Source organism: Litorivita pollutaquae (assembly GCF_003205515.1).
GTDB lineage: Bacteria > Pseudomonadota > Alphaproteobacteria > Rhodobacterales > Rhodobacteraceae > Litorivita > Litorivita pollutaquae.
Map to the genome: position 1 here is coordinate 57672 of NZ_KZ826484.1, position 113743 is coordinate 171414.

Here is a 113743-nt window from a genome sequence, read left to right on the forward strand (position 1 = left end):
CTCGGAGGTGGTGATCGCGATCTTGCCATCTGGCGACACGGCCATCCCTTCGGGTTCGATCCCGACGTCGATCTGCGCCACAACGCGGCGGTCCACAACATCCACCACGGTGGTGATCGCATCATCCTCATTGGCGATATACAGATGGCGATCATCAGGATGCAAAACAAACTGTTCGGGGTCTTCACCGGACGGAAGATCATAGAGAATTTCGCCTGTATCCGGATCCATCACCTGCACCGTGTCGCTGTCCGAGGCACAAATATAGACCCGCGAAAAATCATGGCTAAAGGTGATCCCCCGCGGCCGCTCTCCGGTCGGAATCGTGCGGACCACCTCCATGGTGGTCGTGTCGATCACACTAACGGTGTCATCCTTTTCATTAGTGACCCAAATCTCTTCGGCCTGAGCAAGGGTCGGCACGGACAGGGCCGCAAATAATGCGGGCAGGATAAAGCGGGGCGTCATAGTTAGTTTCCTCCAAATGCGCGGCAGGTGCTTTCGGGCTCGTCAACCCCGAGGCTGTCGAGTTCGTTACTCTGGTGCAAGAACCCTTCGAGCGGCGCAGTGACAACCACAGCATCGTCGTGAAGCAAGGGGATGGGTTGGCGCAATTGGCCGTTCCAACCGCGATAGGACAACGGGCGACCTTTGAAGCCTGCCAATTCGAAATTATCCGATAGGATATAGGATTGAACTGTCTCTATTTCTGCGGAATTCATGCGGGTCATTGCTTCGCCCAAGCTGCGCAGCGCAGCCCATGCCGCGTAATCGCGCGGCTGCATATCGCGTCCCGCACGCTCCGAAAACCGCGATTGCAATTGCGCCGCACCCCATTGTTCCACCACGCGACCCCAGGCGGCGGGACGCAAACCGACCGAACCGGCCACCGGTCGCGGGAGCCATGTGTTATATACGATATAGCGGGCAAAATCATTGGCCTCATCTGCAACAAGCAGCACGTCATGTTCACCCAGCTTTTGCGTAAACAAAGGCACCTCTTGGGCGGCAGTACGGCGCATGTCCGCCTCAATCCCCCATTCCGCCCGCGCGCCGGGTTTAAGCCCGAACTTCGTCAAACTCGTCTCTAACGCCGCAGCAAAAGCCTGATCCTCTGGTGCCGGACCTGCAATCAATGCAGTCTTGCTCCAACGTTTGAACAACAAAAACTGCGTCACCGCATCGGCCCGCATCGCGTATGACGGGGCAGTATGCAGCAAGTTGGCGCGGCACTCGGCGCTGCGCAGCGCCGAATGGGCGGCCCCGACATTGAAGATCAAAGCGTCCTGCGCTTGCGGCAAATCCGCAATTCCGAGCAAAACCTCCGGCGCGGCATCTACGATCAGATAAGGCGAGACAGCCAACGCCTCCCGCGCTGCATCAAGCGCCTCTTCAGGTGAAACAGTGACGGTTTCAAGGTGGTAGTGATGCCCCAAAAATCGGCCGGTGGTGGCGTTATCCTCTAGACCAAGCGCAGCCCCCGCCGCGCCCAAATCATCAGGCACCGGATCGAGGTTCGATAAGGTGGGGGAAGCTGGCGGGCGCGCAGACAGATAGGTCATCGCCATATGCAGCCCATCCTCAGAGGCCGCATCAGACAGCGCCACGCTCGCACCGCCAAACAGGCCTGCCTGGACTGCCAACACCATTACCATACGAAAAACCCGGTTCATCGCCTTCTCCCTTGCGCCGAGCCTAGAGCAGCGGTTTTCCTATCGCTACTACGACCAACGTCGCGCCCGATAAGTGTGTAAACCAAAGTCCAATAGCGATAGCCTCACAAGACATCCTATGACACATGTCGAACAGGTATTTGGGAGGAAAACCACATGTCATCTTCGCGCAAACTGTCGGCGCGCGCCGCTCTGATTGCACTTTGCACACTGGCTGGAGCCGGCGGTGTTTATGCTCATGGCGATGTTGCACCGCAGCCGATGAACACCGATGCGCTGCCCGATGTGGGTGATGAATGGTTGATTGAAAACCCCTACCGCGATCAGGGCGAAGAGGTGTGGACCACTGCCATCGAAATCGGAGCATCGGGGTATAACCAGAACTGCGCGCGCTGCCACGGGCTTGAGGTAATATCGGGCGGTTTGGCCCCCGATCTACGCTATCTTGAGGCCGAGGAATATGGTGACGAATGGTTCGCCGAACGGTTTCGAACCGGCTACACCCAGAATGGCACCACGAAAATGCCTGCCTTCGAAGAGGTTCTCGGGCAAAAGGCCAGCTGGGCCATTCGCACCTATATCGAAACGCGGCCGGATCAGGACATGCTCGATGAATATGCCGATGAATTGCACAAGATGCGCGATGCGCTGGCCGATGGCAGCGCCGATGTGGCGACGGTCAAACCCCGCCTTGAGGACATCGCCGGCAAGATCGAAACACTTTCCGGCGCACCCGTGGCTGATTCCATCGCCTTTCGCGCCGCTAAACAGCTCGATGGGTCAGAGGACAGTATGAAACAGGCCGCTGAAACGCTGACCATCGGGCTATCGGTCGCGCATTAACATGTGGGACGCGATACGCAAAACGGCTCTCGGACTGATTGCCTTGGCCTGCCTTGCGGGGCAGGCTGCGGCGCGCTGCGAAGATTATGTGCCGCAACCCAAACCGCAGAACGCCAGCCGTGACATCATCGGGCAGGATCTTGACCAGATCGTCGCGCGGGGCTGGGTCGACATCGCATTGTTTGAAGAGTTTCCACCCTACTCCTACGCAGAGAACGGCAAGCCCACCGGCATCGACGTAGAGATCGGCGCATTGATCGCGCAGGCGCTTGGCGTAGAGCCGAAATTCCGGTTGGTCGGCGCAGGTGAAAACCTCGATGCGGATCTGCGCAACTGGATCTGGAAAGGTCCGGTGACCGGCGGGCGCGTGGCGAATATCATGATGCATATTCCCTACGACAGCACGTTTGCCTGCCGCGCCGAACAAGTCGTTTTCACCGGCCAATACGCCACAGAGAGCATCGCGATTGCCTATGCGCAATCTGCCTATCCCGATGGCGAGGCGCCGGTGCCTGCGTATTTCCGGTTTGATCCGGTCGGAGTGGAGAATGATTCCATTTCGGATTTCTACCTGACAGCATTTCCGGGCGGGCAATTGTCCAAAAAAATGGCCCGCTACCCCACAACCGCAGATGCGATGGCCGGCTTGGCCGCAGGTGAGGTGAAGGCGGTGATGGGGCCACGCACGCAGCTTGAGGCCGGTTTGACCGATGGGCTCAAAGTGCACCAACCTCCCCTGCCCGGATTTGCCGTGGGTCAATGGACGCTCGGGACCGCTGTGAATTTCCGCTACCGTGCGTTGGGATATGCCGTGGATGATGCGATATTCGCGGCCATCGAAGACGGGCGCATCGCCGATATTTATGCCAAATATGGCGCCACATGGCAGGCGCCAGAGCGCTAAAACCTAAGCCTGCCTTTGCGCAACTTCGCCGGCGTGGCTGACAAGAATGGCGCGCGCGACATCTGGGCGGCGCGCCAAGGTGGCGTCGATTTCATCCACTGTCATATGACACATCGCGGTTGAAAGCGCATCCGCCACGGCGGCGGTCGCGGCCTCGACCGTGACAGAAGACCAACGCGCAGGCGACAGACCAAACGGATCCAAAATGTGGCTCTGTTCTGGCCCAATGTTCATTACAGCGGGGCTAGACGTGGCCAAAGCCGCGCCGTTCAGGCTGCGCCAACCATGCAGACCCAAGACCGGATCGGACAGACCCAAACGGAACGGGCCGCCGAGGCTGCGAAACTCGCCTATGTTGATCAGAACCTGCGCCGCGCCCGCAGCCCGCAGATGTTCGGTGACCCGATCCGTGGCGTATCCCTGCGCAATACCGTTAAGGGTCAATGCTTGATCGTCGCCAATCGAAACGGAGGCCGCGCGACGGTGCACCCTGTGCATGCCTATCGCGGCGCGGGCGGCATGCGTATCGGTACCCGCCGCCAAAGCCAACCAAAGCGGTTGCACCGTGGGATCAAAATGTCCCGATGTGACGCCATGCATCTCGTGGCATAGGCTGATCAAATCGGTGAAGTCCTCTGGGGCATGATGCACGGTTTTGGCAGTATTGAGCCGAGCGAGTGTCGATGTATCATCGTGGAGACTGAACAACTTCTCGATGTCTGCCAAAAGGTTCGGAATGTCGCGCAACGCCCCGCCCTCCATGCCATAGAGCGTCACTTCGGCCTCGGCACCCAAGGCACGCCCACGCCAGGATGCGGGCGCGCCCCGCGTGTGGCCAACCGTGCCCAGCGCCGTCGCAGCCGCAGTGATCGACAAAAATCTGCGCCGGTTCAGCCTCATGCGGCGATCTCCCGTTTGTCTTTGCGTGCCTTAAGGATCAATGGCACGCATTGCGCCGGATCATCATGGATGGTCACGCAATCAAGGCATTGAAAACACTCCGAGTAATCAATCGCGCCGCTTTGTTTGATTGCGCCGTATTGGCATTTAACCTTACACAATTGGCAGGGTGATCCGCATTCGGCGCGGCGCTCGATCCATTTGCGTCCGCGCAAAAGCCCGCCGATGGCCATCACCGCCCCAAGCGGACAAACATACCGGCAGAACCCTTTGAACGTCACCATGCCGAGCAACAACCAGAACGCCGCATAGGCGACATAGTACCATTCGCGGACGAAATAGACGGTGATCGCGGTTTTAAACGGCTCGACCTCGGCGACTTTATCGACGCTGGCGGGATTGTAGAACACGGTTCCGATCATCGCGGCAAGTACGACATATTTGACGGATTTAAGCCGTGCATCCCATTTCACCGAGGGTTCGAATTTAGGCAGGCGCAGCACACGACCAAGCCGGTCGGCGAACTCCTGCAGCGCGCCAAACGGGCACAGCCAACCGCAGAAAAACCCACGGCCCCACAGCACAAAGCTGACGATCACCACGGCCCAGATCATCAAGGAAAACGGATCATAGAGCAGATAGGCAAAACTGCCGCCCTCCCATAATGTGCGCATCGTCGCCAGCACCGTAACGATGCTGAGCTGTCCCTGCCCGTGCCAGCCGACGAAACCAAGCATCACAGCCAGAACGCCCAAGCGGATGGCGCCATATCTGGGGTGGGCGGCGAGACGCTTCATGCCGAATGCCATCCCAATGCCCAGCACCATCAAACCCACCGCCAGCAGGATCAAATCAGTGCTGCGCCCGCGCAAGGCCTCTACCCATGGCGGCACAGCGCGCGGCACGATGTCCTTTTTGTAAAACCGCGCATCCGTTTGCAGTTCGAGCGGAAGATTCTGACTGCCGATCTGCGGTTGAAACATCCCATGCGCCCGCGCCGCCTGAAGGGTAAGCGTCCAGGGACGCGATGGATCAAACCCGAGCCGCCGATCCGATCGCAAGATGATCATCGCCGCGTCTTGTAAATCCTCGGGCATATCCGCGTGCAGGGTGATATATAGATCGGCATCCCGTAGTGCGATCGGCAACCCATCTTGCGTCGCGGATATCCGGTCGGGCGCGGTATTGCGCACGAAATCGTCCGACACCAACCCGTGACGCCCCGCATCAATCAACAAGAGCGGTGCGGCATTGGGGGTCACGGCTTGAAACCCTGCAAGTTCGGCCAAGGTCTCCTCGGAAAGAACGGCATTGGCAATGGAGTGCGGTCCCAGATCAACCACATATAGGTCGAGATATTGCCCGCCCGGATCGCTTAACGCCTCGGGATCATCCCCCTCCCAAAGCGTGCCTGCAAAGAGTGTTTCAACATCGGCGTTCGAAACTGTGAGACGACCAACAAGGCCTTGATCAAGCAAATCTGCCCATGTGAGATCCTCTTTTATGTCGGGATCGGGATATGCGGGCGGGCCGATGTTCACGCCTTGCATTTTTTCACGGGCGACGGCGAGGGTCGCGGCAAGAATGCTTTCATGGGCAATGCGCACGCTCGCCGTGGCTTTGGTCACACCGTCAAGATACACCAAAGCCCCGCCCGCATCCCCACCGCCATAGGGGGTGCCGACAACCAAAGGCGTGCTGATCGCATGGCCGCGATATTGTTCGACAAATTTATGAAACGGCGCTTGGCCCAATCCGGAGACGAAGATTGGCTCGTTATGATCCAAAAGCTGCACGTCGATAAATTTGCCTTCAGCGTCGAGAATTACCAACAGGTTGATCGGAGCGCCGGAAAACCCCGGAAGCGGTGCAAGCGGTTCGGTTTGAAAGACAAATCCCGCCTCGGCCCCGCCGGAGTTGAGCAATTGATAAACGCCGTTGTCATTGACCAATTCACCCAAGGAGTAGGGCGGCAGCACGTAGGGTTCAATCGCCGCGCGATCCAGAACCTCCGCCCGCAGCGGCGCAGACAGCAGCACCAGCCAGAAAATTAGAATTGATAGAACCACCCTCATAGACCGCAGATTGGCGCGCGGCGCGGGCGGTGGATATGCGACATAGGTCTGAGAAGACGCAACATATACCGCATCGGCTAGACATAGCCGCGCGCACAGCCAGACCGCAGGAGCTCATTGGCCCCTCAAGGGTATCGCGCGGGGCATCCGAGCGGAATTATGGGCCGGTTTGGCGGGGTTTGGCACGAAAATGCGGAGGAAGGTGGTCCTATCGAAAACCTGAGTGGCGGCGGCATGAGGCGGCACATCGTTGCAACAATGGGTATTGATGTCCCGAGCGCCGGGTTGGTCGCCGGTTGGAGCTTGGCGCAGCCTTCTTCATGCTGGGGTTCGCATTGATATTGGCGTTGAGCCGGATGGACAGCAGCAATGCCATTTCCGTCAGCGATGCCATTCTGAGTGAGAGGTAAGGAATGCCTGCGCGACAAAAAACGAAGGGCCTTAGCCAAATGCCAAGACCCTTCGTCACCCCACGTGCTCCCTACACACCACACGCGAATTCGAATTTTGGGTCCGGCCGTCCTGACTCGGATTACTTATGTGTAGCTTATCCTTGGCCAATCTCAAAATCGCAAATAGGCACAATGCGCCCCAATAAAGAAACGCCCGCTTAAGGAAACGGGCGTTCTCATTTAATATCAGGGATTTAGCCGTAGACGGATTCTTTGCCGAAATGTTTGGTCAACATATAATAGACCACGGCGCGGTATTTACTGCGCTCGGATCTTCCATAGGTTTCTATCACGCTGTCGATTGCATCCATAAGATCGGGGCTGTCTTTGAGGCTGAGTTTCTTGACGAGGAAGTTGTTTTTCACGGTTTCCAACTCGGATTTGTCACTGCCCGCGACAGTCGAGGCATCGTCGTTATAAATCGCCGGACCGCACCCGATCGTCACCTTGGTCAAAAGGTCCATGTCCGGCGTCATGCCACATTTGTTCTTCAAATCATCCGCGTATTTCGCAATCAGATCGTCACGTTTTCCCATTGGTTTTCTCCCACCATTCGGCCCGTCGGGCCATTACTCCACGACGCCCGGTAAGGGACGCTCAAGCAAAGCCTAGCGGCTAATTGGGCCGATACAAAAGAAAATTTTGGTCCGTTGGCCGAATACGGCCTAACGGCAACTGTTCCAGCCGGTGTTTTGCATATGAAAATGATCTGCGTGCAATGCGTTGTAGCCGGGGCCAAGCACGGTGTTGAACCACCGGCATGCGCCGTCTTGCGCCGCGTGCAAGAATGCCGCCTCTGCCGCCGCCCCGTTCCAATCCTGTTTTAAGGTCAATCGCTTACCACCTTCAAAGTCAAATCCCGCCACGTCGATCGCATCGGCGGTAGCGTGGGTGCTCATGCGCAGTGCATGTCCCGATGGCTTACGGATCCGGCGGCAATTGTAGCTGGCGTAATGCCGGATGCGAATTAGCGGACTGCCGATGTATGCCGTTGCGGCAGGTTGCAATGCGTGGCGCTCCCACATCGCCATGCGCAGGGCGATGGCGCATCGGGTTTCCACCGGAGCCATCACCGCCGCCCCGACGGAAGTCAGGCGCACGCGGCCGCGAATATGACAAATGTCACTTTGCACGAGATCCGGTAGGGGCGTTGCGATGGCGGCCCCCTTCAATGCAGTCAAGCAAAGCCCGGGATCGCCCAACGCACGGGCAAGTTTCCATTTGGTCAACGCCGTGACGGAGTCGGCAACCCGCAGGGGTTTGACCGGATTCCATTCGGCGCGCAAAGGCGTGCGCGGATGATGCAGCGCCTGATATCCACCCCAAACCACACCGCCAAACACCGCCAATGTCGCCGCGATGCGCCCCATGGCCAGCATGACGCGCGCCAGCCTGCGCAAAAACAAAACCGCCCGAGACGGGCTCGGGCGGTCAGTATCATGATTGTGGTCGCCCATAGGACGTATTTAGTACCGGTAGTGCTCGGGTTTAAAGGGCCCTTCGGGGGTCACGCCAATATAGGCCGCCTGTTCAGCATCCAATTTGCTGAGCTTCACGCCAATGCGGTCCAAGTGAAGACGTGCGACTTTTTCATCGAGGTGCTTGGGCAGAATATAGACTTGGTTGTCATATTCGTCACCACGCAGCCAGAGCTCCATCTGCGCCAGAACCTGATTGGTGAAGGAGGCAGACATCACAAAGGACGGGTGCCCCGTGGCATTCCCGAGATTAAGCAAACGTCCTTCGGACAGCAGAATGATGCGATTGCCGGAGGGCATTTCGATCATATCCACTTGTTCTTTGATGTTGGTCCATTTGTGGTTCTTCAGGCTGGCCACCTGAATTTCATTATCGAAGTGGCCGATGTTGCCGACGATTGCCATATCCTTCATCGCACGCATGTGTTCGATGCGAATAACGTCTTTGTTACCGGTGGTGGTGATGAAGATGTCGGCGCTATCGACCACATCTTCGAGCAAAACCACCTCAAACCCGTCCATTGCCGCTTGCAACGCACAAATCGGATCGACCTCGGTGACTTTGACTCGGGCACCTGCACCGCTCAGAGACGCGGCACAACCTTTGCCCACATCGCCATAACCGCACACGACAGAGACCTTACCGGCCATCATTGTATCGGTGGCACGGCGGATACCGTCCACGAGGCTCTCTTTACAGCCGTATTTATTGTCGAATTTCGACTTGGTGACAGAATCGTTCACGTTGATCGCAGGGAAAGGCAATTGGCCTTTTTTATGAAGATCATAAAGGCGGTGCACACCGGTGGTGGTTTCCTCCGAAACACCTTTGATGGCGTCACGGGTTTTGGTGAACCAACCGGGGCTTTCGGCCATGCGCTTTTTGATCTGGGCGAAAATCGCCTCTTCCTCTTCCGAGGTCGGCACTTCGATCAATCCGGTTTCGCCCGCTTCGACCCGCGCGCCAAGCAAAACATATAGCGTCGCATCGCCGCCATCGTCGAGGATCAGGTTGGCCCCCTCGGGGAATTGGAACGACCGGTCGAGGTAATCCCAATGCTCGGTCAATGTTTGGCCTTTGATGGCAAACACCGGCGTGCCACCATCAGCAATTGCAGCGGCGGCGTGGTCTTGGGTCGAAAAAATGTTACACGAAGCCCAACGGACATCCGCGCCCAGCGCAACCAGCGTTTCAATCAAAACGGCGGTTTGGATCGTCATGTGAAGCGAGCCAACGATGCGCGAGCCTTTGAGCGGCTGGCTTTCGCCATATTCGGCGCGCAGGGCCATCAGGCCGGGCATTTCGGTTTCAGCAATATCCAGCTCTTTGCGGCCAAAAGCGGCGAGGCTGATATCTTTTACAATATAATCATTGGTCACGAGCGGTTTCTCCAGATGTCTCATGCGCGGACCTACCAAACTCGGCAGGTTTTCACAAATCAAACCGCCCACGACGCGCCATTATCTGCATCTGCGTACGGGGTTGAAGATGAAGTCAACCTCATAGAACCCGCCAGCGCGTGGCGGACACTGCGGCAACAAGATATCGCCTGCAGATACCATTGGCACGGGCGAATCACCCCTACGCCCTATTTGTGCTGAATTGTAATTTTAACGGAATGTTAACCAAAATTTTGGAAACAATAGGAATTGTGGCAGAAGATTGGCGCCCAAGTGAAGTTAATGTCACATTTCCACCCTGTTTTGTTTGTGCTGACACAGCAAGTCATGTCAAACAGACGTGTGACCATCGTTTTTTGCGTTTCGCGCTGCCAAAGTTCTAAGGAGACATTAATTATGTCCGTTTTTTCTAACCTGAAGTCCTACGCTCTTGGCGTTGGCCTTGCCCTCGGCGCTCTAGGCGCCGTTTCGCCCGGCGCAGCTACAGCTGCGACTGTAGATGCTGATTTCACCATGTCCGGCGATTTCGTATATGATGCCGATGTTCCTGCCCTGACGCTGACCGGCTCGGGTGCGGCGGCCTATTACGTGACCGATCCGTCCGTAGTTAAAAACTACGCTTTGACCTTCGGCCTGACGCTCTACCCTGATGATGCGAGCGGGCCGCTTGCGATTTCGGACACCTTCACCGTTGGTGCGACTTCTGTTGCTGAAGTTATGGACGCCCTGTCATTCATTTCGGCAGGCGGCATCTATGGTTCGATCTCGGATGGCCTGCAAATTGTCCACACCGGTTTTTACACCTCCGCGCCTTCGGCTGGCGTGATTGACGTCATCACCGTGTTTTTCGGCGAAGTCTTGACCACCGAGCTTGCATTTGCGCTGACCGGCGAGGTCCCCACGGAAGACGGTTTCGGTGGTTTTGATCTTTCGGTCGAAATGTCGCCTGTGCCGCTGCCAGCAACCCTGCCCTTGCTGCTCGTTGGCTTTGGTGGTTTTGCCGCGCTGCGTCGCCGCAAGTCGTAAGGCTTGCGCCGGTCAAATCGTCCGGCACACCGCATAATAATTTTGAGGGGCTATCTTCGGATCGCCCCTTTTCTTATGCGCGGATTTGCGGTCTCTAGGGGGCATGAAACAAACACGCGCCTGGCAACGAATGCTATCGGGGCGTCGGCTCGACCTGCTAGACCCGACCCCGATGGATATCGAAATCGAAGACATTGCCCATGGGCTTGCCTTTGTGGCGCGATGGAACGGGCAAACCCACGGCGATTTCGCCTATTCCGTAGCAGAGCATTCGCTTTTGGTCGAAATCCTTTATCGGCGGATGACCCCCACGGCACCGGTGAAATGGCAATTGGCCGCGCTGTTGCACGATGCGCCGGAATATGTGATCGGCGACATGATTTCGCCGGTCAAAGCTGCCGTGGGCGACGGATATGGCGTGCTGGATGACCGGCTTACCGCCGCGATCCACATCCGCTTTGGCCTGCCTGCGAAAATCCCAGTTGCCGTGAAGCGACAAATCAAGAAAGCCGACCGGATTTCTGCGTGGATGGAGGCGGTCGAAATCGCCGGTTTTTCCAAAGCAGAAGCCGATAAGATCTTTGGCGCGCCGGATCCTGCCTTGACCCAGGGTCTTTCGATCCGCCTGCGCCCGCCCGTCGAAGCGCGGCAAGACTTCGTCTCCCGCCATGCGGAACTGCTCGGCGCAATGCCGTAGTTTTCATTCCGTTCACGCCACAATTCATCCCTCTGCCCTCTTGTCTCACCTGCCCTGCTGCAACATGCTGGGCACAACGATAGGGAGAAGTAGGATGACACCACTGCACGGATTTGACACCGCCCGCCTCGACCGCCTTGGCACATGGATGGAGCGCTATGTCGACGAACGGAAATATCCCGGATCATCGGTCTTGCTGCACCGTCACGGTGAGGAAGTTTATCACCACGCCTGCGGGATGCGCGACATTGAAAAGGCGCTGCCGTTCGAGCGCGACACAGCGGCGCGGATCTATTCGATGACCAAACCGATCACTTCCGTGGCTATCATGATGCTTGCGGAACGCGGATTGTTCCATCTTGATGCGCCGGTCTCCGATTTCCTGCCGGAATTTGCACAAATGCGTGCGCTCAAACCCGGTGCCACGTCGATTGACGATACCGAACCCTGTGCCACGCCAAACTTGCAACAGCTTTTGACCCATACCAGCGGGTTGAGCTATCCGTTCAACCCTGGCGTCTTGCCGCGCGAAATGGAGGCACAGGGGATCATCTTTCGTGCCGATGACGCGGTGCTTGAGGAAACCACCAAACGGCTCGCCGCCCTGCCCTTGGCGTTCAAACCCGGAACCAAGTGGGAGTATTCGGTGTCCATCGACGTGCTGGGCCGGATCGTCGAAGTGGTCTCGGGCAAAGACCTGCGGACATTTTTCCGCGAAGAGATTTTCGCCCCCCTCGGGATGGAGGAAACCGATTTCCATGTGCCGGCCACCTGCCGCGACCGTTTTGCCGCGCTTTACACGCCTTTGTCCGGCAATCCGATGGAATTGAACGCCGCCAAAGGGGATTCTGACACGTTGCGCTGCGTGGACCGGCCGGAAAAATCGATCTTCCTTGAACCCACGCTCTATTCCGGTGGCGGCGGATTGATCAGCACGCTTGACGATTACATGAAGTTTGTCGAGATGCTGCGCCGTGGCGGTATGGCGGATGGAGGGCGCTTGCTCTCGCCGAATACATTGAAATTCATGATGCGCAATCATCTGGATGGCGACATTGCCGCGATGGGGCCATCTAGCTTTGCAGAGCAGCCGATGCGCGGCACCGGCTTTGGGCTTGGCGGTTCGGTGGTGTTGGATCCGGGCCGGGTCGGCGTGCCGGGCAGTGTCGGAGATTTCAGCTGGGGCGGCATGGCGTCGACCTTCTTTTGGATTGATCCGGTGCTTGATCTCACGGCAGTGTTCTTCACACAGCTCACCCCTTCAAGCAGCTATCCCAGCCGCGCCGAAATGAAAGCCATCGTACATGGGGCATTGGTCGCATGAGCGGGCCGGCGCAAGACCGCCCGATCCTCTGGACGCCCAGCGCAGAGCGGGCGCAGGCTTCGACGATGGCGCAATTCACACGATTTTTGGCGGAAAAACGCGGGCTGTCCTTTGAAGATCACAAGGCGCTTTGGGAATGGAGCGTCGATGACATCGACACGTTCTGGCCCGCGATCATCGAATTTTTCGATCTGCAATTCGATGCACCATGGCAAGCGGTACTGCCAGAGCGCAAAATGGAGGGGGCCGATTGGTTTCCCGGTGCCCAGCTGAACTATGCCGCGCAGGTGTTGCGCCACGCCGAAACATATCCGGACAAGCCGGCGCTGATCAGCCATTCGGAGACCTTCGGGCGGACCGAATTGACATGGGCCGAGCTGCGCGATCAAGTGGCTTCCTTGGCCTCGCATCTGCGCGAGATGGGTGTGGAGATGGGTGACCGCGTGGTGGCCATCCTGCCCAATACCTCCCCCGCATTGGTCAGCTTTCTCGCCGCCGCCAGCGTTGGTGCGATTTGGTCTTTATGTTCGCCGGACATGGGCCATGTGGCGATTTTGGACCGGTTCCGGCAAATCGAGCCAAAGGTGCTCATCGCTCAAGACGGATATACCCACGCCGGAAAAAGCCACGACCGGCGCGACGTTGTCGAGCAAATCGCGGCGGCCCTGCCCAGCCTTGTGGCGCGGGTGTACATTCCCGTTGCTGACGATTTGCCTGAGGGCGCTTTGGATTATGCGACCCTGGTGCAGCGCAAAGCCCCTCTTGTGATTGATCCGGTGCCGTTTTCGCATCCGATCTGGGTGGTCTATTCCTCGGGCACCACGGGCAACCCGAAACCTATCGTGCATTCCCATGGCGGTGTATTGCTTATCGCCTGTGCGCAAAGCCTCCACATGGATTTGGGACCGGATGACCGGTTCTTGTGGCTGACCTCTTCGGGTTGGATCATGTGGAATTCCCAATGGACGGCGCTTGCTCTCGGGGGGACGGTCGTATGCCATGACGGCGCACCAAACCATCCCGATTTGATGGAACTGTGGCGAATTGCCGACACCGAAAAGCTGACCTTCTTTGGCGCCGGCGCGGCCTTCTATATGGGCTGCCAAAAGGCAGGAATCACCCCGCGCACTGCGGTGAACCTGTCGGCTCTGAGGTCTTTGGGCTCGACCGGATCGCCTTTGTCGGCAGAGGCCTATGAGTGGATTTACGCGGATGTAAAACCGGATGTCTGGCTTGCGCCGATCTCTGGCGGCACCGATCTTGCCAGCGCATTTGTGGCAGGGCACCCCGAATTGCCGGTGCGCGCGGGCGAAATGCAGGCGCGTGTTTTGGGCAATGCCGTGCGGGCCTTTGACGAGGCCGGGAATGAAGTGATCGGCGAGGTCGGGGAATTGGTTTGCACCGCACCCCTGCCCGCGATGCCGCTTTATTTTTGGGGCGACGAAGACGGAAGCCGTTTTCACGAAAGCTATTTTGATACCTACCCCGGTGTTTGGCGGCACGGCGATTGGATTGAAATCACGCCTGAGGGCGGCTCGATCATCTATGGCCGCTCGGATGCGACCATCAACCGGCGCGGATTGCGGCTTGGGTCCTCCGAGATTTATCGCGCGGTCGAAGCCTTGCCGGAAATCGCGGATTCTCTGGTTGTCGATCTGGAATTTCTGGGGCGCGAAAGCTTTATGCCGCTGTTCATTGTGCTCGCGAATGATGTGACGATGGGCCCCGACATCGAGGCCAAGATCAAAGCCGCCGTGCGCGAAAACGTGTCAGCCCGTTTTGTGCCGGACGAGGTTGTGGTGATGGCAGAGGTGCCGCGGACGATATCAGGTAAAAAGCTGGAAGTGCCGGTGAAGAAGCTGCTTTTGGGGGGCGATCCGGCGACGGTCGTGAACCGCGACTCCATGGCCAATCCCGCATGTTTTGATGCCTATATTGCCTATGCGGAAAAACACGCGGCATCGACGTAAAAATCGAAGATGCGGCGAAACAGAGACTGTTTTCCCGCATCCCAACGCCTAACGCGGTGAGCGTTTCGCCAAAATACGTTGCAAGGTCCGGCGGTGCATATTGAGCCGCCGCGCGGTTTCCGACACGTTGCGATCACAAAGCTCGTAGACCCGTTGGATATGCTCCCAACGCACGCGGTCGGCGCTCATCGGGTTTTCCGGCGGCGGCGGCAATTCATCGCCCGTGGCCAGCAACGCATTGGTAATATCGGTGGCATCGGCGGGTTTGGACAGGTAATCCGTAGCGCCGATTTTGACCGCCGCCACGGCGGTGGCAATCGCACCATATCCGGTCAAGACAACCACGCGGCAATCGGGGCGTTTTTCGCGCAGGACTTCAACCACATCAAGCCCATTACCATCGCCAAGCCGCAGGTCACAGACCGCATAGGCGGGCGGGCGGGCCGTTGCAATCGCCTTACCGGCGGCGACGGACAGAGCGGTTTCAACCTGAAAGCCGCGCTTTTCCATGGCCTTGGCCAAACGGCGCAAAAACGGCTCGTCGTCGTCGAGCAGCAAAAGCGTCTTATCTTCGCCGATCTGTGCCAATTCCTCTGCCATGCCTGCTCCCCTCGCGCGCAAATATTAGATCGGTTCTATATAGCATTGCGCGAGGCGTCAAACGTCGACGCGCCGAGGCAAATGGCTTATTTCGCTGCCTCGACAAAGCATTGGATGCGGTCGGCCATAACCTCCGGCGTATCGCCGCGTTTGAAAAATTCGACAAATCCATGCCCCGGCAGGACAAGATAGCTTTGGGTCGAATGATCCACGAGGTAGAATTCTTCGTCGCCGTCTTCGGGTTCATGCGCCTTGTAATAGGTGCGATAAGCGCGGCTGGCGGCGGCAACCTGTTCAGCCGTTCCGGTCAGGCCAAGCATCCGCGGATGCAGATTGTCTGTGAAGTCGCGCAGCACCTCCGGCGTGTCACGTTTCGGGTCGATCGAAATGAACACCGGTTGCACAATTGTGCCGCGTTCTTCGAGAATTTCGATGGCTTCGGCATTTCGGGCGTTGTCGAGCGGGCAGACATCGGGGCAAAACGTATAGCCAAAATACAGCAGGCTGGGTTGATTGATCACATCGGTGTCGGTCACGGTGTTTCCGGTTTCGTCGATCAGTTCAAACGGGCCGCCAATCTCCGCCCCGGTCGCAGAGGCGCTGCAGGCGGCAAAGATGTCATCATCATTCATTGTGGTTTTTCCGAACCCCAAGATCCAGAAGACGGCCAAGACGGTCACCATCACAGCCGCCGCAATCAAAGCATAAATACGAGTCATTTCAGCCACTTTCCTCAGCTTGGCGCTTGCAGCGCGTCGCCCGTTATCTAACATGCGAGGCCAATCTTGCAACGCGATACGAGCGCCACATACATGTCAGACACCCAACCCACACTCTATGTGACGAACCAACGCGGCAACTGGATCCGGCTACGGACCCTAATTGCGCTACGGTGGGGGGCGATTATCGGACAATTGGCCGCCCTGATCGCAGCCAAACACCTATATGGGCTGAATCTGGAATTCGGGCTTTGTTATCTGGTGGTCGGGGTTTCGGTAATCGCCAATGTGGTTGCAATGTTCATCTTCCCCGAAAGCAAACGGCTGACCGAGGTGCAAAACCTTGCGATGGTGATGTTCGATTTGCTGCAACTGGGATTGCTTTTGTATCTCACTGGCGGGCTGCACAATCCGTTCTCCATCCTGATCGTTGGGCCGGTGACGGTCGCGGCGGCGGCCTTGACCCTACGCTCTTCGATTCTGGTCGGGGTGACGGCCATTTTGATTGTCACGCTGCTGTCGCAATATCATCTACCTCTGCGCACCGATCAGGGGTTTGTATTGCACATCCCCGTTGTGTTTGTCTTCGGCACATGGGCTGCAATCAGCATCGCAACAGTGTTTATGGGGATCTATTCGCGGTGGATCGTGACGGAAATGCACGCCATGTCGGATGCTTTGTCCGCGACGCAAATGGCCTTGTCGCGCGAGCAGAAATTGACAGATCTGGGCGGTGTCGTGGCGGCGGCGGCGCATGAACTGGGAACACCTTTGGCGACGATCAAGTTAACCAGTGCCGAATTGATCGAGGATTTGGATGATTTCCCCGAAATGCAAGAGGATGCGCGTCTGATCCGCGCCCAGGCCGACCGCTGCCGCGATATTTTGCACTCCATGGGCCGCGCCGGCAAGGATGACCTGCACCTGCGTCAGGCCCCCTTGATGGCTGTTATCGAAGAGGCCGCCGAACCGCATCAAAACCGCGGCAAAACCGTGATGATCACCGAAGGTGGCACCGCACCCCAGCCCGCTATCCTGCGCCGTCCCGAGATTATTCACGGGCTGCGCAATCTGATCCAAAATGCTGTCGATTTCGCCCGCGCGAATGTCTGGATCGAGGCCACGTGGGACGAGGGCCGGGTTGGCATCCGGATCATGGACGATGGTCACGGATATCCTGCGCATGTGCTTGGAAGAATTGGCGATCCCTTCATACGGCGCAGCACAGGGCTACGGGATCAACGACCGGGATATGAGGGCATGGGACTGGGCCTTTTTATCGCCAAAACCCTGCTTGAACGCTCCGGCGGGGAACTCACCTTTGCCAATGGCTTGGATAACAGCCGTGACCCGAAAGTGCCGCCAAGACCCTCGGGCGCCGTAGTCGAGGTGACATGGCCACGCCATGTGATTGATGCGCGCGACGGGGCAAATGCGGTGCCGCTTGGGCCAAATGAACGTATCGAAGTTTAACTATTTCGTCACCAATTAATCTGGAATTAACCAATTCGTTCTGTTGTGATGGGGGGACCCAATAGGATATTCCAATGCTCGACCCGATCTATCTTGAATATGCTGGCCTGATCTTAATTGCCCTTTCGGTGGCGATTGCCGCATTGTGGATCGTTTCTGTCGCCGAACCGCGCCGACGTGATCGCGAGGTGCCGGCCCCCGATAGCCAGGACGGGCGTCAGGTGCATTTCGTATTTGACGGCGATGCCCTCTACGAGGCGTCTTTGCCCGCCGAATTGATGCTCAACAGCAAGCCCACCCCACCGACCGATTGGGCCGGTGTCCGTGAGCATCTGCTCGCACGCTTTCCGACCCTGCCCGAGGATTGGCGTTTGGTGCAAACCGGCATCACCATGAACGTGCATGCCGACGAACCTGCCGATTTGGGCGAAATCACCTTGGCCCGCAAAGGCAACCGATTGCGTATGACATTGGTCGAGGCGCTCGGCAGCGAGCCGGAACACCGGTTGGACCTGTTGGAGCAGGAATTGCAAACCCTGCGCCAAGCCGCCCAAGGTGCCCCCTATCCGATCTGGCAAACCAACGATCAAGGCACGCTCTTGTGGTACAATGATGCCTATCGCACGTTGTTTGCCCGCGTCACCTCCGGTGACAAAGACCCGATGAAGGCAGACCCGTTGTTCGATCTCGATTTAGACGAAAACCGGCGGCGGCTGCGGCTGCGCAATTCGCTCAGATCCGAGGTCTCCGACGAAATTTTCTGGTTTGATATCAGTTCGTCGCGCTTTGATGATATCTGGATGAACTATGCGATTGATGTGAACGCGGTGGTCAATGCCGAGATCGCGCAACGCAATTTTGTTCAGACCCTGACCAAAACCTTTGCGCAGCTTTCCATCGGCCTTGCGATTTTTGACCGCAACCGGCAATTGGCGCTGTTCAACCCCGCTTTGATCGACCTGACGTCTCTGCCCGCCGATTTCCTCAGCGCGCGGCCCAATCTATTGTCGTTTTTTGACCGGCTGCGCGACAAGCACATGATGCCGGAGCCAAAGAATTACTCGACCTGGCGCGAACAAATTGCAGATCTTGTCGCGGCGGCGACCGATGGGCGCTATCACGAAACATGGACCCTACCCGCAGGTCAGACCTACCGTGTAACCGGGCGACCCCATCCCGATGGGGCCGTGGCATTCTTGTTTGAAGACATTAGCGCCGAAGTTACCCTGACCCGCCGTTTCCGGTCGCAACTGGAGTTCGGGCAAACAGTTGTAGATAAAATCAGCGAAGCCGTCGCGGTGTTCTCGCCCACGGGCGTTCTCGTCCTGTGCAACAGCGCCTACCGCAAGCTGTGGGGTATTGATCCGGACAATAGTTTTGCCGAAATGACCATCAGCGATGCGGTTGGCCATTGGAATGAAAAATGTCCCTCCGCAACCGCATGGCCGCGCGCCCGGCGCTTCATGACGGCCTTTGGCGAACGCAGTGCATGGACCGTCACCGAAAAAACTGTCGATGGCACGGATTTGACGTGCCGGTTTGAACCGCTGGTTGGAGGGTCGACCTTTGTCTGCTTTGAGATGGACGGCAATGCGCGCCTTGCGGCTCCCACCGATATTGAAACCGCCGAAAGCTAATGCGCGGCGCCCTTCTTGGCTTGCAGCGGCGGCGCGGTAGGGTAATCTCGCGCCATGTTGCGCAGTCCCGTTTCCTTTTCCTGGTCAAGCCCGGAGGCCACCGAAGCCTTCGCACGCGCCCTCGCGCCGCGTCTCGATGCGGGAGATGTGATCGAGTTGGAAGGCGGAATCGGCGCGGGTAAAACCCATTTCGCCCGTGCGCTGATCTTGGCACGTCTGGCCGCGCCCGAAGACATCCCCTCCCCGACATTCACACTTGTGCAAACATATGATTGCGCGGACGGAATCGAGATATGGCATGCCGATCTCTATCGCCTGTCGCACCCGGACGAAGCCATTGAGCTTGGGTTTGACGAAGCTTTCGAAAATGCGATTTGCCTGATTGAATGGCCGGATCGATTGGCCGACCTTCGCCCGACATCAGCCTTGAGATTGAAGCTGGAGGCGTCAGACGCCGCAGGCGAACGGTTGGCCGTTGCAACATGGCGCGATCCGCGTTGGGCAAAAAAACTGGAAGGGCTGTTACCATGACGGACCGGCACGCATTGGCGTACGCATTTCTAAAGCGCACCGGGTGGGATCAGGCGGCCCGCGCCCCTCTGGCGGGGGATGCGTCGAACCGGAAATACGAACGCCTGTGTCACCAAGACGGGCGTGCTGCCGTATTGATGGATGCGCCTACCGAACGCGGCGAAGACGTGCGGCCATTTGTGTCGATCGCACGGTATTTGTCGGGATTGGGGTTGAGTGCGCCGGAGATTTACGCGGAAGATGCACGCAATGGGTTTTTGCTGCTCGAAGACCTCGGGGATGCCCTGTTCGCGCGGGTGATGGCGGATGATCCGGCACTCGAACGGCCGCTTTATGAGGCCGCGACCGACGCGTTATTGCACTTGCACCGCGCGCCGCCGCCCACCGGTTTGGCGGCCTATTCGCCGCAGTATATGACCCAAATGGCGGCTTTGGCCTATGAGTTCTATCTTGCCGGCGCGGCCGAGCATGCTGACGCCGAAACAGCGCAGCCATCACAAGCCTTTGCGCAGGTATTCGAACCCTTGCTGGCCGCGCGGGCTGCTGAAGCCAGCGTTTTGATCCAGCGCGATTATCATGCCGAGAACCTGCTGTGGCTGCCGGAACGATCCGGTCCGGCGCGCGTCGGATTGCTGGATTTTCAAGACGCTTTGGCCGGGCATCCGGCCTATGATCTGGTCTCTGTGTTACAAGATGCGCGGCGCGACGTGCCCGAAGCGATAGAGGCCGACATGATCACCCGTTACATTGCGGCCTCGAAACAGGATGCGGCAAGTTTCGAGGCCGCGTATCACCTTCTTGGCGCGCAGAGAAACCTGCGGATTTTGGGGGTGTTCGGACGGCTTTGCATGCGTGATGGCAAGGCGCATTACATCGATTTCATCCCTCGGGTCTGGGGCTATCTGATGCGCGATTTGGCCCATCCTGCCTTGGCGCCTGTCTGTGATATTTTGCGTCGCGATCTACCTGAACCCACTTCCGAAATCCTGCAAAGGCTGAAAGATAAATGCGCGACGCTCCCGAAGCCTTGATGTTGTTTGCGGCCGGTTTCGGCACGCGCATGGGTGCGCTGACCCGGTCACGTCCCAAGCCATTGGTCGAGGTGGCAGGCCGCCCGTTGATTGACCACGCGCTTGATCTGGTTACGCCTCTGCGCTTGCCGCGCGTGGTGGCGAACCTGCATTATTTGCCCGAGCAACTTGCAGCGCATCTGTCGTCCAAGGCTGTCGCGCTTTCGGTCGAAGCACCCGATATCCTCGAGACCGGCGGCGGACTACGTCATGCCTTGCCGTTGCTGGGCACCGGGCCGGTATTCACGCTCAACACGGATGCCGTTTGGCATGGCGAGAACCCATTGCAAAGGCTTTTGACACAGTGGGATCCCGACCGCATGGATGCGCTGCTCATCTGCATACCCAAAACTCAAGCGGTGGGACACAAGGGCGCCGGCGATTTCATTTTGGACGAAACCGGACGTGCCGCGCGCGGACCCGGATTGATCTATGGTGGGGCGCAAATCATCAAAACCGATCTGCTGAGCGAAGTGGAGGACTCTGTGTTCTCGCTGAATCTTCTTTGGGACCGGATGCTTGAGACGGGACGGCTCTATGGCGCGCAATACGGCGGCGCATGGTGCGATGTTGGACACCCGCAGGGCATCATCGACGCCGAAGAAATGATCGGATACCGACATGTTTGAAGAAGCCGCGCCACGTGTTTTTTACCTCGCGCCGGGCGTGGATTTTCCGCAAGGCGTGGTCGAGGGGTTGCTCGCACGGTTTGGCGATGGACCGCCCGAAGCCTTGGCGCGAGTGCAGTTGATCGTCAACACCAAACGCATGGCGCGGCGGATACGTGCCCTGTTTGACGCCGGTCCCGCGCGGTTGCTGCCCCGGATCGAATTGCTCGGCAGCTTAGGGCAAAGCCTTGAGGTGGCAGATATACCGCCTGCGGTTCCGCCCCTGCGGCGGCGGTTGGAATTAACGCGGCTGATCTCTGAATTACTGGATGCCGATCCCAGCCTTGCCCCGCGCGCGGCCCTGTTTGATCTGGCTGATAGCCTTGCCGGATTGATGGACGAAATGCAGGGTGAAGGCGTGCCCCCCGAAGTGATTGCCGCATTGGATGTCAGCGACCAATCCGGCCATTGGCAGCGCACGCAATCATTCTTGGCCATCGTCGAACGGTATTTCGGCGCCACGGACGAAGCCCCCGATGCGGAGGCACGGCAACGTATGGTGATCGAGCGGCTCGCCGCGAGTTGGGCAGAACATCCGCCCACGCATCCCGTCATTCTTGCCGGCTCTACCGGCTCGCGCGGAGCAACGCATTTGCTCATGCAAGCGGTTGCAAAACTGCCGCAGGGCGCCGTAATCCTGCCCGGATTTGATGATCACATGCCCGATGCGGTTTGGTCGGTTTTGGATGAGGGCGATGCAGATGACCCCGCCGCGCGCGCTCGGAAAATGCCCGCCGAAGACCATCCGCAATTCCGGTTTCGCAAGTTGATGACCGCGCTCGCGATCGACCGGAGCCATCTAAAACCGTGGCATGACACCGCCCCGGCGCATCCGGCACGCAATGCAGTGATTTCACTGGCGCTACGTCCCGCGCCGGTCACGGATCAATGGCTCGAAGATGGCCCCAAGTTAACCGATATCGACGCGGCGATGGCCGAGGTCACGCTGCTTGAGGCGCCCGATGCGCGCAGCGAAACCTCTGCCATTGCGATGCGGCTGCGCCTAGCTGCGCAAGAGGGACAGACCGCCGCGCTGATCACACCGGACCGGATGCTGACCCGGCGGGTGACAGCGGCCTTGGATCGGTGGGGGATCGTGCCTGACGACAGCGCCGGCATGCCATTGCAGCTCAGTCCACCGGGGCGGTTTTTACGCCATGTTGCGGCGCTTTATGAGGCCCGGCCCAGTGCCGAATCCCTCATGACATTGCTCAAACACCCACTGTGTCACAGTGGCAGCGCCCGCAATCTGCATAACCTTTTGACCCGCGATCTGGAACTTTACATCCGCCGCAAAGGATGGCCCCACCCCGATTCCGATGGTTTGATGGCGTGGGCGGCCACGCAAAAAGATACGGATGCGGCCCTGCGCTGGGCACAGTGGATTTGCGAATGGTTATTGCGCGATATACCGATTTCCGATGACCACCTCACGGCGCGGCTTGATCACCACATCACCCGCGCCGAAGCCCTCGCACAGGGACCGGAGGGCACCGGCAGTGGTGCGCTTTGGGACGAGGCGGCAGGACGCGAGGCCGCCAAGGCCGTCGCGGACCTACGTGCGCAGGCGCCCTATGGTGGATCCATTGGCGCGCGGGACTACCAAAACCTCTTTGGTGCGATTTTGGCGCGCGGCGAGGTGCGCGCACAAGACGACCCGCATCCTCATATCCTGATTTGGGGCACACTTGAGGCCCGAGTGCAGGGTGCGGACTTACTGATTCTTGCCGGATTGAACGAAGGTAGCTGGCCCGAAGCGCCAACACCCGACCCATGGCTCAACCGCAAAATGCGCCATGATGCCGGTTTGCTTTTACCTGACAGGCGGATCGGCCTGTCGGCGCATGATTTCGAACAGGCCGCTGCCGCGCCAGAGGTGTGGTTCACCCGCGCCAAACGCTCGGATGACGCCGAAACCATTGCCTCGCGATGGCTCAACCGGTTGACCAACATGCTGGGCGGCCTGCCGCAACAGGGCGGTGTCGCAGCGCTTGAGGCGATGCGCGCGCGCGGCGCGATCTGGCTGTCGAAAGTCGCGGCATTGGAAAACGTGACGCCTGTGCCACCTGCGCTGCGGCCCTCGCCCAAACCGCCCGCCGCTGCCCGGCCCCGCACCCTATCTGTCACGGAAATCCGTCATTTGGTGCGCGATCCCTATGCGATCTACGCCAAACATGTGTTGGGATTGCGCCCGCTCAACCCGTTAATGCGCGCGCCCGATGCGATGATGCGCGGCACGGTGATCCACGACGTATTCGAACAGTTCGTCAAAGAAAGCCGCGATGATGAAACGCTGCGCACACGCGCGCGGTTGCTGGACATCGCACGTGAGGTTCTGCTGCGTGATGTGCCATGGGGTGAGACACGCGTGGTCTGGCAATCGCGCATTGCCCGTGTGGCCGATTGGTTCTTGCAAACCGAAGCCGCGCGGCGTGCTCTTGCGCGGCCTGCCGGATTTGAAATCAGTGGCCAAGCAATGATTGCGCCGCTTGGATTCACCCTGCGCGGCAAGGCCGACCGGATTGATTTGGATCCACGGGGCGCGGCGCATATTTATGACTATAAGACCGGCAGCCCACCCAGCAAAGCCCAACAGAAACAATATGATAAACAACTTCTGTTAGAGGCCGCCATGGTCGAGCGCGGTGCATTCAAGGATCTTCAGCCCAAACATGTCGCGCGCGCGGTTTATATCGGATTGGGGGCAACGCCCTCAGAGGTCGAAGCGCCGCTGGACGAAACATCGGCCGCACAGATATGGGCCGAATTCGAAGAGTTGATTGCCAGCTACCTCGATGAGAACCAAGGTTTCACCGCCCGCAGCGCGATGCCAAAAACCGATGACGTCAGCGATTATGATCTGCTGTCGCGGTTTGGAGAATGGGATATCACTCAATCCCCTGACGGGCGAAAGGTGCCGTGATGCAACGCGATGATGCAACCTTGCGACAGATCGAGGCCGCGCGCCCCAACGCCTCGACATGGCTTTCGGCCAATGCCGGATCGGGCAAAACACGGGTGCTGACCGACCGCGTGGCGCGGTTGCTGCTCGAACATGTGGAGCCGCAACACATCCTGTGCCTGACTTATACCAAAGCGGCGGCGAGCGAGATGCAAAACCGATTGTTCAAACGCTTGGGCGATTGGGCGATGTTGGCGGATGATGATCTGCGTGCGGCTCTGGATGATTTGGGGGTCACCGGACCACGTGACGACGCCGCTTTGCGTGCGGCACGGCGATTGTTCGCCCGCGCCATCGAAGCCCCCGGCGGTTTGAAAATTCAAACGATCCATTCATTCTGTGCCGCTCTTTTGCGGCGGTTTCCTCTCGAAGCGCAGGTCAGCCCGCAATTCACCGAGATGGATGATCTGAGCATTACCATCTTGCAAAAGGATATTTTGGAAGAGATCGCTTCGGGCCCCGAGGCGGAGGTTTTCGAGGCGTTGGCGTTGCAATTCACCAGCGACGAGATGGACAAATTAACCGGAGATATCGTCCGGCACCGCGATGCATTTGCCGCACCGATGACGCACGCCGAAGCGCATGCGTTGCTTGGCTTGCCCGATGATGCAAACTTTGAGACACTGAGGGCGCAAGTGTTCTTGGGCGGGGAGGCGCAGATGCTGGCGCGGCTGGCCGAGGTTTGCGCCACGGGCAGCAAAACCGATATGGCGTTGGCGCAAAAACTCCGCGCGCTCACATCGCTCGACCTGAATGCGCTGCCCGCGCTTGAAGAGTGCTTTCTCACAAAAGCCGATGCCAAAGCCCCTTACACAGCGAAGCTGGGAAAAATCCCGACCAAGCCCACGCAAAAACACATTCCCGATCTGTTGGACGCGCTAGACGGTTTCATGTTGCGGATCGAGGCCGCGCGGCAAACACGGCTTGGCTTGATGGCCGCCGCGCAAACCCTCGTGCTCAACCGGTTCGCGCAGGTTTTTTTGCCACGTTATGAGCGCGCCAAGCAATTGCGCGGATGGCTCGATTTTGATGATCTGATCGTCAAGGCACGGGATTTGTTGATTGATCCGCGCGTAGCAGAATGGGTGCTCTACCGGCTTGATGGCGGTATCGACCATATTCTTGTGGACGAAGCGCAAGATACCAGCCCAATCCAATGGCAGGTGATCGAGCGGTTGGCACAGGAGTTTACCGCTGGCATCGGTTCGCGGGCGGACATTCCGCGCACGATTTTTGTCGTTGGCGACCGCAAACAATCGATCTACTCGTTTCAAGGTGCCGATCCGCGCGAATTTGACCGGATGCAGGCTGAATTTGCCGATCGTCTCGACGCGACCAACACGCCACTAAACACCCTTGAACTGGAATATTCTTTCCGGTCGTCTCGTGCAATTTTGGATGTTGTCGATGCCGCCTTTGAAGGGCACGGCGCGGCGGGTTTTACATCGGAGAATCCGCACCGTGCCTTTAAGGACGCAATGCCAGGGCGGGTGGATTTATGGCCGTTGGTGGAGCCCGCGCCGAAAGAAGAAGAAGGCGATTGGCATCGCCCCGTCGACCAGCTTGGCCAAAGCCACCATACGGTGATCCTTGCCCGCCGAATTGCCGCAGAGATCAGCCGCATGTTGGATCAGAAGACACCGATTCCCATGGAACAGGGTCGAAATGGTACCTATGCCATGCGCCCTGTGCGCGCTGGTGATTTCCTCATTCTAGTACAAAGTCGCGGTGCACTTTTCGAAGCGATCATCCGCGAATGCAAGGCGCTGTCCTTGCCGATGGCGGGGGCGGACCGGCTTAAGGTCGGGGGTGAAATGGCAGTGCGTGACCTTAAGGCGCTCCTGTCGTTTTTGGCATTGCCCGAGGATGATCTGTCGCTGGCAACCGTGTTGAAATCCCCGCTTGGTGGGTGGGATGAGGCCGCGCTGTTTGATCTGGCACAGGGGCGCGGCAAGGGGCCGCTATGGCCGATATTGCGCGGACAGGACAAGGCGCACCCCCAATTGCTCGCCATGTTACGTGACCTAAGCGCACGCACTGATTTTTTACGTCCCTACGATTTGTTGGAACGGATTTTGACCCGCTGGGACGGTCGCAAAAAGCTTTTGGCGCGTTTGGGTGACGAGGCCCAGGATGGCATCGACGCCTTGCTCAGCCAAGCGCTGGCTTACGAACGCAGCGCGGTGCCCAGCCTGACCGGATTTTTGACATGGATGGAGAGTGACAACCTTGAAATCAAACGCCAGATGGAAAGTGCCGGCGACCGTATTCGCGTAATGACCGTGCATGGATCGAAGGGACTGGAAGCCCCAATCGTCATCCTGCCCGAGACAATCAAAAAAGACCGCGCGATTGATGCCAAAGTGTTCGAAACCGGTGGCCGCGCCGTGTGGTCACCGGCAGTATCTGCGGCACCTGACGCGATTTTGGCACTGCGCACCGACTTGACGGAGGCGCAACAGGCCGAGAAGGAGCGCTTGCTGTATGTTGCGATGACGCGCGCGGAAAAATGGTTGATCGTCGCGGGTGCGGGCGCCATGCAGGCACAGAATGCCAAATGGTACGTGATGGCCGAAGGTGCGCTCAAAGCCTGCGACGCCGCCGAGCACGATTTTGGTTTTGGCGTTGGATTGCGTTTGGAATACGGCGATTGGGCGGGAACAGAGACTTTTTCAGAGGCGGCGTCCATCCCGAGCCCGTCCATCACACTGCCAGCATTTTTCGCCGAAGCGGCCGCGAGGCCATTGCCGCTTCCCACGACGTTGAGCCCCTCGGATTTGGGAGGGGCAAAAGCATTGCCAAGTGAAGACGGTTTGGATGAAGAAGCCGCCAAACGGCGCGGGCGGCAGGTTCATACATTGCTCGAACATCTTCCGTCCCTTCCTCGCAACGATTGGCCGGTAAAGGCGCACAGGCTGCTCAATGCCGGGGGGGAAAGCGTCACCGAGGCCGAGGCAACGCCTCTATTGGAAGAAGCGTGCCGCGTGTTGGATGCACCGCGTCTCGCGCCGGTTTTCGCCGCCACGACCCTTGCCGAAGTTCCGGTCACCGCCGTTCTACCCGCACTCGGCGGACAGAGGATCCACGGGGTAATCGACCGATTGATCGTGTCGCCCGACCGGGTGATGGCAGTGGATTTCAAGACCAACATCGCCGTCCCACAGGACCCCGCGCAATGCCCCGAAGGATTGCTGCGCCAAATGGGCGCCTATCAAGCTGCGTTGGCGCAGATTTACCCGGACCGCGAGATTGTGACCGCGCTTTTATGGACGCGGAGCGCCGAATTGATGATCCTACCACATGATATTGTGATCAATGCCCTGACACGCACCCAGATATCTTGACGTTGCCCTCTGTGGTTCTTAGGTTCACAGCCAAGTTCCCAGCTTTCAGGAGATGCTGCTATGGCCACCGTTGCCGTTACCGATGATACCTTTGACGCCGAAGTGCGCCAATCCGATCTGCCCGTTGTGGTGGACTTTTGGGCCGAGTGGTGCGGCCCGTGCAAACAAATCGGTCCTGCGCTCGAAGAGCTGTCGGCCGAGATGGAAGGCAAAGTGAAGATCGTCAAAGTCGACGTGGACAGCAACCCGAACGCGCCGTCGCAAATGGGCGTTCGCGGCATTCCGGCGCTGTTTATCTTTAAAAACGGCGAGGTTGTCTCCAACCGCGCAGGCGCGGCGCCCAAAGCCACGCTGCAAAGCTGGATCGAAGACGCTATCTAAGCCCGAACAACATCTAAAGTGACACGAAAGAGGCGCCAACGGGCGCCTCTTTTGCGTTTGGACGTCGCGAACGTCAGACCGGCCAACCGTGCCGGCGCAGCGTCGTTTGGATTTTATCCGATGCGGTATCAAGGCTGGCGTTGATCGACATCTTTTGCAAAAACCACCACACATAGGCCGCATGAGCGATCGAAACATCCGGCGCGCGGGATATGGCATCGGCAACGCCAAGAGCCGGCACATTCAAAGACCCGTGATGAAAATCGATCTGCGCGAAAAGAACGCTGTTTTTCTTGAAGAAATGCGCTGCAAAAGCGACCGAAGAATTTTCACACACCACATAGTCACAGCCCGCAAGCAAGACCTCCATATCACCCATACGCACCGACAGGCGCGGATGCGCATCCGCCAGCACTTCGAGCGCCCCCAGTTCTGCGGCGCTATATGTTTCTTTGGGATGAAGCCCGGCGATCACCGAGCGATTTGGATCATGTTCCAATACCGCCTCGATCATGTCGATGGGCGATGCAGTTTGAAAGCTCCGACGCTCCAAAATCCGGCCCTGGAGCGGGATATAAACAAACCCATCGTGGGTGATATCTGGCGCTCCGAACAGGCGTTTTCGCCAGCGGCGGTAGAAACTTCCGGCCTCCTCTGACGGCACCTGCGCGGGATCAAACTCGGCTTGCGCCACACGCCATTCCCACCGCTTTGCGCTCGTCTCGATATGCCAGAACGGATAATAAAGATTGCGACGAATGGTCAGGGCACGGGTGTGAAATGGATCATCCATATGAAACAGGGCATAGCCATCAAAGCGGGCCGAAGCGAGACGGTTTTCGAGACTGTTCTGGCGGAAAACGCTGCGCAGCCCTGCCTCTTCGAGCACCGAGACGAGTTTGGCCAAGAACGGGTGTTCGCCCGCTTCGGCGCTGGCACGCATCTCGTCATCAAGGAAAAACTGAACAGTTTGGCTCTCATACATATGGGCAGGCTATCGCGGCGACAGAGTGCGGGCAAGGGCCGGCTCTGGCACCCGCACCCTTGTGCCGGACAGGGCAAGGCTCCATATATTGCCACAACACAGGAGGCAGTCATGGCAGACAATCAATTCCCCGGTTGGCACGGCACAACAATTATCGGCGTCAAAAAAGGCGGCAAGGTGACGATTGCTGGCGACGGGCAGGTCTCGCTCGGCCAAACCGTGATCAAAGGCACCGCACGCAAGGTGCGCCGGCTTAGCCCTGGCGGCTATGACGTGGTGGCCGGATTTGCCGGATCAACGGCGGATGCTTTCACGTTACTCGAACGGCTAGAGGCCAAATTGGAAGCCACGCCGGGACAATTGGCGCGCGCCTCTGTCGAATTGGCCAAGGACTGGCGCACGGATAAGTATCTGCAAAAACTCGAAGCGATGCTCATCGTCACGGATGGCGACGAGTTGCTGGTCATCACCGGCGCCGGCGATGTTTTGACCCCCGAACACGACGTCACAGCCATCGGATCGGGCGGCAATTTCGCCCTCGCCGCCGCGCGCGGTATGATGGACAGCGACAAAAACGCCGAAGAAATCGCCCGCGCGGCCATGGCGATTGCCGCTGATATCTGTGTCTATACCAACGGAAAATTGACCGTAGAAAGCATTTCGAAATGACTGATCTGACCCCCCGCGAGATTGTCTCAGAACTCGACCGTTTTGTAATTGGACAGGCCGATGCCAAACGCGCCGTGGCCGTGGCCCTACGCAACCGATGGCGGCGGCAACAATTGGCCGATGACCTGCGCGACGAGGTATATCCCAAGAACATCCTGATGATCGGACCAACAGGTGTTGGTAAAACTGAAATCTCTCGCCGTCTGGCCCGCCTTGCGCGTGCGCCCTTCATCAAGGTCGAGGCAACAAAATTCACCGAAGTCGGATATGTCGGCCGCGATGTCGAACAAATCATCCGCGATCTGGTGGACAGCGCCATTGCCATGACGCGCGAACAGATGCGCGAGGATGTCAAAGCCCGCGCCCACGCCGCCGCCGAAGAGCGCGTGATCGAAGCAATCGCCGGCACCGACGCCCGCGAAACCACCCGTGAGATGTTCCGCAAGAAACTCAAATCCGGCGAATTGGACGACACAGAAATCGAAATCGAAGTCGCAGATAACGGCGGATCAGGCATGCCAATGTTCGACATTCCCGGTCAACCGGGCGGGCAGATGGGCATGATGAACCTTGGCGATATGTTCGGCAAAGCCTTTGGCGGAAAGATGACCAAACGCAAGGTTACCGTATTGGACAGCTATGCCTTGCTGATCGGAGAAGAGGCCGACAAATTGCTCGACGATGAAAGCGTCAACCGCGCGGCTTTGACCGCTGTTGAGCAAAGCGGCATCGTGTTCTTGGACGAGATCGACAAAGTTTGCGCCCGTTCCGACGCGCGCGGCGGCGATGTCAGCCGTGAAGGCGTGCAACGCGATTTATTGCCTTTGATCGAGGGCACAACGGTTTCGACCAAATTCGGGCCGGTGAAAACCGACCATATCCTGTTCATCGCTTCGGGTGCGTTCCACATCGCCAAGCCCTCGGATTTGCTGCCGGAACTGCAGGGTCGTTTGCCGATCCGTGTCGAATTGCGCGCGCTGACCGAAGAAGATTTCGTGCGCATTCTGACCGAAACCGACAATGCGTTGACCCGCCAATACACCGCGCTGATGGCAACCGAAGAGGTCACCGTGACCTTCACCGAGGACGGCATTGCCGCACTGGCGCGGATCGCGGCGGATGTGAACCAATCGGTCGAAAACATCGGCGCGCGCCGGCTTTATACCGTGCTCGAACGGGTGTTCGAGGAGCTGTCCTTTTCTGCCCCTGATCGCGGCGGCGAGGACATCACCGTGGATGCAAAATTTGTCGAGGAAAACCTCGGCAGCCTGACAAAGTCAGCCGATGTGAGCCGCTATATGCTCTAAAACCTCTGGTCAACGCGCGGCGACATGGTACATGTTAGCAGCGGTTCACTTGGGAGCGACCATGCTGCGCGTTTTTGCTGTTATACTATTGGTTCTGGGAACGGGCTGCGCTGATCGTACCATGACCACATTGGTGCCCGAGGCGCTGGAAATTGGCACGGTTTATCCCGTGTTCGTGGCCACATCCCGTGCCCGCGATGATCGCGGCGTTTTTGGCAAAGACCGCAGTCGGACATTGAATTTCACCGAACTGAAGGTCTCTGTACCGCCTGAGCACGAGGCAGGAAAAATTCGCGCCGCCTCGACCCGCCCCGACCCACAGCGTCAGTTTACCATCGCCGCCGAAGACGATTTTGACGGCGAGAGCGAATTTATTAATGCCCTGTCTAAGCGCATAAAATCACAGCCCAAGGGCAACCGCGAAGTCACAATCTACGTGCATGGCTATAACAATAGCTTTTCCGATGGGGCCTTCCGAATTACGCAATTGATGCACGACATCGAACTGCCCGGTACGGCGGTGCATTACTCTTGGCCCTCGGCGGCAAATCCTTTGGGCTACACCCATGACCGCGACAGCATGCTGTTCGCCCGCGACGGGTTGGAAAAGCTGTTGCGCGATGTGCAAAAAGCAGGGCCAACCAGCATCATTTTGATTGGGCACTCGATGGGCACGCTCTTGGTGATGGAGGCCCTGCGACAGATCGAAATTGGCACCCCTGGATGGTCAGAAAACCGGTTGAGCGGTGTTATCTTGATCTCTCCTGATATTGATCTTGATCTCTTTCGCACCCAAGCAGACCGTATCGCGGACCTGCCACAGCCCTTCGCCATTTTCGTCTCTGAGCGCGACCGCGCATTGCGGCTTTCTGCCCGACTGAACGGAAGCTCAAAACGTTTGGGCAATCTGGAAGACCCCGATGAGCTGGCCGAATATCCGGTCACGATCGTGGATGTCAGCGAATTTGCGAACAGTGCAGATGGACACTTCACCTTTGGCACCTCGCCGACTTTGATCGCATTGCTCAAGGGGGCCGTCGATTTGGAAAAAGCCTTCCAATCGGATCGTGCTGGTATGGCGGGGCTATTGCCCGGCACGGCCCTCAATGTGCGCAACGCGACACAATTGATCCTGTCGCCGGCCTTGGCATTGGCCTTGCCCAACACCCAGTAAATCAGGGCCGACCTTTTCCGCCCGCGCCGCTAACGCCGCTGAAGGTAAACGTAATACGCGCCGCCTCCGCCGTGCTTCAGATGTGCTTCGGAGATTTGCAAGACCACCGAAGACAGGGGCGCCATCGCCAACCATTGCGGGACGTTGTGGCGCAAAACGCCGTGGCGCACGGGGATCGGCCCGCCGTCATCGCGGTTTTTGCCCTTGCCGGTCACCACAAGAACCAAGCGTTTGCCATCGGCATGCGCGGTCAGGATAAACCGCGTCAACGCGGGATGCGCTTGCGCCATTGTCATCCCGTGCAGATCAAGTTTACCTTCAGGGCGCATTTTGCCACGCTTGAGACGCGCAAAGGCCTTTTTGTCCATGCGCAACGGCGCGGCGGCAATCCGGTCCTGTACCGGCGGTAGCAAATCATGCCCGGCCGCATGCCTTTGTGCCTTTGCTCCAAGCGTGAAATCCTTATGGGGCTGGATGGTCCGTTGCGGTTTTGGTTTCGGATGTGGCGGGTGCGGTTCCGGTCCCTTTGTCGCGCGTTTTGGAGTCAAGCGTTCCGCTGTATCTGCCACCTGTTGCCAAAGCTCGATCTCATCGGGGCGCAGCCGGCGACGGGTCATTGGTATGCCTCCGCCAACCCGGTTGCCATTGGTTTGGGCAGCAATACCACCATACGCCCGCTGTCGTTCAAACGGCCTGCGGCATGTCCGGCCACCTCGCCGGTGCCAAAAAAGAGATCGGCGCGCTGCGCGCCCTTGATCGCAGATCCGGTGTCTTGCGCCACCATCAAGCGGCGCACAGGATGGGCGCCGTCTTTCTCAACCCACACCGGCGCACCAAGCGGCGTGATCGCCGGATCAACAGCAATGCTGCGATGGGCCGTGACCGAAACCCCCATCGCGCCGATCGGGCCTTGGTCTTCGGACACCTCGGTGACGTCACGGAAAAATACATAGGACGGATTGTGCAGCAACAGCTGCGCCCCCTCCACTGGATGGGCCCGCAGCCAGATTTTTAGAGCATCGGCCGAAAGGTCGGCAGCCGCAAACGTGCCACGCCGGACCAATTCGCGCCCGATCGAATAATATGGATGGCCATTTTTGCCCGCATAGCCAAGACGCATATAGTCACCGTCGCCAAAATGGATGCGCCCCGAACCTTGAACTTGCAGGAAGAAATGATCGACAGGGTCTTCTATCCAGGCCAGTTCCAACCCGCGATTTTCCAATACGCCGCTTCTCAATATCTCGCGGCGGCTGAACCATGGGCCGTCGGTTCCCACCTCAGGCGGCAAAGCATAAACCGGATGTGAAAAACGCGCGGACGGCGCCCGAGCACCGTCGATCTCCGGCTCATAATAACCGGTAAACAACGGCGGTTTGCTGTCACGGATAAGGGTCGGGTGGAAATGATCTTCGAAAAATGCGCGGGGATGTGCCGCATCGTCTGCACCGGCGCATATCGCGGCCCAGTCTGGCGCTACGAGCGCATCGCAGCTGTTCTTAAAGATCTGTAGAGCGACAGCATAATCGTCCTCGCCCCACCCATCCAGATCATCGAACGATAGGATATCATAGGATATTCCATTTGCGCGCTGCACGGCATCACCAAAAGCAGCAGGGGCGATAACGGCGGCGGTACAAAGCCCCGCCGCGACCGCCCGCCACGTCATTCACCTGTCGCGACAAGTATCCAGTTCGGATCGTCCGCGCCCATGTGCCGCTCAAAGCTCCAGACATCACGCTGGCGTTTGACCTTGCCGTCTTTGCCTTCGATGATATCGCCTTCGTTGTCGCGCACGATTGAGGTCAATTCGCCGGTGAAGCGAACATCCAATAAGGCGCGCCCTGTTTCTTCTTCGAAGAGCGCATCTTCAAGCCCCATTTCGCGCAGCCCGACAAATTCCGCCTCGATGGTCAGACCCTGCGCCCGGCGTGCTTCGACAACCTCGGCAAAGGTCTCGTAAACCTCTTCGCTAAGAAACGGTTTGATTTCAGCAAGTTCACCACGTTCAAACCCCATGAGGATCATCTCGTACGCGCCGCGTGCACCTTGCAAAAATTCACCGACGTTAAAGCTCGGCTCGGCGGTTTTCATCGCGGCCAGAGCCTTGGCAGCGGCGCTGTCTGCGGCAACGTGATCGGTGATATCGCGGTCGGGTCCGCCTTCGATGACTTCGAAATCGGGGCGTCCCGATACCGCATCGGCGGTTTTTGGCAACACCGGCTTCTCGAAACCCTCGCGGGTGCCGAGCACATTTTTCAGGCGCAAAATCAGGAAGATGGCAATGCCAGCCAGAACCAGAAGCTGAATGATAGGGGCGTTCATGTGATACCTCGTCTAGGGGCAGGGCATGGAAACCCGGCGTGCTTGCTCCTATGTAGGGATTGAGCGGGGCCAAGTCCACCATGCCAGCGTAAATGAGGCCCGCGTAATTGAGGAGAGTCCCCATGTGGCTATTGATTGCCTTTATCGCCGTGCCCCTGATTGAGATCACATTGTTTTTGCAAGTTGGTGGAGTGATCGGGACATTGCCAACGCTTGGGTTGGTGTTACTGACCGCTGTTGTTGGACATCAGTTGATGAAACAACAAGGTGCATTGGCGATGGGTGATGTGCGCAAATCCTTGGCCGATATGCGCGACCCAACCGAACCTTTGGCGCATGGGGCGATGATCCTTGTGGCCGGGGTCTTATTGCTAACTCCGGGGTTTTTCACGGATGCGGTTGGCATTGCATTGCTGCTGCCGCCGGTTCGGCGGGCGGTGATGCGCGAGGTCCGCAAACGGGTGAAAGTGGCACAATTCGATATGGGCGCCGCTGGCATGGGCGACTCCGGGCCGGTCAACCGGGGACCGGCGGCGCAAGGCGGTGACATTATCGATGTAGAATTTACCGAGATCGATCCCGACAAACGCCCGACGCATCGGCCTTCGGGTTGGACCAAGCATTGATCGCTTTCGGTTGAGACAGTGCGGCCATCCTGCTAAGGCTATAGCGATTTTATCAAAACCCCTTGGGAGACGACAGCAATGGCCGAAAATGGCAACGGCGCGGCACCGGAAATGCCCCAGATCAAAATGAACATCCTGACCCAATACATTCGCGACATGTCGTTCGAAAACGTGTTGGCGCAAAAGGGTGGCAAGGGCAACGTGCAACCGGATGTTCAGGTGCAAGTCAATCTTGACGCGAAACCGCGCGAAGCCGCCAATCAATTCGAAGTTGTGACCAAATTGGTTGTGACCTCCTCTGATAAAACCACTAAAGACACGCTGTTCCTCTTGGAAATCGAATATGCCGGTGTGTTCAACATCGAAGGCGTGCCCGAAGAGCAAATGCACCCGTTTTTGTTAATCGAATGCCCGCGCCTGACGTTCCCGTTCTTGCGCCGCATCGTATCGGATGTCACACGCGATGGTGGCTTCCCGCCGCTGAACCTCGACAACATTGATTTCGTGCAACTCTACCGTGCCGAAATTGCGCGCCGCCAACAAGAAACGGCACCTGTGTCCTAATTGCTTTAACCCGTGAACCGTGACCGTTCCCGTGTTATTTCAACCACATCGCGCCGTCGCCCATCGCCTCGATAAAGGCTGCATGGGCGGCGGCTTCTTCGTCGGTGAGGCGCGAGGGCAGGGGCACAGGGCGCGGGGTCGGTCGCCAATCGCTTTGGGTTTGCACCCGGTCGTTGTCATCGCGCACCGCGCCAAGCCCGAAATCAGGTTGCCGCCCGCCGATTAATTCAAGATAGACCTCAGCAAGAATTTCACTATCGAGCAACGCGCCGTGCAATGTCCGATTGGAATTGTCGATGCCGAAACGCCGACACAGCGCGTCCAGAGACGCAGGCGATCCGGGGAATTTTTTGCGCGCAATCGCCAGCGTATCGAGCGATTGACTCATCGGCAAAAGCGGCAGGCCCATCCATTTCAATTCCGCATTGAGAAATTTCATATCAAAGCTGGCGTTGTGGATCACCAATTTTGCATCCCCGACAAAATCCAGAAAATCCTGCCCGATTTTGGCAAAGACTGGCTTGTCACGCAAAAATTCGTCTCCCAATCCGTGCACCTCAAAGGCGCCTTGAGGCATGGAGCGTTCGGGATTGATATATTGATGATAGGTCTGGCCAGTCGGCATATGATTATAAAGCTCGACACACCCAATTTCGACAATCCGGTCGCCGCTTTCGGGCTCGAAGCCGGTGGTTTCCGTGTCCAATACGATCTCACGCATCACGCATCCGCCTTTTTACATCGGTGACAATATCTTGCACCTGCGCGCGCGCATGCTCAAGCGTATCGGTGATGATCACGTAATCGCTGCGGGCGCATTTTTCGTCATTGGGCATCTGTTTGGCGCGGATCGCTTCGAATTGCGCAAGGCTCATCGTGCCGCGGTCCATAACGCGTTTTTGTTGAAGTTCCGGTGATACAGAGACACATGCAACCGCATCCATCCGTTTTTCACCTCCGGTTTCAAACATCAACGGAATATCGTAGACGAGGATTTCTGCCTCGGCATTTGCGGCAAAGGCAGCCCGATCCTCAGCCAAAAGCGGATGCACGATTTTTTCGATCCGGGTAAGGGCAGACGCATCGGCTGCGATGATGTCTTTGAGACGGTTGCGCGACACTGCGCCCTCTTCAATCGCCGCAGGGAAGGCTGCCGCCATGGGCGCAACCGCTGCGCCGCCTTGGGCATAAAGACGGTGCACGGCGGCGTCGGCATCCCAAACCGCGCAGCCGGCCTCGGCAAACATTGCCGCAGTGGTAGATTTGCCCATTCCAATGGAGCCGGTGAGACCAAGACGGAAGCTCATCGCAAAGCCGCCGCACGCGCTGCGCTGTCGACCTCGGGGCGTTGCCCGAACCACCTCTCAAACGCGGGGACGGCCTGATGCAGTAGCATTCCCAAGCCATCGACCGTTGTGCATCCGGCTGCCTCTGCCTCCAATAACAAATGTGTCTTGAGCGGCGCATAAACGAGATCGGTGACCACAGCGGATTTTTGCAACCCGTCAAGCGGCACGCGCAAGTCGGGCTTACCCATCATTCCAAGAGACGTAGTATTGACCACAAGGCTTGCATCTTCAAGAATGTTACCCGCCTGCACCCAATCGACCACGGTCAAACGTTTGCCAAAATCATCTTGCAGTTTTTCCGCGCGGACCTTGGTCCGGTTGGAGATCAGGATTTCGGGCACACCAACGTCGAGCAAAGCCGCCACAACCGCCCGCGCCGCGCCACCTGCACCCAGAACCGCCGCCGGTGCGGCTTTGGGATCCCAATCCGGTGCGCCTTGGCGTAGGTTTTCGATAAAGCCAAAACCATCGGTATTGTCGGCGTGAATTTTCCCGTCCTTCCGAAAAATCAACGTATTGGCGGCGCCGATCAATGTGGCCCGGTCGGTGATCAAATCGGCGATCTGCATTACATGCTCTTTATGCGGCACCGTAATATTAACCCCGACAAATCCCATTTTAGGTAAGGTTTTCAACACGTTTTCCAGATCGTCAGACATCACATCCATCGGAATGTAATAGCCCTGTAACCCATGCATTTTGAGCCAATGTTGATGCAACTGTGGTGATTTTGAATGGGCTATCGGATGGCCAATCACACCGGCCAATGGGATACGATTCATGTTAAGTCTCCAGATCGCCGCGCAGGCTGAGATAAGAAAGCAGTTCAAGCAAAGGCATGCCCAGCACTGTAAAATAGTCGCCATCAACACGGGAAAACAAGCGCACGCCTTCTTCTTCGAGCTTATAACCGCCGACACTATGGCGGATGCTCTCCCAATTTCGGGTCAAATATGCGTCAAGGTATGTATCGGAAATGTCGCGCATTTGCATTCGCACCACACCGATATGTCGCCAAAGCGGTTTGCCATTCTCACATATCACCGCAGCCGAAAGCAATTGATGCTTGGCACCAGATAACGCCCGCAATTGCGTCTTCGCGTCTGCGCGGTCTTTGGGTTTGGAATAGAGTGTTCCCGCGTGATCCAACACTTGATCCGATCCGATCACCAAGGCGTCGGGGTGCTTTTCGCTTACCTTTCGGGCCTTCATTTCGGCCAATGTGTCGGCAATGTCGCGCGGGCTGGCCCCTTCGGCCAATAATGCATCGCGGATCATATCCTCGTCGATCCGCGGCTTAATCACCTCGAAGACAGCACCGGCATTGCGGAGCATTTTTGCCCGTATGTCCGAGCCCGACGCGAGGATGATTTTTACCATTTCATATGCCTGCCCATATCATCTGTGTATAACTCAGTGGAGGAGTGAACGGACTGTTTACGAATACTTAGCGTATAAATCTAGGCATGCTGTCGCTCTGTGGACAGACCGAATGTTTCAGCCGGTCCCAACCGGGTTTTCCAACAGGGGTAAGAGTAACTTTGTCTATGTGAACGAAGTGCTAATTCCGGTCTTACCCCATAGATTATCCACAGATGGATCCTGAATTTAAGTAATATATTTCAATTTCATACCCTCAGGTAATCGCAATATATCCCATGGTATAGCGCAACAGTTCTCCCGATGTGGAGAAGCCTTGTAGAACGCAATAATCCACTGCTTTGGGGTTTCCCTACTTCATCATCATCCTTTTTCTTTTCTTTATTTATTTATATGGAGATCCCGAAAGGGAGCTTTGAAATGATCGGTGATTTTCTAGCAGGGATCTATCCCTGGACCAAAGCGCTACACGTCATGTCAGTGATATCTTGGATGGCAGGATTGTTTTATTTGCCGCGTTTGTTTGTGCATCACACCGAACAGATTGCCAAAGGCGACAAGGCCGAAGAAGTTTTCATCGGAATGGAAACCAAACTGTTACGTGTGATTATGAATCCGGCGATGATTGCGACTTGGGTGTTTGGGTTGATGTTGGTGTTTACCCCCGGAATCGTGGATTGGTCGATGGTCTGGCCGTGGACCAAAGCCGCGTCGGTTCTTGTCATGACCTGGTTTCATCATTGGCTTGGCTACCGACGCAAGGATTTCCTTCGGGGTGAGAACACCGTGAGCGGTCGGCACTACCGAATGATGAATGAAGTTCCAACGCTGCTGATGATGGTAATCGTGCTTTCGGTTATTGTGAAATTCTAAGCGATGCTCTGCTTTCGTTGACTTGGCCTTTGCAGCCGCTTATGTAGCGATCAACCAGCCCGTCCGGGCATCGTGTTTTTCCAGATCAAATTATGACGCGCCATCGTTACGGGTGGTTTACGTGTCGAGGTATGCCCATGAGCGAAGAAGCCATTGTTGAACGTCTGAACCTGTCGGACCTCAAAGCCAAAAGTCCAAAAGACCTGCTGTCGATGGCAGAGGAATTGGAAATCGAAAACGCCTCGACCATGCGTAAGGGCGAGATGATGTTCTCGATCCTCAAGGAGATGGCCGAGGAGGATTGGGAAATCGGCGGCGACGGGGTGCTCGAAGTGCTCCAGGACGGATTCGGGTTTTTGCGTAGCCCCGAAGCGAACTATCTACCCGGTCCCGATGATATCTATGTTTCTCCGGATATGATCCGCCAATATTCGCTGCGCACCGGTGATACCATCGAAGGCTTGATGGCAGCGCCGTCAGGGGATGAACGATATTTTGCATTGCAAACCGTCAGCCGGATCAATTTCGAAGATCCCGAACGCGCCCGTCATAAAATTGCCTTTGACAACCTGACGCCGCTTTATCCTGATGAGCGTTTGAACATGGAAATCGAAGATCCGACGGTCAAAGACCGTTCGGCGCGGATTATCGATTTGGTCGCCCCGATTGGTAAAGGTCAACGGTCGCTTATCGTGGCCCCGCCGCGGACTGGTAAAACCGTGCTGTTGCAAAATATCGCTCATTCGATCGAACAGAACCATCCCGAATGTTATTTGATTGTTTTGCTGATCGATGAACGTCCCGAAGAAGTGACGGATATGCAGCGATCCGTGAAGGGCGAAGTCGTGTCTTCGACCTTTGATGAACCCGCGACCCGCCACGTTGCTGTATCGGAGATGGTAATTGAAAAGGCTAAGCGCCTTGTTGAACATAAACGCGATGTGGTGATCCTGCTCGATTCCATCACACGGCTTGGCCGCGCGTTTAATACCGTTGTGCCGTCCTCTGGCAAGGTTCTGACCGGCGGTGTGGATGCGAATGCCCTGCAACGTCCCAAACGCTTCTTCGGTGCCGCGCGGAACATTGAGGAGGGTGGATCTTTGACGATCATTGCCACCGCATTGATCGATACAGGATCTCGTATGGATGAGGTCATCTTCGAAGAATTCAAAGGCACGGGCAACTCGGAAATCGTTCTTGACCGTAAGGTGGCTGACAAACGTGTCTTCCCGGCGATGGACATTTTGAAATCGGGCACTCGCAAAGAAGACCTTCTTGTGGATAAAGTCGATCTGCAAAAGACCTTTGTTTTGCGCCGTATTCTCAACCCGATGGGAACCACGGATGCCATCGAATTCCTGATCTCGAAATTGAAGCAGACCAAAACGAATTCTGACTTCTTCGATTCGATGAACACCTAATTTTCGCACGAAAACAATAGGTTATGTAGTGGACACGATCTTCGCCTTGGCAACGTCGGCGGGCAAAGCTGGCGTTGCAGTGATCCGAATATCCGGACCGTCAGCCTTCGCGGCGGCGGGTTCTATTGCGGGTGGTTTGCCCCGACCGCGGGTGGCGGGATTGCGGCGGTTAACCGGGCCGGATGGTGTTATGCTTGATGAGGCGCTGGTGCTTTGTTTTGCAGAAGGGGCGAGCTTTACTGGTGAAGAGGTCGTCGAGCTGCAGCTTCACGGCTCCATGGCTGTCGTTGCTGAGGTGATGCGGGTGCTCTCGGAACTACCTGATTTGCGGCTTGCCGAGCCAGGCGAGTTTACCCGCCGGGCTTTGGCGTCCGGGCAGTTGGATTTGGCACAGGTTGAAGGTCTTGCCGATTTGATCGATGCGGAAACCGAAGCGCAGCGCAAACAGGCATTACGCGTGCTTTCAGGTGAATTAGGGTCGAAAGCTGAAGAATGGCGGCGAGATTTGATCCGAGCGGCGGCGCTTCTCGAGGCGACCATTGATTTCGCCGATGAGGATGTTCCTGTCGATGTATCTCCGGAGGTGACCACGCTTTTGACCCGTGTTCGGGCATCCATGGCCACTGAAATCGCGGGCGTTGCGGCTGCTGAACGTATTCGTAGCGGGTTTGAAGTGGCCATTGTCGGCGCGCCGAATGTTGGAAAGTCCACCTTATTGAATCGTCTTGCTGGACGTGATGCGGCAATTACCTCTGAATACGCTGGTACGACGCGCGATGTTATCGAAGTGCGCATGGATATTGCCGGATTGCCTGTGACGCTTTTGGATACGGCGGGTTTGCGTGAAACCGAAGATCACGTTGAGGCGATCGGCATTTCGCGCGCGCGCGCCCGTGCCGAAGCAGCCGATTTGCGGGTTTTTCTGATCCATCGGGGTGAGATGCCCGAGCTGTCGATAGAACCGGACGACATTGTTATGTTGGCGAAGGCCGACCTATCCGGCGAGACATGCGGGGCGATTTCCGGTGTCACCGGTCAGGGGGTGGATGACCTTGTTTCGCAGATCGGTTCTGTCTTGTCGGCGCGCACGCTAAATGTCGGAATTGCCACGCGTGCCCGGCATCGTTCCGCTATGATGCGTGCAGACGAATCGTTAATGGCCGCTGAAGCCCATATTGCGTCGGCTTTCGAAGAGTCGGACATTGTGGCTGAAGAATTGCGTAGCTCTGTGCGGGCTTTGGAATCTCTGGTCGGACGTATTGATGTGGAGAACCTGCTGGACGAGATATTCTCCAGCTTTTGCCTCGGAAAGTGAGGAGTGTTTCACGTGAAACATTTTGATTTTGACGTAGTCGTAATTGGCGGCGGTCACGCCGGTACGGAGGCAGCACATGCCGCTGCACGTATGGGCGCCCGCACTGCGCTTCTGACTTTGAAACGGGATGGCATTGGCGTGATGTCGTGCAATCCTGCTATTGGCGGACTTGGCAAAGGCCATCTCGTGCGAGAGATTGACGCATTAGACGGGGTTATGGGTAAGGTCGCGGATCGCGCCGGCATACAATTTAGGTTGCTGAATCGCCGTAAAGGCCCCGCCGTGCAAGGCCCACGCACTCAAGCGGATCGAAAGATCTATCGCGAAACTATGCTTTCCTTTACCGAAGCGCAGGACGGATTAGAAATTATCGAAGGCGAAGCCATTGATTTCGTGATTGAGGACGGCCACGTTCGCGGCGTCTTGCTTGACGGTGGTCGCGAAATCAGCAGTGCAGCCGTGATCCTCACCACGGGAACCTTTTTGCGGGGTGTGATTCATATTGGTGATGTGTCTCGCCCGGGCGGACGGATGGGTGATAAACCCTCAGTGAAGCTGGCGGAGCGGATTGACAGCTTTGATCTTCCTCTTGGTCGGTTAAAGACGGGGACACCGCCGCGTCTGGATGGTCGCAGCATTGAGTGGGACGCACTGGACAGCCAGCCAGCGGATGATGATCCGGTGCTGTTCTCGTTTATGTCGAAGGCTCCGTTTGTAAAGCAAATTTCCTGCGGGATCACACATACAAATGAAGCAACGCATCGCATCATCCGTGATAATCTCGAACGATCGGCGATGTATGGCGGGCATATTTCCGGCGTTGGTCCGCGATACTGCCCCTCGATTGAGGATAAGATTGTCCGTTTTGCAGACAAAGAATCTCATCAAATTTTTCTCGAACCAGAGGGGCTTGACGATCACACGGTGTATCCGAACGGGATCTCGACCTCTCTTCCCGAGGATGTGCAACAGGCCTATATTCACTCGATTGTTGGGCTCGAGAAGGCGGTTATCCTGCAACCTGGCTATGCAATTGAATATGATTACGTAGACCCGCGGGCGTTGGATGCGGCGCTTCAGGTCAAAAAAGTTCCAGGTCTGTATTTGGCGGGGCAGATAAATGGCACCACCGGATATGAAGAGGCTGCCGCACAGGGCATGGTGGCAGGACTAAATGCCGCTCTCAGCGCTTCGGGCCGCGATGCCTATCATTTTAGCCGTGCCGAGAGTTATATTGGCGTGATGATTGATGATCTCATTACACGAGGCGTGACAGAGCCCTATCGTATGTTCACGTCGCGCGCGGAGTTTCGTCTGTCATTGCGCGCGGACAATGCCGACCAAAGACTTACACCGGTCGGAATCGAGTTGGGTTGCGTCGGTGAAACGCGCCGCCGGGTATTCTTGAATAAATCCTCACGGCTCTCCGAGGGCCTTAGGTTGTTGTCGGAAAAAACATATACACCACAGCAACTTGCTAAGACAGGTGTGTCCCTTGCCCAGGATGGGGCGCGGCGCACGGGATTTCAGCTTCTCTCCTTGCCGGAGGTTGGGTTTGATGTCTTGTGTCGCTTGGATGAAAGTCTTGCGTCGATTGACGCCGAGATCGGCGACCAGCTTGCGAAAGATGCCCTTTATGCGAATTACATCGAGCGACAGCAACGCGATGTTGATGCCATCAAGCGTGATGAGGCACAAATCATTCCCGCAGGACTTATTTATGAGGAAATTGACGGGCTGACCAGCGAGCAAAAGATTAAGCTCGCGAAGGCGCGGCCTGGAAATCTTGCACAAGCGGCGCGCATTGAGGGCATGACGCCGGCGGCGCTCACTCTCTTGATGTCCAAGCTGCGGCAGATCAAGCGGAGCAAAACAGCATGAGGCCAGCGATGAATGTTTCACGTGAAACATTGGAACGACTTGAGATCTACGCGTCACTTCTCGAAAAGTGGAATCCAAAGATCAACCTCGTATCGAAGGCGTCGCTTGAGCACCTGTGGGAGCGCCATATCCGGGATTCAATTCAAGTTGCACAGGCCATACATCACCCGGTGAAACATTGGGTAGATCTGGGCAGCGGCGGCGGTTTCCCGGGCCTCGTCGTGGCCCTTATGGCGTCTGATATAGGTGTAGATCAGGTGACCTTGATTGAAAGCGACCAGAGGAAATGCGCATTTCTGCGGACGGTATTGCGCGAAACCTCCGTGTCCGGTGAGGTGATTCAGGAGAGAATCGAAATCGCACCTCCACAATCGGCTAATGTTCTGTCTGCACGTGCATTGACGGATCTGTCGGGCCTCCTTGGATTTGCGATGCGGCACCTCGCTGAAGGGGGCATCTGTTTGTTCCCAAAGGGAGTGAACTGGGAAAAAGAGGTGGAAGCGGCCCGCGAAGAGTGGCAGTTTAGCGTTGAAGCCGTGCCCAGCCAAATCGAGGCGGGCGCTGCGATTTTGCGAATCGGAGAAATCTCTCGTGTCTGACCCGTCGCGGCCGAATGGCCCCCGAATTATTGCCGTCGCAAATCAAAAGGGTGGCGTAGGCAAAACCACCACGACTATAAATCTTGGCGCGGCCTTGGCGGAACGCGGGTGCCGGGTTTTGGTTGTTGATCTGGACCCGCAAGGCAATGCTTCCACTGGATTGGGAATCGATCCGGAGGCGCGTGACTATACCGCTTATGAATTGCTGCTCGAAGATGTGCCTCTTGATGATGTAATTTTACCGACGAGCAGCGACGGTCTATTTATTATTCCGGCGACAGTGGACCTTAGCTCGGCCGACATCGACTTGATCTCAAACGAAAAAAGAAGCTTTTTATTGCATGACGCTTTGCGGCAAACGGCAATGGACGCGTTTGAACTCGACTATATATTGATTGATTGCCCGCCGTCTTTGAACCTGTTGACTGTGAACGCGATGGTCGCGGCACATTCGGTTCTTGTGCCACTTCAAAGTGAGTTTTTTGCATTGGAAGGTCTGTCGCAATTGATGTTGACCATCCGCGAGGTGCGCGAGGCGGCCAATCCCGCGCTACGCATCGAAGGGATCGTTATGACGATGTATGACGCCCGCAACCGTTTGTCTCAGCAGGTAGAAATGGATGCACGTGACAATCTTGGCGATCTCGTTTTTCAAACGATTATCCCACGCAACGTGCGGGTCAGCGAGGCGCCCTCCTATTCGGTTCCGGTTCTGAGCTATGATTCAAATTCAAAAGGAGCTGCTGCATATAGAGCGCTGGCGGCTGAATTATTAACGCAACATGCGCCGGTCGCGGCATAGGGGGCCTTATGAGTGAGAAGATGAAAAAGAGCCGGGGGTTAGGCCGCGGTTTGTCGGCGCTTATGGCAGATGTAGTGGTCGATCCAGCAGTTGACGCTCAATCTGGTGTAGTGCAGAGCCCTGATATGATGGTGCCAATTGAAAAAGTGGTTCCGAATCCAGATCAGCCGAGGCGCCATTTCACCCCGGAGCAGCTTGAAGAACTTGCGGCTTCGATCAAGGAAAAAGGTATCATCCAACCGCTGATCGTGCGGCCGCGTCCGCATGGCGACGGTGAGTTTGAAATCGTCGCGGGAGAGCGTCGCTGGCGTGCCGCTCAGATGGCGCAACTTCACCGTATTCCGGTTTTGGTGCGCGAATTTGATGATACCGAGGTTCTCGAAGTCGCGATCATTGAAAATATCCAACGCGCGGATCTAAATCCAGTAGAAGAGGCGATGGGCTATCGTCAGTTGATGGACAAGTTTGGGCACACGCAAGAAAAACTGGCGCAGGCGTTGGGCAAAAGCCGTAGCTACCTCGCCAACCTCATGCGGTTGCTACAATTGCCCGATGAAGTGCTTGTTTATCTGCGCGAAGGGCAGCTTTCAGCGGGTCATGCCCGAGCGTTGATTACATCCGATGATCCCGTCGGGCTTGCTAAAAAGGTCATTAAAAACGGCTTGTCCGTGCGTGAAACCGAACGGCTGGCTAGGCAGGCCGGTGCGCCAAAGATTGGCGCGCGGCCGCAGAAAACGGTTTCAGCGCAGGTTGAAAAAGACGCCGACACGCGGGCGCTTGAGGGCGACTTGTCTGCGGCTTTGGGGATGAAGGTGTCGGTTGATCACAAAAGCGGCGCGGATGCAGGGCAATTGGTGATCAAGTATGAAACGCTTGATGAGCTGGATGAACTTTGCCGGATTTTGAGCGCTACGCGTTAGGCCGTGTCCATAGGAAAATAAGCACAGCAGTTAGGACAATGCCTTGAATGATAAGAATATAATTTGCAACGCCCAAGGCAACCGACAATCCAAAGGCCAAGCCAACTGATAGGGTCGCCAATTGTTTGCCGCGCCGGGATATTGCGCCCGTGGATTGCCAGTCTCCGATCGGCGGGCCAAACTTGGGGTGGCTTAGAAGCCAGTTGTGCAATCGTTCTGATGAGCGGGCAAAGCAAAACGCCGCAAGCAGGAATAGCGGCACCGTTGGAAGTAGGGGCAAGACGATACCCATGATGCCAATGGCCATCGAGATCAGCCCGCCGACGACCCAGAGCAATCGCATTTTTTACCCCGCAAGCAATGTTTCAAGCACCGCATTCAGGAGCAGGCGCCCTTTGGGCGTTGTCTGAATTCGCCGCCCGAGAGCCTCGATCATGCCGATGTCTTGCAGGTGCTGCAAGCTTTGCGGATCTAAACCTTCACCTGCGAGGGCCGCGTAGCGATCGGTGTCGATCCCTTCGGATAAACGAAGTCCCATCATCAGGTATTCACCGGCTTGATCCACGGGGTCAATCGCGGTTCGGCTCAACTCACCACCGTGTTCTTCGGCTTGTGCGAGCCAGATCGCGGGGTTGTGCACCGTATCCGTAGCGTAACGGATCCCGTTTTGGGTCAGCCTTCCGTGCGCACCGGGGCCAATGCCGATGAAGTCACCATAGCGCCAGTAGATCAGGTTGTGCCGCGATTCTGCACCGTCTTTGGCATGGTTAGAGACTTCATAGGCGCTCAAACCGGCCGCGCCACAGATGTCTTGAGTGGCGTCATACATGTCGGCGGCAAGGGAATCGGCAGGAAGGCCACGCAACTTCCCGATCGCATATCGGTCACCAAAGGCGGTGCCTTGCTCAATCGTGAGCTGGTAAAGCGATAGGTGATCTATGGCGAGGTCGAGAGCTTGGGTCAGTTCTCGCTTCCATTCAGGCAGTGTCTGGTCCTGCCGGGCATAGATCAAATCAAAACTGACGCGGTCGAAATGGTTGCGCGCGATGTCAAAGGCTTTGTAGGCCTCTTCAACCGTGTGGCGGCGGCCCAGTTTTTGCAAATCACGGTTGTTTAGAGACTGAATTCCCATCGAAACGCGGCTAACACCGGCTTGGGCGTAACCGGAAAAACGGCCCGCTTCGACCGAGGTTGGATTGGCCTCTAGCGTGATTTCAAAATCATTTGCCGTAGGCCAATGTGATTTGATCCGTGCGATGATCGCCGCAACGACATCGGGATCCATCAAGCTGGGCGTGCCGCCGCCAAAGAACACCGAGGTCAGGATGCGGCCTCGGGTTTGTGCGGCGTAGCGGTCGATCTCCGCAAGGTAGGCATTCAGCCATCGCGTTTGATCGATATGCTGCGCGACATGGCTGTTGAAATCGCAATAGGGGCATTTGGCCTGGCAAAAGGGCCAGTGCAGATAGAGGCCAAAGCCCCCCTGTTGCCAATCGTCAGGCAAAACAGCCCGCGACCAATTTGGCGAAGGCATCGGCGCGGTGACTGATGCGGTTTTTCTCGTCCGACGCCATTTCAGCAAAGGTTATGTCGTACCCTTCGGGGATAAAAATCGGATCATATCCGTGGCCGTTGTCGCCGCGCATGGGCCATGTGACTTGGCCGTCCATTTTACCGGCGAATACTTCGTCGTGCCCGTCGGGCCATGCGAGCACCAGGGTCGAGCAAAACCGCGCGGTCCACGGTTTGGGTTTGGCTGATGCCAGGAGTTTGTCATGGGTTACGGTCATCGCCATAACAAAATCGCGACCCGTCTCTGTTTCGGCCCAATCGGCGGTATAAACCCCCGGCGCGCCACCTAATGCGTCGATTTCAATACCGCTGTCATCGGATAGGGCGGGCAGGCCGGTGGCCTGCGCCGCAGCATGGGCCTTGATGCGGGCATTGCCGACAAAGGTTGTTTCGGTCTCCTCGGGTTCGGGCAATCCAAGGTCACCCGCCCCAACCACTTCGATCCCGAAAGGCGCAAGCAGTTCGGTGATTTCGGACAGCTTGCCCTTGTTATGGGTTGCAACGAGGAGTTTTTGACCGTCAAACTTACGCACTTGCTGCGGCCTTTTGCGCGGCAACCAATTCGGTCACGCCTTTTTCCGCAAGATCCATCAATTGGTTCATCTGATCGCGCGAATAGGTCGAGCCTTCGGCGGACATTTGCACTTCGATCAATTTCTTGGTGCCGGTCATGATGAAATTGCCGTCAACGCCGGCTTCGCTGTCCTCGGGGTAGTCGAGATCAAGCACTGGTTGTCCAGCATAGATCCCGCAGGAAATCGCAGCGACCGGATCAACCAAAGGATCAGAGATTACCGCACCGGTTTTCATCAATTTGTTCACCGCAAGACGCAGAGCCACCCATCCGCCGGTGATCGACGCGCAGCGGGTGCCGCCGTCGGCTTGGATCACATCGCAATCGACGGTGATTTGACGTTCACCCAGCGCGACGCGGTCCACGCCAGCGCGCAAGCTGCGGCCAATCAGACGCTGAATTTCGACGGTGCGGCCGCCTTGTTTTCCGGCGGCGGCCTCGCGGCGCATCCGGCTGGTGGTCGAACGGGGCAACATGCCGTATTCTGCGGTAACCCAGCCAAGACCAGAGCCCTTGATAAACGGCGGCACGCGGTCTTCGATGGTTGCGGTGCACAAAACATGGGTGTCACCCATGCGGATCATGCAAGACCCTTCGGCATGTTTGGTCACGCCGGTTTCGATGGACACATCGCGCATTTGGTCTAAATTTCTTCCCGAAGGCCGCATGGTTATTCCCCTTTGCTGTTATGCAGGGGATACAAGGGGCCGAGGCGCAAAAGCAACCCCGATTGACCTTTCGCTCTGGTCATCTTTAATGAAGACAAGCATCGAGGAGCTGATGACAGACAGTGCAGGCATATTTGAACAGATGAACGAACGGTCACGCGAAGTATTTCGTCGCGTGGTTGAGGGATATCTGGAAACCGGCGGGCCAGTGGGCAGCCGGACGTTGTCACGCACGCTGAGCGAAAAGGTCTCGGCGGCGACGATCCGCAATGTGATGCAAGATTTGGAATACCTCGGGTTGCTCGATAGCCCGCATATATCCGCCGGCCGTGTTCCCACGCAGCAGGGGCTGCGGATGTTTGTCGATGGGTTGTTGGAGGTGGGCGATCTAGAGAGTGGTGATCGCCAGAAAATTGATGCGACTATGGATGACAACTCGTCCGATGTTTCCGGTATTTTGGATCGCGTGAGCACGGCCTTATCGGGCGTCACCCATGGGGCCTCCTTGGTACTGACCCCGAAACACGAAGCACCAATCCGCCATATCGAATTTGTCTCGCTCGCGCATGACCGCGCCTTGGTGGTTTTGGTGTTTGGTGATGGCCATGTCGAAAACCGGGTGTTTGTTCCGCCGGTTGGCCAAACGCCCAGCTCGATGCGCGAGGCCGCGAATTTTCTCAATGCGATTGTCAGCGGCCGCACGTTGACCGATCTACAAACGGTAATCGGCAAAGAAATCGCCGCGCGCCGGCAAGAGATCGACCGGCTGGCACATGATTTGATCGCCTCCGGTCTTGCGGTTTGGGAGAATGCCGGCGACCGGAACGAGCGTCTTATCGTGCGTGGCCGGTCGAATCTGCTTGATACCGAAGGGCGCGATGAGGATGTCGAGCGCATCAGAACCTTGTTCGACGATCTTGAACGCAAGCGTGATATCGCAGAATTCCTCGAACTGACTGAAGATGGCGAAGGCGTGCGCATTTTTATTGGCTCAGAGAACAAACTTTTCTCACTTTCGGGTTCCTCTTTGGTGGTGAGTCCTTATATGAACGCTGATCGAAAGATCATTGGCGCGGTCGGGGTCATTGGCCCCACGCGCCTGAATTATGGACGGATCGTGCCGATTGTGGACTACACGGCGCAGATGGTCGGAAAGATCCTCTCCGACCGCGGGTAAAGGTGGATAAGATGGCAGAGCCCAAGAACGACGATTTTCTAGATGACATTGATGATGCCGAAGCCGAAGCATATGCCGAGGAAATGGCCGAAATTGATGACGAAGCGCTTGAGCTCGACGAGCTACGGGCCGAACGGGACGAATATAGAGACCGCTTTATGCGTGCCTTGGCGGATGCCGAGAATGCGCGCAAGCGGTCGGACAAAGACCGCCGCGAGGCCGAAAACTATGGTGGGTCGAAACTGGCCCGCGATTTGCTTCCGGTCTATGACAATATGAAGCGCGCGCTTGAGGCCGCGACCGACGAGCAACGCGAGGTGTCCGCCGCATTGCTCGAGGGTGTGGAGTTGACCCAGCGTGAATTGATTTCGGTGTTTAAAAAGCACGGGATCGTACCGATCACGCCGGTTGTGGGTGATTCCTTTGATCCGCAGGTGCATCAGGCAATGTTCGAAGCGCCGGTGCCGGGCACCAAAGCCGGCGAGATCATTCAGGTTGCCGCCGAAGGCTTTATGTTGCACGACCGTTTGCTGCGTCCTGCGCAGGTTGGGGTGTCGTCGACGCCCGCCTGATCTTTGACGCCTTGTTCAACGTGAAACGCCCGCCCTCGAACAGAGGTGCGGGCGTTTTTGATCCTGCTGCGGTGGCATTGGCTCTATTCCGTCTTTGCGGCATCTTTCAATTCGTACAGCATTTGCAGCGCCTCGCGGGGGCTCATGTCATCGGGATGCATTTCTGCCAGACGTTTTTCGACCTCCGATGGTCCGTTGGTTGCGGGCGGCGGCGGTGGGGCGACCGAGAATAACGGCAGGTCGTCGATGACGGCGCGTTTGGCGCCGCTGCCATCGCGTTCGCCCTTTTCCAGCGCGTCCAAAACCACACGTGCGCGGGCAACCACGCTGTCGGGCAATCCGGCCAGTTTTGCCACTTGTACGCCGTAACTGCGATCTGCCGCGCCTTTGATCACCTCATGCAGGAAGATCACATCGCCGTCCCATTCCTTGACGGTTACGGTGGCATTTTCGACGCCGGCTAATTTTGCCGAAAGCGCTGTCATCTCGTGGTAATGCGTGGCGAAAAAGGCACGACATTTGTTGGCGTCATGCAGGTGTTCAAGCGTTGCCCAAGCAATCGAAAGCCCGTCATAAGTCGCGGTGCCACGCCCGATTTCATCAAGGATAACAAGTGCCCGATCATCTGCTTGGTTGAGAATCGCGGCGGTTTCAACCATCTCGACCATAAAGGTCGAGCGCCCGCGCGCCAGATCATCCGAGGCCCCGACGCGACTGAAGAGTTGACTGACCAAACCGATGCGCGCGGTGCGGGCCGGGACAAAGCTGCCCATTTGCGCAAGCAGTGCGATTAACGCATTTTGCCGCAGGTAGGTCGATTTACCGGCCATGTTTGGACCGGTCAGAAGCCAGATATGCGCCCCGTCGCCGCCATGTACGAGATTGGCATCATTGGCGACAAAGGGCGCGCCGCCCTGCGCGCGCAGGCTTTGCTCCACCACCGGATGACGCCCGCCCTCGATCACCAGATCGCGCGAATTGTCCATTTCTGGGCGACACCAATTTTCCCCCTGCGCCAGATCCGCCAAGGCGGCGGCCAAGTCAAATTCCGACAAGGCGCGAGCGGTCGCGTTGATCCGGGCGGCTTGTTCCAAAATTGCCTCTCTTAGGCCGGAATAGAGACGTTTTTCGATTTCCAACGCCCGCCCTCCGGCGTTGAGAATTTTGGTTTCCATTTCGGTCAATGCCGGGGTGGTGAAGCGCACTTGATTGGCGGTAGTTTGGCGATGCTTGAAGCTGTCCGACAGAGGTTCGGACAGCATCTTTTCCGCGTGGGTTGCTGTCACTTCGACAAAATACCCCAACACGTTGTTGTGTTTGATTTTCAGCGTCGAAATGCCGGTCATTTCGGCATATTCGGTTTGCATTGCTGCGATGACGCTGCGGCCTTCATCGCGCAATTTGCGGCTTTCGTCCAATTCCGTGTCGAAGCCTTCGGCGATGAAACCGCCGTCGCGGGCCAAAAGTGGCGGTTCGGCGATCAGCGCTTGTCCAAGCAATTCGATGAGCGTGTCGTGGCCTGTCAGATCCTGTGCGGCAGATTGCAGTAACGTCGGCAAGGCGGCGCCAGAAAGGGTTTCACTGATTGCTTCTGCTTGCTCCAACCCATTGCGGATGGATGCCAGATCGCGCGGCCCGCCACGGTCGAGCGCCAGACGCGACAGGGCACGATCAAGGTCGGGCACCTTACGCAGGCTGTCGCGTAAATCCATACGTAATCGAGACTGTTCCAGCGTAAAACCGATCGCATCATGGCGATCGGTTATCACATCTAAAACGCGGGAAGGGGAGGACAGGCGCCGTTCAAGCAGCCGCGCACCGCCCGACGTTACGGTCCGGTCAATCGCGGCCAATAGCGATCCGGTGCGGCCACCGGACAGCGCATGGGTGAGCTCCAGATTGCGACGCGTGGCGGCGTCAATTTGCATCATCCGCGCTTCTGCTTCGCGCAGCGGTGGGCGCAGCAACGGCAGCTTTCCCTTTTGCGTCAGGTCGAGATAATCGACGATTGCGCCCATGGCCGAAATTTCAGCACGGGTAAATTGGCCATATGCCTCTAAGGAGCCGACTCCAAAGAGAGATGTAAGGCGTTTCTCACCGGCTGCGCTGTCAAAGGAGGCGCGCGAAATGGGGGTGACTGCAGCGCCGGATTCAGAGACTGTTTCGGCTAAATCGCCATCTACCGCTTCGTTGATCAAAAGTTCCGCAGGCATCAGGCGCGCAAGTGCGGGGCCGACCCGAACAGGTGGCAGCGCCGTGACGTGAAACGCACCGGTGGAGATATCAACCCAAGCCAGCGCCGCATCGTCGCGGACCACGGCAAGCGCAGCAAGATAATTGTGCCGGCGGGCTTCCAGAAGGCTTTCTTCGGTCAGGGTGCCGGGCGTCACAAGGCGCACGACATCGCGCTTGACCACCGATTTGGCGCCGCGCTTTTTGGCGGTGGCGGGATCTTCGAGTTGCTCGGCAATGGCAACGCGAAATCCTTTGCGGATGAGCGACAGAAGATAGCCTTCGGCGGAATGCACCGGCACCCCGCACATGGCGATATCTTCGCCCAAATGTTTACCGCGCTTGGTCAACGCGATGTCGAGGGCTTCGGCGGCGGCCACGGCGTCATCGAAAAACATTTCGTAGAAATCACCCATCCGGTAGAACAGGAGTGCATCGCTGTGCCGTTCTTTGATCTCCAGATATTGCGCCATCATTGGCGTTACCGCAGCCGTGTTCACGCTCGTCCCCCATCACAGTGTTCCGGCGAAACCTAAACGCAGGCGCGCGCGCGCGAAAGCCCAAAGCGCGAAGTTGTTGAGGCGCGGCACGATGGCGTGTAGAAGGCGCAAGCCCAGATAGGAACAGAGCCGCACATGTCAAAAAATAAAGTCACCGCTGAAGAGGCGCTCGCTTTTCACCTTGAACCCACACCGGGGAAATTCGAGATAACGGCAACCGTGCCGATGAGCACGCAGCGCGACCTGTCGCTTGCTTATTCCCCCGGGGTTGCGGTGCCCTGTGAAGCCATCGCAGCCAACCCTGAAACAGCCTATGATTACACCAACAAGGGCAACCTTGTGGCGGTGATTTCGAACGGCACGGCGGTTTTGGGTCTTGGTAACCTCGGGGCGTTGGGTTCAAAGCCGGTGATGGAGGGTAAGGCAGTTTTGTTCAAACGTTTTGCCGATGTGAATTCCATCGACATCGAATTGGACAGCGAAGACCCCGAAGCCTTGATTGCGGCGATCAAATTGATGGGCCCGACCTTTGGCGGTATCAACCTTGAAGATATCAAGGCGCCGGAGTGTTTCATCATTGAGCAGCGCCTCAAGGAAGAGATGGATATTCCGGTTTTCCATGACGACCAACATGGCACGGCGGTGATTTGTGCCGCCGGTTTGATCAATGCGCTGCATATTTCGGGCAAGAAAATCGAAGATGTGCGGATCGTGTTGAACGGTGCGGGCGCGGCGGGGATCGCTTGTCTTGAATTGCTCAAATCCATGGGGGCAAGGCACGACAACTGTATTATGTGCGATACCAAAGGTGTGATTTACCAAGGGCGCTCCGCTGGCATGAACCAATGGAAATCCGCCCATGCGGCGAAGACTGATGCGCGCACGCTTGAAGATGCGATGAAGGGCGCGGATGTGTTCCTTGGTGTGTCGGTCAAAGGGGCGGTGACCCCCGCGATGATTGAGGGCATGGCTGACAATCCGGTGATTTTCGCCATGGCGAACCCTGATCCCGAAATCACCCCCGAAGAGGCCCACGCCGTGCGCGCCGATGCGATTGTCGCCACCGGCCGATCCGATTACCCGAACCAGGTGAACAATGTATTGGGCTTCCCTTACCTGTTCCGCGGGGCGCTTGATATTCACGCCCGTGCCATAAACGACGAGATGAAGATCGCTTGCGCCGAAGCTTTGGCCGAATTGGCGCGCGAGGATGTGCCGGATGAGGTGGCTTTGGCCTATGGCCGCTCACTGAGCTTTGGCCGTGATTACATCATTCCGACGCCGTTTGATCCGCGTTTGATCTATCGGATTCCTCCTGCGGTCGCCAAGGCGGGCATGGAAACGGGTGTGGCGCGTCGCCCTATCATTGATATGGATGCTTACGAGATTTCATTGAAATCACGGATGGACCCAACAGCATCGATCTTGCAAGGCATCCACGCTCGTGCCCGCAATGCCCAAGCGCGAATGATCTTTGCCGAAGGCGATGACCCTCGGGTGTTGAGGGCGGCGGTGCAGTATCAGCGGTCTGGCCTAGGCAAAGCGCTGGTTGTTGGCCGCGAGGCGGACGTGAAAGCAAAACTTGCCGCTGTCGGTTTGCCCGAAGCGGTGCGCGAGCTTGAGGTTGTGAACGCTGCAAACACGCGCCATTTGGCCCAGTACAAAGAGTTCCTCTACCAGCGCCTTCAACGCAAAGGTTATGATCGCCAGGACATCCACCGTTTGGCCGCGCGCGACCGCCATGTGTTTTCAGCGTTGATGCTTGAGCACGGGCATGGTGATGGTTTGGTGACCGGCGCGACGCGCAAATCGGCGCATGTTCTGGAGCGGATCAATCATGTGTTTGACGCCGAAGCCCATCAAGGTGCGGCGGGCGTGACGGCACTGTTGCAAAACGGCCGGATTGTTTTGATCTCGGATACGTTGGTGCATGAATGGCCCGACGAATACGATTTGGCGACGATTGCCGAACGTTCCGCCGATGTGGCGCGTCACCTTGGATTAGAGCCACGCGTCGCTTTCGTTAGCTTCTCGACCTTTGGTTATCCGGTGTCGGAGCGGGCGCATAAAATGCATGTCGCGCCAAAGGTTTTGGAAGAGCGCGGCGTTGATTTCGAGTTTGAAGGCGAGATGACCGTAGATGTGGCGCTGAATGTGAAAGCACAAGAAGCCTATCCCTTCTCGCGCCTCACGGGCCCCGCGAATATCCTTGTGGTGCCGGCGCGGCATTCGGCCTCGATCTCGGTCAAATTGATGCAGGAAATGGGCGGCGCGACGGTGATCGGTCCGATTCTCGCAGGTGTTGACGCGTCGATCCAGATTTGTTCGTCTAATTCGACGGTGAATGACATTTTGAATATGGCGGTTCTGGCGGCGTGCAAGGTCGGCTGATCCCGCAAGGGGATACCGATGACCATCTATAGCTTTGGCTCGATCAATGCCGATCACTTCTACCGGCTGCCGCAGTTGCCGCAGCCGGGGGAAACAATCGCGTGCAGTGACTATTCCACCGGCCTTGGCGGCAAGGGCGCGAACCAATCGGTTGCGGCGGCGCGGGCGGGGGCGCGTGTTGTGCATATTGGCGCCGTCGGGTCGGACGGTGTCTGGATGCGCGACCGTATGACGGAGTTCGGCGTGGATTGTACCCATGTTGTAATTCTGGATGCGCCGTCGGGTCATGCGATCATCAATGTGGACGCAGACGGGGAAAATTCCATTGTGGTTTTCGCAGGGGTCAATCGCGCATTGACGATGCCGCAGGTCGAGGCGGCCTTGGCGCAGGCGAAAACCGGCGATGTGCTCTTGTTGCAAAACGAAACCAACCTAACCGTCGATGCCGCCCGTTTTGCGCAGGAACGGGGTCTAAATGTAATCTACTCCGCTGCGCCCTTCGATGCGGGCACTGTGCGTGAAATATTGCCTTTTGTGTCGCTGCTGCTGGTCAATGAGGGGGAGGCGCGCGATTTGCGCTTTGCCCTGGGGTTGACCGATGCGCAGGTCCCCCTACCGGATATGGTGACGACGCGCGGTGCGCAGGGCGCGCTTTGGCAATCAAGCGACGGCGCGCATTTTTCCGTGCCCGCACTGAAGGTTGCGGTCCAGGACACCACGGGCGCGGGCGATACATTTGCAGGGTATCTTGCGGCGGGTTTGGCCGAAGGGATGGTGCCGCAGGACGCAATGCAATTGGCCACAGCGGCGGCGGCTCTTAAGGTCACACGGGCCGGAACAGCAGATGCCATTCCCGCCCGCGCAGAGGTTGACGCGTTTTTGAAAAATCAGTGACCGACAAAGGGCGCGGCATCGCCCCAAAGCTGTTTGACGCGCGCATCGCGGCCACAGCCCTCGCGGTATTTTTTATAGGCTTTGGATTGTTTGATCGGACCAAAACGGGTCACGACCAAATTGCTGCCCTTGTAGTAATCTTGATGATAGTCCTCGGCGTTATAGAAGGTTTTGGCATTCAGGATCGGGGTGACGATCTTTTTGCCAAGTGCCGATTGTGCCTCGGATTTTGCGGCCTCTGCGACGGCGTTTTCCGCCGAATTAGAGACGAAAATGGCCGAGCGGTAGCTTTCTCCGCGATCACAGAATTGACCGCCGGCATCGGTTGGGTCAATCGAACGGAAGAACAGATCAAGCAGGGATGCGCGGCTGACCTGTGTGGGGTCAAATGTGATTTTTACGGCTTCATAGTGCCCCGTGCCGCCGCGACCAACTTGTTTATACGTCGGGTTTTCGGTGGTGCCGCCAGTGTATCCCGAAACGGCGGAGGTTACGCCTTTGACGCTCTCGAAATCGCTTTCGACGCACCAGAAGCATCCGCCTGCAACAACAAGCGTTTCGCTGCCTGCGGCTTGGGCGCGGGTGGATTGCAGCAAGAGCGCCAATCCGATCAGCGCCGATAGGGCAAGGGGTTTGATATGGTCTAGGACGTTTGGCATGGCGTACCTCCGCGCGGGATTAGGGTGTGTTTTTCCGACTGTGGCGCGGGGCAGGGCCTTCTGCCAATCCCCATGTCAGTCATGTCACGCAGAGGTGAGTGGAATTTACTGCGCGCAATGCCCCAAAAGAAAGCCCCCCGCATTACTCATGCAGGGGGCGAAATAGTCTCTAATCATGCGAAAGCCTAGTCTTTGAGGCGGCGATCCCGTGCACCGAGCAACTTGAGCCGCAGCGCGTTCAATTGGATAAAGCCTGCCGCATCGGTTTGATCATAGGCGCCCGCATCGTCTTCGAAGGTGACATGCGCTTCGGAATAGAGCGAGTGATCGGACCAGCGGCCAACGGTGGTTGCCGCGCCTTTGTAGAGCTTCAACCGCACCGTGCCGGTGACGTGTTCTTGGCTCTTGTCGATGGCGGCTTGCAACATTTCGCGCTCTGGCGAGAACCAAAACCCGTTGTAGATCAACTCGGCATAGCGGGGCATCAGGCTGTCTTTCAAATGACCTGCGCCGCTGTCGAGGGTGATTTGTTCGATGCCGCGATGCGCTTCGAGCAAAACGGTGCCACCGGGTGTTTCGTAGATGCCGCGGGACTTCATGCCGATAAAACGGTTCTCGACGAAATCCAAACGGCCAATGCCGTGTTTGCCGCCCAATTCGTTCAGCTTGGTCAGGATCGTTGCGGGGCTCATCGCTTCGCCGTTGATCGACACGGCGTCGCCGCGTTCAAATCCGACCTCGATAAACTCGGGCGTGTTCGGCGCGTCTTCCGGCGCGACGGTGCGTTGGTAAACGTAATCGGGCGCGGCCACGGCCGGATCTTCGAGAACCTTGCCCTCGGAGGAAGTGTGCAAAAGGTTCGCATCGACCGAGAAGGGCGCTTCGCCGCGCTTGTCTTTGGCGACGGGGATCTGGTTTTTCTCGGCGAATTCCAACAGGCGGGTGCGCGAGGTCAAATCCCATTCACGCCAGGGAGCGATCACTTTGATATCGGGGTTGAGCGCGTAGCAGGCCAATTCGAACCGTACCTGATCGTTGCCCTTACCGGTGGCGCCATGGGCGACCGCGTCGGCACCGCAAGCGGCGGCGATCTCGACCAGACGTTTGGAGATCAGCGGCCGCGCGATCGAGGTGCCGAGCAGATACAGGCCCTCATACAGGGCATTGGCGCGGAACATCGGGAAGACGAAATCGCGCACGAATTCTTCGCGGATGTCCTCGATATGGATGTTCTCGGGTTTGATACCAAGCAACTCTGCCTTGGCGCGCGCGGGCTCCAATTCTTCGCCCTGGCCCAGATCGGCGGTGAAGGTGACGACCTCGCAACCATATTCAGTTTGCAACCACTTCAGGATGATCGAGGTATCAAGACCGCCGGAGTAGGCCAGAACAACCTTTTTCGGGGCAAATTTTTTGGGCGCGGACATATGGGTTTCCCTTCATCGGATATCGCTGCGCCGATAGCGCTTTTTTTACCGCAGGGCAAGGGATTGGGCTGTTCGGGACCTTTTCTTTGCGGTTCCGATGGGGCAGGTTCGCCAATAACGTGTGTGAGGAGACTAAAGATGTCGGGATTTAAGATTTTTGCCAAGGCGATTGATCTGGTCGTCAATAACCGTAAAGCGGCGATGCAAATTGTATTGGTGCCGTGCTTGATCGCTCTGGGCGTCTCCTTTTTGATGTTTGGGTCGCTGGCGTCCCAAGTTGTCGGAACGTATCAATATTCACCGTTTCTCTTCGTGGGAACGTTGATCATTTTTGTGATCTGGCTGTGGATCGCCGTGGCATGGCATAGGTTCATTTTGCTTTCTGAATACCCGACCGGCTGGGTGCCCGCGATCAAGCTTGACCGGATCGGCAGCTATTTTGGCCACGGCCTGTTGTTGGGTTTGGCGATGCTGGTGGTTATTATTCCCGCCATGCTCGTGATCTTTACTGCGGCGAGCGGGGATGGGGGTGCCTTGGGTGTGGCGGTTTTCCTCGTGCTCTATGCGCTTGCCACTGTGCTGTTTTATCGTCTTTCGCCAATCCTTCCTGCGGCTGCTATTGGAAAGCGGCTTTCGTTGAAGCAAGCGTGGGCGGCGACCAAGGGGCATGTGGGCACCTTTGTGGGCCTGTTCATTGCACTCAGCATTTTCGGTGCAGTCATTGGTTTAATCCTGACGCTTTTGGGATCTGTCCCATTGATCGGACCTCTCGTCCAAATCCTGTTTCAAGTGTTTTCGATCCTCCTCGGCGTCAGTGTTCTCAGCACGATTTACGGTCATTTCATCGACGGCCGGCCTTTGGATTGATATCTGAGCCGTATTTACGGCCCCTTGCCCTCTTGCTTTGACGGGATGCTTGCGCCACTTCATATTGCATGGACAGCTTTACCGATAAGGCCCGTGCGGCCACCGCCGAGATGCGCGCTGTGTTTGACGCAACGCCTTTACAACGCAACGCGCATTTGAGCGAACGTTTCGGCGCGGATATTTGGCTCAAGCGCGAAGATCTGACGCCGGTGCGGTCGTATAAATTGCGCGGGGCGTTCAATGCGATGCGCAAGGTTTTGGCGGATGATCCCGATAAAGCGGTGTTCGTATGTGCCAGCGCCGGTAATCACGCACAGGGCGTGGCCTATATGTGCAGCCATTTCGGCGTTAAAGGCGTGATCTTTATGCCGGTGACGACTCCGGCGCAAAAGGTCAACAAAACGCGGATTTTTGGCGGGGACGCGGTCGAAATCCGGCTGGTTGGCGACTACTTCGATGACACTCTCGGTGCGGCGCAAACATGGTGTGCTGAGGCAGGCGGGTATTTCCTTGCGCCCTTTGATGATGCCGATGTGATCGAAGGTCAGGCCAGCGTTGCGATTGAAACGCTCGATCAATTGGGCCGCAGGCCGGATCACATTGTTTTGCCTGTCGGCGGCGGTGGATTGGCGGCGGGAGTGCGGTCAGTTCTGGGACCGGATCAATCTTGTAGCTTTGTCGAGCCAATGGGTGGGATGAGCCTTTCTGCAGCGGTGAAGGCCGGCGCGCCGCAGACTTTGAGTAAAGTCGACAGTTTCGTTGATGGTGCGGCTGTGGCGCGGATCGGGGCGCTGCCCTTTGAGCGGCTCAAGGACATCGACCCGCGCGATATCCTTGCCGCGCCGGAGGATCGAATTTGTGTCACGATGCTTGAGATGCTCAACGTCGAAGGTATCGTTTTGGAACCTGCGGGAGCTTTGGCAATTGATGCGCTGGGCGATATTGCGCAGAGTATTCGGGGTAAAACCGTGGTGTGTGTCACCTCGGGCGGGAATTTCGATTTTGAACGCTTGCCAGAGGTGAAAGAGCGGGCTCTGCGCTATTCGGGGCAAAAGAAATATTTCATTTTGCGCCTGCCGCAGAGGCCCGGCGCGCTGAAGGAATTTCTTGGGATTCTGGGGCCGCATGATGATATCGCGCGGTTTGAGTATCTGAAAAAATCAGCGCGCAACTTCGGGTCGGTGTTGATCGGGATCGAAACGGTGGATTCAGCGCATTTTGACCGGTTGTTTGCAGCGTTGGACGCGGCGCATTTTACCTATCAAGACATAACCAATGACGAGATTTTGGCGCAATTCTTGATTTAGCCGGATGCAGTCGGCAAGCATCGAGGATGCTTGTCAGCGGCCTCATAGGGTCGGCTAGGCCGCAAGTCGCTTGCGTAATTCGGCTTCAAAGGTTGATTTGGACTTTGCAAAGCTATCGCATATCGCCCCGAGGTCGATGCCCTCGGTTTGACCGGCTGCCGCGCTTTTTTCGCCTGCTTCGCAGAGTTTGGAAAAATCCATAAATCCGAGATTCAAGGCGCTGCCCTTGAGAAAATGCAATTCTGATTCAAGCGCGCCAGCATCCAATGACGGACGAAGCCGCTCGACGCCCTCGCCGACCTCGTCAAGAAACAAGTCTACCACTTCGGCAAAATCTTCGTCGCCAATTTCGTCACGCAATTCGGTTACGCGGGCCCAATCAATCATGGTCTGTCCTCTGAGTCGTCATTGTTTATAGTGAAGGCGATAAAGGTTAATATCCCATACATGTCCGCAGGGGGAACCACCCAGACCGATCAGATTTTGATCAATTTTTCTATTTCACGGCTTGTTAAATCCTAAGGCGGTATCGCTGTTCTGTAACGAAGCAAAGTCGCGCTCTGCGGCACTTAGGATCAAGCGTGACAGCTGCACAGGACACCAACATCATCGTGTCGGACATCGCCCCAAAAGAGTGCGCAATCAAACGTGTGTTGGTCGTGGACGACAGCCGTTTGCAACGCCGCATCCTCAGCGCCTCGTTGAACAAATGGGGGTTTGAGGTCTGGGAGGCGGAGTCCGGCGTTGAAGCCTTGGAAATCTGCCGCAAGGCACCGCCGGATTTGGTGGTGTCGGATTGGATGATGCCGGGGATGGACGGGCTTGAGTTTTGTCAGGAATTTCGCGCGATGGCGCGCGAAAGCTATGGCTACTTTATTCTCCTGACATCGAAATCCGAAAAAGGCGAAGTGGCACAGGGGTTGGACAACGGGGCGGATGATTTCCTCTCCAAACCCGTCAGCGCCAGCGAACTGCGGGCGCGAATCACTGCCGGCGAGCGGATTTTGCGTATGGAACGGGAGTTGACCGAGAAGAACCGGTTGATCACCGAGACACTGGATGAATTGCAGGCGCTTTACGATTCTCTCGACAGCGATTTATTAGAGGCCAAAAAGCTGCAGCAAAGCCTTGTGCCGGAGCGGCATCGCAATTTTGGCACGGCGGATGTGTCTCTATTGCTGCGCTCGTCGGGTCATGTGGGGGGCGATTTGGTCGGATTTTACCCGATCAGCGAACATCGCATCGGACTGTATGGGATCGACGTTTCGGGGCATGGGATCAGCTCGGCCTTGATGACGGCGCGATTGGCCGGATATCTGTCTTCTTCCTCGCCCGAGCAAAATGTTGCGATGCAAAAGCAACCTGATGGCAGCTATGCGCCATTGCCGCCCGAAGAGGTGATCGCCAAGTTGAACCAACTGGTTCTCGACGAGATGGAGACAGAACACTATTTCACGCTGCTTTTGGCCGATGTCGATTTGACCACGGGGCGGGTCGTGATGGCGCAGGCCGGGCATCCGCATCCGGTGGTGCAGCGTGCCGATGGTACGATTGACCAAAGTGGGCCGGGCGGATTGCCGGTGGGGTTGATCGAAGGCGCAAGTTTTGAGCAATTCGAGCGCCAATTGAACCCTGGCGACAGGTTGCTGATCCTGTCCGATGGGGTGGTGGAATGTCCTGATGCCCAGGGCAACCTTCTGGACGAAGACGGGTTAGAGGGGCTGCTGCATAATCTCAAGGATGTGGGGGGCACCAACCTTCTTGAAGCGTTGATCTGGAAGCTGACGGAGTTTGCCGAGGGCAAGGATTTTCCCGACGATGTGTCAGCGATCTTGCTGGAGTATCAAGGCAGCGCAGAGGTTTAGGCGCCGCAATATGGCCCGTGCTAATGTATCTATCGCCGATGTCCGGGTCGCATGGGGCCACCCCTCCGCGATTTGGGGTGTGTTGTGTCACAATAGCAAAGACGCAAGAAAATGGCGGTCGCCGGCATTGCCAAGCTCACAGGCCGCCAATCGCGCGGGCATCCAGATCGCCAAATGTCCCGGTTCGGTGGGTTCATGGATCTGTCGCACCGGACGGGCGATATAGACGGTGCACAGTTTTTCGGCCCAAATCTCGTAATCCGGCATGAACGTGAACCGGCGAAACGCGCCAATACGGCGGGGACGGTCGATCGAAAATCCGGTTTCTTCGAGAACTTCACGATAGAGCGCTTGCAGCGGGCTTTCGCCCGGATCGATACCGCCACCGGGCAATTGCAGGTCAGGAAAGGGTTTGGATTGATGGGTCAGCAGGACATCATCGCCCTGCGCCAGCACTGCATAGACGCCGGGGCGGTGGATGTAATTGCGTCCGGTTTCGGGGGCCTCGCCAAAGCGTCTGATCATGATTGTTCCTCACTTTACTCATGTGATCGGGCATATTTGCCCATATGAACCCTGCGTTTCATGGGGCGCACCCCTTGGCCCGCACCTTGTCGAGACTATATAGTCGCGGTATGCCAAGCCAAGGCCTTGAAGGAAACCCCATGACACTCGGAACCAAACTCGCTTGGGACGACACGGTATTGCCGTTCCAGCTCGACAATGCAGATATTCGTGGCCGCGTTGCGCGGCTGGACGGGGTGCTTGATGGCATTCTCAAACAACACGCCTATCCCGCGCAGGTCGAGGCATTGGTCGCGGAAATGGCGCTGTTGACTGCTTTGATCGGACAAGCGATCAAAGTGCGGTGGAAATTGTCGCTTCAGGTGCAAACCAAAGGCGCGGTGCGCATGATCGCCACGGATTATTATGGTCCCGACGATGAAGGCCGCGCCGCCCGTATTCGCGCTTATGCCAGTTATGATGCTGACCGCTTGACCGATGCAGAGCCGTTTGCGCAATTGGGAGAAGGCTATTTTGCCATTCTGATCAACCAAGGTGACGAGGGCACGCAGCCCTACCAAGGCATCACGCCGCTGGATGGCGGATCGCTTGCCGCCTGTGCCGAGGCCTATTTTGCGCAATCGGAACAATTGCCAACGCGATTTTCGCTGTCCTTCGGGCGGTCCACGGAAAGGGGCGGGGACGAACATTGGCGTGCGGGCGGCATGATGTTGCAACATATGCCAAAAGCATCGCCTTTCGTTGCCGCAGGTGAAGGGACGGGCGATGGTGGGTTGCTGCGCCCTGCGGATTTGGTAGAGGGCAACGCCGAAGAAAACTGGGGCAGGGTCAATATCTTGCTCGATACGGTCGAGGATCTGGAATTGATCGGCCCGAGCGTGCCGCCCACGGATCTTCTGGTGCGCCTCTTCCACGAGGAAAGCCCGCGCGTGTTCGACGCGCAATCGGTGCGCTTTGGGTGTTCGTGTTCTGAGGAGCGCGTGCGGCAGAGCCTGTCGATCTATTCGGCAAAGGACATTGAAAAGATGACCACGCCCGAGGGCCGCGTCACCGCAGATTGCCAGTTTTGCTCGGCGCATTATGATCTCGACCCGAAAACCGTCGGCTTCGAGGCCGAGATACCCCCCGAAGGTCCTTCGTCGTGAACGATGGCGCCAGCAACAACCGTCCTGCGATTTTCGCGCCGGTGATGCGGGCGCTGGACCGGGCGGCAGTCCCGTCGTCGGATTTCGACTTCGATTCGACGACACGGGTCCCCGGGCGGGAGTTGCGCGCAGCCGGTGTCTTGGTGCCGCTGATCGAGCGGGCGAACGGGTTGCAGATGATCCTGACAAAACGCGCGTCGCATCTCAAACATCATCCGGGGCAGATCGCCTTTCCCGGCGGCAAGCAAGACCCAGGTGATCGCGATGCAATCGACGCGGCTTTGCGTGAGGCGGAAGAAGAGATCGGATTGACACGCCGCAAGGTGGACGTCTTGGGGGTTTTGCCCACCCATGAGACCGGAACAGGGTTCTTAATGACCCCGGTTTTGGCGCGGGTGACCGAGAATTTTGTGCCTGTTCCCGAGGCGGGCGAAGTCGAGGTGGTATTTGAGGTGCCCTTGGCGCATGTCGCGGATCCGGCACGGTTCGTTGTGCAATCACGATATTGGGGCGGGACATTGCGGCAGTATTTTACTGTGCCCTATGGGCCCTATTATATTTGGGGTGCAACGGCGCGGGTCTTGCGCAGCCTCGCGGACCGGATGGGCGAATGAGCTTAGAGCTGGCCGGCGCAGAGTGGTTGACCGCCGCACCCACGCAGGCGGTATGCGCGATGTTGGAAGGCGCCGGGTATCAGGCTTTGTTTGTGGGGGGATGCGTGCGCAATGCGCTGATTGGTGCGCCGGTTTCGGATATTGATATTTCCACCGATGCGCGGCCTGATCGGGTGATGGAATTGGCCGAGGCCGCCGGTTTTCGCGTCGTGCCCACGGGAATCGCGCATGGCACGGTGACGGTCATCCACGGTGGTATCCCGCATGAAATCACTACGTTTCGCCGCGATGTGGAAACCGATGGTCGCCGGGCCGTTGTCGCCTTTGCCGAGACGGTCGAAGCAGATGCACATCGCCGTGATTTCACCATGAATGCGCTGTATTGTGATGCGCGCGGCACGGTGATTGATCCACTTGGTGGGTTGGCCGATCTGGTCGCGCGGCGCCTGCGGTTCATCGATGATGCCTCCGCGCGCATTGAAGAAGACTATTTGCGCATCCTGCGGTTTTTCCGGTTTCATGCTTGGTATGGTGATGCAAATGCGGGAATGGATGCCGATGCCTTGGCTGCGATCGCGGTGCATCTTGATGGTCTTGCGGGCCTGTCGGCGGAACGCGTGACATCCGAATTGCGCAAACTACTGACAGCACCGGATCCCGCGCCAGCCGTCGCCGCGATGCGCAGCACAGGCGTTTTGGCGCGTGTTCTTGAAGGGTGTGACGACCGTAGCCTGTCTTTGCTCGTGCATATCGAAGCGGACGTAGGGGCCGCGCCGGATCCGATGCGCCGCTTGGCGGTATTGGGCGGCGCCCCAGAGACGCAGTTGCGGCTTAGTAAAGCCGAAGCGGCGCGGTTGATCCGGTTGCGCGATGCGATTGGCGCGATGATGGACGGGGGCGAGATGGGGTATCGGATGGGTGTGGATATGGCCCGCGATGTTTTGTTGTTGCGTGCGGCCACGTTCGAAAGCCCATTCGATCATTCGGCTATGAGCGCTGCGCAAGGCGGCGCAGAGGCCGAGTTTCCGGTCAGGGCGCGGGATTTGATGCCAGACCTGCAAGGCGCGGCATTGGGCGCGCGTTTGGCGGAGCTTGAAACGCGGTGGATCGCATCAGGGTTTTCGCTCTCTCGTGCGGCGTTGCTGGGCGCTTAGGGCTTTCGCGGCACGGGTTTGCGCGCTATGCGGAGCGGATGAGCGAATATAAAATCCAACGATTGGGCCATCAAGGTGATGGCATTGCCGCCGGCCCCTTGTTTGCGCCCCTGACCCTCCCGGGGGAGGTGGTCACAGGGACGGCAGTCGGCACGCGGTTGACTGATATGCGTATTGTCACGCCGTCGGCGGACCGTGTTGCGGCACCGTGCCGGCATTTCAAATCCTGCGGTGGATGCCAGTTGCAGCACGCCAGCGATGAATTCGTTGCTCAGTGGAAGGTTGACGTGGTGCGCCGCGCCTTGGAGGCACAGGGATTGGAAGCCGAATTCCGCCCGATCAAAACCTCGCCGCCGCAAAGCCGCCGGCGCGCTGGATTTTCGGTGAAACGCACCAAAAAGGGCGCGATGGCGGGATTTCATGCGCGGGCTTCCGGTCTTGTGATCGAGATCCCGGATTGCAAACTGTTGCACCCTGATGTGATGGCGATGCGTCCCGCTGCCGAGGCTTTGGCGGTGCTGGGCGGATCGCGCAAGGGCGAGATGACGGTGATGGTCACGCGCTCGGTGGATGGGGCGGATATTGCGGTCACGGGCGGTAAGCCGGTTGATGATGTCTTGCGGACTGGCTTACCCGCGATTGCCGAGCAATATGATTTGGCACGGCTGACATGGGACGATGAAACGATCGCCACCCGTCGTCCGCCGCGTCAGGCCTTTGGTCGCGCGTTGGTCGTGCCGCCCGCAGGTGCATTTTTACAGGCGACAGATGCCGGCGAGGCGGCGTTGGTGCAGGCGGTGCGCGAAATCGTTGGGGATGCCGCGCAGGTGGTCGACCTGTTTGCCGGATGCGGCACCTTTGCCTTACCATTGGCGGAAGGTGCCGAGGTGCACGCAGTTGAGGGCGATGCAGCGATGGTCGCGGCTTTGGATCGCGGGTGGCGCGGTGCGCAGGCGCTCAAGAAAGTCAGCCATGAGGCGCGCGATTTGTTCCGCCGTCCGTTGATGCCGGACGAGTTGAAAAAATTTGACGTGGCGGTGATTGATCCGCCGCGCGCCGGTGCCGAGGCGCAGGTGGCTGAATTATGCGCCGCAACGGTGCCGCGTATCGCATTCGTATCCTGTAATCCGGTCAGTTTCGCCCGTGATGCCAAGGCCTTGATTGATGCGGGATATGTCATGGAATGGGTGCAGGTGATCGACCAGTTCCGCTGGTCTGCGCATGTGGAGCTTGTGGCGGCCTTTCGCCGGGCGTGAAAAACCTTGCTGCGTGGCTGCGGCTCGGGCTTTGCGAATTCCGCAGGGTTTGCTATGAGCGGGTCAAAACAACAGCGTTGATTTTCGATGCGAGCGGGCAAACATCATGGCAATTTTTCGGGCATTCTTTCTTTTGGTTGCGCTTTTCGGACTGGCCTCTTGCGGCGGGCTGCGCGGCTACAATGGTCCCGAGGTGACGCAGGTTTTAGTCTATAAACAGAACCGGACGATGTATCTGCTGCATCACGGTGAGGTGTTGAAGAAATATGATATCGGGCTTGGGTTCGCACCGGATGGCCATAAGGCTCAAGAAGGCGACGGGCGCACGCCGGAGGGCGATTACCTGATCGACCGGCGTAATCCAAACAGCGAGTTTCACCTGTCTGTCGGGATCAATTACCCCAATGCCACCGATATTGCGCGGGCTGAAGCGCGCGGCGTTTCCCCCGGCGGCGACATATTTATTCACGGGCAACCGAACCGTGCCAAGGGCAATAAATTGCCGCGCGCTGATTGGACCGCAGGGTGTATTTCCGTGCGCAACCGCGAGATCGAGCAAATCTATGCGATGGTCAATGATGGCACGCCGATCCGGATTTACCCCTGACAGCTGAATACCTGATGTATGCATGCCTTGCATAGCGCCCGAATGAAAACGGCCGCCTCGAAAGGCGGCCGTTGTTTTTCTGCTGTGCTGCGGGTTAATCGCCCATGATTAATGTCCACCAGATTTTGCCATTGCTTTCCTGATGCCATGCAAAACCCATATTGACCGCGCGTTTGTCGAGAACCACGTCGCGGGTATCGGGTTGCTCCATCCAAGCGCCAAGTGTTTCGACTTCGGTCTCGTAGGTTTCCGAGATATTCTCGCCGAGCATCGTGCCAGTATATCCGACGCGGCGCACCCGGTCGATTGGCGAAGAGCCATCAGAGCCGAAATGCCACGGACGGTTCTGGATCGACATATCGCGCGAATGGGTGGCGGCGGCGGCGGTCAGCTGTGGGTCAAGCGTAACCGGCTGCGCGCCAGAGGCGCTGCGCAGGGCATTGACCGAATCAAGCATGCGATACTGCATCTTGGCTTCGCCGGTGTTCGGGATGCGATAAAGACGCGGTAGGGGTTTGCCATCGGGGCCGAGGGTCGGCTCGCTCGGCGTACAGGCCGCAAGGCTCAGCGCAGAGATGAGGGCAATTGCAATGGGTCGGATCATAGGGCTCACCTGAATCTTGTGTTCACCAGCCTTATCCTGCGCGCCGTTGCGTTTCAAACCCACATGCGCGTGAGAATGCGAGTTAACAGTTGTTTGATTTGCGACTGCGGCTTTCGCGCCATATATCAGGAGGCAATTGAAAGCGTCCGGTCCGGAGATCACGTTATGAATACCAATAAACCATCCAGCCGCCGCGCCTTTTTGGCGGGTGGTGCTGCATTTTTGGGCACGCCGGCCCTTGTCGGGCGTGCTTTTGCACAAACCACCGACGTGAACGGCGATGATACCGTCGAGCTAGAGCATGATGTCACCGAGGTTGTACGCCGCAATATTTCCAGCTTCCGTTCGCTGGACTGGCGGCCGTATTTCTCGAATTTGAAGAATGGCGCGGTTTTGGTCGATATTACGTCGCGGGCCTTGCATTATTGGTCCGAGGACGAAAGCATCTATAAGCTTTACCCGTCCAGCGTGCCGCTATCCGATGATTTGACCCGCCTTGGCCGCACTTCGGTGATCAAAAAGGTCGAAGGCCCAAGCTGGCGCCCGACGCCGTCCATGATCAAGCGCAATCCAGAATGGCCGCCGTATGTCGGGCCGGGGCCGGACAATCCGCTTGGTACGCATGCGCTTTATCTCAGCTGGACATACTACCGGATTCACGGCACGCATGACACGCGCAAAATCGGGCGTCGGTCGTCCAATGGCTGTATCGGGCTTTATAACGAGCATATTGCCGAGCTTTTCGGCCTGACCAAGGTCGGCACCCAAGTGTTGCTTATTTGACAAACTTCCGTTGAGTCGGCAGGTTAGAAATAATCTAGTGTTTGCAATCAAGAATGTTTGATGGTTAGAAAACGCTACGAGGTTTAGTCTTGGGGCCTGTCCGTGTCATGTTTGGCCGGTATGCAGGCGAATATCTGGAGAACACTACTATGAAAAAGATCGCACTCGCCGCCGCTTTCGCTGCTGCTGCAACCACCGCTTCGGCAGGCAACATGGCAGAGCCCATGATGGACGCGCCGGTTATCGTTGAAGAAACTGCTTCCTCCTCGGCTTCGGGCATCTTGATCCCGCTGCTGGTTCTGGCAGTTGTCGCAGCGGCCGTTGCAAACGACTAAGAATTGGCCCTTCAGGGCAGATTCGAAAGGCGGAGGGTTTTCCCTCCGCCTTTTGCGTTTTATGGCCGGATGACAGCGCCGGTTTTTTGCACCCCGTCAGGGGTGCCCAATATAGAAAAAGCGCCGCAGCTCCTTGAAGCGCGGCGCTTTTCTCATGGTTTCGAGCAGATGAGCGTTACGCCAACCAGCCTGCCAGGTTTTCTTCGATAACACCGCAGAGGGCGCGAATATGCCCCGGATCATCGTTGAGGCAGGGAATATAGAGAAACTCCTCACCGCCTGCATGTACGAAGCTCTCGCGAATTTCTTCGTTGATCTCTTCGAGCGTTTCGATGCAATCGGCGGCAAAGGCCGGGGCAATGACGGCGATGTTCTTTTTACCCTCTTCCTTGGCCAAACGCGCGACTTCCTTGACGGTATAGGGTTTGAGCCACTCTTCTGGGCCAAACACCGATTGGAAGGTTGTGGTGATTTGTGTCTCGTCCCATCCCAGCCGTTCACGCAAGAGGCGCGTGGTTTTCTGGCATTTGCAATGATAGGGATCGCCTTGCGTCAAATAGCGTTCCGGCATGCCGTGGTAGGAGACAACCAAGAGGTCCGGCTTTTTCGTGGCTGTTTCATAGGCACGTTCGACAGATGCGGCCAGAGCATCGATATAGTCGGGGTTTTCGAAGTATTCGGGCACCGTGCGTGCCGCCGGCTGTGCCGTTTGCTTCATCAGCGCGCGGAAAAATTCATCGTTTGCGGTGGCGGTCGTGGCCCCCGCGCATTGCGGATAAAGCGGGAAAAACAGGATTTTGGTGCATCCGGCTTTGACCATTTCGTCGACTTTGGATTTGGTCGACGGGTTGCCGTAGCGCATGGCGAAATCCACCATGACCTGATCGCCGTAGCGCGTATGCAATTCGGTGCGGATCGCGGCCGTTTGATCCCGCGTGATGGTCAACAGCGGGCTTTCATTTTTTTCCGTGTTCCAAATGGATCTGTAGGCGGCACCTGATGTAAAGGGCCGCTTGCTCAAGATGATCAGTTGAAGCAGCGGTTGCCATTTCCATTTGGGGTAATCAATGACCCGTTGGTCGGACAAAAATTCGTTTAGGTACCGGCGCATCGACCAGTAATCTGTACCGTCTGGGGTGCCGAGGTTGGCGATAATCACGCCGACTTTGGCTGCAGGCACCTTCGGATGGTCCTTTGGCGCATGAGCGGGGCAGGTGGCGTGGATGGATGCATCCGGCATCGGGCTCTCCTCGTGGGTGGCGGTAACGGCATACAGGTTTCACCGGACATAGTGGAAACGCCCGATGGTTCAACATTTTTCACCGCAGGTGCGTCGATCTATGCAGCGCTAAAGGGGTGTGAGCGGCGTTTCATCGGTTCCCAAGGCATCGGCAAGGCGTTGCGAAGCGGATCCCGGGCGCAGGGGTTTTTGTTGGCTGTCGTCCGGGGCCCATCCGGTGAGTACGGTCAATTCGAACGTGGCTTTGATTCGTTTGGTTTGGGCGGCAGCTATGGTGTTTACGGCACCCGTAGCATCCTCTGCGGCGAAATGCTGTGCATAGATTTCTGCCGCGCGGGTGAAAACGGCGCGCCGTGTCGGGCGGCGCAATCGGGACGTCAGCGCGTTATTTTCCCCCATTGCCCGCAGATCATGCATCAAATGCAGCGCCGATTTATACGTCACAGTGAGCGGCACGCTATCTGCGACCGGCAGCGCAAAACCGGCCCGTTGCAACAATCCGCCAAGATCGCGAATTTCCCCCATCGGGGCGACGCGCGGGCTTAGCCCGCCGGTCACCTCGCTTTCGGCCTGCGCCAGAGCCGCACGCAATTCTGACAGGGTTTGGCCGCCGAAAAACACCGCGAGGAATAGCCCGTCAGGGCGCAGGGCGCGGCGCGCTTGCACCAATTGCCCGACCGGATCATCGGACCAATGCAGCGCCATCGCATGCACCACCAGATCATGCGCTTGCGGGGCGAGGTTCAAAGCGTCTTCATCGGCGACGATTTGTGCAGTGTCAAAATTTTGTCGCCAAAATCCGTCATGACCGGTGACAAGGGCCATGTCGGTAAAGGTTCTGTTAACCATCGCGAGTCGATCATTAATCTCCTCTGCGGCGGATTCGTGCAGGAAGCTGGCGAATCCCTTTGCGGCGCGCGTGCGGTTGCGCAAGAGGGCGGTCCGGTCGGTGAGAGATGGGTTTTGCGTCATGGCGCGAACCATAGGAGGGGGAGCATGGGAATTCAAACGGCATTGCGTGTTGTTTACCCGCCACGGTGCCTCAGTTGCGGCGATGCGGTCGAAAGCGATTTCGGCCTATGTGGTCCCTGTTGGCGCGACACGCCTTTTATCATTGACCCGTGCTGTGATGCCTGCGGCGCGCCCTTGCCCGAAGGGCTGGGGGATGTATCCGGTGCGGTGATGAAATGCGACGCCTGCCTTGATCATCCGCGCCCGTGGGTGCGGGGGCGGGCGGCGCTTTTATACGAAGGCAAAGGCCGCGATTTGGTTTTGGCGCTCAAACATGGGGACCGGCATGAAATCGTCCGGCCGGCGGCGAAATGGATGGCGCGGCGCGCGCATTTCTTGTTGGCCCCGCAGATATTGGTTGCGCCGATCCCGTTGCATTGGACGCGGATGCTCAAACGGCGGTTCAATCAATCGGCGCTGCTGGCCGAAGCTTTGGCACATGAATTGGGTCTCGCTTATTGCCCCGACCTGTTGCAACGCCCGACCCGTACCGCGCAACTCAAAGGCATGGATCACGCTGCGCGGTTTCAGGAATTGGAAGGCGCCATCACCGTTCATCCCAAGCGGCGCCACCGAATAGCGGGACGGTCGGTGCTATTGGTGGATGATGTCTTGACCTCTGGCGCGACGCTTCACGCAGCAACACAGGTTTGTTTACAAGCTGGTGCCAAAGATGTGCGCATCGCGGCCCTCGCACGCGTTGCAAAAGAGGCCTAAATCTCCGACAACGAAACAAAACCGGAGAAACGCGATGAACCCTGTCTTGATATACACCACGTCGACATGTGGCTTTTGCCACGCGGCGAAACGCCTTTTGAAAGAAAAAGACGTCAACTTTCAAGAGGTTGATGTGACAGCCGACCCATCACGGCGCGCCGAAATGACGCAAAAGGCCAATGGCGGGCGCACCGTGCCGCAGATTTTCATCGGGGATACCCATGTCGGCGGCTGTGATGATCTTTATGCCATGGAAAACGCGGGTAAGCTCGACGCGCTTTTGGCGGGTTAGGCGATGAAAACCGCGCTGTTGCAGATCACGTCGTCGGATGATCCCGCGCATAACCTTGCGATGATGCGGGCCATGCTGCGCGAGGCGGCGGAGCATGGCGCGGGTTTTGCTTTGTTGCCAGAGGTGTGCAATTGCCTCTCGACCTCTCGTAGCCATCAAAATGCGGTGCTGCAGCGCGAGGAAGAGGATTTGGTTCTCGCGGGCTTGTGTGACACGGCGCGGGCGCTGGGTATTTGGGTGCTGATCGGATCTTTGGGGTTAAAGACCGGCGATGCAGGCGGGCGGTTTGCCAACCGGTCGTTTGTGGTCGATCCCGATGGCGCGGTAAAAGCCCGCTATGACAAACTGCATATGTTTGATGTGCAGGTCAGCGAGACAGAGACCTTTCGCGAAAGCGACGGTTACCGTCCGGGAACACATGCACAAATCTGCGAAACGCCCTTCGGTGTGCTGGGCCTGTCGATCTGTTACGATATTCGCTTTGCCTATCTGTACCGCGCCTTGGCCAAGGCGGGCGCGCAGATATTGACCGTTCCGGCGGCGTTTTCGCCCGTAACCGGCGCGGCACATTGGGAGCCATTGCTGCGCGCCCGCGCGATCGAGACGGGGAGTTATGTTTTGGCCCCCGCGCAGGTCGGCGCGCATGATATCAGCCGTGGTAAACCCCGCAGCACCTACGGGCATTCCATGGTGGTGGCACCGTGGGGCGAGGTTTTGCTCGATATGGGAACTGAAACGGGCATCGGGTATGTCGATTTGGACCTTGATGCCGTGACCAAGGCGCGGGCACGAGTGCCGGCCTTGACCCATGATCAGGGCTTTCGCGGGCCTTGACGCATGGCGCGCGGGCGTTAAAGCAGTAAGTGTTATGAATGCTACCGCAAATAATGCTCTCGCTGTTGCCTTGTTCAGCGAAATCCTGACCGCCGATCAATTGGTGCGCAATCGGCTCAGCCGTGTCTTGCCCAAGGGGATGGAGATCTCGCATTTTTCGGTGCTCAACCATCTGGCGCATGCGGGGGCGGAACGCAGCCCCGCGCAATTGGCCAAGACATTTCATGTCACCCGAGGCGCTATGACAAATACGCTGCGCAAACTGGAATGGGCGGGCTATGTGCATATTCGCCCTGATTGGGACGATGCGCGGCGTAAAATGGTCGCCATCAGCCCCGCAGGACGTCAGGCGCGCGAGGCGGCGCTTGCGGCGATTTCACCGATGATCACGGATTTGGTCCATGATCTGGGCGGTGAAAAAGTGCGGGCGGTGCTGCCGATTTTGCGCGATCTGCGGGCCAAGCTTGAATAGGGTTAAGACGTCGGCTTGAGGCTGGCGGTGACGTAATTGACGCTCAAATCGCGGTCCGACAGGGACCATTTCCATGAGATCGGGTTGAACACGAATCCCTTGCGGTCCACCGGTTTCAATCCGGCAGTCTCGATCAATTTATAAAGCTCGTCCGGCGTGATGAATTTGCTCCACTCATGGGTGCCTTTGGGCAGCCAGCGCATGATCACTTCGGCACCGACGATGGCGACGGCGAAACTTTTGGGATTGCGGTTGATGGTCGAGCAAATCATCAACCCGCCGGGTTTGAGCAACATCCGGCAGGCGGTGGTATAGGCCTGCGGGTCGGAGACATGTTCGACCACTTCCATATTCAGCACCACATCGAATTCTTCGCCGTCATCGGCCAAGGATTCGGCGGTGACATTGCGATAGTCGATAGTGAGGCCAGAGGATTCGGCGTGGACTTGCGCGACGGGGATGTTGCCTGCGGCCGCATCGGCGCCAACGACTGTCGCGCCAAGGCGGGCCATAGGTTCGCTGAGCAATCCGCCGCCGCATCCGATATCCAAAATGCGCAGTCCCTCAAACGGGCGGGCCGTCTCCAGATCGCGACCAAACTCGGCGGCGATTTGCGCCGTGATATAATCCAACCGGCAGGGGTTGAGCATATGAAGCGGCTTGAACTTGCCGTTCGGATCCCACCATTCGGCGGCCATGGCTTCGAATTTTGCGACTTCGGCGGGATCGACGGTGTTTTGGGCGGTTTGCATTTTGCTCTCCCTGTGATCTTCTGGGGTCATCGCAGGCGCTGGTGCGTCAAGCTTAGGGCTCTATATAGGACAGTCATGGACAGAATCTCAGGCCAAAAGAGCGCAGTGCAGTATTTATATCCACCGATCGAGCCGTTTGATCAACGGATGCTGGATGTGGGCGATGGACATAGCATTTATGTCGAGCAATCGGGCAACCCCGACGGGCGGCCTGTTGTTGTGCTTCATGGCGGTCCGGGCGGCGGATGCAGCCCCGCGATGCGGCGGTATTTCGATCCCGAAGTTTATCGGGTGATTTTGTTTGATCAACGTGGCTGCGGGCGCTCAAAACCCTATGCCAGCGTGACCGACAACACGACGTGGCATCTGGTCCGCGATATCGAGATGATTCGCGCCGCGCTGGGCATTGATGCCTGGGTGGTTTTTGGCGGCAGTTGGGGCGCGACGCTCTCGCTTATCTATGCGCAAACCCATCCCGAACGGGCGCAACATCTGGTGCTGCGCGGCGTGTTCACGATGACGCAGGCCGAATTGGATTGGTTTTACGGCGGCGGCGCAGGGCAGTTTTGGCCCGACACATGGGACCGGTTTTGCGCACCCATTCCCGAGGATGAGCGCGGCGATATGATCGCCGCCTATCACAAGCGGCTCTTTAGCGGTGATCGCGCCGAAGAGGTCAAATTCGGCAAGACATGGGCGGCGTGGGAAAACGCGCTCGCGACGGTGAACTCCACCGGTTACAGCGGCGAGGGTGCCGGTGAATATGCCCGCGCCTTCAGCCGTTTGGAAAATCATTATTTCACCCATGCCGGATGGCTTGAGGAAGACGGGCATATCATGAACCGGATGAGCCGTATTTCGCATATTCCGGCACATATTGTGCAAGGGCGGTATGATATGATCTGTCCGCCTGTGACGGCTTACCGGTTGGCAGAAGTATGGCCGGGCGCGGAATTGCGCATGGTTCCGGTTGCGGGACATGCGTTGTCAGAGGTCGGGATTTCCGCAGAATTGGTGCGAATCATGGATCGGATGGCCTTGTCCGGTGGTCCGAAAGTGGCGGGATAAGTCGATGGCGGGTAAGGGCAGCGGGTTTTGGAACTGGATGGCACCGCGATATGCGCGCGCCAAGATCCGTGATGAAGCTTCCTATCAACGCAAGCTGGACGAAACGCGCGCGGTGCTGAATGACGGGATGCGGGTGCTTGAGATCGGCTGCGGCACCGGCACCACGGCGGTCGCGCATGCGCCCTTTGTGCGTTCGATCCTCGGGATTGATTACTCCGACAAGATGGTCGAGATCGCGCGGGGCCGTGCCGCGGATGCCGGTGTCGAGAATGCGCGTTTCGAAGTGGGTAGCATTGGCGCGCTCAACGCCGGACCGGCAAGTTACGAGGCGGTTTTGGCGATGAATATCTTGCATCTCTTGCCGGACTACGCGCAGGCGATCGAGACGGCCTATAAGGTGCTCCCGCCGGGGGGCTATTTTATTTCCTCCACCGCCTGCATCGGGCGCGGGTTCATGCCGATCAAAATCCTGCTCACGGTTTTGTCGCGTTTGGGGATTTTTCCCAAGGTGCAATATTTGTCGCAAGACGAGCTTTTGGGCGAAATGCGCCGAACGGGATTCGAGGTGATCACTTCATGGAAGCCCCCGTCAAGGATGGCCGCGACATTCGTCATCGCGCGCCGCCCCTCTGCCGCCTATTGAACCGCGCCGGGGCCATGGCACCGCGCATGGCGCGGTCTGCCGTGGGGCACTCTGACAAAAGCCTTGCACATGGGGCATCATCGGCATATATCGCTTGCAACAGCGGCGCCGAGAGACTTCGAGGCACCACCGAGAACGATCAACGGGCCGCGCGCCCGTTTTTTTGTGCTTGCTTCACCGACCGGCGTTCAAGCCGGATCGAACGAGACGATAGATTGACATGACGTCCCATGTGGGGCGCAACCGATAGGACCAGCAGGGCCGATATGAGCAACGACCTGATTGCCAAAGCAGCGATGGACCGGCGACTTGCCGAGATCATTACCCCCGTCATCGAGGACATGGGGTATGAATTGGTGCGCGTGCGCTTGATGAGCGGCAAGACCAATATTTTGCAGATCATGGCCGACAAACCCGAAGGTGGTATCGAGGTCGATGATTGCGCGAAAATCTCGACGGCGCTGGGCGCGGTTCTGGATGTTGAAGACCCGATCAGCGACGAATACGCGCTTGAAGTCTCCAGCCCCGGCATTGACCGCCCGCTGACGCGGCTCAAAGATTTTGATATGTTCGAAGGTTATGAGGCCAAAATCGAGACCGGCGAATTGATCGACGGACGCCGCCGTTTCAAGGGCGTTCTGGCAGGGATCGAAGGCAACGAGGTTTTGATCAACCTTGAAGAGGGCAAGGAAACCGTGACCGTGGGGTTGCAGTTTGATTGGCTGAGCGATGCGAAATTGGTTTTGACCGATGAGTTGATCAAAGAGATGCTGCGCCAGCGCAAGGCGGCGGGCGTATTGAATGAAGACGGTTTTGACGAGATCGAGACCGATGCCGACACTGAAACCGATTTAAACGAAGAGTAACGCCGCCACGGCGCATGTTCCGAGGAGAACCTGAGAATGGCAATTACATCTGCAAACCAGCTTGAGCTGCTGCAAACAGCCGAAGCGGTTGCCCGCGAAAAGATGATCGACCCCGGTTTGGTGGTTGAGGCGATGGAAGAGAGCCTCGCCCGCGCGGCCAAGAGCCGTTACGGCTCGGAGATGGATATTCGTGTTGATATCGACCGCAAGACCGGCCGCGCGACATTCACCCGCGTGCGCACTGTGGTTGAAGATGAGGAATTGGAAAACTACCAATCCGAATTGACCGTTGAGCAGGCCAAGCAGTATCTTGAAAACCCTGTTGTTGGTGACACTTACGTTGAAGAAGTGCCGCCCGTCGAAATGGGCCGGATCGCGGCGCAATCGGCCAAGCAGGTGATCTTGCAAAAGGTGCGCGAAGCCGAACGTGATCGCCAGTTCGAAGAATTCAAAGATCGTGCCGGCACCATCATCAACGGTGTGGTCAAACGTGAAGAATACGGCAACGTTATCGTCGATGTGGGTCGCGGCGAAGGCATCTTGCGCCGCAATGAAAAAATCGGCCGCGAAGCTTATCGCCCGAATGATCGCGTGCGGTGCTACATCAAGGACGTGCGCCGCGAGGCCCGCGGCCCGCAGATTTTCCTGTCGCGTACGGCGCCGGAATTCATGGCCGAATTGTTCAAAATGGAAGTGCCGGAAATCTATGACGGCATTATCGAAATCAAGGCCGTGGCCCGTGATCCCGGATCGCGCGCGAAGATCGCGGTGATTTCCTACGACAGCGGCATTGATCCCGTGGGCGCATGTGTTGGTATGCGCGGCAGCCGGGTGCAGGCGGTCGTCAACGAGCTTCAGGGCGAGAAAATCGACATCATTCCGTGGAACGAAGATCAACCGACCTTCCTTGTGAACGCATTGCAACCCGCCGAAGTGACCAAAGTGGTTCTCGACGAGGAAGCGGAACGTATCGAGGTTGTCGTCCCGGACGAGCAGCTGTCGCTCGCCATTGGTCGCCGGGGTCAAAACGTGCGTCTGGCATCGCAATTGACCGGGCTTGATATCGACATCATGACCGAGGCCGAAGAATCCGAACGTCGCCAGAAAGAATTCGAAATCCGCACCAAGCTGTTTATGGATGCTTTGGACGTGGATGAGTTTTTTGCGCAGCTTCTTGTATCTGAAGGCTTCACCAACCTCGAAGAGGTCGGGTATGTCGAATTGGACGAATTGTTGGTCATTGACGGTGTGGATGAAGACACGGCGCAGGAACTGCAAACCCGTGCGCGTGAAACGCTTGAGGCTGCTGCCAAGGCGGCGCTTGCCCATGCGCGCGAGTTGGGCGCCGAAGACAGCCTTATTGAATTTGAAGGCCTGACCCCCCAAATGGTCGAAGTGCTGGCCGAAGACGGGGTGAAGACCCTCGAAGATTTCGCCACATGTGCGGATTGGGAATTGGCCGGCGGTTGGACTACCGACGGCGGCGAACGCATCAAAGACGATGGTTTGCTGGAAAAATTCGATGTCAGCCTCGAAGAGGCACAGAACATGGTCATGACCGCGCGCGTTATGCTGGGCTGGGTGGATCCGGCCGAGTTGGAAGCTGCCAAAGCCGAAGCCAGTGAGGCGGGCGAAGGTGAAGGTGATGACACCGCGACCGAGGAGGCCGAGGCCTAAGGGTCTCGGGACTGGAGCCACGCATGGGTCGAGCCGGTGTAGATAAATCCCGCGAAGACGGGCCAGAGCGGAAGTGTATTGCCACGGGCGATACCCATCCTACCTCTGACATGATCCGTTTTGTTGTCGGGCCGGACGGGCAGATCGTTGCGGATGTCATGGGTAAATTGCCCGGACGCGGGATTTGGGTTCTGGCGACCCGTGATGCGCTGGAGGTCGCGGTGGGCAAAGGTCTTTTTGCGCGCGCTGCCAAACAGGCGGTCACTGTGCCGGAGGACCTTATCGTGACGCTCGAAGCGCAATTGGCGCGGCGGGTGATTGACCTTGTGAGTTTGGCCCGTAAGGGGGGACGCGCAGTGTCGGGATATGAAAAGGTGAAAGACTGGCTCTATAAAGACGATGCCAAAGTGCTTTTGCAGGCCTCTGACGGGTCCGAGCGCGGCAAGTCAAAACTGAGCACGCCCGAGGGCGGAAAATTCATTGGATGGCTGACAGCGGATGAGCTGGGTCAGGCATTCGGGCGCGAAACCACAATCCACGCCGCACTGGGCTATGGAGGTTTGGCGCAACGTGTTGTAGAGGAAGCGGCAAGGCTGAAAGGCCTGCGCGTTTCGGACGGCGGGAAGGCTCGCCGGAAAGGGAAGTAGACCACATGAGCGACGACAACGACGGCAAAAAGACTTTGGGAGTCCGTGGTGGCCCCCGCGCGGGCAACGTGAAGCAAAGCTTCAGCCACGGCCGGACCAAAAACGTCGTGGTGGAAACCAAACGCAAGCGCGTTGTGGTGCCGAAGCCCGGTGCTTCGAAACCTGGTGCCACTGGCAATCCTGCGCTTGGAGATCCCTCCAAACGTCCCGCAGGGATCACCGACGCCGAGATGGAGCGCCGTTTGAAGGCGTTGCAGGCTGCGAAAGCCCGCGAGGCAGAAGATGCCGCGAAACGCGAAGCCGATGAAAAGGCCCGCGACGCAGAGCGTCAACGCCGCCGCGATGAAGCGGAAGCCAAAGAGCGCGAAGAGCGCGAGCGCGAAGCCGCGCTGAAGGCCAAAGCCGAGGAAGAAGCGCGCGCCAAACGTGCCGCCGAAGATGCGGCCAAGGCCGCTGCCGAAGCTGCTGCGAACCCGCCTGCGGGCGAGCCCGCCGCGCCGCGCGCGCAGCGCACTGCGCCTCCGGCCGGGGGTGCTCCGGCGCGCCGTCCTGAAAAAGAAGATCGCCAAAACCGCGGCAAAGCTCGCGATGATGGCCGCCGTTCGGGCAAATTGACCTTGAACCAGGCCCTGCGTGGCGGTGAAGGCGGGCGTCCGAAATCCATGGCGGCAATGAAGCGCAAGCAAGAGCGCGCGCGTCAAAAAGCAATGGGCACGCAAGAGCGCGAAAAGGTCGTGCGCGACGTGCAATTGCCCGAAGCCATCGTGGTGTCGGAATTGGCAAACCGTATGGCAGAACGTGTCGCGGATGTTGTCAAAGCCTTGATGAACAACGGTATGATGGTGACGCAGAACCAAACCATTGATGCCGATACTGCGGAATTGATCATCGAAGAGTTCGGCCACAAGGTCGTGCGCGTGTCAGATTCGGATGTTGAAGACGTCATCAATATCATCGAAGACAAGGACGAAGACCTGCAATCGCGCCCACCGGTCATTACGATCATGGGTCACGTTGACCATGGTAAGACGTCGCTCTTGGACGCTATTCGGAACGCGAAAGTGGTGTCCGGCGAAGCCGGTGGCATCACGCAGCACATCGGTGCCTATCAGGTGAAAACCGAAGGTGGCGCGCTCTTGAGTTTCCTCGATACGCCGGGCCACGCGGCCTTTACCTCGATGCGGTCACGCGGTGCGCAGGTCACCGATATCGTGGTTCTGGTTGTTGCGGCGGATGATTCGGTAATGCCGCAAACGATCGAAGCCATCAACCACGCCAAGGCGGCGAATGTGCCGATGATCGTGGCGATCAACAAATGTGACAAACCCGAAGCGGATCCGATGAAGGTGCGCACCGAGTTGTTGCAACATGAGGTGATCGTCGAAGCCATGTCCGGCGAAGTGCAGGATGTCGAGGTTTCGGCCCATACCGGCCAAGGTTTGGATCAACTGCTCGAAGCGATCGCGCTTCAAGCTGAAATTCTCGAACTTAAAGCCAATCCAAATCGCGCCGCACAGGGCGCGGTGATCGAGGCGCAATTGGACGTGGGCCGCGGACCTGTCGCGACGGTTCTGGTGCAAAACGGCACCCTGCGCCAAGGCGACATTTTCGTTGTTGGCGAGCAATACGGTAAGGTCCGCGCGCTTATCAACGACAAGGGCGAGCGCGTGCAAGAGGCCGGCCCATCGGTTCCGGTCGAGGTTCTCGGTCTCAACGGCACACCGGAAGCCGGCGATGTGTTGAACGTCACCACCACCGAGGCGCAGGCGCGCGAGATTGCAGAATACCGTGAGAAAGCCGCGAAAGATAAACGCGCGGCGGTCGGGGCGGCAACGACGCTTGAACAATTGATGAGCAAGGCAAAAGAAGACCAGAACGTTTCTGAGTTGCCGATCCTCCTCAAAGCCGACGTGCAAGGGTCCGCCGAAGCCATCGTGCAAGCGATGGAAAAAATCGGTAACGACGAGGTTCGGGTGCGGGTTCTGCATTCAGGCGTTGGTGCGATCACGGAAAGCGACATTGGTCTGGCGGAAGCCTCCGGCGCGCCGGTCTTCGGCTTTAACGTGCGGGCCAATGCGCCTGCGCGCAACAGTGCCAACCAAAAGGGTGTCGAGATCCGCTATTACTCGGTGATCTATGACCTTGTGGATGACGTGAAAGCAGCGGCCTCGGGCCTGCTCAGCGCGGAAATTCGCGAGCACTTCATCGGCTATGCGCAGATCAAAGAGGTCTTCAAAGTCACGGGTGTTGGCAAGGTTGCCGGTTGTATCGTCACCGAAGGCGTTGCGCGCCGTTCCGCCGGCGTGCGGCTCTTGCGTGATGATGTGGTGATCCATGAGGGCACGCTGAAAACGCTGAAACGCTTCAAGGATGAGGTCAAAGAAGTCCTCTCCGGTCAAGAATGCGGTATGGCTTTCGAGAACTACGACGACATTCGTCCCAACGATGTTATCGAGATTTTCGAGCGCGAAGAGGTGACGCGGACCCTGAGCTAAGGGTCACGCCCCATTTGGGGGCGCGCAACAAGATACGGAAAAAGGGGCTTGGCAAAATTGCCGAGCCCCTTTTTCTTTCCCACTTTAATTGTTGGGGCGACAATGATGGGCGCTGCCAGTCCGATCAAGGCCACTTCGCCAACGTGGGAAGCTCGTAGTCACTGTTAAATGCTGGGCGCAGATTGTGCCCGAACCATGTAGTATGAGTGGTGTCGTAAGTTGCGGCTCAGGCCGCGTCGGACACGGGCTTTCCGGTAAAGGTTTTGTCGCCGACACGGACTTCGACTTTGCCGTTCGGAAGGGCGCGAACAAAGGTTCCCTGAACGGATATATAGCTGCCCATAACGATAGTGCGTAGCATTTCGATTCTCCCCAATTACGAAATGTAGTGGTTAAAGTCCCGAGTCAAATTGTCCCCAACTCAGCATCGTGGTTAATGTTGTTACAAATTTGAGAAACAATATGAAGTATTATATTTGCAAAAAATGCAGAAATATTGTGCAAATCCCCATTTTCGTGGAAAATATCGGGCATATTCTATTGCATTTGGAAACAGTGGCAGGGCTAAAGCCAATCTCTGAGGATTGCAATCAGAGGTATATCGGCCGGTGGCATCGGGTAATCGCGCAGGTTCTGAGGCGCGACCCATTTCAGAGTTTGCCCTTCGCGTGGCTGCGGAATGCCCTCCCATTTGCGGCAGGCATACAGCGGCATCAGCAGATGGAAGTTTTCGTAGCTATGCGAGGCAAAGGTCAGCGGTGCGAGGCAGGAATTCCAGGTTTCGATGCCCAATTCCTCGTGCAATTCGCGCACCAAGGCGGATTCGGGGGTTTCCTCGGGTTCAACTTTGCCACCGGGGAATTCCCAAAGGCCGGCCATGGTTTTTCCTGCGGGGCGTTGAGCGAGCAGAACACGCCCGTCGCTGTCGATTAGGGCGACAGCAGACACCAGAAGCACGGTCATGAGCGGTAATCGGCATTGATGTCGATATAGCCGTGGGTCAAATCGCAGGTCCAAACCGTTGCCGTGCCAGAGCCAAGCCCAATGTCGACGCCAATTTTGATGTTCTCGCCTTTCATATGGGCGGCGGCATCGGCCTCATCATAATCAGGGTGCACCCAACCGTTTTCGGCGACGCGGACGTTGCCAAAGCTGATGCCCAGCAAATCGCGGTCAGCGGCCGCGCCGGATTTGCCAACCGCCATGACGATGCGGCCCCAATTGGGATCTTCGCCTGCAATGGCGGTTTTGACCAAGGGGGAATTGGCAATCGAAAGCGCATGGGTGCGGGCATCGGCATCATTGGCCGCGCCGGAAACGGTGATTTCGACGAACTTGGTCGCGCCTTCGCCGTCGCGGATCACTTGATGTGCAAGATCAAGCATGACGTCATGCATGGCCGTGGCAAAATCCGCATTGCCGGTCACATCGATGCCCGAGGCCCCCGTTGCGCAGGCGATTAATGTGTCCGAGGTCGATGTGTCGCTGTCGACGGTGATGCAGTTGAAGGTGTTTTGGGTATGGGCCGAGATCAGCGATTGGAGCGCCGGTCGCGCGATCTTTGCATCCGTGAAGATATAGACCAGCATCGTCGCCATATCCGGTGCGATCATACCGGAACCTTTGGCAATCCCTGCAATTTTGACCGTTTGGCCATCGACGGTCACCTGCGCTGATGCGCCTTTGGGGAAGGTGTCCGTGGTCATGATGGCGCGGGCGGCGGGTTCAATCGTGTCTGCTGCGAGACCCTCTTTCAATTCCGCCAGTTTTGCGGTGATCCGTGTGTCGGGCAGAACTTCGCCGATCACCCCTGTGGAAGAGGAAAACACCCGCGCTTCGGGCAGGCCCAGTGTGTCGGCTACGGCGGTTACTACCGCCTTGGCGGCCTTGGCGCCGTTGGTGCCGGTAAAGGCGTTGGCATTGCCGGAATTGACGATGATCGCCGCGCCGCTGCTGGCGTCGCCGCCGATCTTTTCTTGGCAATCAAGCACCGCCGCCGAACGCGTACTTGAGCGGGTGAAGGTGCCGGCAATCGCGGTCCCGGGGATTAATTCTGCCAACATCACATCGGTGCGTCCGGCGTAGCGCACCCCAGCTTGGGTCGTGGCAAAGCGCACCCCGTCGATCACCGGCAAATCGGGAAACCGCGTGGGGGCCAGAGGGGATTGTGTGGTGATCTTGGCCATATCAGCGGTCCATGAGGTCCGGCTTGCTCAAGACGGCAGGATCAATTTCTGTCTCGGCGCTGCGGTCAATTTCCGCCTCGTTGGTCAATTCTGCAATGCGGGCTTCGACAACCTCTTTGCGGATTGTGTCTTCCAGCTCGGCGCGCACGGTTTCAAGGCTGGGTGCATCGGCAAAACGTTTTTCATTCAACAAGATCACATGCCAACCAAATTGTGTTTCGACCGGTCCAGAAACATCGCCTTCGCTGAGGTTTGTCACCGCATCTTCGAACGGTTTGACCATCATACCGGCGCCGAACCATCCCAAAGATCCGCCGTTCGGGCCAGAGGGGCCGGTCGATTTTTCTTTGGCGAGGGCGGCGAAATCGGCCCCGGCCTCGATTTCTTCGATCAAGGCTTTGGCGGCCTCTTCGGTTTCGACGAGAATGTGCGAGGCATTGTATTCGGGTGCTGGATCGGCGCTGCCGTAAACTTCGTCATAGGCGGCTTTGATGTCGTCTTCGGTGGCGGCTCCGGCCAACAGGCCGTTAATCACCTCGGAGGCAAGGAGCGAACGTTTCTGGTTTTCAAGCACGATGCCGACATATTTCGGCACAGGCCCGTCGAAGGATTGCGACAACACGGTTTGCTGGACCAATTGGTCTAGGATTCCGGTGAACAGAACGTCATCGGGCAATTGTTTGTATTGTTCGGGCAGGCTTGACCGCGCGACGACCATTTGGCCCAATGTGATGTCTTCGCCGTTGATGGTGGCAACAACGGTATCGGCGTTGGGCTCTTCGGCCCGAACAGGCGCGCCCCACGCCAATGTGATGGCAAGAGTGGACGCGAGCGCAGCGCCAAGAAGCGTGCGAGGGGCAAGACTGAGGGTTCGGTGCATCGTTTGGTCCTTCAAGAGAGGCGCCAAGGCCGCGCGGCGTTGACACGGGTTTAGTGGCCCCTTACATCGCCTTGTGAACAAGGCCAAGAGCGCTGTTTGCACCCGTTGTAGGGCGCGGCGCGAAACGGGGCAAGCACCCAAGAGGCCACAATATCGTCAACGACCGGAACGGATAGAGAATGCTGGGACTCGGAACACTCGCCAAAAAGGTTTTCGGGACACCGAATGATCGTAAAATAAAGGCGACGCGCCCGATTGTTGAGAAGATCAACGCGCTCGAGCCCGAGTTTGAAAAACTTTCCGATGAGGGCATCATCGCCAAAACCGCCGAGTTTTCGGAGCGGGCCAAGAACGGTGAGAGCCTTGACGCGCTTTTGCCGGAAGCGTTTGCCAATTGTCGTGAGGCGGCGCGCCGTGCCTTGGGGCTTAGGGCGTTTGACACGCAATTGATGGGCGGGATCTTCCTGCATCAAGGTAATATTTCCGAGATGAAGACCGGCGAGGGTAAAACCCTTGTGGCGACCTTCCCCTCCTACCTCAATGCGCTGACGGGCAAGGGCGTGCATATCGTCACGGTCAACGATTACCTTGCCAAACGTGACGCCGAATGGATGAGCAAAGTTTATGGGGCATTGGGTCTGACCACGGGGGTTGTTTATCCCGGCCAGCCCGAGACCGAAAAACAAGCCGCCTATGGCGCCGATGTCACCTATGCGACGAATAACGAGCTTGGCTTCGATTATCTGCGCGACAATATGAAGGCCGAACTTTCGCAAATGTTCCAACGCGGGCATAATTTTGCGGTGGTGGATGAGGTCGACAGCATCCTGATTGACGAGGCACGCACGCCTTTGATCATTTCCGGCCCGTCCGAGGACCGTTCGGAGCTTTATAAAACCATCGATACCGTGATCCCCGAATTGACGGATGAGCATTATACGATCGATGAAAAAACCCGTTCGGTGACCTATACCGAAGAGGGCAATGATTTCCTCGAAAACCTGCTGTTGTCGCGCGGGCTTCTCGAAGAAGGCACGACGCTTTATGATGCGGAAAACACCACCGTGGTGCACCACGTCAACCAAGCCTTGCGCGCGCACAAGCTGTTCAACAAAGACAAAGATTACATCGTGCGCGGCCAGGATGTGGTGTTGATTGATGAATTCACCGGACGGATGATGGCCGGACGCCGGTTGTCCGAAGGATTGCATCAGGCAATCGAAGCCAAAGAAGGCGTGACGATTCAACCGGAAAACACCACATTGGCGCAGGTGACCTTCCAAAACTATTTCCGTCTTTACGATACCCTGTCGGGCATGACCGGCACGGCGGTCACCGAGGCCGAAGAATTTGCGGAAATCTACGGGCTTGGCGTGGTCGAAGTGCCGACCAACCGTCCGATCCAACGGGTCGATGAAGACGATGCCGTCTATCGCACCGCGCGCGAAAAATATGCGGCCATCGTCGAGACGATCAAAGAGGCGACCGCAAAGGGGCAACCGATCCTCGTTGGCACCACGTCGATTGAGAAATCCGAGGCCCTGTCGCAGATGCTGGATACGGCGGGCATCAAACATGACGTGCTCAACGCCCGTCAGCACGAACGTGAAGCGCAGATCGTGGCCGATGCGGGTAAATTCGGCGCAGTGACGATTGCCACCAACATGGCCGGTCGCGGGACCGACATTCAACTTGGCGGCAACGTCGAGATGAAGGTTCTTGAAGCCCTTGAAGCCGATCCCGAGGCGGATCCCGATACCGTGCGTCGCCGGATCGAAGCCGAACACGCCGAAGAAAAACAACGGGTTCTGGATGCGGGGGGACTGTTTGTTTTGGCCACCGAACGCCACGAAAGCCGCCGTATCGATAACCAATTGCGAGGTCGCTCCGGCCGTCAGGGTGATCCGGGGCGCTCGTCGTTCTTCCTTTCGCTCGAAGACGATTTGATGCGGATTTTCGGCTCTGAGCGGTTGGAAAAAGTGCTGTCATCGTTGGGCATGAAAGAGGGCGAGGCGATTGTGCACCCTTGGGTGAATAAGTCGTTGGAACGGGCGCAGGCCAAGGTTGAAGGCCGCAACTTTGACATTCGTAAACAGCTTTTGAAATTCGATGATGTGATGAACGAGCAGCGTAAAGTTATCTTTGCGCAACGTCTCGACATCATGAAAGCTGAAGACCTGTCGGAGATCACCGAGGATATGCGCGAGCAGGTCATTGACGATATGGTCGATGAGTTCATGCCGCCGAAAACCTATGCGGATCAGTGGAATGTCGAGGGGCTTTATGCCGCCGTGATCGAGCGGCTCAACCTTGATCTGCCGGTGATCGAATGGGCCGCCGAAGAAGGCGTCGATGACGAAGAAATCGCGGAGCGTCTGGAAAAGGCCACAGCCGAGCAGATGGCGCAAAAGGCCGAGCGTTTTGGGCCGGAAAACATGCGCCAGATCGAAAAGCAGATCTTGTTGCAAACCATTGACGGTAAATGGCGCGAGCATCTGTTGACGTTGGAACACCTGCGCTCTGTGGTGAATTTCCGTGCCTACGCGCAACGGGACCCGCTCAACGAATATAAAAACGAAGCCTTCCAATTGTTTGAAAGCATGCTCGACAGTTTGCGCGAGGATGTGACCCAACGCTTGTCGCGGGTTGAACCGATGAGCGAAGAGCAGCAACAGCAGATGTTGGCGCAGATCGCCCAGCAGCAGGCCCAACTGCAAGGTGCGGCGGATGCAGCGCAGGCCGCAGCGGACGCGCCCGAAGGGGCCGCATTAGAAGGTTTCGACGAAAGCGATCCCGCGACATGGGGTAACCCCGCGCGCAATGATTTGTGTCCGTGCGGGTCCGGTAAAAAGTTCAAACATTGCCACGGTAAACTGCTTTAGAATTTTGACTTTTAAGCAAGCAGGCCACGATGCAGGGGTGCGTCGTGGCCTGTTCGCGTTCGTTGACGACCCTGCGGGGCCACTCACTCGGACATGCGATTCGTTAATTTTGCCTTAATTTTGTCGGAATGACTCCCCGCGCATGCCATATGCAGACCGCTTTTTGCGCCCACATTGGGCCTTGTTAAGAGTGAGCTCATGGTAAGAGTGGCCTTGTGGAGGGCGAAACGATGAATGTGAAACGCTATGGAATAGTCGGGGGTACATTTGCCGCCGCTTTGGGAATCGGGTTTGTTATGCAGCATGGCAGCGATCCGGCCCCGCGCGGCGTCCCGCAGATTGTCGCGCAATCTATGATCCCGAAAGGCCCTGCACCACGCACGCAAATGCTTGATATCGAAGGGATAACCCTCACGTCGGCGCTTTCTTCGACTCCCCAAGAGGCGGCGAATGTGGCGCAGGTAAAGCCCGCGCAAGGCACAATGGAATTGCCATCGATGCCTCAGTTGCGGCATGCGGCATTGCGTGATGCGCCTGTGGGGGAATTGCCGAAGGACGAGCCAGCCCCGAGCTTTGGTTGCGAAGTCGCTATGACCGTTGAGCCGACGGCGGCGGCGATGGTCGAGTTGAACCTTGATGCGCCTTGCCTTGGGAATGCGCGGCTGACCATTCACCACAGCGGCTTGATGATCACGCAGGTAACGTCGGAAGACGGCAAATTGTCGGTGACGGTGCCTGCCTTGGCCGAGGATGCGGTGTTTATCGCCGCGTTCGCCAGCGGCGAAGGCGCGGTGGCCAATACCGACGTGTCTTCACTGGCCTTTTATGACCGTGTGGCCGTGCAGTGGAAAGGCGCCAGCGGATTGCAAGTCCATGCCCGCGAATATGGCGCAGACTATGACAGCGAAGGCCACGTTTGGGCGGAGCAAGCGCGCGATATGGCGGCGGCGGCACGTGGTGTTGGCGGGTTCATTACGCGTTTGGGCGATAGCGCAGCAGCCGAACCCTTGATGGCAGAAATCTACACGTTCCCAACCGGCACGGCCTTGCTCGAAGGGGATGTGGCGCTCAGCGTCGAAGCCGAAGTGACGGATTTGAATTGCGGGCGCGTGGTCGATGCGCAGACCCTGCAATCCGGTCGCGGCACGTCATTGAAGGTGCATGATCTGAGCCTGGAAATGCCGTCCTGCGATGCTGTGGGTGATTTTGTGGTGATGCGTGGCCTGCTCAATGATGTGACCGTGGCACGCAACTGATCCGCTTTTGCCTTCGGGCGGCCTTTGTAAAAACGCGCGGCCCTTTGGGGACCGCGCGTTGTCGTTTCCGTATCCGACTGGCGGATTAGAGCCGCTCGATGGCCAGGGCGATACCTTGCCCGCCGCCGATGCACATGGTGATCAAGGCTTTGCTGCCGCCGATACGCTCCAATTCATAGAGTGCCTTCACCGTGATCAACGCGCCGGTCGCACCGACAGGGTGGCCGAGAGCAATCGCGCCGCCGTTGGGGTTGACCTTGGCAGGATCCAATCCGAGCGCCCGGTTCACGGCCACGGCCTGTGCGGCAAATGCTTCGTTGCTTTCGATCACGTCGAAATCAGAAACGCTCATGCCGGTGCGCTTCAGGAGGCTTTCAATCGCGGGGATCGGACCGAGGCCCATCACTTCCGGGCGCACGCCCGAATGGGCATATCCAATAATCCGCGCCAGAGGTTTCAGACCTGCCTTTTCGGCGGCCTCCGCACGGGCAAGCACCAGAGCCCCCGCACCATCATTGATGCCCGAGGCGTTGCCCGCAGTCACAGTCCCGTCTTTTTTGAAAGCAGGACGGAGCCCCGCGAGTGCCTCGGCGGTGGTGGCTTTGGGGTGTTCGTCGACCGCAAAAGCAACCGTTTCGCGCTTAACCTTAACCTCGACAGGGACGATTTGCGATTCGAAGTGACCGGCGGCAATGGCGGCTGCCGCGCGCTTCTGGCTTTCCAGCGCAAAGGCGTCTTGATCTTCACGGCTGACATTGTGTTCGTCAGAGACATTTTCGGCCGTGACGCCCATATGCCCGCTGCCAAAGGGGCAGTTCAGGGTGCCGAGCAGCATGTCGCGCGTGCGAACGTCGCCCATTTTCGCGCCCCAACGTTGGTCTTCCACGATATAGGGCGCGCGGCTCATGCTTTCGGCGCCGCCTGCAAGGCCAAAATCGGCGTCCCCCATGAACAGCGATTGGTAGACCGAGACAATCGCCTGCGCGCCGGAGCCGCACAACCGGTTGACGTTCATCGCGGGGGTGGTGTTCGGAATACCCGCTTCGATTGCGGAGACGCGGCTGACATACATATCGCGCGGTTCGGTGTTGATGACATTGCCGAAAACCACATGGCCGATCTGGTCGCCCTCGACACCAGCGCGTTCCAATGCGGCGCGGGCGACTGTGGCGCCCAAAGTGGTGGTCGGTGTGCCAGCGAGCGAGCCGCCGAAGGTTCCGATTGCGGTGCGTGCTCCGGACAAAATGACGATATCTGACATGATGGATCTTTCCCTTAATTCCAGTTGGCCGCATTATGCAGAATTGGCTGCGCTTTGTCACAAAAACCTGCCGTCATATCCCTTGAAAACCGGCGCAAAGATCTTTGCATTGCCGCGTGGGTCATGGCAGTCTCTTGTGCATGACATTGGACGCGTTTCATCCGCTTTTGCCCGCCGAGGAACAGCTATTGGCTGAATGCGAAGGGTCGGAACGGATCACAGTCGGCACCGGTGAGTGCCCCGTGGACGGGGATGAATTAGACACTCTTTCGGCGGAAATACGTGCGGACGTATTGCGCCTTTTGATGTTGGGGCGTCTTGGGAAGACGCTCTTGCCGGAAAAAGGGTTGCGCTTGCGGGGCGCTTTCATCAGCGGCGTTCTCGACCTTCAGGGCGCGGTTTTACCTTATGATCTCAGCTTCACGGACTGCCGTCTGTCGCATCCCATCGAAATGGTGAATGCGCGGGTACGCGGGTTGTATTTTTCAGGCTGCGTTCTGGTGGGGTTATCGGCGGACAATGCGCATTTCGATGGGTCGCTTTTCTTGCGCGGGGAGAGCGTCGTGAATGGTGACATATCCCTGTCGGGGGTGCGGATCGAAGGAGACATGCAGTTTTGCGGGTGTACCCTGCACACGCCGGGACAGGATGCGATTTTTGCGCCGTCGTTGCAGATTGATGGCTCTTTGTTTTTGGGCAACTACCCCTATTCCAACGATGAGACGACGCTCGAGGCAGACGGGGCGTTGTTCCTGTCCTCTGCCGAGATCGCCAATGATGTTTTTATTACCAATTGCGCTGTGGCACCGCGGCAGGATCTACCGATTGACCAGATATTTTCATCCAGCGAGGAGCATGGTGCGGATATCGCAATATCATTTGCGCGGGCGCGGATTGGCGGGATTCTCTATTTCAAGGACAACCAAATCGCGCGCGGCACAGTCAGCCTTGCCGGGGCAAGCGCGGGCCGGCTGCGGGACGAACCCGCAGGACCGGGGGCAACTTACCGCATTCGGCTTGACGGGTTTACCTACGATGATTTTTCGCGGCATTCGGAAACCGGATTGGTTGCGCGGCTCGAATGGTTGGAGCGGCGGCCTCGCGATACGCCCTTTACCGCGCAGCCCTATGAGCATCTGGCGCGGGTGTTGATGCATATGGGGCACCGCACGGATGCGCGAACGGTTTTGATGCGCAAGGAGCAAATCATTCGCCGCGAAGATCGCCGTATTCTACGGCAACAGGGTCGAAGTATGCGCTTTGGCCTCGCGGTTTGCGGTGATGCGGTGATGCGGTTCGCGGTGGGATACGGGTATCGTCCGGGGCGGGTTTTGGCGCTGGCTTTGGCGATGATTTTCTCGCTGGGTGTGTTTTTCCACTACACATGGAAAGCCGGAGACATGACGCCAAATGCGGCGCCGATCCTGATATCCAAGGATTGGATCGCGGCAACGCGCAGCCATCCGGATAATCCGGGCGCCTATTGGTCGCAGGTTGGCCAAGCGGGGCAGGATTGGGAAACTTTCCAAGCCTTTGCCTATGCTGCCGATCTGGTGATCCCGATTGTATCGCTCGGCCAGGAGGATGCATGGGCGCCCTCGACATCGCGGTCCGATTTGGGGCGTTTGGCGTGGTGGATCCGCTGGTTTGCAAAGGCACTCGGGTGGATCATAACGGCGCTTGGCGCGGCGGCGGTGACCGGCGCAGTTCGGCAGGATTAGAGACGGTTTTCGGGGCGCAACGCGCGCCGACCGTTGTCTTCGAGTACCCAGCATTGCGTGCCTTCGAACACCGCTGCGGTCAGCGGGCGGCCATACCCCGCGCCGCTGTCCAGATCGACGCGATTGCCGAAATGCGTCGGGGTTTCAAGCGCGGTGTGCCCATGCACGACAAGCCACGGATGCGGGCCGGTATGGGCGAAAAACGGATCACGTATCCACATCAAGTCTTCGGGCTTTTGATCGTGCAGCGCCACCTCGGGGCGAATGCCGCCATGCACGAACAAAAGTTCGGGAGTTTCGTGCCAATAGGGCAGCGTTGAGAGCCAATCAACATGGCTGCGTGGCACGGCGGCCACCGCTTCGTCGCGTTGCGGGTGGGCCTCGTTTGCGGCGACGCCATAGGAGGCCAATGTTTCGGCCCCGCCAATCCGTGGGTGCAACCAAGACAGGCGCGATTTGATCATTGGTGACATCATCGGCCCACCGGAGAGGAAATCGAGAAAAAGCTGATCATGGTTGCCGCGCACAACCGTCCAATTTCGACCCTGTTCCTGCCCAAGGCGCAGCAATTCAATGACGCTTCGACTGCCTGGTCCGCGGTCCACGAGATCGCCGAGGAACACGATATTCGCATTGGGGCCACCATCGGCATCGATGCGCTGCAACGCCGTGTGAAGCATGTCGATCTGTCCGTGAATATCGCCGATGGCATAGATGGGGCGGTCGGTCATGGCAGGCTCTTTCGTGGTAAAACGCACTGCGCCGCCCCCGTTCGAAACAGGAGCGGCGCCAATTTTTACTAAAGCCGTTTTAGACGTCGAAGGATAGCGGCTTGATCTGTTTGAACAGGTTGGTCGCTTGCAATGCCTCGACAACCTTGGGATCCACCACACCGTCCACATAGAGCAAAGCAATTGCTTCGCCGCCGGTCACGGCGCGGCCAAGGGTAAAGTTGGCGATGTTGACTTCGTGTTCGCCCAAAATCCGGCCCAAGGCACCGATGATGCCGGGAACGTCATCGTTGGTGGTGTAGAGCATGTGCTCGCCCACTTCGGCGTCGATGTTGATGCCTTTGATCTGGATGAAGCGCGGTTTGCCATCCGAGAACACCGTGCCTGCGATGGACCGCGCGCGCTTGGCGGTTTTGATGTCGACTTTGATATATCCGTCGAACACGCCTGCGGCATCTTGGGTGGTCTTCGAGATCTGCACGCCGCGCTCTTTGGCGATCACGGGGGCAGAGACCATGTTCACGTCGGGGTTCGACGCTTGCATGATGCCTGCAATCGCGGCGCATTCGAGGGCCGAGAGGTTCATTTCGGAGGCGACGCCATCATAGGTGATATTGACCTCTTCGATCGGCTCGTCGGTCAATTGACCGATGAAAGAACCGAGGTGTTCGGCCAATTTGACCCATGGGCCCATGACTTTGGCTTCTTCGGCGGTGATCGACGGGGTGTTAAGCGCATTGGATACGGCGCCGGTCAGCAGGTAATCGGCCATTTGCTCGGCAACTTGCAGGGCGACGTTCTCTTGGGCTTCGGTCGTTGCCGCGCCAAGGTGCGGGGTGCAGACCACATTCGGCAGACCGAACAGCGGGTTTTCTGTGGCGGGTTCTTGCGAGAACACATCAAACGCTGCGCCGGCAACATGGCCAGATTTCAGCTGCTCGGCGAGAGCGACCTCATCAACCAAACCGCCGCGGGCACAGTTGATGATCCGCACGCCTTTTTTGGTTTTGGCGAGGTTCTCGGCGGAGAGAATGTTGCGGGTGCTATCGGTCAATGGGACGTGCAGCGTGATGAAATCGGCGCGTTTGAGAAGCTCGTCGAGCTCGACCTTTTCAACACCCATTTTGTCGGCTTTTTCTTCACCAAGATAGGGGTCAAATGCCACGACTTTCATTTTCAATCCGCGCGCACGGTCGCAGACGATACCGCCGATGTTGCCCGCGCCGATGACGCCAAGGGTTTTACCCGTCAATTCGACGCCCATGAATTTCGACTTTTCCCATTTACCCGCATGGGTCGAAGCAGAGGCTTCGGGGATTTGGCGCGCCACGGCGAACATCATCGCAATCGCGTGTTCGGCGGTGGTGATCATGTTGCCGAACGGCGTGTTCATTACGATCACGCCCTTTTTCGATGCCGCCTCTTTGTCGACGTTGTCGGTGCCGATGCCGGCGCGGCCGATGACTTTGAGGTTGTCGGCCTTTTCGATCAAAGCGGCGGTGGCTTTGGTCGCGGACCGGATGGCGAGACCGTCATAGTTGCCGATCACTTCGGCAAGCTTTTCTTTGTCTTTGCCAAGTGTGGGTTCAAAATCGACGTCGATGCCGCGGTCGCGGAAAATCTGAACGGCGGCTTCGGAAAGGCTGTCGGAAATAAGGACTTTGGGTGCCATGGGATAAGGCTCCTGTGTTTTGTGCCTGCGCGGATCGCGCAAAATATGGGGGAGGCGGCGCGCCGGAACGCACCGCAAATAGAGACGATTAAGCCTTACAGAGCCGCGATCTCGGTCTCGAAGGCATATTCGAGCCATGGCAGCATTGCCTCGATATCCGAGGTTTCAACCGTGCCACCGCACCAGATACGCAGACCCGCAGGCGCATCGCGATACGCGCCGATGTCGAGGGCAACGCCTTCGGCTTCCATGCGTTTGGCAACGGCTTTGGCAAAGGTCGCGCCATCGGTGATGCGATCATCGGTGAATTTGAGGCACACCGAGGTGTTCGAAGCGGTCGCCGGATCATTGGCCAGATTGGCGATCCAGGGCTTGGCCGCGCAAAATGCGTGGATCGCACCCGCGTTGGCATCGGCACGGGCGATGAGGCCCTTGAGGCCGCCGATGGATTTCGACCATTCGAGTGCCTGAAGGTAATCCTCCACTGCGAGCATCGAAGGCGTGTTGATGGTTTCGCCGCGGAAGATACCGTCGATCAATTTTCCGCCTTTGGTCATGCGGAAGATTTTCGGCAGAGGCCATGCGGGGGTATATGTTTCAAGCCGTTCAACCGCGCGGGGGCTGAGGATGATCATGCCATGGGCCGCTTCGCCGCCGAGAACCTTCTGCCAAGAGAAGGTCGTCACGTCGAGTTTGTCCCAAGGCAGGTCCATCGCGAAAGCCGCTGAAGTGGCGTCGCAGATGGTCAGGCCTTCGCGGTCTGCGGGGATCGCATCGCCGTTCGGGACGCGCACGCCCGATGTGGTGCCGTTCCATGTGAACACAACGTCGGTGTTGAAGTCGAGCGAGGCCAGATCAACGATATCGCCATAGTCGGCGGTTTTGACTTCGGCGTCGATTTTAAGCTGCTTGACCACATCGGTGACCCAACCGGCGCCAAAGCTTTCCCATGCGACCATGGTGGCTTTGCGTGCGCCGAGCAATGACCACATGGCCATTTCCATCGCGCCGGTGTCGGACGCGGGCACGATGCCGATTTTGTAGCCTTCGGGGATGCCGAGGATCTCGCGGGTGTTTTCGATCGCGTCTTTCAACTTGGCCTTGCCAATAGCTGCGCGGTGCGAACGGCCCAAGGCAGCGTCCGACAGGCGATCCAGTGTAAATACGGGGGGTTTGGCACAGGGGCCGGACGAAAAACGCGGGTTTGCCGGACGCGTGGCCGGAGCGGTAATAGCCATTTCTGGTATCCTTACAGATAAATGCCTCTCGTTGGGGAGAGGTGTCCCGCAGCCGGACATAAGCGCGAATATATAATCGGGCAATGCCCAAAGTGACGCAGATTGAAGATAAAGCGCCGCAGTGCTCCCTCTGGTCATGGTGGGCGCGGCGCGGTATGAGGCGGCAAAAGCGGCTCTAACCGCGCGAAAACCGGAGATTTGCCATGTATATCGCCACGCTTGTGACCAATCCTGCGGCCCCTGCGCTTGACCGTGCGATGGTCGAAAACCTACGCAACGCATGGGGCGGGGGCGATGCCATTTGGCTTGCGGTGGGCGAAGCGGCGGAATTCGCCATGCAGGATATGCCGGCGAATCGGTGGGACGTTTGGGCCGATTTACAGGCCGCTGGCGTTGATTTGATCGTGCAACCTGCAGACGGACGCACCAAGAAGATGCTGCTGGCCGATATGGATAGCACGATGATCCAACAAGAATGCATCGACGAATTGGCCGATGTGGCCGGCGTTGGGGAACGGGTCAAAGAGATCACCGCCAAGGCGATGAATGGCGAATTGGATTTCGAAGGCGCGTTGAAGGAACGGGTGGCTTTGCTGGCTGGCCTGCCCGAAAGCGTGATTGCCGAAGTGATCGAGGACCGCATTACTTTCATGCCCGGGGGCAAGGCCTTGCTTGCCACGATGAAGGCCCATGGCGCCTATTGCGCGTTGGTTTCGGGGGGCTTCACGGCCTTTACCGGTCATGTGGCGGCGGCTTTGGGTTTTGACGAGAACCGCGCCAATACATTGAACGTCGAGGATGGCACGTTGACCGGCACCGTGGGCATGCCAATCCTTGGCCGCGAAGCCAAGGTGCAGGCGCTCAAAGAGATTTCCGCGCGGCTTGGTATTGGCCATGATGACGTCATGGCCGTGGGTGACGGGGCGAATGATCTGGGTATGCTCGGCATCGCGGGCAGCGGCGTTGCGCTTCACGCCAAGCCGTCCGTTGCGGCGCAATGCGATATCCGCATCAACCACGGCGATTTGACCGCGCTGTTATATATTCAAGGCTATGCCAAGACAGAGTTTGCGGCGGGTTAGAGCCTGTTTGCGCCCCATCGCGTGATCGGGCGCAAAGGCTGTATCGCTTAGGCTGCGACGCTCGGCGCGTTCATTTTGGCACGGGCCTCGCCAATCATCAAAGCGGCGCGCGCGGCCTCGCGGCCCTTCTCGACGAAATGCGCGGTGTAGATGGCTTTGTGATGCTCGGTCTCTTGGAAATGATGCGGAGTGAGCGAGACCGACAGGACGGGTACGCCGCTGTCCAGGGATGCGCGCATCAACCCGTCCACCACGGCGGCGGCGACGAAATCATGGCGGTAGATCCCCCCATCCACGACCAATGCGGCGGCGGCCACGGCCGCGTATTTTCCGGTTTCTGCCAAATCGCGCGCCAAAAGCGGCATCTCGAAGGCGCCGGGGACATCGAAAACGTCGATTTGCGCCATTGGGATCAGTTCGGCGAATCCGGTCAAGGCCTGATCGACGATATCGGCATGCCAATTGGCTTTGATAAATGCGTAGCGGGTGTGTGTCATTTGCGTTTCCTCTCTTAGCGTTACACATCACCCAGAGCGAAAGACGACCGTTGAAGCACCGGTAAAGGCGCGTCAATTGTCGTTCTCTTCCATCCGGACTATGACCGTCGGCTCTGGAATCGCACCAGATCTGCTGACCCTTTGCTCCAATGACTTGGTTGCAAAGGCGCTCGCGGGCTTACGCTTTCGCGCTTACCGCCGGTGGGGAATTGCACCCCGCCCTGAGAACCGGCCCAGTTTGGCAAGGCGCGACAGGTTTGGCAAGAGGGCGGCGCACTCAAATATGCGGGGTGCCGCACAGTAGATGTGCGCGGCACGTGCCGGTCCCCCCGTCATACCTGTCTCACGCAAGCGCCGCCGCAGGGCGCAAAATACCGGTTTCAATGCCGCGCCAATTGCGGATCGGCGCATTCATCCGTTTGCGCGTGGCGGGATGGTTCGCATCGAGCACGCCCAATTTGACGAGGATCGCAGCAATCGCGCATTCGGCGCCGCGTGTGGACCCGTCCACGACCTTGAGTGCGACGCCCAATCCTTTTTCGGGGAGGATGGCCACGTAATAGGCTTCGGCGCCGGTTTTAATCGCCACGCGGCCGTCCATCGCGCGCATGAGCTCGGTGCAGGCACGGCCTTCGCCCGCGACCAATTCGGGATAGGCACAGATCGCATCCCGCAGCCGTGCAGCAGCGTTTTGCCGTGTGTTAGAGCCTGTTTTTGCGCCTGCAAAATAGGCCATGGCGCGGGCCATACCGTGGACGGTGGTTGCGTGATTGGGGGCCGAGCAGCCGTCGATCGCATAGCCGTAGCTGTCCGCGCCGGTGAGGTCTTCGAAGGCCTCAAGCGCCGCCTTTTGCACGGGGTGATCGGCCTCGACATATTCACTGCCGCCACCAAGATGAGCGTTCAGCGTCAAGAATCCCGCATGTTTTCCAGAGCAGTTGTTGTGCAACTGGCAAGCGCTTTCGCCCGCGCGGATCAGGCGTTCGGCCTCGGGAACATCGGCGGCCGGTTGCACGCCGCAGCGCAGGTCACTTTCGGATTTTCCCAGATGCTCCAGCCACGCGGCCACGCGGCTGGTGTGGATCGCCGCACCTTGGTGCGAGGCGCAGGCTAGGGCCAATTGCGCATCGGTCAATCCCGCCGCATCCGCCGCGCCGCTCTCGATCAAGGGCAAACCTTGGAGCATCTTCGACGACGACCGCGGCAAGACCACCGCATGCGGATCGCCCCATGCCATGACGATCTCGCCTTGCGTGTCGCACACCACCGCATGACCCATATGCACGCTTTCCAAAAACGGCCCGCGCCAGATTTCGGCAAAGGGGACCGGCGCACCGGCGGGCGCGGCGTTTGTCAGAGTCTCTGGCTGTGTCATCGGGTGCTCCTGCTCACTTCTGTGCGAAAATCCGCCAATTGGTCTTTCGTCAGTGGCGAATTTCAGTGTAATATAGCAATGTCGAGACGAAAACGTCATGACGCTCTTTAAAAAGCCGTTTTAAGGCTGGGCGCAGATGACATTGAGGCAAAGAGACAGCTGGAGGCTGCAAGACATGGTATCACGTATCGCAACGGGTTTAATGCGCGTTGGATTCATCGGGGCGGTATTGGCAGCAAGTCCCGCATTGGCGCAACAAGCAAGCACCAATCAGGTGGCTGCGAAAACCGCGTGGAGCGTTTTCGAAGAGGCCAATCCGAAAGAATGTTGGGCGGTGTCGGCTCCGGCCGAAACCGTAAACACCAAAGATGGCCGTGTCGTTGCCGTAACGCGCAGCGAGATTTTGTTGATGACGTTCTATCGCCCGAGTGCGGGTGTGAACGGGCAAGTGACCTTCACCGGCGGTTATCCGTTTGCCAGCGGATCCACGGTGAATATGACCATCGGCGGATCGCAGTTCGAATTGTTCACCGAAGGCGAATGGGCATGGCCTGCCTCTGCGTCCGATGACAGCAAGATCATCGCGGCGATGAAGCGCGGGGCGACGGCGGTTTTGACCGGGCGGTCCGGTCGTGGCACCCAAACCAAAGACGAATTCTCGCTCTCCGGCTATACGGCGGCGTTGGAAGAGGCCGAAAAGCGTTGTAAGTAAGCGCATGGCTACAGATTTGCGCCTCGCGGCCCCGTGATGGGGCGGCGGGGCGTTTTCTTTGGCAAAAGCTCTGCGAATCCTGTAAAGCCGCAGAAATCCCAAAAGGAATAGATCCATGACGGCCACGGCTCCGATCACGCAAGACGTTCACACGATCCCGCGCAAACTGCCCGAGGGTCCGGTGAACCTTGTCGGTATGACCCGCGCGGCAATGCGCGATGCTTTGATCGGCGCGGGCGTGACCGAGAAGCAGGCCAAGATGCGGGTCGGGCAGATCTGGCAATGGATTTACCAATGGGGCGTGCGCGATTTCGCGTCGATGACCAACCTGTCGAAAACCCTACGCGCCGATTTGGCCGAACGGTTCGTGATCGAGATCCCCGAAGTCGTCTCGAAACAAGTGTCCGAGGATGGCACGCGCAAATATCTGGTGCGGATCGCAGGCGGTCACGAGGTCGAGGTGGTTTATATCCCCGAAGAAGGTCGTGGCACGCTTTGCGTCTCAAGCCAAGTCGGTTGCACGTTGACCTGTTCCTTTTGCCATACGGGCACGCAAAAATTGGTGCGCAACCTGACCGCCGGCGAGATCGCCGGACAGGTGATGATGGCGCGCGATGATTTGGGCGAATGGCCCGAGCCGGGCACCCGCAACGTCGAAGAGGAAAAGCGTTTGCTTTCGAACATCGTCCTGATGGGCATGGGCGAACCTTTGTATAATTTCGAAAACGTGCGCGACGCGATGAACATCGTCATGGACCCCGAAGGCATTTGCCTGTCGCGGCGCCGGATCACTTTGTCGACCTCTGGTGTGGTGCCGGAGATCGCACGCACGGCGCAAGAAATCGGGTGCCTTTTGGCGGTGTCGTTCCACGCCACGACCGACCCCGTGCGCGATACATTGGTGCCCATCAACAAGCGGTGGAATATCGAGACGCTTTTGGACGCTTTGCGCGCCTATCCGAAGGTGTCCAATTCCGAACGGATCACCTTTGAATATGTCATGCTCGACGGGATCAACGACAGCGACGAAGACGCCCGCCGTTTGGTCAAATTGATCGAAGGCATTCCGGCCAAAATCAACCTGATCCCTTTCAATGAATGGCCCGGCGCGCCTTATAAGCGCAGCTCGAACAATCGCATCCGCGCTTTTGCCGATATCGTGCATAATGCGGGCTATTCCAGCCCCGTGCGCCGTCCGCGCGGCGAGGACATCATGGCCGCCTGTGGGCAATTGAAATCCGCGACGGAACGCGCCCGCAAAAGCCGCAAGCAGATCGAAGCCGACGCGGGGATGTAACCCCCGCTCATGCCGAATGCTGTCTCTGTTCCGGCTTGAAACGCGGACCTATCGACCGGAGGGGGCGCTGCGTGTCTTGCCTTTGCCCTCCCAGGTGTCCATTGCTTCGATGGCCTCTTCGGCGGTTTCGACAAACCGGAACAATTCAAGGTCGCTGCGCGCGATGGTGCCGGCGTCGGCCAAAGCCTCCCAATTGATGATCCCCTCCCAAAAGGCACGACCGAACAATAAGAACGGCACGCGTTTCATGCGGCCGGTTTGGATCAAGGTCAGAGCTTCGAACATCTCGTCCAATGTGCCGAACCCACCGGGAAAGGCGCAAATCGCTTCGGCGCGCATCAAAAAATGCATTTTGCGAATGGCGAAATAGTGGAAATTGAAGCATAGGCCGGGGGTGACATATTCGTTCGGAGCTTGCTCGTGCGGCAGCACGATGTTGAGGCCGATAGAATGTCCGCCGGCGTCCATCGCGCCACGGTTTCCCGCCTCCATCACGCCGGGTCCACCGCCGGTGGCGATGACATGTCGACGCCCGCCCGTGGCGTTTGAGCGTTCGGTCATCATCCGCGCGAAACGCTGCGCTTCGGTATAAAAGCTCGAAAGGTTGCCAAGGGTTTCGGTCTTGGCCGTGTCTTTGTTTTCGGGCGTCGGGATGCGCGCGCCGCCAAAGAGCACGATGGTGGTTTCGATCCCGGCCTCGTCCAACAGCATTTGCGGTTTGAGCAATTCCAGTTGCAACCGCACGGGGCGTAATTCATCACGGCACAGGAATTCATCATCGGCAAAGGCCAGCCGGTAGGATGGTGCGCGGGTTTGTGGCGTGTCCGGCACTTCGCGGGCGGTGGAAATATCGGCGTGGGCGTCTCGAAATGCGGTGGGGGGATGGTCTTCGGTCATCTGCTCTCTCTTCGGCGCGCGCGCCGGTTATGTATCAAGGTTGCGCTAGAGGTATCGCGTCTGTGGCGGGTTTGCCAGACGCCAAAGCGGTTGAGGAATTGCGCCGCTTGGCGCTTGGCTCTATAGCCGTTGCGAATGAAATTGATTTGAAACGGAGACGCCCCATGTCCAACGCTCAATTGGAAACTGCCATCGAAGCCGCGTGGGACGCGCGCGACACCATCACATCCGCCACCACGGGCGAAACCCGCGATGCGATTGAAGACACATTGGCCGCGCTGGACAGTGGCAAGCTGCGCGTGGCGGAAAAACAATCCGACGGGTCGTGGCATGTGAACCAATGGGCCAAAAAGGCCGTGCTCTTGGGGTTCCGCATCAAGGATATGGAAGAGCAATCCGGTGGCCCGCAGGGCTCCGGTTGGTGGGATAAGGTCGACAGCAAATTCAAAGGCTGGGGCGAAGCCGAATGGAAAACCGCAGGTTTCCGCGCCGTGCCCAATTGCGTCGTGCGCAAATCCGCCTTTATCGCGCCCGGTGTGGTGTTGATGCCGTCTTTCGTGAATCTCGGCGCCTATGTTGATGAGGGCGCGATGGTCGACACATGGGCCACGGTTGGCTCTTGCGCACAGATCGGCAAAAACGTGCATTTGTCCGGCGGCGTTGGCATTGGCGGCGTGTTGGAACCGATGCAGGCCGGCCCGACCATCATCGAAGACAACTGCTTTATTGGCGCGCGCTCTGAGGTGGTCGAAGGCTGTATCGTGCGCGAAGGATCGGTTTTGGGCATGGGCGTGTTCATCGGCCAGTCGACCAAAATCCTCGACCGCGACACCGGCGAAGTATTCTACGGCGAAGTGCCCGCAGGATCGGTGGTTGTGGCCGGCTCCATGCCGTCGAAGAACGGTGTGCACCTCTATTGTGCCGTGATCGTGAAGCGCGTGGATGCCAAAACCCGCTCGAAAACCTCGATCAACGAGCTGCTGCGCGACTGATCTTTGTGGGGTTTAAAATAAGGGGCTGGCCGAGGGCAAGCCCCTTACCTCATGTGTTGAAGACCCACGCATGACCCCCTGTGCAACACGAATTTAGACGGACGAATGTCCTCGCAGAAATCTGCGGGGACGGTTGCGTCGTCCGGAAGGTCGGCTGAACGGACAAAGCTTCCTTCCATAACACGTGGGTCAATGTTTAGTTGAGCGAACCGTTAAACAAACGGTGTTTTTTGGAAGGCCGTGCAGCCGCCAATCTTTTAGCCAAGACGAAGGCGGCGGCCAGCCGCTTGCCGGGCCAAAATCGCTATTCTTGGTGTAGCGCTAACAAATTACATTTCTTGCTCGCGTTACACGCCACGTTAGCCCCGAAGGAGCGGAGGCCCGCTCTCGGGAGGGGCTGGGGTGCTAGCGCGAACGGTTCACCACTTCTGAAATCATGTGGAAGACCTCAGAAGCCGCTTGTTCAGCCTGGTTGACTTCGAGATTGCTGAACGAGATCAAACAGGCGCTGACGTTGCGTTTTGCACCTTTACTTGAGTGGTTATTGAAGATTTCGATTGCTTTGGAGACGATCTCTTCGCGGTTATCCTTCAGAATGTTATCGACCGGTTTATCGAATGAAATGTAATCGAAATCTACGTCTGCCTTGGTCCTCCTGCGCTTGCAGATGACATAAGGCTCTTGGGCCTTTTTGCACTCTTCATAGTGCTTATTGATGCTGTCGATATCGTCTTTTTTGACAGACAGGTGTCCCATTTAAACCCCTAACTTTTCATGCTTCTTGAAAAAATGATCGCACCATTAAACCGTGGGATCAAACACCTAACTATCTTAAACCGTGGGATTAAACACCTGATTATTTGTCTAACTAGGAAGTCTGCACTTCGATAACGAGGAAGGCAACTAAGTCCGTTCAGCTGACCTTCACGATTGTTCAATTCGTTCTGAGAATTCTGCTAGCCGATCACAAAAGAGACGCTCTTCGTCCAACTTTTTAGCCAACTTTACTTCTTGCTTTAAGTTTTCGAACGGGTACGAATATCCCAAAATTCCAGACGGCCACTCGTGATCACAATAGGTAAAATCTTGTAATAGGGCTTCCAACAATGCCTGCCGGTACTTTTGTGAAGTTGGAACTGCAAAATACGCAGTTTTCAGAAGCTCTACACGAGAGACAAATTCAATTCCGTCAAGGCGTCCCATGTAGTTTAGGAGGTTTTGGTAGCTCATGCCCATAAGAAAACAGCACTCTGGGTCCCTACGTTTGTATCCGTCGAGCAAGACGGGGAAGGCGATGAGGTCATAGATTTCATGTCTAACGCTCGATGCTCCATTTCTATCGACCGTTAGCAAGTTTGCATACGTCCATGCCTGCTTGTCCGCAAACGATGACAGCGATTCTACAAAACGTAAGATAGATTTTCGCGCTTCAGCGCGAAGGCCGAGGCGTGCATATCTGATATATTCCTGATAATAACCTAGGGCCATAGGTTACCATCCGTTGCGACAGTCTGTTAGCAAGTCCTACAAATCTCTACAAGTTGGGTTGTGATACCGCTGCCAGACTGAGACGCGTATTTGCGCAGCCAGCCGATTATGAAGTCCACGACCATCACGGGGACCCGCATGGTGAACAGAATGCGTCGGAGCATCAGATAGAGAAAAGCCCCACAAGAATACCCCGCGAGGGTGTTGGTTGGCGCAAATGCCGCACTACTTTGTCAGGTTATGGCTCGATAGAGATGTTCATGCGCGCTTTACCGGCTTTTCCCCCACCGCGCCGCCCGCCGCTTTCCACCCGGAAAACCCGTCGGTGATGTGGCTGACGTTTGTTAATCCCATCTCTTGTGCGGCGCGGGCCGATAGGGCAGAGCGCCAACCAGAGGCGCAATAGAAGATGAAATGATCGCCAGTCTGAAATTGCGGTTTGGCATAGGGGCTTTCGGGATCGATCCAGAATTCCAACATCCCGCGCGGGCAATGAAATGCACCGGGGATCATGCCCTCACGCTCCAGTTCACGCGGGTCGCGCAGATCGACAAAGGTGACGCCTTGCGCCCCGTGGCGCGCCATCACTTCGGCGGCAGGGGCATGGGCGACAATCTCGTTGGCCTCAGCCACCATATCCTTGATCCGCTTCATCTTGCGCTCCTTTGCTTGACTTCGTGCCTGCGCTCGCGCACCAAGCGGCCAGCGGAGGATCCTAATATGGTCGACGAAAAACCCAAAAAGCGCAATCGCCAACAGGTCTATACTTTGCTGGTCGAGATTGGCCGCAAGGACGGCGACGGGCTGCCCGAAGGGGCGACTGGCGCGGCGTTGATGGTCTATGCCTCTGGCATCGACGAGGCCGAAGCTGTGCGCGAAACCGTTGCGATCCTTAAGCAAGCCGATACCGCGCCGCTGGATGTGACCGGATATGGCACGTTGGATGAGCGGCTCGCGGAAGGTCACGATATCTCCGACGAAGAGCGCGCCTTGATGGGCCGTGCTTTGGCGGAAAATTCGGTGATCGTGGCACAGATGACGCCGTTTTTTGAGGATACCCCGCGTGCCGAAGGTGGCGCGTTGCATTGAGATCGCAGCTACGATCGCAATAGAATCAAGGACGAAGCGCCGGCACAGATGACGCAAGGACAGCCTCGCCCGTTATATTGTGCTTAGAATTTGGTGAGGGCCACACCACATCCGCCTATAATTTAATCAAACTTGGCTTGGCCGCGTTTTGCCGATGCTGCAGTGCAACAAAGGTGTTGCGGCATGGTGGAAGCTGCCTAATGCTGATTTTAACGGGGCCGGTTGGCAGACGCCAATGCCCCTCGATACCGCAATGGCGCGGTATATTTCCGAATACATGCCCCTGATGGGCCTTGCAGCAACGGCGCTGCGATTTCGCTGACCGCATTCGCGGTTCGGGAGACCGTAAGTTGTGCCCAATTGCACCCCACGTCTTCCATTTGATTTCGCTGCTGCGCCGGAGAGGTCCGGTTTGCACCCCCGACCCCGGAGATTGAAATGACCCAAGAAAAACAACGCCTTGTGATCGTCGGTAACGGCATGGCCCCTGGCCGGATGCTCGAAGAATTGTTTGATCGCGCGCCCGATGTGTACGATGTGACGATTTTTAACGCCGAGCCGCGCGTGAATTATGACCGGATCATGCTTTCGCCGGTTCTGTCGGGCGAGAAGACCTTTGAAGACATCGTGATTCATGACGATGCCTGGTATGCGGAGCGCGGCGTCACCCTGCATCGCGGCGAGAAGGTCGCCAAGATCGACCGCGCGGCCAAGATGGTGACCTCCGAGGGCGGGCTTGCCGCGTCTTACGACAAACTTGTGATCGCAACGGGGTCTTCGCCCTTTATCATTCCGGTGCCGGGGCACCAGTTGCCCGGCGTTCTGGCCTACCGCGATCTCGATGATGTGGACGGGATGCTGGGCGCCTGCGCCAAGGGCGGACGCGCGGTGGTCATCGGCGGTGGTTTGTTGGGTTTGGAGGCCGCAGCGGGCCTCAAGGCGCAGGGCATGGACGTGACGGTGTTGCACCTGATGCCAACCCTGATGGAGCGTCAATTGGATGCGGCGGCGGGCTATCTTTTGCAACGTGAATTGGAAAGCCGCGGCATTGATGTGCGTTGCGGTGCCAACACCAAAGCGATCCACGGCGAAACCTGCGTCGAAGCGGTCGAATTGGAAGACGGCACGATGATTGATGCCTCTTTGGTGGTCATGGCCGTGGGCATCCGCCCAAGCGCCGATTTGGCCAAAGAGGCGGGGCTTGAGATCGGGCGCGGGATCGTGACCGATGCGACGCTGCGCACCTCCGACCCTGACGTGTTTTCCGTCGGTGAATGCACCGAGGTTGATGGCCGGGTTTATGGGCTTGTTGCGCCGCTCTACACCATGGCAAAGGTCGCGGCCGAGCATTTGACCGGCCCCTCCGAGGCTGCATTCAAACATGCCGAGACCCCGACCAAATTGAAGGTCACGGGAATCAATCTTTATTCCGTCGGCGAATTTGGCGACGCTGAAGGCACCGAAGACGTGGTTTTGCGCGATGCGATGCGCGGCACATACAAGCGTGTGATTCTCAAGGATAACAAGGTGATCGGCGCGGTGCTATACGGCGATGTGGCCGATGGCATGTGGTATAACGAGATGCTGAAATCCGGCGAGGATGTCTCGGAATTCCGCGACACGCTGATCTTTGGCCAAGCCTATCAAGGCGGCGGCGGGGCGGACCCCTTGGCGATTGTCGCCAATCTGGCCGATGATGCGGAAATCTGCGGTTGTAACGGGATTTGCAAAGGCGACATCGTCAATGCGATCACGGAAAAGGGTTTGGCTTCGTTGGATGGCGTGCGCGCTCATACCAAGGCGTCGGCCTCTTGCGGGACGTGCACGGGATTGGTCGAAGACCTGATGACCCTGACGCTCGGCGATGATTTTGCGGCGGGGGCTCCGGCGGGCATGTGCGGATGCACCACCCATAGCCACGGCGATGTGCGCCGGTTGATCAAAGCCAAAGAATTGAAATCCATCCCCGAAGTAATCCAGGAATTGGAATGGACAACGCCGGAAGGCTGCGCCAAATGCCGCCCTGCGCTAAACTACTATCTGGTTAGCGATTGGCCCGGTGAATATGTCGATGACATGCAGTCGCGGTTCATCAACGAGCGCGTGCATGCGAACATCCAAAAAGACGGCACCTATAGCGTTGTGCCGCGGATGTTCGGCGGCATCACCACGCCGGATGAATTGCGCGCCATTGCCGATGTGGCCGATAAATTCGAAATTCCCACGGTCAAAGTCACCGGCGGTCAACGGATCGATTTGCTCGGCGTGAAGAAAGAAGACTTGATCCCGGTTTGGGATGACCTGAACAAAGCCGGGATGATTTCCGGCGCGGCTTACGCCAAGGGTCTGCGCACGGTGAAAACCTGCGTCGGGTCGGATTGGTGCCGGTTCGGGACGCAAGACAGCACCGGTTTGGGCATCAAGCTTGAACAACTGTTGTGGGGCGCTTGGTCGCCTGCAAAACTCAAACTGGCGGTGTCCGGTTGCCCGCGCAATTGCTCGGAAAGCACCTGCAAGGACATTGGTATCATCTGCGTCGATAGCGGGTATGAGATCCTGTATGGCGGCGCGGCGGGGCTGCACATCCAAGGCACGACCATGCTCGGCAAAGTGCCCACAGAACAGGATGTTTTGGAAACCGTTGGCGCGCTTACGCAATATTACCGCGAGACCGGGTATTACCTTGAACGGATCTACAAATGGGCCGACCGGATCGGATATGATCACATTAAATCAGTGATTTACGACGATCTGGAACAGCGCGCAGCCTATTTTGACCGCTTCATTTTCTCGCAAAAATTCGCACAAATCGACCCATGGGCCGAACGGGTGGCCGGCGCCGAAGCGCATGAATTTGCCCCCCTGGCCGATCTGACGCTGGAGGCAGCAGAATGAACATCCAAGTATCCGCAGACGCCGTGCAATGGACTCTTGTCGGGGCCGTGACCGACATTCCGCGCCAAGGTGCACGCTGCGTTAAACGCGGCGATATGACTGTCGCCGTGTTTCGCACATCGGACGACCGCGTGTTCGCGCTCGAAGACAAATGCCCGCATAAGAACGGGCCGCTCAGTCAGGGGATCGTGCATGACGGATGCGTTACATGCCCCCTGCACAATTGGGTGATCTCGCTGGAAACCGGCTCAGCCCAAGGTGCCGATGAAGGGCAGACCGCCAGCTTTCCCGTCAAAGTCGAAGACGGCCGCATCTATCTCTCTCTTTAGCAGAGCGCCCGAAAGGGCACAGTGAAGAAAGGCAATACACATGTCCTATATCCAACCTGCCGAGTTCGCATCGAAAATGGTCGATGCCGGAGAATCCAAGATTTTCATGGCCACCAAGGATACGCTGATCCGCGCCTATATGGCCGGTGCGATCCTTGCATTGGCGGCTGCATTTGCGGTGACCATCGCGGTGAACACCGGCAACTTTCTTGTGGCGTCCCTGTTGTTCCCTGTCGGGTTCTGCACGCTTTATCTTTTGGGGTTTGACCTGCTGACCGGTGTGTTCACGCTTGCACCCTTGGCGGTGATCGCCAAACGTCCGGGGTGCACTTGGCCCGGTGTCTTCCGCAATTGGGGGTTGGTATTCGTTGGTAACTTTGCCGGTGCCTTGACCACGGCGGTGATGATGGCGATCATTTTCACCATGGGCTTTAGCCAAGAACCAAACGCCGTGGGGCAAAGGATCGGACAGATCGGCGAAGCGCGCACCTTGGGTTATGCCGAAGCGGGCGGCGCGGGGATGTTGACGGTTTTTGTGCGGGCTGTGATGTGCAACTGGATGGTGTCAACCGGCGTTGTCGCGGCGATGATGTCATCGTCGGTGTCGGGCAAGATCATGGCCATGTGGATGCCGATCATTGTCTTCTTCTACCTCGGGTTTGAACATTCGATCGTCAATATGTTCCTCTTCCCCTCGGGCATCATGCTGGGCGGTGAATTCACATGGGTCGACTATTTCGCCTATAATGAAATCCCTGTTGTTTTGGGCAATCTCGTGGGCGGCCTGACCTTTGTTGGCGGCATGATCTACGCCACCCATTTCAAGGAATCCCCTAAGCGTAAGCCGATCAAGGACGCCTCGACCGTCGCAGCCGAGTAAATCATGAAGAAGGCCCGGCCATGGGTTTGGTCGGGCCTTGTTTGTTTGAATTTCGTTTGATCAGGACGCCCAATGCCCGAGGATGCCGTGACGATCTCGCCGACCGCGACCGCCTTGCAGGGGGACAAACCATCCGGCTTGCAGTTGAGCATTGGACAATTTTCGAGCGCGGGCGTTAAAGCCGAAAACCAAGATGTCTTAGGGGCGACCATTCCCCACGGCACGGCGCTGACCCTCAAGGGGGCGGCCTTTGCCATTGCGGATGGGATCAGTTCCAGCCGTGTCAGCCGCGAAGCCGCCGAAGTCGCGGTACAGGGGGTGATGGGGGATTATTATTGCACCTCCGACGCTTGGTCTGTGAAAACCGCCGCCACGCAGGTGATCAGTGCCAGCAATGCGTGGCTACATGCGCAAAACCGCCGCGCCCATCTTGAAGAGATCGACCACGGGCGGGTTTGCACGCTGTCGGCTCTTATTTTGAAAAACCATACCGCGCATCTGTTCCACATTGGTGACAGCCGGATTGCACGTTTAGCCGGAAGATCGTTGGAACCTTTGACCGAACCCCATCGCGTGGTGATCTCGCCCGGGCAAAGTTACCTCGGGCGCGCGATGGGCGCTGAAGCACGGGTCGAAATCGACTACCGCGACTTGCCGTTGGCCTTGGGCGATGTGTTTGTGATGACCACCGATGGGGTGCATGAACATCTCACAGACAAAGATATCGCGGCATTTCTGGCCGCGCAGGGGGATCTTGATCTTGTCGCGCGCCGGATTGGCGAGGCGGCTTTGAGCGCCGGAAGCGATGACAATCTGACGGTACAGATCATCCGCGTTGACGGATTGCCCGAACGCGATGCGGGGGTTTTGGAGGGGGCGGATCAATTGCCAATTCCGCCTTTGCCCATGGATGGCGATGTGATCGACGGGTTTCGTATTTTGCGCCCGATCCACAGCAACGCGCGCAGCCATATCTACCTTGCTGTCGCCCCCGGCGGCGATCAGGTGGCGTTGAAAATTCCGTCGATGGATTTGCGCGAGGATCCGCAATATCTGCGCCGTTTCGTCATGGAGGAATGGATCGCCCGGCGAATAGACAGCCCGCATGTCTTGCGCGCCGCCCCGGCGCCAGAGACGCGCAGCGCGCTTTATGTGGTGACGGAATATGTCGAAGGTCAGACCCTTCGCCAATGGATGACGGATCATCCTGAACCGGATTTAGAGCGGGTGCGCGATATCCTGGAGCAGGTGGTGCGCGGTCTGCGGGCCTTTCATCGTCGCGAGATGTTGCATCAGGATTTGCGCCCCGAGAATATCATGATCGACACTGCCGGCACGGTGCGGATCATTGATTTCGGGTCAACTTATGTCTCTGGCGTGCAAGAGGCGATGCTTGATCCAGACACGGCGATTTTGGGAACAATGCAATATACCGCGCCGGAATATTTTGCCGGCGAGCCCGTGAATTGGCGCGCGGATTTGTTTTCGCTCGGGGTGATCGGATACGAGATGCTGACAGGGCGTCTGCCCTATGGGCGCGATGTGTCCAAAGTGCGCGCGCGGCGCGATCAAATGCGGCTCAAATACGCGTCGGCGCGCGGCGGGGAGCGGCCCGTGCCCTATTGGATAGATGCCGCATTGCGCCGTGCGGTGCATCCCGATCCGATGCGGCGCTATCCGGTTTTGTCGGAGTTTATCGCCGATCTGCGCCGCCCCGGCGATGCCGCCCGCGCCGAACGTCATGTGCCGTTGGCGGAACGCGATCCGGTGCGATTTTGGAAAACTCTATCGGGGCTTTTGGCGATTTTGTCATTGGCTCTGGGATTGCAACTTTTGAAATGACCCTGACGAAAAGAGAGACCAACAAGGCCCGAAAAGAGGCCGAATTTGCCAATAGAAAGGAAAAAACATGGATGTATTGACCCGCGAGGATGTGACTGCCTTGATCATTTCCGCCAAGAAACAGGCCGGATTGACATGGGAGGGGATCGCCGAAACCATCGGCATGTCGCCGGTTTGGACCCATTCGGCGGCTATGGGGATGAACGCGATGCCGGCCGATAAGGCCGCTGCATTGGTCGCGGCGCTTGGTTTGCCACAAGAGGCGCAGGGGCTTCTTGAAGACAGCCCGACAAAGGTTTGGGAGCAAACCGTGCCGACCGATCCGTGTATTTACCGGCTCTATGAAATCGTGGGTGTTTACGGCCCGACGATCAAAGCCTTGATCCATGAGAAATTTGGCGATGGCATCATGTCCGCCATTGATTTTGACATGCAGCTGACGCGCGTGGAACATCCCAAAGGTGACCGCGTCAAAATTGAAATGTCCGGCAAATACCTTGGCTACAACAGCTGGTAACCGCATCCGTGCTTATCCTCTTCGCACGGTTTGTCCGTTCGCTGCGACCATTTCAGTTTCTGGTCGCGGCGGGCGGGCTTTGATTGTATCGAAGGGGGATGAACACATCTGATCCCTTTGAAATTTTCCTCGCCTGCGCTCCTGGTTTGGAGACTGCATTATTGGCTGAAGTGCGCGCCAAGGGCTTTGCCAATCCGGTGGCCACGGGCGGTGGCGTGACGATTGAGGGCCATTGGCCGGATGTCTGGCGCGCCAATCTGGAATTGCGGGGGGCAGGGCGGGTTTTAGCGCGGTTCGGCAGTTTCATGGCCTTTCATTTGGCGCAACTCGACAAACGCAGCCGTAAGTTTGATTGGGGTGCGGTGTTGCGCCCCGATGTGCCGGTGCGGGTCGAGGTGACGACCTCAAAAAAGTCAAAAATCTATCATGCAGGTGCGGCGGTGCAGCGGATCGAAAAGGCGCTTGTCGAAAGCTTCGCTGCGACGCTTGCCGCCGATGCGCCGGTGTGCGTCAAAGTGCGGATTGACGACAATAAAGTGCAGTTTAGTGTCGATACCTCCGGTGAAAGCCTGCACAAACGCGGTCATAAACCGGCGGTGAACAAAGCCCCGATGCGCGAAACTTTGGCGGCCTTGATGTTATCGGAATGTGGGTATGACGGGTCCGAGCCGGTCTATGATCCGATGTGCGGATCCGGCACATTTGTGTTGGAGGCCGCCGAGAAGGCGCTTGGCCTCGATCCGGGGCGAACGCGGCATTTTGCGTTCGAACAACTGGCGACATTTGATCCGCAGATCTGGTCCCAGATGCGGAGCAGTTCAGGCGTGTTAGAGACGGATCTACGGTTTTACGGTTCGGATCGTGACGCCGGTGCGGTGCGGATGAGCACGGCCAATGCCGAAGCGGCAGGGGTGGGCGGGATCACGTCATTCGAGGTCAAACCGGTTAGCGATATCGCCCCGCCCGAAGGGCCAAAGGGCCTTGTGATCGTCAACCCGCCCTACGGGGCGCGGATTGGCAACAAAAAGCTGCTCTTCGGGGTTTACGGCGCCTTGGGCAAGGTCTTGATGGAACGGTTTTCGGGATGGCGGGTCGGTATTGTCACCAATGAGGCCGGATTGGCCCGCGCCACGGCCCTGCCCTTCTTGCCTGTTGGCGCACCGATTGCTCATGGCGGGCTAAAGGTGCGGCTGTATCGCACCAATCCGTTGCCCTAAGGCGCGCCCCGCACAGGCGGGCAACGCATCATCGCGGAGACGAGGCG

At 57.6% G+C, this 113743-nt stretch carries 109 protein-coding genes and 1 riboswitch (2 of these 110 only partly in view); of the genes, 64 read left to right on the plus strand and 45 right to left on the minus strand.

Annotation, left to right across the window (positions count from 1 at the left end; all coding sequences use genetic code 11):
- Together DI396_RS08890 and DI396_RS08895 are read right to left on the minus strand one after the other, a co-directional pair.
- A protein-coding gene (locus DI396_RS08890) for a YVTN family beta-propeller repeat protein (RefSeq protein ID WP_110795865.1) crosses the window boundary here: on the minus strand, positions 1-468 show its start. Its footprint begins 501 nt before the window's first position; the window shows 468 of its 969 coding nt (coding positions 1-468); it begins with the start codon at positions 466-468; its stop codon lies off the left edge, out of view.
- Positions 469-470: 2 nt separating this feature from the next.
- Complete coding sequence (locus tag DI396_RS08895; RefSeq protein ID WP_328588340.1) at positions 471-1673, minus strand: ABC transporter substrate-binding protein; 1203 nt, start codon at positions 1671-1673, stop codon at positions 471-473.
- A gap of 156 nt (positions 1674-1829) precedes the next feature.
- On the opposite strand from DI396_RS08895, the gene pedF reads away from it, so the two are divergent.
- Positions 1830-2516: a cytochrome c-550 PedF gene (gene pedF / locus DI396_RS08900; RefSeq protein ID WP_110795867.1), complete on the plus strand. Its 687-nt coding sequence runs from the start codon at positions 1830-1832 to the stop codon at positions 2514-2516.
- A 1-nt stretch (position 2517) separates the two neighbouring features.
- On the plus strand, positions 2518-3420 hold the full coding sequence (locus DI396_RS08905) for a transporter substrate-binding domain-containing protein (protein WP_110795868.1): 903 nt from the start codon (positions 2518-2520) through the stop codon (positions 3418-3420).
- Between the two features lie 3 nt (positions 3421-3423).
- Here the strand turns inward: DI396_RS08905 and DI396_RS08910 are convergent, their stop codons facing one another.
- The 5 genes from DI396_RS08910 to ahcY all read right to left on the minus strand — a co-directional run bounded on the left by DI396_RS08910 (position 3424) and on the right by ahcY (position 9705).
- Positions 3424-4320 carry an FAD:protein FMN transferase gene (locus DI396_RS08910; RefSeq protein WP_110795869.1) on the minus strand — a complete coding sequence of 299 codons (897 nt, stop codon included), beginning with the start codon at positions 4318-4320 and terminating at the stop codon, positions 3424-3426.
- Positions 4317-6395 (minus strand): 4Fe-4S binding protein, encoded by a 2079-nt coding sequence (locus DI396_RS08915; RefSeq protein WP_110795870.1) that lies wholly within the window; start codon positions 6393-6395, stop codon positions 4317-4319. The genes DI396_RS08910 and DI396_RS08915 overlap by 4 nt, the downstream gene beginning before the upstream one ends.
- Before the next feature lie 646 nt (positions 6396-7041).
- Complete coding sequence (locus DI396_RS08920) at positions 7042-7383, minus strand: DUF2853 family protein (protein ID WP_110795871.1); 342 nt, start codon at positions 7381-7383, stop codon at positions 7042-7044.
- Positions 7384-7512: 129 nt separating this feature from the next.
- Positions 7513-8226: an extensin-like domain-containing protein gene (locus DI396_RS08925; RefSeq protein WP_110796036.1), complete on the minus strand. Its 714-nt coding sequence runs from the start codon at positions 8224-8226 to the stop codon at positions 7513-7515.
- Between the two features lie 87 nt (positions 8227-8313).
- A complete protein-coding gene (gene ahcY / locus DI396_RS08930) occupies positions 8314-9705 on the minus strand; it encodes an adenosylhomocysteinase (RefSeq protein ID WP_110796037.1) in 1392 nt (463 codons plus the stop codon).
- A gap of 417 nt (positions 9706-10122) precedes the next feature.
- Between ahcY and DI396_RS08935 the strand changes: the two genes are divergently transcribed.
- From DI396_RS08935 to DI396_RS08950, 4 genes are all read left to right on the plus strand, one after another.
- The gene (locus DI396_RS08935; RefSeq protein ID WP_162617193.1) at positions 10123-10752 is read left to right on the plus strand and encodes a VPLPA-CTERM sorting domain-containing protein; all 630 of its coding nucleotides are present in this window, start codon (positions 10123-10125) and stop codon (positions 10750-10752) included.
- A gap of 103 nt (positions 10753-10855) precedes the next feature.
- Complete coding sequence (locus tag DI396_RS08940; RefSeq protein ID WP_110795873.1) at positions 10856-11449, plus strand: HD domain-containing protein; 594 nt, start codon at positions 10856-10858, stop codon at positions 11447-11449.
- A gap of 94 nt (positions 11450-11543) precedes the next feature.
- Positions 11544-12773, plus strand: coding sequence for a serine hydrolase domain-containing protein (locus tag DI396_RS08945; RefSeq protein ID WP_235851801.1), 1230 nt, complete (start codon positions 11544-11546; stop codon positions 12771-12773).
- The gene (locus DI396_RS08950; RefSeq protein ID WP_110795874.1) at positions 12770-14743 is read left to right on the plus strand and encodes an acetoacetate--CoA ligase; all 1974 of its coding nucleotides are present in this window, start codon (positions 12770-12772) and stop codon (positions 14741-14743) included. Before DI396_RS08945 ends, DI396_RS08950 begins: the two co-directional genes overlap by 4 nt.
- 48 nt (positions 14744-14791) lie before the next feature.
- Here the strand turns inward: DI396_RS08950 and DI396_RS08955 are convergent, their stop codons facing one another.
- Both DI396_RS08955 and DI396_RS08960 read right to left on the minus strand, forming a co-directional pair.
- Entirely contained in the window at positions 14792-15343 is a 552-nt protein-coding gene (locus tag DI396_RS08955; RefSeq protein ID WP_110795875.1) for an ActR/PrrA/RegA family redox response regulator transcription factor, read from the minus strand.
- Positions 15344-15429: 86 nt separating this feature from the next.
- Complete coding sequence (locus tag DI396_RS08960) at positions 15430-16062, minus strand: SCO family protein (protein ID WP_110795876.1); 633 nt, start codon at positions 16060-16062, stop codon at positions 15430-15432.
- Positions 16063-16155: 93 nt separating this feature from the next.
- Here DI396_RS08960 and regB point away from each other — a divergent pair, with 93 nt between their 5' ends.
- The 8 genes from regB to trxA all read left to right on the plus strand — a co-directional run bounded on the left by regB (position 16156) and on the right by trxA (position 28128).
- Complete coding sequence (gene regB / locus DI396_RS08965) at positions 16156-17535, plus strand: sensor histidine kinase RegB (RefSeq protein WP_110795877.1); 1380 nt, start codon at positions 16156-16158, stop codon at positions 17533-17535.
- Positions 17536-17609: 74 nt separating this feature from the next.
- Positions 17610-19172 carry a PAS-domain containing protein gene (locus DI396_RS08970; RefSeq protein WP_110795878.1) on the plus strand — a complete coding sequence of 521 codons (1563 nt, stop codon included), beginning with the start codon at positions 17610-17612 and terminating at the stop codon, positions 19170-19172.
- A gap of 54 nt (positions 19173-19226) precedes the next feature.
- Positions 19227-19703: a tRNA (adenosine(37)-N6)-threonylcarbamoyltransferase complex ATPase subunit type 1 TsaE gene (tsaE, locus tag DI396_RS08975; protein ID WP_110795879.1), complete on the plus strand. Its 477-nt coding sequence runs from the start codon at positions 19227-19229 to the stop codon at positions 19701-19703.
- Positions 19700-20734 (plus strand): aminoglycoside phosphotransferase family protein, encoded by a 1035-nt coding sequence (locus DI396_RS08980; protein ID WP_110795880.1) that lies wholly within the window; start codon positions 19700-19702, stop codon positions 20732-20734. The genes tsaE and DI396_RS08980 overlap by 4 nt, the downstream gene beginning before the upstream one ends.
- Complete coding sequence (locus DI396_RS08985) at positions 20710-21402, plus strand: nucleotidyltransferase family protein (RefSeq protein ID WP_110795881.1); 693 nt, start codon at positions 20710-20712, stop codon at positions 21400-21402. Before DI396_RS08980 ends, DI396_RS08985 begins: the two co-directional genes overlap by 25 nt.
- Positions 21395-24364: a double-strand break repair protein AddB gene (gene addB / locus DI396_RS08990; protein ID WP_110795882.1), complete on the plus strand. Its 2970-nt coding sequence runs from the start codon at positions 21395-21397 to the stop codon at positions 24362-24364. Before DI396_RS08985 ends, addB begins: the two co-directional genes overlap by 8 nt.
- Complete coding sequence (gene addA / locus DI396_RS08995; protein ID WP_204362823.1) at positions 24364-27747, plus strand: double-strand break repair helicase AddA; 3384 nt, start codon at positions 24364-24366, stop codon at positions 27745-27747. The genes addB and addA overlap by 1 nt, the downstream gene beginning before the upstream one ends.
- 60 nt (positions 27748-27807) lie before the next feature.
- Complete coding sequence (gene trxA / locus DI396_RS09000) at positions 27808-28128, plus strand: thioredoxin (RefSeq protein ID WP_110795884.1); 321 nt, start codon at positions 27808-27810, stop codon at positions 28126-28128.
- Between the two features lie 73 nt (positions 28129-28201).
- Here trxA and DI396_RS09005 read toward each other — a convergent pair whose 3' ends face one another.
- Positions 28202-29113, minus strand: coding sequence for a hypothetical protein (locus DI396_RS09005; RefSeq protein ID WP_110795885.1), 912 nt, complete (start codon positions 29111-29113; stop codon positions 28202-28204).
- Positions 29114-29224: 111 nt separating this feature from the next.
- On the opposite strand from DI396_RS09005, the gene hslV reads away from it, so the two are divergent.
- The 3 genes from hslV (at position 29225) to DI396_RS09020 (ending at position 32263) form a co-directional block, all read left to right on the plus strand.
- Positions 29225-29782 carry an ATP-dependent protease subunit HslV gene (hslV, locus tag DI396_RS09010; protein WP_110795886.1) on the plus strand — a complete coding sequence of 186 codons (558 nt, stop codon included), beginning with the start codon at positions 29225-29227 and terminating at the stop codon, positions 29780-29782.
- Complete coding sequence (gene hslU / locus DI396_RS09015; protein ID WP_110795887.1) at positions 29779-31089, plus strand: ATP-dependent protease ATPase subunit HslU; 1311 nt, start codon at positions 29779-29781, stop codon at positions 31087-31089. Before hslV ends, hslU begins: the two co-directional genes overlap by 4 nt.
- 61 nt (positions 31090-31150) lie before the next feature.
- Positions 31151-32263: an alpha/beta hydrolase gene (locus DI396_RS09020; RefSeq protein ID WP_162617194.1), complete on the plus strand. Its 1113-nt coding sequence runs from the start codon at positions 31151-31153 to the stop codon at positions 32261-32263.
- A 29-nt stretch (positions 32264-32292) separates the two neighbouring features.
- Here the strand turns inward: DI396_RS09020 and DI396_RS09025 are convergent, their stop codons facing one another.
- The 3 genes from DI396_RS09025 to DI396_RS09035 are packed head-to-tail and all read right to left on the minus strand — an operon-like array spanning position 32293 to position 34588.
- Entirely contained in the window at positions 32293-32880 is a 588-nt protein-coding gene (locus DI396_RS09025) for a Smr/MutS family protein (protein ID WP_110795889.1), read from the minus strand.
- Positions 32877-33932 carry a murein transglycosylase A gene (gene mltA / locus DI396_RS09030; protein ID WP_110795890.1) on the minus strand — a complete coding sequence of 352 codons (1056 nt, stop codon included), beginning with the start codon at positions 33930-33932 and terminating at the stop codon, positions 32877-32879. Before mltA ends, DI396_RS09025 begins: the two co-directional genes overlap by 4 nt.
- Positions 33929-34588, minus strand: coding sequence for a Tim44/TimA family putative adaptor protein (locus DI396_RS09035; protein WP_110795891.1), 660 nt, complete (start codon positions 34586-34588; stop codon positions 33929-33931). The genes mltA and DI396_RS09035 overlap by 4 nt, the downstream gene beginning before the upstream one ends.
- Before the next feature lie 122 nt (positions 34589-34710).
- Here DI396_RS09035 and DI396_RS09040 point away from each other — a divergent pair, with 122 nt between their 5' ends.
- Positions 34711-35214 carry an FxsA family protein gene (locus DI396_RS09040; RefSeq protein WP_110795892.1) on the plus strand — a complete coding sequence of 168 codons (504 nt, stop codon included), beginning with the start codon at positions 34711-34713 and terminating at the stop codon, positions 35212-35214.
- Positions 35215-35292: 78 nt separating this feature from the next.
- Positions 35293-35778 carry a protein-export chaperone SecB gene (gene secB / locus DI396_RS09045; protein WP_110795893.1) on the plus strand — a complete coding sequence of 162 codons (486 nt, stop codon included), beginning with the start codon at positions 35293-35295 and terminating at the stop codon, positions 35776-35778.
- 34 nt (positions 35779-35812) lie between these two features.
- On the opposite strand, the gene dnaQ is transcribed toward secB, so the two are convergent.
- Genes dnaQ through DI396_RS09065 form a run of 4 tightly spaced genes read right to left on the minus strand, consistent with a single transcriptional unit; the run spans position 35813 to position 38507 of the window.
- Positions 35813-36499: a DNA polymerase III subunit epsilon gene (gene dnaQ, locus DI396_RS09050; RefSeq protein ID WP_110795894.1), complete on the minus strand. Its 687-nt coding sequence runs from the start codon at positions 36497-36499 to the stop codon at positions 35813-35815.
- Positions 36492-37085: a dephospho-CoA kinase gene (gene coaE, locus DI396_RS09055; protein ID WP_110795895.1), complete on the minus strand. Its 594-nt coding sequence runs from the start codon at positions 37083-37085 to the stop codon at positions 36492-36494. Before coaE ends, dnaQ begins: the two co-directional genes overlap by 8 nt.
- Positions 37082-37909, minus strand: a complete 828-nt coding sequence (locus tag DI396_RS09060) for a shikimate dehydrogenase (RefSeq protein WP_110795896.1) — start codon at positions 37907-37909, stop codon at positions 37082-37084. The genes coaE and DI396_RS09060 overlap by 4 nt, the downstream gene beginning before the upstream one ends.
- A gap of 1 nt (position 37910) precedes the next feature.
- Positions 37911-38507 (minus strand): Maf family protein, encoded by a 597-nt coding sequence (locus DI396_RS09065; RefSeq protein WP_110795897.1) that lies wholly within the window; start codon positions 38505-38507, stop codon positions 37911-37913.
- Between the two features lie 420 nt (positions 38508-38927).
- On the opposite strand from DI396_RS09065, the gene DI396_RS09070 reads away from it, so the two are divergent.
- The 7 genes from DI396_RS09070 (at position 38928) to DI396_RS09100 (ending at position 46318) form a co-directional block, all read left to right on the plus strand.
- A complete protein-coding gene (locus tag DI396_RS09070; RefSeq protein WP_110796039.1) occupies positions 38928-39380 on the plus strand; it encodes a CopD family protein in 453 nt (150 codons plus the stop codon).
- Positions 39381-39517: 137 nt separating this feature from the next.
- Positions 39518-40801 (plus strand): transcription termination factor Rho, encoded by a 1284-nt coding sequence (rho, locus tag DI396_RS09075; RefSeq protein WP_110795898.1) that lies wholly within the window; start codon positions 39518-39520, stop codon positions 40799-40801.
- A 28-nt stretch (positions 40802-40829) separates the two neighbouring features.
- Entirely contained in the window at positions 40830-42116 is a 1287-nt protein-coding gene (gene mnmE / locus DI396_RS09080; RefSeq protein ID WP_110795899.1) for a tRNA uridine-5-carboxymethylaminomethyl(34) synthesis GTPase MnmE, read from the plus strand.
- Positions 42117-42119: 3 nt separating this feature from the next.
- Positions 42120-43997: a tRNA uridine-5-carboxymethylaminomethyl(34) synthesis enzyme MnmG gene (mnmG, locus tag DI396_RS09085; protein WP_204362824.1), complete on the plus strand. Its 1878-nt coding sequence runs from the start codon at positions 42120-42122 to the stop codon at positions 43995-43997.
- Positions 43998-44005: 8 nt separating this feature from the next.
- On the plus strand, positions 44006-44596 hold the full coding sequence (gene rsmG, locus DI396_RS09090; RefSeq protein WP_235851802.1) for a 16S rRNA (guanine(527)-N(7))-methyltransferase RsmG: 591 nt from the start codon (positions 44006-44008) through the stop codon (positions 44594-44596).
- Positions 44589-45398 carry a ParA family protein gene (locus DI396_RS09095; protein WP_110795902.1) on the plus strand — a complete coding sequence of 270 codons (810 nt, stop codon included), beginning with the start codon at positions 44589-44591 and terminating at the stop codon, positions 45396-45398. Before rsmG ends, DI396_RS09095 begins: the two co-directional genes overlap by 8 nt.
- Before the next feature lie 8 nt (positions 45399-45406).
- The gene (locus DI396_RS09100) at positions 45407-46318 is read left to right on the plus strand and encodes a ParB/RepB/Spo0J family partition protein (protein WP_110795903.1); all 912 of its coding nucleotides are present in this window, start codon (positions 45407-45409) and stop codon (positions 46316-46318) included.
- Here the strand turns inward: DI396_RS09100 and DI396_RS09105 are convergent.
- Genes DI396_RS09105 through rph form a run of 4 tightly spaced genes read right to left on the minus strand, consistent with a single transcriptional unit; the run spans position 46308 to position 49132 of the window.
- Positions 46308-46661: a YbaN family protein gene (locus DI396_RS09105; RefSeq protein ID WP_110795904.1), complete on the minus strand. Its 354-nt coding sequence runs from the start codon at positions 46659-46661 to the stop codon at positions 46308-46310. The genes DI396_RS09100 and DI396_RS09105 overlap by 11 nt on opposite strands.
- A gap of 3 nt (positions 46662-46664) precedes the next feature.
- A complete protein-coding gene (gene hemW, locus DI396_RS09110) occupies positions 46665-47852 on the minus strand; it encodes a radical SAM family heme chaperone HemW (RefSeq protein ID WP_235851803.1) in 1188 nt (395 codons plus the stop codon).
- The gene (gene rdgB, locus DI396_RS09115; RefSeq protein ID WP_110796040.1) at positions 47815-48423 is read right to left on the minus strand and encodes an RdgB/HAM1 family non-canonical purine NTP pyrophosphatase; all 609 of its coding nucleotides are present in this window, start codon (positions 48421-48423) and stop codon (positions 47815-47817) included. The genes hemW and rdgB overlap by 38 nt, the downstream gene beginning before the upstream one ends.
- Positions 48416-49132 carry a ribonuclease PH gene (gene rph / locus DI396_RS09120; RefSeq protein ID WP_110795906.1) on the minus strand — a complete coding sequence of 239 codons (717 nt, stop codon included), beginning with the start codon at positions 49130-49132 and terminating at the stop codon, positions 48416-48418. Before rph ends, rdgB begins: the two co-directional genes overlap by 8 nt.
- Positions 49133-49244: 112 nt before the next feature.
- Between rph and hrcA the strand changes: the two genes are divergently transcribed.
- The gene (gene hrcA, locus DI396_RS09125) at positions 49245-50309 is read left to right on the plus strand and encodes a heat-inducible transcriptional repressor HrcA (RefSeq protein WP_110796041.1); all 1065 of its coding nucleotides are present in this window, start codon (positions 49245-49247) and stop codon (positions 50307-50309) included.
- An 11-nt stretch (positions 50310-50320) separates the two neighbouring features.
- Positions 50321-50881, plus strand: coding sequence for a nucleotide exchange factor GrpE (locus DI396_RS09130; RefSeq protein ID WP_110796042.1), 561 nt, complete (start codon positions 50321-50323; stop codon positions 50879-50881).
- Between the two features lie 83 nt (positions 50882-50964).
- On the opposite strand, the gene mutS is transcribed toward DI396_RS09130, so the two are convergent.
- Positions 50965-53589, minus strand: a complete 2625-nt coding sequence (mutS, locus tag DI396_RS09135) for a DNA mismatch repair protein MutS (protein ID WP_110795907.1) — start codon at positions 53587-53589, stop codon at positions 50965-50967.
- Between the two features lie 159 nt (positions 53590-53748).
- Here mutS and DI396_RS09140 point away from each other — a divergent pair, with 159 nt between their 5' ends.
- Positions 53749-56004: an NADP-dependent malic enzyme gene (locus tag DI396_RS09140; RefSeq protein ID WP_110795908.1), complete on the plus strand. Its 2256-nt coding sequence runs from the start codon at positions 53749-53751 to the stop codon at positions 56002-56004.
- An 18-nt stretch (positions 56005-56022) separates the two neighbouring features.
- Entirely contained in the window at positions 56023-56898 is an 876-nt protein-coding gene (locus DI396_RS09145) for a ribokinase (RefSeq protein ID WP_110795909.1), read from the plus strand.
- Here the strand turns inward: DI396_RS09145 and msrA are convergent.
- Positions 56892-57557, minus strand: coding sequence for a peptide-methionine (S)-S-oxide reductase MsrA (gene msrA / locus DI396_RS09150; RefSeq protein ID WP_110795910.1), 666 nt, complete (start codon positions 57555-57557; stop codon positions 56892-56894). The genes DI396_RS09145 and msrA overlap by 7 nt on opposite strands.
- Before the next feature lie 185 nt (positions 57558-57742).
- Positions 57743-58984, minus strand: a complete 1242-nt coding sequence (locus DI396_RS09155; RefSeq protein ID WP_110795911.1) for an argininosuccinate synthase — start codon at positions 58982-58984, stop codon at positions 57743-57745.
- Between the two features lie 138 nt (positions 58985-59122).
- Between DI396_RS09155 and DI396_RS09160 the strand changes: the two genes are divergently transcribed.
- Positions 59123-59851 (plus strand): hypothetical protein, encoded by a 729-nt coding sequence (locus tag DI396_RS09160; protein WP_110795912.1) that lies wholly within the window; start codon positions 59123-59125, stop codon positions 59849-59851.
- A gap of 68 nt (positions 59852-59919) precedes the next feature.
- On the plus strand, positions 59920-61158 hold the full coding sequence (ilvA, locus tag DI396_RS09165; RefSeq protein WP_110795913.1) for a threonine ammonia-lyase IlvA: 1239 nt from the start codon (positions 59920-59922) through the stop codon (positions 61156-61158).
- A 54-nt stretch (positions 61159-61212) separates the two neighbouring features.
- On the opposite strand, the gene DI396_RS09170 is transcribed toward ilvA, so the two are convergent.
- Positions 61213-61545 carry an Hpt domain-containing protein gene (locus DI396_RS09170; protein ID WP_110795914.1) on the minus strand — a complete coding sequence of 111 codons (333 nt, stop codon included), beginning with the start codon at positions 61543-61545 and terminating at the stop codon, positions 61213-61215.
- A 194-nt stretch (positions 61546-61739) separates the two neighbouring features.
- Between DI396_RS09170 and DI396_RS09175 the strand changes: the two genes are divergently transcribed.
- On the plus strand, positions 61740-63023 hold the full coding sequence (locus DI396_RS09175) for a PP2C family protein-serine/threonine phosphatase (RefSeq protein ID WP_235851804.1): 1284 nt from the start codon (positions 61740-61742) through the stop codon (positions 63021-63023).
- A gap of 87 nt (positions 63024-63110) precedes the next feature.
- Here DI396_RS09175 and DI396_RS09180 read toward each other — a convergent pair whose 3' ends face one another.
- A complete protein-coding gene (locus DI396_RS09180) occupies positions 63111-63548 on the minus strand; it encodes an NUDIX hydrolase (protein WP_110795915.1) in 438 nt (145 codons plus the stop codon).
- 140 nt (positions 63549-63688) lie between these two features.
- Between DI396_RS09180 and hslO the strand changes: the two genes are divergently transcribed.
- From hslO to DI396_RS09205, 5 genes are all read left to right on the plus strand, one after another.
- On the plus strand, positions 63689-64693 hold the full coding sequence (gene hslO / locus DI396_RS09185; protein ID WP_110795916.1) for an Hsp33 family molecular chaperone HslO: 1005 nt from the start codon (positions 63689-63691) through the stop codon (positions 64691-64693).
- Between the two features lie 44 nt (positions 64694-64737).
- Entirely contained in the window at positions 64738-65307 is a 570-nt protein-coding gene (locus DI396_RS09190) for a CoA pyrophosphatase (RefSeq protein WP_110796044.1), read from the plus strand.
- Positions 65304-66461, plus strand: a complete 1158-nt coding sequence (locus DI396_RS09195; protein WP_110795917.1) for a CCA tRNA nucleotidyltransferase — start codon at positions 65304-65306, stop codon at positions 66459-66461. Before DI396_RS09190 ends, DI396_RS09195 begins: the two co-directional genes overlap by 4 nt.
- 38 nt (positions 66462-66499) lie before the next feature.
- Positions 66500-67717 carry a class I SAM-dependent RNA methyltransferase gene (locus DI396_RS09200; RefSeq protein ID WP_110795918.1) on the plus strand — a complete coding sequence of 406 codons (1218 nt, stop codon included), beginning with the start codon at positions 66500-66502 and terminating at the stop codon, positions 67715-67717.
- Between the two features lie 106 nt (positions 67718-67823).
- Positions 67824-68324 (plus strand): L,D-transpeptidase family protein, encoded by a 501-nt coding sequence (locus DI396_RS09205; RefSeq protein WP_110795919.1) that lies wholly within the window; start codon positions 67824-67826, stop codon positions 68322-68324.
- A gap of 94 nt (positions 68325-68418) precedes the next feature.
- Here DI396_RS09205 and dalA read toward each other — a convergent pair whose 3' ends face one another.
- Complete coding sequence (gene dalA, locus DI396_RS09210) at positions 68419-68928, minus strand: divisome-associated lipoprotein DalA (RefSeq protein ID WP_110796045.1); 510 nt, start codon at positions 68926-68928, stop codon at positions 68419-68421.
- A 165-nt stretch (positions 68929-69093) separates the two neighbouring features.
- Here dalA and DI396_RS09215 point away from each other — a divergent pair, with 165 nt between their 5' ends.
- Both DI396_RS09215 and DI396_RS09220 read left to right on the plus strand, forming a co-directional pair.
- The gene (locus tag DI396_RS09215; protein WP_110795920.1) at positions 69094-69711 is read left to right on the plus strand and encodes a L,D-transpeptidase; all 618 of its coding nucleotides are present in this window, start codon (positions 69094-69096) and stop codon (positions 69709-69711) included.
- Positions 69712-69860: 149 nt separating this feature from the next.
- Complete coding sequence (locus DI396_RS09220) at positions 69861-70046, plus strand: hypothetical protein (protein WP_110795921.1); 186 nt, start codon at positions 69861-69863, stop codon at positions 70044-70046.
- Positions 70047-70221: 175 nt separating this feature from the next.
- On the opposite strand, the gene hemH is transcribed toward DI396_RS09220, so the two are convergent.
- Entirely contained in the window at positions 70222-71286 is a 1065-nt protein-coding gene (hemH, locus tag DI396_RS09225; protein ID WP_110795922.1) for a ferrochelatase, read from the minus strand.
- 108 nt (positions 71287-71394) lie between these two features.
- Positions 71395-72258: a methyltransferase domain-containing protein gene (locus DI396_RS09230; protein ID WP_110796046.1), complete on the minus strand. Its 864-nt coding sequence runs from the start codon at positions 72256-72258 to the stop codon at positions 71395-71397.
- A gap of 24 nt (positions 72259-72282) precedes the next feature.
- Here DI396_RS09230 and DI396_RS09235 point away from each other — a divergent pair, with 24 nt between their 5' ends.
- From DI396_RS09235 to DI396_RS09250, 4 genes are read left to right on the plus strand one after another with little or no spacing between them, the layout of a single operon-like run.
- Positions 72283-73014 (plus strand): ComF family protein, encoded by a 732-nt coding sequence (locus tag DI396_RS09235; RefSeq protein ID WP_110795923.1) that lies wholly within the window; start codon positions 72283-72285, stop codon positions 73012-73014.
- A 34-nt stretch (positions 73015-73048) separates the two neighbouring features.
- Positions 73049-73306, plus strand: coding sequence for a glutaredoxin 3 (gene grxC, locus DI396_RS09240; protein WP_110795924.1), 258 nt, complete (start codon positions 73049-73051; stop codon positions 73304-73306).
- 3 nt (positions 73307-73309) lie between these two features.
- The gene (locus DI396_RS09245) at positions 73310-74140 is read left to right on the plus strand and encodes a carbon-nitrogen hydrolase family protein (RefSeq protein WP_110795925.1); all 831 of its coding nucleotides are present in this window, start codon (positions 73310-73312) and stop codon (positions 74138-74140) included.
- A 34-nt stretch (positions 74141-74174) separates the two neighbouring features.
- A complete protein-coding gene (locus DI396_RS09250; protein ID WP_110795926.1) occupies positions 74175-74612 on the plus strand; it encodes a MarR family winged helix-turn-helix transcriptional regulator in 438 nt (145 codons plus the stop codon).
- Positions 74613-74614: 2 nt separating this feature from the next.
- On the opposite strand, the gene ubiG is transcribed toward DI396_RS09250, so the two are convergent.
- On the minus strand, positions 74615-75364 hold the full coding sequence (ubiG, locus tag DI396_RS09255) for a bifunctional 2-polyprenyl-6-hydroxyphenol methylase/3-demethylubiquinol 3-O-methyltransferase UbiG (protein WP_110795927.1): 750 nt from the start codon (positions 75362-75364) through the stop codon (positions 74615-74617).
- Between the two features lie 75 nt (positions 75365-75439).
- Here ubiG and pip point away from each other — a divergent pair, with 75 nt between their 5' ends.
- The 6 genes from pip (at position 75440) to infB (ending at position 82760) form a co-directional block, all read left to right on the plus strand.
- Positions 75440-76432 carry a prolyl aminopeptidase gene (gene pip, locus DI396_RS09260; protein ID WP_110795928.1) on the plus strand — a complete coding sequence of 331 codons (993 nt, stop codon included), beginning with the start codon at positions 75440-75442 and terminating at the stop codon, positions 76430-76432.
- 4 nt (positions 76433-76436) lie between these two features.
- On the plus strand, positions 76437-77075 hold the full coding sequence (locus tag DI396_RS09265) for a class I SAM-dependent methyltransferase (protein WP_162617195.1): 639 nt from the start codon (positions 76437-76439) through the stop codon (positions 77073-77075).
- 266 nt (positions 77076-77341) lie between these two features.
- On the plus strand, positions 77342-77941 hold the full coding sequence (rimP, locus tag DI396_RS09270) for a ribosome maturation factor RimP (RefSeq protein ID WP_110795930.1): 600 nt from the start codon (positions 77342-77344) through the stop codon (positions 77939-77941).
- 36 nt (positions 77942-77977) lie between these two features.
- Positions 77978-79618 carry a transcription termination factor NusA gene (gene nusA / locus DI396_RS09275; protein ID WP_110795931.1) on the plus strand — a complete coding sequence of 547 codons (1641 nt, stop codon included), beginning with the start codon at positions 77978-77980 and terminating at the stop codon, positions 79616-79618.
- Positions 79619-79641: 23 nt separating this feature from the next.
- The gene (locus tag DI396_RS09280) at positions 79642-80265 is read left to right on the plus strand and encodes an RNA-binding protein (protein WP_110795932.1); all 624 of its coding nucleotides are present in this window, start codon (positions 79642-79644) and stop codon (positions 80263-80265) included.
- 5 nt (positions 80266-80270) lie between these two features.
- A complete protein-coding gene (infB, locus tag DI396_RS09285) occupies positions 80271-82760 on the plus strand; it encodes a translation initiation factor IF-2 (RefSeq protein ID WP_110795933.1) in 2490 nt (829 codons plus the stop codon).
- 226 nt (positions 82761-82986) lie between these two features.
- On the opposite strand, the gene DI396_RS16850 is transcribed toward infB, so the two are convergent.
- From DI396_RS16850 to DI396_RS09300, 4 genes are all read right to left on the minus strand, one after another.
- Entirely contained in the window at positions 82987-83121 is a 135-nt protein-coding gene (locus tag DI396_RS16850) for a hypothetical protein (protein ID WP_268876841.1), read from the minus strand.
- Between the two features lie 203 nt (positions 83122-83324).
- Positions 83325-83723, minus strand: coding sequence for an 8-oxo-dGTP diphosphatase MutT (gene mutT / locus DI396_RS09290; RefSeq protein ID WP_110795934.1), 399 nt, complete (start codon positions 83721-83723; stop codon positions 83325-83327).
- Entirely contained in the window at positions 83720-84946 is a 1227-nt protein-coding gene (gene argJ / locus DI396_RS09295) for a bifunctional glutamate N-acetyltransferase/amino-acid acetyltransferase ArgJ (RefSeq protein ID WP_110795935.1), read from the minus strand. Before argJ ends, mutT begins: the two co-directional genes overlap by 4 nt.
- A 1-nt stretch (position 84947) precedes the next feature.
- Complete coding sequence (locus DI396_RS09300) at positions 84948-85826, minus strand: peptidylprolyl isomerase (protein ID WP_110795936.1); 879 nt, start codon at positions 85824-85826, stop codon at positions 84948-84950.
- 179 nt (positions 85827-86005) lie between these two features.
- Between DI396_RS09300 and secA the strand changes: the two genes are divergently transcribed.
- Together secA and DI396_RS09310 are read left to right on the plus strand one after the other, a co-directional pair.
- Positions 86006-88708 carry a preprotein translocase subunit SecA gene (gene secA, locus DI396_RS09305; protein WP_110795937.1) on the plus strand — a complete coding sequence of 901 codons (2703 nt, stop codon included), beginning with the start codon at positions 86006-86008 and terminating at the stop codon, positions 88706-88708.
- A 230-nt stretch (positions 88709-88938) separates the two neighbouring features.
- On the plus strand, positions 88939-89964 hold the full coding sequence (locus DI396_RS09310; RefSeq protein ID WP_110796047.1) for a hypothetical protein: 1026 nt from the start codon (positions 88939-88941) through the stop codon (positions 89962-89964).
- A gap of 85 nt (positions 89965-90049) precedes the next feature.
- Here the strand turns inward: DI396_RS09310 and DI396_RS09315 are convergent, their stop codons facing one another.
- Positions 90050-91225: an acetyl-CoA C-acyltransferase family protein gene (locus tag DI396_RS09315; protein WP_110795938.1), complete on the minus strand. Its 1176-nt coding sequence runs from the start codon at positions 91223-91225 to the stop codon at positions 90050-90052.
- A 140-nt stretch (positions 91226-91365) separates the two neighbouring features.
- Here DI396_RS09315 and DI396_RS09320 point away from each other — a divergent pair, with 140 nt between their 5' ends.
- Complete coding sequence (locus DI396_RS09320; protein ID WP_110795939.1) at positions 91366-92946, plus strand: hypothetical protein; 1581 nt, start codon at positions 91366-91368, stop codon at positions 92944-92946.
- On the opposite strand, the gene DI396_RS09325 is transcribed toward DI396_RS09320, so the two are convergent.
- The 3 genes from DI396_RS09325 to DI396_RS09335 all read right to left on the minus strand — a co-directional run bounded on the left by DI396_RS09325 (position 92943) and on the right by DI396_RS09335 (position 96587).
- A complete protein-coding gene (locus DI396_RS09325; protein ID WP_110795940.1) occupies positions 92943-93677 on the minus strand; it encodes a metallophosphoesterase family protein in 735 nt (244 codons plus the stop codon). The two genes, DI396_RS09320 and DI396_RS09325, sit on opposite strands and share 4 nt — an antisense overlap.
- A 79-nt stretch (positions 93678-93756) precedes the next feature.
- Complete coding sequence (gene serA, locus DI396_RS09330) at positions 93757-95349, minus strand: phosphoglycerate dehydrogenase (protein ID WP_110795941.1); 1593 nt, start codon at positions 95347-95349, stop codon at positions 93757-93759.
- Between the two features lie 95 nt (positions 95350-95444).
- A complete protein-coding gene (locus tag DI396_RS09335) occupies positions 95445-96587 on the minus strand; it encodes a phosphoserine transaminase (RefSeq protein ID WP_110795942.1) in 1143 nt (380 codons plus the stop codon).
- A gap of 203 nt (positions 96588-96790) precedes the next feature.
- Between DI396_RS09335 and serB the strand changes: the two genes are divergently transcribed.
- Positions 96791-97669 (plus strand): phosphoserine phosphatase SerB, encoded by an 879-nt coding sequence (gene serB, locus DI396_RS09340; protein WP_110795943.1) that lies wholly within the window; start codon positions 96791-96793, stop codon positions 97667-97669.
- Positions 97670-97716: 47 nt separating this feature from the next.
- Here serB and DI396_RS09345 read toward each other — a convergent pair whose 3' ends face one another.
- The gene (locus tag DI396_RS09345; RefSeq protein ID WP_110795944.1) at positions 97717-98166 is read right to left on the minus strand and encodes a 6,7-dimethyl-8-ribityllumazine synthase; all 450 of its coding nucleotides are present in this window, start codon (positions 98164-98166) and stop codon (positions 97717-97719) included.
- A 77-nt stretch (positions 98167-98243) separates the two neighbouring features.
- Positions 98244-98399, minus strand: a riboswitch (FMN riboswitch).
- A gap of 110 nt (positions 98400-98509) precedes the next feature.
- Positions 98510-99541 carry an asparaginase gene (locus DI396_RS09350; RefSeq protein ID WP_110795945.1) on the minus strand — a complete coding sequence of 344 codons (1032 nt, stop codon included), beginning with the start codon at positions 99539-99541 and terminating at the stop codon, positions 98510-98512.
- A 202-nt stretch (positions 99542-99743) separates the two neighbouring features.
- On the opposite strand from DI396_RS09350, the gene DI396_RS09355 reads away from it, so the two are divergent.
- Positions 99744-100253, plus strand: a complete 510-nt coding sequence (locus tag DI396_RS09355) for an invasion associated locus B family protein (protein WP_110795946.1) — start codon at positions 99744-99746, stop codon at positions 100251-100253.
- A gap of 115 nt (positions 100254-100368) precedes the next feature.
- The gene (gene rlmN, locus DI396_RS09360; RefSeq protein ID WP_110795947.1) at positions 100369-101550 is read left to right on the plus strand and encodes a dual-specificity RNA methyltransferase RlmN; all 1182 of its coding nucleotides are present in this window, start codon (positions 100369-100371) and stop codon (positions 101548-101550) included.
- 48 nt (positions 101551-101598) lie between these two features.
- On the opposite strand, the gene DI396_RS09365 is transcribed toward rlmN, so the two are convergent.
- Positions 101599-102447, minus strand: a complete 849-nt coding sequence (locus DI396_RS09365) for an LOG family protein (RefSeq protein ID WP_110795948.1) — start codon at positions 102445-102447, stop codon at positions 101599-101601.
- Positions 102448-102611: 164 nt separating this feature from the next.
- Here DI396_RS09365 and dapD point away from each other — a divergent pair, with 164 nt between their 5' ends.
- Positions 102612-103439: a 2,3,4,5-tetrahydropyridine-2,6-dicarboxylate N-succinyltransferase gene (dapD, locus tag DI396_RS09370; protein WP_110796048.1), complete on the plus strand. Its 828-nt coding sequence runs from the start codon at positions 102612-102614 to the stop codon at positions 103437-103439.
- 405 nt (positions 103440-103844) lie between these two features.
- Here dapD and DI396_RS09375 read toward each other — a convergent pair whose 3' ends face one another.
- The 3 genes from DI396_RS09375 to DI396_RS09385 form a co-directional block, all read right to left on the minus strand.
- Complete coding sequence (locus tag DI396_RS09375) at positions 103845-104195, minus strand: hypothetical protein (protein WP_110795949.1); 351 nt, start codon at positions 104193-104195, stop codon at positions 103845-103847.
- 168 nt (positions 104196-104363) lie between these two features.
- Positions 104364-104927, minus strand: coding sequence for a hypothetical protein (locus DI396_RS09380; RefSeq protein ID WP_110795950.1), 564 nt, complete (start codon positions 104925-104927; stop codon positions 104364-104366).
- A 258-nt stretch (positions 104928-105185) separates the two neighbouring features.
- Positions 105186-105581 (minus strand): rhodanese-like domain-containing protein, encoded by a 396-nt coding sequence (locus DI396_RS09385; RefSeq protein ID WP_110795951.1) that lies wholly within the window; start codon positions 105579-105581, stop codon positions 105186-105188.
- Between the two features lie 66 nt (positions 105582-105647).
- Between DI396_RS09385 and DI396_RS09390 the strand changes: the two genes are divergently transcribed.
- The 7 genes from DI396_RS09390 to DI396_RS09420 all read left to right on the plus strand — a co-directional run bounded on the left by DI396_RS09390 (position 105648) and on the right by DI396_RS09420 (position 113696).
- Entirely contained in the window at positions 105648-106016 is a 369-nt protein-coding gene (locus tag DI396_RS09390) for a hypothetical protein (RefSeq protein ID WP_110795952.1), read from the plus strand.
- A gap of 438 nt (positions 106017-106454) precedes the next feature.
- On the plus strand, positions 106455-108911 hold the full coding sequence (gene nirB, locus DI396_RS09395) for a nitrite reductase large subunit NirB (RefSeq protein WP_110795953.1): 2457 nt from the start codon (positions 106455-106457) through the stop codon (positions 108909-108911).
- On the plus strand, positions 108908-109240 hold the full coding sequence (gene nirD, locus DI396_RS09400; RefSeq protein WP_110795954.1) for a nitrite reductase small subunit NirD: 333 nt from the start codon (positions 108908-108910) through the stop codon (positions 109238-109240). The genes nirB and nirD overlap by 4 nt, the downstream gene beginning before the upstream one ends.
- A gap of 40 nt (positions 109241-109280) precedes the next feature.
- On the plus strand, positions 109281-110120 hold the full coding sequence (locus tag DI396_RS09405; protein WP_110795955.1) for a formate/nitrite transporter family protein: 840 nt from the start codon (positions 109281-109283) through the stop codon (positions 110118-110120).
- 72 nt (positions 110121-110192) lie between these two features.
- Entirely contained in the window at positions 110193-111962 is a 1770-nt protein-coding gene (locus DI396_RS09410) for a bifunctional protein-serine/threonine kinase/phosphatase (protein WP_110795956.1), read from the plus strand.
- Positions 111963-112029: 67 nt separating this feature from the next.
- A complete protein-coding gene (gene cynS / locus DI396_RS09415; protein WP_110795957.1) occupies positions 112030-112479 on the plus strand; it encodes a cyanase in 450 nt (149 codons plus the stop codon).
- A 98-nt stretch (positions 112480-112577) separates the two neighbouring features.
- The gene (locus tag DI396_RS09420) at positions 112578-113696 is read left to right on the plus strand and encodes a THUMP domain-containing class I SAM-dependent RNA methyltransferase (RefSeq protein WP_110795958.1); all 1119 of its coding nucleotides are present in this window, start codon (positions 112578-112580) and stop codon (positions 113694-113696) included.
- Here DI396_RS09420 and DI396_RS09425 read toward each other — a convergent pair.
- Positions 113693-113743, minus strand: partial view of an FMN-binding negative transcriptional regulator gene (locus tag DI396_RS09425; RefSeq protein WP_110795959.1) — the end only. Its footprint extends 591 nt past the window's final position; 51 of the gene's 642 nt are visible here — the last part of the coding sequence; the start codon falls outside the window, past its right edge; its stop codon occupies positions 113693-113695. The genes DI396_RS09420 and DI396_RS09425 overlap by 4 nt on opposite strands.

What these genes read in the sequence shown, in the direction of transcription:
- rlmN (WP_110795947.1), top strand. Translation starts at nt 100,369, where the DNA reads ATGACGGCCACGGCTCCGATCACGCAAGACGTTCACACGATCCCGCGC.
- serB (WP_110795943.1), top strand. Translation starts at nt 96,791, where the DNA reads ATGTATATCGCCACGCTTGTGACCAATCCTGCGGCCCCTGCGCTTGAC.
- DI396_RS09170 (WP_110795914.1), bottom strand. Translation starts at nt 61,545, where the DNA reads ATGATTGATTGGGCCCGCGTAACCGAATTGCGTGACGAAATTGGCGAC.
- DI396_RS09205 (WP_110795919.1), top strand. Translation starts at nt 67,824, where the DNA reads ATGGCAATTTTTCGGGCATTCTTTCTTTTGGTTGCGCTTTTCGGACTG.
- DI396_RS09390 (WP_110795952.1), top strand. Translation starts at nt 105,648, where the DNA reads ATGGTCGACGAAAAACCCAAAAAGCGCAATCGCCAACAGGTCTATACT.
- dnaQ (WP_110795894.1), bottom strand. Translation starts at nt 36,499, where the DNA reads ATGCGTGAGATCGTATTGGACACGGAAACCACCGGCTTCGAGCCCGAA.
- DI396_RS08985 (WP_110795881.1), top strand. Translation starts at nt 20,710, where the DNA reads ATGCGCGACGCTCCCGAAGCCTTGATGTTGTTTGCGGCCGGTTTCGGC.
- DI396_RS09025 (WP_110795889.1), bottom strand. Translation starts at nt 32,880, where the DNA reads ATGACCCGTCGCCGGCTGCGCCCCGATGAGATCGAGCTTTGGCAACAG.
- DI396_RS09265 (WP_162617195.1), top strand. Translation starts at nt 76,437, where the DNA reads ATGGCGGGTAAGGGCAGCGGGTTTTGGAACTGGATGGCACCGCGATAT.
- DI396_RS09325 (WP_110795940.1), bottom strand. Translation starts at nt 93,677, where the DNA reads ATGACCGACCGCCCCATCTATGCCATCGGCGATATTCACGGACAGATC.
- grxC (WP_110795924.1), top strand. Translation starts at nt 73,049, where the DNA reads ATGAACCCTGTCTTGATATACACCACGTCGACATGTGGCTTTTGCCAC.
- DI396_RS08905 (WP_110795868.1), top strand. Translation starts at nt 2,518, where the DNA reads ATGTGGGACGCGATACGCAAAACGGCTCTCGGACTGATTGCCTTGGCC.
- tsaE (WP_110795879.1), top strand. Translation starts at nt 19,227, where the DNA reads ATGTTGCGCAGTCCCGTTTCCTTTTCCTGGTCAAGCCCGGAGGCCACC.
- nusA (WP_110795931.1), top strand. Translation starts at nt 77,978, where the DNA reads ATGGCAATTACATCTGCAAACCAGCTTGAGCTGCTGCAAACAGCCGAA.
- DI396_RS08970 (WP_110795878.1), top strand. Translation starts at nt 17,610, where the DNA reads ATGCTCGACCCGATCTATCTTGAATATGCTGGCCTGATCTTAATTGCC.
- DI396_RS09375 (WP_110795949.1), bottom strand. Translation starts at nt 104,195, where the DNA reads ATGGGACACCTGTCTGTCAAAAAAGACGATATCGACAGCATCAATAAG.
- DI396_RS09230 (WP_110796046.1), bottom strand. Translation starts at nt 72,258, where the DNA reads ATGACGCAAAACCCATCTCTCACCGACCGGACCGCCCTCTTGCGCAAC.
- dapD (WP_110796048.1), top strand. Translation starts at nt 102,612, where the DNA reads ATGTCCAACGCTCAATTGGAAACTGCCATCGAAGCCGCGTGGGACGCG.
- secB (WP_110795893.1), top strand. Translation starts at nt 35,293, where the DNA reads ATGGCCGAAAATGGCAACGGCGCGGCACCGGAAATGCCCCAGATCAAA.
- coaE (WP_110795895.1), bottom strand. Translation starts at nt 37,085, where the DNA reads ATGAGCTTCCGTCTTGGTCTCACCGGCTCCATTGGAATGGGCAAATCT.
- DI396_RS09040 (WP_110795892.1), top strand. Translation starts at nt 34,711, where the DNA reads ATGTGGCTATTGATTGCCTTTATCGCCGTGCCCCTGATTGAGATCACA.
- DI396_RS09315 (WP_110795938.1), bottom strand. Translation starts at nt 91,225, where the DNA reads ATGTCAGATATCGTCATTTTGTCCGGAGCACGCACCGCAATCGGAACC.
- DI396_RS09405 (WP_110795955.1), top strand. Translation starts at nt 109,281, where the DNA reads ATGTCCTATATCCAACCTGCCGAGTTCGCATCGAAAATGGTCGATGCC.
- DI396_RS08950 (WP_110795874.1), top strand. Translation starts at nt 12,770, where the DNA reads ATGAGCGGGCCGGCGCAAGACCGCCCGATCCTCTGGACGCCCAGCGCA.
- hslO (WP_110795916.1), top strand. Translation starts at nt 63,689, where the DNA reads ATGACACTCGGAACCAAACTCGCTTGGGACGACACGGTATTGCCGTTC.
- DI396_RS09005 (WP_110795885.1), bottom strand. Translation starts at nt 29,113, where the DNA reads ATGTATGAGAGCCAAACTGTTCAGTTTTTCCTTGATGACGAGATGCGT.
- ilvA (WP_110795913.1), top strand. Translation starts at nt 59,920, where the DNA reads ATGGACAGCTTTACCGATAAGGCCCGTGCGGCCACCGCCGAGATGCGC.
- DI396_RS09355 (WP_110795946.1), top strand. Translation starts at nt 99,744, where the DNA reads ATGCGCGTTGGATTCATCGGGGCGGTATTGGCAGCAAGTCCCGCATTG.
- DI396_RS09385 (WP_110795951.1), bottom strand. Translation starts at nt 105,581, where the DNA reads ATGAAGCGGATCAAGGATATGGTGGCTGAGGCCAACGAGATTGTCGCC.
- ubiG (WP_110795927.1), bottom strand. Translation starts at nt 75,364, where the DNA reads ATGCAAACCGCCCAAAACACCGTCGATCCCGCCGAAGTCGCAAAATTC.
- DI396_RS08895 (WP_328588340.1), bottom strand. Translation starts at nt 1,673, where the DNA reads ATGAACCGGGTTTTTCGTATGGTAATGGTGTTGGCAGTCCAGGCAGGC.
- DI396_RS16850 (WP_268876841.1), bottom strand. Translation starts at nt 83,121, where the DNA reads ATGCTACGCACTATCGTTATGGGCAGCTATATATCCGTTCAGGGAACC.
- DI396_RS09180 (WP_110795915.1), bottom strand. Translation starts at nt 63,548, where the DNA reads ATGATCAGACGCTTTGGCGAGGCCCCCGAAACCGGACGCAATTACATC.
- DI396_RS09060 (WP_110795896.1), bottom strand. Translation starts at nt 37,909, where the DNA reads ATGAATCGTATCCCATTGGCCGGTGTGATTGGCCATCCGATAGCCCAT.
- nirD (WP_110795954.1), top strand. Translation starts at nt 108,908, where the DNA reads ATGAACATCCAAGTATCCGCAGACGCCGTGCAATGGACTCTTGTCGGG.
- DI396_RS09320 (WP_110795939.1), top strand. Translation starts at nt 91,366, where the DNA reads ATGACATTGGACGCGTTTCATCCGCTTTTGCCCGCCGAGGAACAGCTA.
- DI396_RS09365 (WP_110795948.1), bottom strand. Translation starts at nt 102,447, where the DNA reads ATGACCGAAGACCATCCCCCCACCGCATTTCGAGACGCCCACGCCGAT.
- pip (WP_110795928.1), top strand. Translation starts at nt 75,440, where the DNA reads ATGGACAGAATCTCAGGCCAAAAGAGCGCAGTGCAGTATTTATATCCA.
- DI396_RS09200 (WP_110795918.1), top strand. Translation starts at nt 66,500, where the DNA reads ATGAGCGAATATAAAATCCAACGATTGGGCCATCAAGGTGATGGCATT.
- DI396_RS08925 (WP_110796036.1), bottom strand. Translation starts at nt 8,226, where the DNA reads ATGCTGGCCATGGGGCGCATCGCGGCGACATTGGCGGTGTTTGGCGGT.
- hslU (WP_110795887.1), top strand. Translation starts at nt 29,779, where the DNA reads ATGACTGATCTGACCCCCCGCGAGATTGTCTCAGAACTCGACCGTTTT.
- DI396_RS09250 (WP_110795926.1), top strand. Translation starts at nt 74,175, where the DNA reads ATGAATGCTACCGCAAATAATGCTCTCGCTGTTGCCTTGTTCAGCGAA.
- DI396_RS08960 (WP_110795876.1), bottom strand. Translation starts at nt 16,062, where the DNA reads ATGACTCGTATTTATGCTTTGATTGCGGCGGCTGTGATGGTGACCGTC.
- DI396_RS08945 (WP_235851801.1), top strand. Translation starts at nt 11,544, where the DNA reads ATGACACCACTGCACGGATTTGACACCGCCCGCCTCGACCGCCTTGGC.
- addB (WP_110795882.1), top strand. Translation starts at nt 21,395, where the DNA reads ATGTTTGAAGAAGCCGCGCCACGTGTTTTTTACCTCGCGCCGGGCGTG.
- DI396_RS08935 (WP_162617193.1), top strand. Translation starts at nt 10,123, where the DNA reads ATGTCCGTTTTTTCTAACCTGAAGTCCTACGCTCTTGGCGTTGGCCTT.
- DI396_RS09065 (WP_110795897.1), bottom strand. Translation starts at nt 38,507, where the DNA reads ATGGTAAAAATCATCCTCGCGTCGGGCTCGGACATACGGGCAAAAATG.
- DI396_RS08955 (WP_110795875.1), bottom strand. Translation starts at nt 15,343, where the DNA reads ATGGCAGAGGAATTGGCACAGATCGGCGAAGATAAGACGCTTTTGCTG.
- DI396_RS09130 (WP_110796042.1), top strand. Translation starts at nt 50,321, where the DNA reads ATGGCAGAGCCCAAGAACGACGATTTTCTAGATGACATTGATGATGCC.
- mltA (WP_110795890.1), bottom strand. Translation starts at nt 33,932, where the DNA reads ATGACGTGGCGGGCGGTCGCGGCGGGGCTTTGTACCGCCGCCGTTATC.
- DI396_RS09145 (WP_110795909.1), top strand. Translation starts at nt 56,023, where the DNA reads ATGACCATCTATAGCTTTGGCTCGATCAATGCCGATCACTTCTACCGG.
- DI396_RS09335 (WP_110795942.1), bottom strand. Translation starts at nt 96,587, where the DNA reads ATGGCTATTACCGCTCCGGCCACGCGTCCGGCAAACCCGCGTTTTTCG.
- rsmG (WP_235851802.1), top strand. Translation starts at nt 44,006, where the DNA reads ATGAATGTTTCACGTGAAACATTGGAACGACTTGAGATCTACGCGTCA.
- DI396_RS09105 (WP_110795904.1), bottom strand. Translation starts at nt 46,661, where the DNA reads ATGCGATTGCTCTGGGTCGTCGGCGGGCTGATCTCGATGGCCATTGGC.
- DI396_RS09350 (WP_110795945.1), bottom strand. Translation starts at nt 99,541, where the DNA reads ATGACACAGCCAGAGACTCTGACAAACGCCGCGCCCGCCGGTGCGCCG.
- pedF (WP_110795867.1), top strand. Translation starts at nt 1,830, where the DNA reads ATGTCATCTTCGCGCAAACTGTCGGCGCGCGCCGCTCTGATTGCACTT.
- mutT (WP_110795934.1), bottom strand. Translation starts at nt 83,723, where the DNA reads ATGACCGTGCTTCTGGTGTCTGCTGTCGCCCTAATCGACAGCGACGGG.
- DI396_RS09195 (WP_110795917.1), top strand. Translation starts at nt 65,304, where the DNA reads ATGAGCTTAGAGCTGGCCGGCGCAGAGTGGTTGACCGCCGCACCCACG.
- hemH (WP_110795922.1), bottom strand. Translation starts at nt 71,286, where the DNA reads ATGCCGGATGCATCCATCCACGCCACCTGCCCCGCTCATGCGCCAAAG.
- DI396_RS09220 (WP_110795921.1), top strand. Translation starts at nt 69,861, where the DNA reads ATGAAAAAGATCGCACTCGCCGCCGCTTTCGCTGCTGCTGCAACCACC.
- DI396_RS09380 (WP_110795950.1), bottom strand. Translation starts at nt 104,927, where the DNA reads ATGGCCCTAGGTTATTATCAGGAATATATCAGATATGCACGCCTCGGC.
- msrA (WP_110795910.1), bottom strand. Translation starts at nt 57,557, where the DNA reads ATGCCAAACGTCCTAGACCATATCAAACCCCTTGCCCTATCGGCGCTG.
- DI396_RS08940 (WP_110795873.1), top strand. Translation starts at nt 10,856, where the DNA reads ATGAAACAAACACGCGCCTGGCAACGAATGCTATCGGGGCGTCGGCTC.
- mutS (WP_110795907.1), bottom strand. Translation starts at nt 53,589, where the DNA reads ATGATGGCGCAATATCTGGAGATCAAAGAACGGCACAGCGATGCACTC.
- DI396_RS09070 (WP_110796039.1), top strand. Translation starts at nt 38,928, where the DNA reads ATGATCGGTGATTTTCTAGCAGGGATCTATCCCTGGACCAAAGCGCTA.
- serA (WP_110795941.1), bottom strand. Translation starts at nt 95,349, where the DNA reads ATGGCACCCAAAGTCCTTATTTCCGACAGCCTTTCCGAAGCCGCCGTT.
- DI396_RS09190 (WP_110796044.1), top strand. Translation starts at nt 64,738, where the DNA reads ATGCGGGCGCTGGACCGGGCGGCAGTCCCGTCGTCGGATTTCGACTTC.
- rimP (WP_110795930.1), top strand. Translation starts at nt 77,342, where the DNA reads ATGAGCAACGACCTGATTGCCAAAGCAGCGATGGACCGGCGACTTGCC.
- DI396_RS09100 (WP_110795903.1), top strand. Translation starts at nt 45,407, where the DNA reads ATGAGTGAGAAGATGAAAAAGAGCCGGGGGTTAGGCCGCGGTTTGTCG.
- DI396_RS09140 (WP_110795908.1), top strand. Translation starts at nt 53,749, where the DNA reads ATGTCAAAAAATAAAGTCACCGCTGAAGAGGCGCTCGCTTTTCACCTT.
- secA (WP_110795937.1), top strand. Translation starts at nt 86,006, where the DNA reads ATGCTGGGACTCGGAACACTCGCCAAAAAGGTTTTCGGGACACCGAAT.
- DI396_RS09300 (WP_110795936.1), bottom strand. Translation starts at nt 85,826, where the DNA reads ATGCACCGAACCCTCAGTCTTGCCCCTCGCACGCTTCTTGGCGCTGCG.
- infB (WP_110795933.1), top strand. Translation starts at nt 80,271, where the DNA reads ATGAGCGACGACAACGACGGCAAAAAGACTTTGGGAGTCCGTGGTGGC.
- DI396_RS08915 (WP_110795870.1), bottom strand. Translation starts at nt 6,395, where the DNA reads ATGAGGGTGGTTCTATCAATTCTAATTTTCTGGCTGGTGCTGCTGTCT.
- dalA (WP_110796045.1), bottom strand. Translation starts at nt 68,928, where the DNA reads ATGATCCGACCCATTGCAATTGCCCTCATCTCTGCGCTGAGCCTTGCG.
- regB (WP_110795877.1), top strand. Translation starts at nt 16,156, where the DNA reads ATGTCAGACACCCAACCCACACTCTATGTGACGAACCAACGCGGCAAC.
- DI396_RS09235 (WP_110795923.1), top strand. Translation starts at nt 72,283, where the DNA reads ATGGGAATTCAAACGGCATTGCGTGTTGTTTACCCGCCACGGTGCCTC.
- DI396_RS09020 (WP_162617194.1), top strand. Translation starts at nt 31,151, where the DNA reads ATGCTGCGCGTTTTTGCTGTTATACTATTGGTTCTGGGAACGGGCTGC.
- DI396_RS09310 (WP_110796047.1), top strand. Translation starts at nt 88,939, where the DNA reads ATGAATGTGAAACGCTATGGAATAGTCGGGGGTACATTTGCCGCCGCT.
- addA (WP_204362823.1), top strand. Translation starts at nt 24,364, where the DNA reads ATGCAACGCGATGATGCAACCTTGCGACAGATCGAGGCCGCGCGCCCC.
- DI396_RS09420 (WP_110795958.1), top strand. Translation starts at nt 112,578, where the DNA reads ATGAACACATCTGATCCCTTTGAAATTTTCCTCGCCTGCGCTCCTGGT.
- DI396_RS08920 (WP_110795871.1), bottom strand. Translation starts at nt 7,383, where the DNA reads ATGGGAAAACGTGACGATCTGATTGCGAAATACGCGGATGATTTGAAG.
- DI396_RS09410 (WP_110795956.1), top strand. Translation starts at nt 110,193, where the DNA reads ATGCCCGAGGATGCCGTGACGATCTCGCCGACCGCGACCGCCTTGCAG.
- DI396_RS09215 (WP_110795920.1), top strand. Translation starts at nt 69,094, where the DNA reads ATGAATACCAATAAACCATCCAGCCGCCGCGCCTTTTTGGCGGGTGGT.
- DI396_RS09155 (WP_110795911.1), bottom strand. Translation starts at nt 58,984, where the DNA reads ATGTCCGCGCCCAAAAAATTTGCCCCGAAAAAGGTTGTTCTGGCCTAC.
- DI396_RS08980 (WP_110795880.1), top strand. Translation starts at nt 19,700, where the DNA reads ATGACGGACCGGCACGCATTGGCGTACGCATTTCTAAAGCGCACCGGG.
- DI396_RS09345 (WP_110795944.1), bottom strand. Translation starts at nt 98,166, where the DNA reads ATGACACACACCCGCTACGCATTTATCAAAGCCAATTGGCATGCCGAT.
- trxA (WP_110795884.1), top strand. Translation starts at nt 27,808, where the DNA reads ATGGCCACCGTTGCCGTTACCGATGATACCTTTGACGCCGAAGTGCGC.
- hemW (WP_235851803.1), bottom strand. Translation starts at nt 47,852, where the DNA reads ATGCCTTCGCCAAATTGGTCGCGGGCTGTTTTGCCTGACGATTGGCAA.
- DI396_RS09245 (WP_110795925.1), top strand. Translation starts at nt 73,310, where the DNA reads ATGAAAACCGCGCTGTTGCAGATCACGTCGTCGGATGATCCCGCGCAT.
- DI396_RS09280 (WP_110795932.1), top strand. Translation starts at nt 79,642, where the DNA reads ATGGGTCGAGCCGGTGTAGATAAATCCCGCGAAGACGGGCCAGAGCGG.
- nirB (WP_110795953.1), top strand. Translation starts at nt 106,455, where the DNA reads ATGACCCAAGAAAAACAACGCCTTGTGATCGTCGGTAACGGCATGGCC.
- rph (WP_110795906.1), bottom strand. Translation starts at nt 49,132, where the DNA reads ATGCGGCCTTCGGGAAGAAATTTAGACCAAATGCGCGATGTGTCCATC.
- hrcA (WP_110796041.1), top strand. Translation starts at nt 49,245, where the DNA reads ATGACAGACAGTGCAGGCATATTTGAACAGATGAACGAACGGTCACGC.
- cynS (WP_110795957.1), top strand. Translation starts at nt 112,030, where the DNA reads ATGGATGTATTGACCCGCGAGGATGTGACTGCCTTGATCATTTCCGCC.
- argJ (WP_110795935.1), bottom strand. Translation starts at nt 84,946, where the DNA reads ATGGCCAAGATCACCACACAATCCCCTCTGGCCCCCACGCGGTTTCCC.
- hslV (WP_110795886.1), top strand. Translation starts at nt 29,225, where the DNA reads ATGGCAGACAATCAATTCCCCGGTTGGCACGGCACAACAATTATCGGC.
- rho (WP_110795898.1), top strand. Translation starts at nt 39,518, where the DNA reads ATGAGCGAAGAAGCCATTGTTGAACGTCTGAACCTGTCGGACCTCAAA.
- DI396_RS09160 (WP_110795912.1), top strand. Translation starts at nt 59,123, where the DNA reads ATGTCGGGATTTAAGATTTTTGCCAAGGCGATTGATCTGGTCGTCAAT.
- DI396_RS09035 (WP_110795891.1), bottom strand. Translation starts at nt 34,588, where the DNA reads ATGAACGCCCCTATCATTCAGCTTCTGGTTCTGGCTGGCATTGCCATC.
- DI396_RS08910 (WP_110795869.1), bottom strand. Translation starts at nt 4,320, where the DNA reads ATGAGGCTGAACCGGCGCAGATTTTTGTCGATCACTGCGGCTGCGACG.